Genomic DNA, 115,343 nt, shown 5'->3' with positions numbered 1-115,343 from the left:
TATATTCTTAAAATATAATTCATAATAACGGGGGTGATTCGCAATTACTTTATCCTTATTTATAGAAAAGAAGTTTTCCAGAATAAATTTCTTGTCATCAAAAGATAAATCTTTGGCATGTTTATAAGAAAGCTCTAAGAATTTGTCTTTAATCGTACGGTTTGTATAATCCTCTACCTGTTCGATCAAGGAAGGAACAACATTAATCGTTTGTTTTATCAAGGGATATTTAGAAAGCAACTGTATCATATCCAGATAGTCCTTCGTGCCATGAAGCCTTACCCAAGGCATATCTGTCTCTTGCGTTAAAAGGTTCTTGTAATACGGCTGGTGCATATGGAAGATAAAGGCGAGATTTAGCATAAATTTAAGAGATTTAAGTCACAAGACACAAGAACACAAGTAAAAATTGAAACTTGTGACTGATAGCTTGTGCCCTATAGTATTATTAAAGAGGTTTACTAGACTTTGGCCTAAAAAATCTTTTAAAAAAAACCCTCGGGAGATTGCTCTCCCGAGGGCAAGTTACTTCTACATAAGTACTATTAGAATGTAACCTTCATGGAACCGATTACTTCAGTAGCTGCGCTGTCGTTTCCTTTAGCAAAGGAAGCTCCAGGGAAGAACATGCCACCCATCAACGCTAACTGAACATCTTCAGTATAATCGTAGGTCGCGGTTAAATCAATTTCCTGGCCTGCGAAACGTCTCTGAGTCATTATAAGGTTGGCACCTGAATCTCTTGCTGTTGCGGTTATAGTTGCTCCATCGTGGTAAGGCTTTGCCCAAATAAATGCATAATATTCACCTTTTAAGGTGATATCATCCATTGGTTTGGCAGTTGCAACACCACCGATGATATGAGCATTTGTCTGATTGAACAGAGCATTAGCAATATCACCGTATTTCTGATTCTCGTACATTGGATCCCAACCTCTATATGCTCCTCTGGCGGTTGTATAAGTATTATTTTCATGATCCCCGCTGAAATAAGCATACAAAAGGCTTGTAGATGGGGTGTATTTTACTTTTTTCCAATCATAGGTCAAAGCAGTTTCAATTGCCCATGCTTTGCGTGCTACGGTATGATTAGGAGGCGTAGCAGCAGCTTGAGGAACATATCTACCAAACTGATATGCACCTTCTAACTGATAAGTCATGTTATCCATTGGTTGAGTAGAAACACGAGCACCAATTACGTGCACGGTATCTTCTACTTTTTTACCAAAAACACCAGTAGTAGCAGCAGTAACAGATCTACCATTCTCTCTTCCAGTTTGCTTTAAGAACCAATAACCTTCAATAATGTTGTTCTTTAACATTTTGAAGTTACCGGCTTTGTAATTTGCATTGACACCATAAAGCATTACATCATCAGCAGTATAAAGATCATTATTTCTAACCTGAGCTACGATACCATCAATAACCAAAGGATCATAATTCAATGTAGCGCGGATAGCATCAAATGCTTTACGTGCGCTTAAATCCTTATCTCTTCTGTTTTGCCCAAAGGGGCTTGCAGTTGAGGCATTATTGTTAGTATCAACATCGCCAACGATCATATCATTACCAAAATGCAATTCCTGACGACCTACTGTAAATGTTAAAGGAGAATAAAGGAATTCCTTTAAAGTTACATAGGCTAAGTCAAGTGCTACATCAGTATTTGCGTTGTTTGTACCAACGTTATCAATTTCATTACCCCAATATCTTTCATTGAGCAATCTTACTGTGGTAGTTACATTGTCAGTAAGGTCAGCATCAACTCTAACGCGGGTAATGGTTGCCATTGCGTTTTCATTTTGAAAATCTTTGTTACCTTTAGTCTGTAAGTTGCGGCTAATACCGTATGCGGTAATATCTCCGCTAACTTTAACATTCTGAACCTCTGCATATGCGCCAGCAGTAATGCCGACCACAAATACGAGAGCCAGAATTAATATTAAGCGTTTACTCATTTTGCTTAACCTCCTTTAAGAAAATATGAAAAAATATATTCAACTAGGCGTTAAAAAAATATTCCTAGATAATTACTATATATGTATATCACTGGATTTTCTATGGCTTTAGACTTGATTTTTTTCAACCTCCTTTCCGTCTATAATTAAAACCATCTCCAGTGGTATGGCCACAGTTATATTTTTTTTAACACATAACTCATTTATTGTCAAGAACTTTTTTCAAAAACCCCTCTACATCCTTATATATACTAGAGATTTGAGTATTAGATAACCCTAATCTACGGCCGACTTCCTTAGTCTCCTCAATTGAGATAATATCTTGCGGCTGATGGCTATCGTGATTAAGGATTAATTTTGCGCCTAACTCTAAAGCAAGCTTAGCTACGTGTTGATTAGTGTTGCTATGCCCCTTACGCGTAGTAATCTCAAGAAAAATATTCTTACTCCTAGCAAACATTACCTCATCTTTGGTAATTAAACCCGGATGCGCTAAGATATCAATACCAGCCTTTAAAGCAGCAATATTTGTCCCCTTTATCACGGGTTCGGCCGAAGTTTCACCATGAGCAACGATAATTTTAATTCCTTTTTTCCTTGCAAGCTGGACTAACGGCTTAAATTGGTCTAAAGGCAAATGAGTAAATTCAACACCGGGAAAAACTTTAATTGGAGATTTCTTAGGCCAGTGTTTAGTAAACTGCAGAATTGATTTAATGACAAATTCAAAATTACTGTAATCAACATGGTCGGTAATGGCAATAGCTTTATAGCCTAACGCAGCATACCGAACAGCTATTTCTGATGGAAGCAAATCTCCGTCACTTAATAATGAATGTGTATGTAAGTTATACATGTTAAATCCTATTGGGGCACAAGTCACCAGTCACAAGTTTCAGGCTTCAAGTTGCAGGTTTTACTTGTGCTCTTGTGTCTTGTGCTCTTTATAATACATGCCCCTGGCAGGAATTGAGCACATAAATATTTGTTTAGCGAAATGCCTGCCAGCTGTATAAAACGTGCCCCTGGCAGGAATCGAACCTGCCGCACGCAGTTTAGGAAACTGCTGCTCTATCCTTATGAGCTACAGGGGCAAATATAATTAATGTCCGGGAAATTTTATCAAAGAATGTACCGGATAATTCTTTAGCTTATTCTTTCCGCCTAAATCAAACAACTCAACCAAGAACACAATACCTGAAATTTTTGCTCTTTTCTGCTCTACTAATTCTGTTACTGCCTTTACAGTGCCTCCAGTAGCCAAGAGATCATCTACAATTAATACTTTATCTCCAGGATTTAAGGCATCTTGATGTATTTCCAAAGTATCAGTACCATACTCCAAATCGTAAGTAACAGAATCTGTTTTCCAGGGAAGCTTGCCTTTTTTCCGCACGGGAATAAATCCAACCCCAAGCTTATGCGCAATTGCACCTCCAAGTATAAAACCTCGCGCCTCAACCGCAACAACAGCATCAATTTTTTTACCTTTATATTTCTCAGCCATTTTATCTACGGCTTCCTTAAAAGCTTTTTTATTTTGAATCAAAGTAGAAATATCGCGAAATAAAATCCCCGGTTTGGGAAAGTCGGGGATATTTCTGATAAATGATTCCAATTTAAGTTTATTCTTCATTAAACACTTCCCTCCTGCTTTTTTATTTCTGAGCCTCCTGCGTTTTTACAAATTTCCTTAATTTTTTCAAAGCCAACTCTTCAATCTGCCGCACTCTTTCGCGGGAAACTCCGAGTTTTTTAGCCACTTCGGCTAAAGTATGAGGCTTACTATCAATTAAACCAAAACGCATATCTAAAACACTTCGCTCTCTTTCAGACATTATTTCTAAAATGCTGCTCAATCTTTCTTTATCAAACATTTTTTCAATTCCAGCATCAGGGGCAACAGCATCTGTATCTTCAATTAAATCAGAAACCTGGCTTTCATTATCTTCCCCAATAGGAGCATCCAGAGAAGAAGTTGTACTTGCAATCCAGAAATTTATTTGCTCTACTTTGTCTTTTGACAGCTTAAGACGCTTTGCAATTTCTTCATCGCTTGGAATTGCTTTATTTTTTTGCGCAAGGTGTTCTTTTTTCTTACGCCATTTAGCAATCAAATCATTCATATAAACCGGGACACGAATCATCTTGCCTTGCTCGGCAATTGAACGCGTAATCCCCTGCTTTATCCACCAAGCAGCATAAGTTGAAAAACGAAAACCTTTCTTAGCATCAAACCTATCTACCGCTTTCATTAACCCCAAATTACCTTCTTCAATTAAATCCAATAAAGGAATACCCAAATGCATATACCGTTTAGCGATATTAATCACAAGCCTAAGATTCGCACGAATCATCGCTTTGCGAGCGTGCTCATCGCCTTTTTTTATCTTTTTACTCAAATCAACTTCTTCGCTTGCAGATAATAAAGGTATATTCCTAATATCTTTTAAATAAGTTTTTAAGGCTTCCATAGTTTAACGGATTTCAGGTTACAAGTTTCAAGTTGCAAGTTTCAGGCAAGACTTGAAACCTGAAACCTGCAACATGAAACTTAAGGTTATTTTTTCTTCTTCGTTTTCGTTTTATTCTTTAACGCTGCCTGTGCTGCTGCTAACTTCGCAATTGGGACTCTAAACGGTGAACAACTAACATAATTCATCCCTACATTATGGCAAAATTCAACCGTACGAGGGTCTCCACCATGTTCGCCGCAGATACCAATTTCAAGGTCTTTACGTGTCTTGCGTCCTCTTTCAATTGCTATTTTGATTAACTCGCCAATACCTTTCTGATCAACAGTTTGGAATGGATCGTCGGCTAATATGCCTTTTTTCAAATAATCAGGTAAGAAACCGCCGATATCATCCCTTGAGAAACCAAATCCCATCTGAGTAAGATCATTAGTACCAAATGAGAAAAATTGAGCAACGACTGCTAACTCATTCGCAACTAAAGCAGCTCGAGGAATCTCTATCATTGTACCGAACATATGCTTTACCTGCTTAAGTCCGTATTTTTTTAAAACATCTTCATATATTTTTTTGGCAATAGCCATCTGGTCATCAAGCTCTTTTACATCGCAGACAACCGGAATCATGATTTCCGGATAAGGCTTTTTGCCTTCTTTAATAAGCTCTGCTGCGGACTCAAGGATCGCCTGAATCTGCATAGCGCTTACTTCAGGGTAAGTAACCCCTAAACGAACACCGCGATGGCCCATCATCGGGTTAGATTCATGTAAATTATCTGCTCGTTTAGAAAGCTCTTCCATAGAAATATTTAAATCCTTGGCTAGTTCCTGAAGCTTTGCTTCTTCGCGAGGAACAAACTCATGTAATGGAGGATCCAGTAAACGTATAACTACTGGAAACCCGTCCATTGCCTCTAAGGTACCCTTAATATCTTTTTTTACATAAGGGAATAACTCACTAACCGCCTTTTTCCTCTCTTCTTCAGTCTTTGAAACTATCATCTTACGTAAAACAAAAAGTGGTTCATCTGAACCTTTGCCATAGAACATATGTTCAGTCCTGAACAACCCGATACCTTCAGCGCCAAACTGACGAGCTTTTATTGCGTCTTCAGGTGTTTCTGCGTTAGTACGAATTCCTAATTTCTTAACTTGCCCACACATATTTAAGAAAGTGGTCAATAACACATTTTCTTCGGTAGCATCCATCATCGGAAGTTTTCCAGCATAAACATTCCCTTTTGTGCCATTTAAAGTCAACCATTCGCCTTCCTTTAGAACCTTACTATCAACACGAAGCTCTCTTTTTTCATAATCAATATGTAATCCTGCGCATCCAACAATACAGCATTTTCCCCAGCCACGGGCAACTAACGCTGCGTGGGAAGTCATGCCGCCTCTGGCAGTTAAAATTGCCTCAGCTGCGCGCATCCCGTCAACATCTTCAGGATTTGTTTCTTCGCGCAAAAGAATTACTTTTTTACCTTGCTTCTTCCACTCAACAGCTTCCGCAGCGCTAAAAACAATCTGTCCGCATGCGCCACCTGGGCCTGCAGGCAAACCTTTTGCTACTGGCTTGTTAACCGCCTCTGCTTTTGGATCAATTATTGGATGCAATAATTCATCTAACTGAGCAGGAGTAACTCTCGTTATCGCTTCTTCTTTTGTAATAAACTTTTCCTTTACCATATCAACTGCCATACGCACTGCTGCCGGGCCGTTACGCTTACCTACACGGCACTGCAACATAAATAACCTGCCTTTTTCAATGGTAAATTCAATATCCTGCATATCGCGATAATGCTTTTCAAGGCGGTTACGATACCCTACCAATTCCTTATAAAGGCTTGGCATGCCTTTTTCCAAAGTCAAAAGATTCTTATTATGTTCCGAAGTAGAATATGAATTAAGAGGCGCTGGCGTACGAATACCGGCAACCACATCCTCACCTTGTGCATTAATTAAATACTCTCCATAGAAGTTATTCTCTCCGTTGCCGGGATTTCGCGAAAAAGCAACACCCGTTGCCGAATCATCTCCCATATTTCCAAAAACCATGGTCTGAACATTAACCGCTGTTCCCCATTCATCGGGGATATTTTCAATGCGGCGGTAACTAATTGCACGCTTGCCATTCCAAGAAGAAAATACAGCGCCAATCCCACCCCAAAGCTGTTGCATAGGATCATCTGGAAAATCTTTACCTAAAACTTCTTTAACTTTCAACTTAAAGTTAGCAGTTAATTTTTTAAGGTCATCCACAGTTAAATCGGTATCGCTCTTATATCCTTTTTCTTTCTTTACAGCATCCATAATCCTTTCTAATTGCTTACGGATACCCTGCTCTTCCTTTGGCTCGATACCTGCAGCTTTTTCCATAACTACGTCGGAATACATCATAATCAAACGCCTGTAAGCGTCATAAACAAAACGCGCATTCCCACCTGCCTGCTTTATTAAGCCAGGGATAGTTTTTTCAGTTAACCCGACATTTAAAACCGTTTCCATCATACCGGGCATTGATTTTCTTGCGCCGGAACGAACAGAAACAAGCAAGGGGTTTGCTGGGTCGCCGAATTTTCTACCCATTAATTTTTCAACTTTCTCTAATGCTTTTTCAACTTCTTCTTTTAAGCCCTTAGGATAAGTCTTTTTATTTTTATAATAAAAAACACAAACTTCAGTAGTAATTGAGAATCCCGGAGGAACAGGTAATTTCAAGTCTTTATTTCCTGCCATCTCTGCAAGGTTGGCGCCTTTGCCACCCAAGAGATTTTTCATACTCTCATTACCATCAGCCTTGCCGCCTCCAAAAGAATAAACATTTTTTGTTGCCATTTCTTTTAAAACCCTCCTCGCTAGTTAGTTAACTTCTCTCCCAGATACTCTTTCAATTTATCAACCCCAATACGCTCTTGCAACATCGTATCACGATCACGAACCGTTACCTGCTTATCTTCTAAAGATTGTACATCAACTGTTACACAATAAAGCGTCCCTACTTCATCTTGCCTTCTGTAAAGCTTGCCGATTGCTCCAGTATCATCATACACCGTAACAAAGCTCTTTTTCAAATCCTTAGATATCTTCCTTGCTAATTCTACAATTTCAGGACGATTTCTTAACAAAGGCAAGACTGCAATCTTTGTAGGAGCAAGGTCCTTATGAAGTTTTAACACCACTCTAGTATCATCTTTAACCTTTTCTTCGCGGAAAGAATCCACTAAGAAGGCTAAAACACTCCTATCCACTCCACCAGAAGGCTCAATTATATAAGGATAGTATTTTTCTTTTGCCGCATCATCAAAAAACTTTAATTCTTTACCGCTTGTCTGCGAATGCTGCTTTAAATCAAAATCAGTCCGGTTAGCAATCCCTTCCAATTCCGACCAACCAAAAGGAAAGCTATATTCTATGTCTGTACAAGCCAAAGCATAATGCGCAAGTTCATCCTTTCCATGCTGACGGCGCCTAATCTTTTCCTTATCTAGCCCTAAAGCAAGATACCAGGCAAAACGATACTCAATCCATTCCTCGTACTTCTTCTGGGCATCCTCTGGCTTAACAAAATATTCTATCTCCATTTGTTCAAATTCTCGCGTGCGGAAAGTAAAGTTCCCGGGGGTAATTTCGTTACGGAAGGATTTACCTATCTGAGCCAAACCAAAAGGCAATTTTGGGTGCCTTGAATCAAGTATGTTTAAAAAATTAACAAACATACCTTGTGCTGTTTCCGGCCTTAGATAAATTAGATTTTCGTCAGCTTCTATAGGGCCCTGATGCGTTTTAAACATAAGATTAAAAGGCCTTGAATCAGTCAATTCTCCGCCGCACTCAGGGCATTTCTTCTTATCTTTTAAATCTTCGGTTTTAAAACGCTTTTTGCAGGTTTTGCAATCACTCTTTAAGTCAAAAAAGTTTTGCACATGCCCACTTGCTTCCCAGACCTTTGGATGCATAAGAATCGCAGCATCCATTCCCAAGATATCATCTCTTTCGTAAACACAGGAACGCCACCAGGCACGCTTAAGATTATTCTTTAACTCGACACCATAAGGGCCATAATCCCAAGTATTGGAAAGCCCACCGTAGATATCGGATGATTGAAATATAAAACCTCTGCGCTTACACAAAGATACAATTTTATCCATCAAATTAACTTCCATGAAACAAAAAACCTCCAACCCTTTCCACTACATAATGATTTGTACCGGAATAAATAGATTATTATTATTAGCGCAGATTGAATAAAAAGTCAAGCTAATTCAATCTGCTTCCCTTACGCTGGAGACTATTGTCAAAACCTTTTCCAGGTCAAGCTTTGCACCTATGTCTTTTATGTAAACTTTAAAATAAGCTCCGTTATCATCAAAGAAATTGCAATCAAAATAATTATTAACCGGGCCTATATTATAATTAATAAAACCTCTTTTATCTTCTATTACGAAACGCTTCATCAGCACCGTCTTCTGATTACCGACATCCGGGGTGAAAATCCCTTTCATAATTACAAAAAATGCATCTACAAGATTATTCACCTCAGGCAATTTAGCATTCATTAGCCTCTCAATATATACTTGATCGTTATTAATGCCTGCTTTTCTTAACTGGGGAAACAAATTTATAAAATAATCCTTATTTTCATGAAGAATATAAATTGAAGCTGACTTTTGCCAACGAGGATGCTTTTTATATGAAAGCCGTTTAATCTTTTCTTGTATAACATTGAAATTCTTTGGCGCAAAGATTTCCATCTTGGCGAATCTAAAAGGACGCAATTGATCATAGTATTCCTTATTAATGGAACCGCGGATTACATTGCCATCCGGAGCCCTGCATAAAATAGGGATTTGTTCACAATCCCCAATACCGCTTCGAATATAGGCCCGTAACACCTCCGGGCCAGCAAATCTTGCAACAAACAATACGCCAAGAACGATAAAGATAATAGCAACGATAACCTTAAATGTTGTTTTCTTTTTCATAACTCAAGCAAACACTACTGAATTTTTTTTAATTCTTCCTCTTTAATGGTAAAACTGTGCTCTGATTGGGGAAATTTTTCTTCCAACACTTCTCTCTTATAAGTTTCAAAAGCTTCTGTTATTAGGGGAGAAAGATTAACGTACTTCTTGACAAATTTAGGAGTAAAGCGGTCAAACAATCCTAAAAGATCATTTACTACCAAAACTTGACCATCGCAATATTTGCCTGCGCCAATCCCGATTGTGGGTATTTTTAACTTATTCGTAATAAGCTCTGCAATCTTATCCGGAACGCATTCAAGGACGATAGAAAAACAACCTACCTTTTCTAATCCCACTGCCTGCTCAATCAATCTCTTGGCAGCCTCGGCATCTTTACCTTGGACTTTAAAACCACCTATTTTATCTACAGTCTGAGGAGTTAAGCCAATATGGCCCATGACAGGAATACCTGACTTAACTATTCCCTGCGCAACCTCAATACATTTATCAAACCATTCTAATTTTATGGCGTCGCATTTTGCCTCATTTATAAACCTAGCGGCATTCTTCATAGATTCCTGAGGATTTACCTGATAAGAATCAAACGGCATATCACCTATAACAAGAGATTGCTTTACGGCACGCGTTACAGCTTTAGCATGATGCAACATTTCATTCATGCCAACTTTAGTAGTTGAATCCAAGCCCAAAACAACATTTGCCACTGAGTCCCCAACCAAAATAATATCAATCCCAGCCCTATCTTCCAATAAAGCTAAGGGATAATCATAAGCAGTAAGCATAGTAATTTTTCTCTTGCCTTTTAACGATAAAATATCATTTACCGAAATCTTTTTTTCCATAAGTTTTACCTCTTTAAATCCATTTTCTCTTTTTAAAATAAAATATCATTGACCCACCTATTAGCACCATAATCCCGATTACCATAGGATACCCATATTTACTAGAAAGCTCCGGCATATGCTTAAAATTCATCCCATAGATGCTTGCAACAAGGGTAAGAGGCATAGCAATTGTCGCAATAACTGTCAGAGTCTTCATAATTTCATTTAGCCTGTTGGACACTACTGAAACATACGCTTCCATAGCTCCTGTAACAACATCTCTTGAAGTTCCTACAATATCATTAAGACGCACAAGATTATCATAAATATTCCTATAATAAACAGCACTTGCCGGAGAAATAAATGGGAATTCACTACGGGTTATTAAATTAATTACATCAGCCTGTGGGCCGATAGTCCTGCGTAAATACATAATTTCATTTTTAAGCATGTAAATTTTCCTAAGCGTTTCATTGGTTGGGTCTTTAAATAATTCATCACTCATTTCGTCAACCATATTATCAAACTCGTTTACAATAGGGAAATAACTATCAACCATACAATCTAATATCGCATAGAGAAAAAAATCACCGTTATTTCTTATAATTGGAGAATTTTTTCTTAATCGGTCTTTAATCGTAGCCAATGGGACAATACCATTATTATGAACCGTAACAAGGAAATTCTTCCCTAAGCAACAATCCAATTCAGCAGTATTAATTCTTCCGCGCGCTCTATCATGCGATTCCATAGAAAACATGATAAGAAAGAAATAATCCTTAAAGTTTTCAATCTTAGGCCTTGCATTGGTCATAATAAAATCTTCTATGGTAAGAGGGTGGAGATTAAAAGTCTCAGTAAGTATGTCAATATCCTCATCGTCAATATCCTTCATATCAACCCAAATAAAACTATTTTCATCTTTAACAGCGTCCTTGATTTCTTCGCGGCTAACATCCATCTTTAGCCCATTCTGACGATGATACACAAATGTCTCATACATAATAATTCCTCACTCTCTTTTATTTATGTTTTTCTCTGTAATCCTCGCTGAAACTCCAGGAAACTTTTTTACTAACAGCTGGCCTTTATCTTTTCCTAAAACAAATACCGCTGTTGACAAGGCATCAGCAGTTAACCCAGAAGGAGCAATAATTGTTGCTGAAATAACCCCTAAATCAGCCGGATAACCTGACTTAGGATTAAATATATGCGAATATCGCTTCTTGCCAACTTCAAAGAATTGTTCATAATCACCCGAAGTAGCAACAGACTTATCTTCAATTTCTAGGATTTCAGAAGATTTACTATTCTTATCATCGCGAACAACAATACGCCAAGGCTTTCCAAATCTCTTTCCTAAACAATAAACTTGCCCGCCGATGTTAATTAAACAACTATTAATTCCTGCTTCTTTTAACTTATTAACAGCGCAATCCAAAGCATAGCCTTTGGCAATACCGCCTAAATCAATTTTCATCCCTGAAAGTTTAAATTTTACCACATTAACAGAATCATTCAATTCAATTTTATCTGATCCGACTAATTTTAAAGTATCTGTAATCCGGAACCTCTTCGGGAGGATGTATTTCTTATGAGTAAAACCCCATAAATCAGAAAGAGGAGCAGTTGTGATATCAAAAGCTCCATTACTTAAAATATAGAATTCTTTGGATTTCTTAAGTATATAAAATGTCTCTGGACTTACTTTCAGCTCAGAGGCTCTGTTTAAAATCGATACTTCGCTATTCGGTTTATATTTACTTAATAGATCTTCAACTCTTTTTATTTCCGCAAATACAACCCTAGAGGCATCTTTTTCAGGAGAAACTACCTCCACGAAGGTGCCCATCATTATCTGCGTATCTTTGTAAAGAGGCTTATTATGACAACCGTTTAAAACTAGTAAGAACAAAACGAGAAACACAAGTTTTACTTGTGCCTTGCGCTCTTGAATCTTATGCCCCATAGCTATTCTATTTCTTTACTAACTTTAACAGCTTTTCAAGCGGCAAAGTATTTACTACATCCTCTTTAGACAGCCAGGCTCTTCTTGCTACGGCAACGCCAAATTGCATCGCAGAAAGCTGATCGCAGGCATGAGAGTCGGTATCAATTGCGATTTTGACCCCTATTTCTTTTGCCATCCGGCAACCACTATCATTCAAATCCAGGCGCTGAGGAAAAGCATTTATCTCCAAAGCAGTATTTGTCTGTTTGGCTACTTTCAATATCTCCTCTAAATCTATTGGATATGCTTCACGCACTCCCCAAAGCCTTCCGGTAGGATGCGCAATTATGTGGACATATTTATTTTTGCAAGCACTCACTATCCTTTTGGTTAACTGGGCTTGTGTTTGCTTAAACCCCGTATGTATCGCTCCAATTACTATTTCAAATTCTTTTAATATACTATCGGGATAATCAAGCTTTCCCTGAGAATCAATATCAACTTCTGTGCCAAATAAAATTCTAAAACCATTTAAATTTTTATTTATTCTCTCAATTTCCTCTTTTTTCTTCTTTACATCAGCGATACTTAACCCCCGGGCAACCTTTAAACTTTGAGAGTGATCCGTTATTGCCATATAAGAATACCCGAGCTTTCTAGCAGCTTGCGCCATCTCTTCAATAGAATTTAATCCATCAGACCAGCTTGAATGCGAGTGCAAATCGCCTTTTATGTCTTTTTGCTCAATTAGTTTTGGTAACTTATTCTCGCGGGCAAACTCAATTTCCCCTGTATTCTCCCTTAATTCAGGCTCAATATATGATAAATCCAAAAGTTTAAAGATCTCTTCTTCTGTTTTCCCGCCTATAAACTTATCTTTCTTAAATACCCCATATTCATTTATCTTTAAACCCTTTTTTATAGCCAACTGGCGGAGCTTAATATTAAAGCTCTTTGACCCGGTAAAATATAAAAGGGCTGCGCCAAAAGATTTATTCTCAACAACCCGGCAATCTACCTGCACGTCGTCTTTAGTGCGAATTGATGCCTTTGTATCTCCAAAAGCCTGGATATCCCTGACTGATGGGATCTTTACAAAAGAATCCATAACTTTCTTTGGATTATCTGAGATTACAAGGATATCAATATCTCGGATTGTTTCTTTTTTACGGCGCAAAGACCCGGCTACTGATATGCTTTTAACCTGCGACAAGTTTTTCAGTTCCTTTACAAACTCATTGCCAACCACCATTGCCTCGGCAAGCGTTAACCTTTCTCTGCCTCTTTTTAATATTTCAATTCCTTTAACAATATTTTCAACAGTCTTATCTTTAATCCCAAAAATACCCTTTAATCTCCCTTTTCTTATCGCATTTTCCAAATCAGAAATACTTTTTATCTTTAACTTCTCATACAAGAGCTTTGCAGTCTTAGGGCCTACCGAAGGGATATTTAATAAATCAAGCAATCCTTCAGGAATGCTCTTTTTCAAATCCTCGAGCATCTTGATTTTACCCGTCTGAGCATACTCTTTAATCCGATCTGAAAGATCTTTCCCGATACCAGCAATATCAGTTAGCCTATCCTGTTTGATAAAATTTTCTATATTGGGAATGCTTTCTATAGTTTGCGCTGCTCTTTGATAGGCGCGAATACGGAAAACATTCTCTCCTTTAATCTCTAAAATATCGGCAATATCATGGAAAATCTGAGCAATCTCTAAATTAAGCATTAATCTACCCTATTCATTTAAAAACTCATTCTCAGGATCTAATTCCTTTGCCCGCTTTAGGTAATAATTGTACTTATCCAAATCACCCTTTTTCTTATATGCCTGGGCAAGCCGCACATTGACTGTTGCAAAATCAGGAGTCATTTTATAAGCGATATTAAGTTCTTCAATTGCTTTATCAAGGTCTCCTCCGGCGATAGCCGGCGCTTTTAAATAAAATGTCCCCATACAAAGATGCGTTTCAGATAAGTCAGGAGAAATTTCTTTAGCCTTTTCGAAATTCCGTTTTATCTGTGTCCCATATTTAATCTTACCGAACAGCCATCCATCAGAACATCGCTTGCTATTAATTGCGCCAAGCATCATATAAGCAAGCGCTATATCATCCTTATCATCACTGCCTCTTTTAATCACCTGATTAGTTAATTCCAAAGCTTCGTTTATTTTATTATCACTATATTTTATATAAGCAAGTGTAACTAAGGATGGAGCGTGAGTAGGATTCTCGTCAATCACCCTTTTTAGGATTTCCTCCGAAGCAGAATATTTATGCCTTCTTCTCATTATCTCTGCTTTTCCCCAAAGGGCATCCAGGTTAAAAGGATCCATTGCAAGGACTTCATTAAAAAGCGCTAATCCTTCATTGTCCTTACGCAGCTTCAAGCACGCAATAGCTTCACTTAGCAGCTCAACAGTTCTCTTGGAATTAATAGATGATATTGATACATCCGGGCTAGTCAACGATTTAGGCTTAACCGGTTTACGCGAACTTAAAAAAACAGCAGTTCCCGCCCAACCGATAATGAGGAATATTATGAGTAGTTTTCTTATTTTTGGGGAATACATTTAATTTACCTATTACTTTCGCGTCTGCCTTGTCTTGTTCTCGCAGCACCGCTCGTCCCGCCCCACCGTGGCGGGACTCGCTTGGAGTTTGCGCTCGCTCTCACTGGAGTTTATAGCGGGTGAACCATGGCCGCTCGCACAAACTACATGCTGCGAGAATCAAGCCAAGGCATCCGCTGAAACGCTTATTACTATGCAAACTGTTATAGCTTTATGGTTTTTGCTGGAGGCACATTAGAAAATTTTTGGCAAATGTCGGAAAGGATTTACGAGGAGCGTAGGACGGCTTTTTTTTAAGAACGCTAAGCCGAAGCGACGACGTTGAGCCCCTATACAATCCTACTGGCGAAATCCCCGAAGGGGATAAACCGCAGCCGACGGCAAAAATTTTTGAGTGCACGGAAGCGAAAACCATAAAGCAAAGTCTAATTTGAACGAGAAAAGACGGCAGATTCATTAAACTATTGATATACTATCTTTCTACCGCAAAATTATAACTTGCCTCAATAGTCTTAACTAAATCAACCAACATTGAATTTGCCGGGACAGAGATGCCTAATTCCTGGCCCAACCTTACAATGACTCCATTAATGAAATCTATCTCCGTGCGTTTTTTACGCAGAACATCTTGAAGCATACTTGATACGTTAGCTGCAGTTGCCTCACAAACCGCTTCAACCTTTGCCAAAGGGTCATCAAAAATCAACTTTATCCTTTTTCTCTTTGCGATGCGAACCGCTTCAGTAACAGCCTCTCTTAAAACTTTACGCGTTCCCTCAAATTCCATAAGCCCTCCGTTATTAAGGCGCGTAACAGCAGTAAGTGGATTAATCCCAACATTGATAATTAACTTAGACCACAAGAGCCCTTTAATATCACGGGAGATTTTAGTTTCAAAACCAATTTTATTAAAAATCTCACGAATTAAACGCATCTCAACCGGAGTTTTTCCATCAAGACGACCAATCGCCGTCTCACCTTTACCGGCAAACCTGACCTTTCCTTCGCTTATCAAGGTTGAGCCTAGATTTGTCGTACCGGCAATCACCATATCCGCATCCCCAACAACCTCACCAATAATCTCAAGATTTCCTATCCCATTTTGCAAAGTAACAACGGCGGTCTTATCGGTAAAAAGCGTCTTGGCTTCCGTGATTGCTTCTTTTGTATCATATGATTTGACACAAATCATTACTAAATCAGCCTTACCAATCTCTTTGGCGTCAGCAGTAGCCTTTACCTTAATTTGCCAATTCCCTGAAAGCCCTTCAACCATTACACCGCTTTGATTAATCCTCTGCGCCCGCTCTTTATTCTTATCAAGCAGCCAAATTTCCTCTTTAGTCTTCTGGGCTAAAAAAGCTGCGAACAAACAACCCATTGCTCCGGGGCCAACAATAACAATCTTCATATTTCCTCCCTATCCGGCTATTTAACAGCCAAAGAGAAGTTTTCCAGTTTATTTAAAACCTTCTGCGATTTTAATTCCCGCTCAAGATGAAAATTTAAAAATGCATTCAATATCATATCCAATTCTTTTTTTATCTGCGGGTTTAATCCTAGATTAAGATTACTCCGGAAATCATTTCTTTCAATATGTAAAATAGAAGCTATCGTTCCCCGGAAAATCATACGGCACGAGGAATCTTTATGGCTGCACTTGGGACACAAAAGCCCTCCTAACATAAGGCTAAACTTTGCCTGGCCGGATACTTTCTGCGAACATGAAACGCAGGAATCAAAATGCGGCTTAAAACCGGATAGCGATAACATTTTAATCTTAAAAATAGTCATTACTTTTTCCGGGTTGCTCGTTAAGCTTAATTCGCTAAGGCAATTTAACCCTAAATCAAACACTTCCTCATTCTTATCTTCTTCCTGCATTACGGCGCCGATTAGCTCCATCATAAAACCACTCATCCCGGTTTTTACAATATGCTGCCTGATCGGGGCGAAATGGTTCTTTTTATCGGCTTGGCTGACCAAATGCAATGACGAACTTCTGCTTTTATAAAAAATAATTTCATTGTGAGAAAACGGCTCAATGTCGCTAGCAAATTTACCCGGGGTATTTCTGATGCCTTTTAAGATACCGTTAATCTTTCCGTAATCTCTTGTAAAAAACTCAGCGATTATTGAAGTTTCCCGAAAATCTCGCTTTCTTAAAACTAAAGCTTCAGTCTTATGTATTGACATTCTTTAGACCCAATCTTAGTAGAATTGTTTCAGCTTTCTTCTGCATTAAATCCCGTTCCTTTACGGTCTTATCATCAAAACCCAAAAGATGCAACACCCCATGGACCACATAAAGATAAAGCTCATATTTTGGCGAAGTCTCATATGTTTTTGCATTACGGATTGCTGCATCAGAAGAAACTAGGATATCCGATAGTAAAACGTTTTTCTCTTCTGAGATATCAAAAGCAATCACATCCGTAGGATAATTACTGCCTATATATTTACGGTTAAATTTCTTGATCTTTTCATCATTTACAAAACAAATAGAAATTTCACCTTTTATTCCCGGTTGTAACAAGGTTATTGTAGAAAGAACGGCTTTTTTTATGCCAAGGGATGAAATTAAAACTTTGTTTTGTAGATTTCTTATTATTATAGTTAATACTTTAGGAGGCTTTTTGTTGTTGATGTGCCTTGGATTCTTAGCTAGATTCACTTTTGGATTCTTCCGGATAGGAAACACGGCTATGATATATGCCGCCCAATATTCTGATAAATACAGCTGAAATCTTTTCTAAATCTTTTAGTGTTAAATCGCACTCATCAAGCTGTCCATCGATAAACTTATTATTTATAATTTTATGCACCACTTCCTCAATCTTAGCCGGATTTGGATCCCTCATCGCGCGTGTTGCTGCCTCCACTGAATCAGCCAATAAAACAACTGCTGTTTCTTTGGTATTCGGTTTTGGGCCGGGATAACGAAAACCTTCTTCTTCCACTTCCTGGTCTTTTTCTTCCAAATTCTCAAGAGCGCGCCTGTAGAAATAATAAACCAGGCTATTGCCATGGTGTTGCTGAATAAAATCCAATAAAACCGGATTAAGATGGTATTTCTTAGCTAATTCTACCCCTTCTTTAACATGGTTCATAATCACCAGCTTGCTCATTGAAGGAGCTAATTCATCGTGCCTGCTATGATCTATGCTCTGATTCTCGCTGAAATAATCAGGCTTATGCAATTTACCGATATCGTGATAATAAGCGCCGATTCTTGCCAATAATGGATTTGCCCCGATTGCATGGCAAGCGCTCTCCGAAAGATTCCCAACAATAAGGCTATGATGATATGTTCCGGGAGCTTCCATAATAAGTCGCTGCAAAAGCGGATGGTTTGAATCCGCAAGTTCCAAAAGGCTTATGTTTGTTGCAGTTTTAAAAAGATACTCAAAAACAGGCAGCACTCCCAAAACTATAATACTAGAAATTAGGCCGTTAACCATAATACCCAGATAACTTCCTAAATAATATTTCTGAGGCAAAGACCAGTAAGAATCTACAAAAAATAATAATACACCCTGAGTGATACCGATAACAAAACCCGCTTTAATGACCCTGCTTCGTTTACGGGCGTTTAAAACTAAGATGCTGGACAATATACCACTAACAAAAAATAAAATTCCTAAATGCAAGTGATTTCCTGAAATTGAAGCAACAGTAAAAGAAACAGCAAGGGTAATTAATAAAGAAAGTTCAAGCTGGTTAAAAAGAAGGGTTGTAAGCATTGGTATAATACAAAAAGGTATATACGCTCTTGACCAGCTTTGATTTACTATAAAATATGTAGCTACTACAGGGATAACAAATAAAAGGGTCAAGCTAAGAATACTATAATTCTCCAAATACGAATCGCGGAATTTAATATAAACAACTAAGGAAAGAAGAAATGCGGGGATAACCAAATTAAGCTGCAGAACTAAACTAACTAGAAATAAAAGCACAACGCCGAATACAAATCTAATTTTCTTAAAAATAATATATTTCCCCATATTTAACTATTTCCTGCCAAAAGCGTCATATGCTTCAATAATTCTTTGTACAAGTGCATGCCTTACTACGTCTGTTCCGGAAAAATAAATAAATTTGATCCCTTCAATATCGCTTAAGATATCCTGTGCTTGAAGCAAGCCGATAGGCTTGCCTTCCGGAAGGTCGCTTTGAGTGATATCCCCGGTAATAACAGCTTTTGAATCAAAACCAAGGCGAGTCAAAAACATTTTCATTTGCTCTGCTGTGCAATTTTGCGCTTCATCAAGGATAATAAAGGCGTCGTTTAGTGTCCTACCTCTCATATAGGCTAAAGGAGCTACCTCAACAATCCCAGTCTCAAGGTATTTTTCAATGCGTTCAGCCTCTACCATATCATAAAGCGCGTCATAAAGAGGCCTTAAATAAGGAGCAATCTTCTCCTGTAAATCACCGGGCAAAAACCCCAGAGATTCACCTGCTTCAATTGCCGGGCGGGTAAGAATAATTCGGCGGACTTGTTGTTTCTTTAAAGCCTCAACCGCAGAAGCCATAGCCAAATAAGTCTTTCCTGTCCCAGCCGGGCCAATTCCAAAAACTATGTCGTATTTTTTTATCGCGTCAAAATACTCAATCTGGCCTTTTGTCTTTGGCCCGATATTGCTCCCGCTAAAAACCCGATTAGAGGTTAGCTCAATCTTTTCTTTGGCGTCAATCTTGCCTTTCTTAAAATTTAAGATTAACGAATGTAAATCCGCCCTGCCTAAATCTGTAGAACCTGATCTAAAAGCATGCAGGATGAATTCAATTAACCCTTGGATTTTCTTTATATTCGTAGCTGTGCCGCTTAACTTTAAGTATTCACCACGAATAGCAAGCTTTACCTTAAATTCTTTTTCAAGCAGCTTGAGATATTCATCATGCGGGCCAAAAATGAGCTGCGCCTCCTGATGAGACTGAATTTTTATTGATTTTTCCATTCTTTAAGACAGCTTTCTTGGCTTTAACAAATTATTTCAAATTCTCAGTAGGCTCTGTCATGCCTTGAGTTTGAGATTTTAATTCAGGCAAAACAGGGATATTTATAGTTTTACCGGGACGAATACTATTTGGGCTCTTTAATGTATCTTTATTGGCATCGTAAATCTTCATCCATTTCTTAGTTGTGCCATAATACTTCATGGAAATTTTCTGTAATGTATCATTCTTCTGAACAACGTATTTTTCAAATACTGGTTCGCAAGACGCGGGTGTTTCAATTATTTCCGGAACTACGCTTTGAGTTATATATCCACGATTGCCTTCAGTTTCTACTTTTTTAGCTGGCTTTTTCCACCATTTCTTAAACTCAAATTTAAGAGGAGAATGTAATTCAACTTCTACAACCTGCGTTGTGCGGTCTGTTTTCTTCCCCAGAGTTTCTTCTGCAGGAGCAGCACCTTTAATATATCCTCTATTACCCCCGGATAAATCCTGATCAATTCTATCTTTAGTTAAAGGATACGTTCTTACAACGCAACCCGATAACACAAAAACCAATGAAAAACCCAACAAATAAATTATCTTTGCCTTTTTCATTTTTCCTCCCCTTTATTTATTTTTCTTAAATTAATCCCTAACTCCTTTAACTGTTTTTCATCTACATCCGAAGGCGCACTGGTTAACGGACAAAATGCCTTTTGGGTCTTAGGGAAAGCAATGACCTCCCTAATGCTTGATTCCTTGGACAAAATCGCAAGTAGCCTATCCATCCCAAAAGCAAACCCTCCATGAGGTGGAGCGCCGAATTGAAAAGCTTCCAACAAGAAGCCAAAACGTGTCCTAGCTTGTTCCTTATCAATACCGATAATATTAAAAATCTTTTCCTGTAATTTCTGATCATGGATTCTTATTGAACCTGAGCCAATCTCCATACCATTAAGTACTAAATCATAAGAACGTGATTTTACTTTTTCAGGAGAAGCCTCCAAGAAATCTAAATCCGTTTGAGCAGGCGCAGTAAAAGGATGATGCTCGCTCTCCCAACGCTTCTCCTCTTCGTTATATTTAAAAAGAGGAAAATCAACAACCCAGACAAAAGCAAATTCAAGCCCCGAACTTTCCCTCAAATCAGGCTTATCATTTTTATACTTATCCTGCGCTTCCTGATAAGTCATCCGGGGAAATGGTATTTTTATATCAATGCCTTTTCCTTCTTTGAAGATTAGTTGCATCAATCTTTCCATTATAGAAAAAATATCTTCTTCATTTGGGAAAGACATCTCTAAGTCTAACTGAGTAAATTCTGGTTGTCTGTCAGCGCGCAAATCTTCATCGCGGAAACATTTTGCAATTTGATAATACCTATCAATCCCTGCAACCATTAAAATTTGTTTAAATAGCTGCGGCGACTGCGGGAGAGCAAAGAATTGCCCCGGATTAAGTCTAGATGGGACCAAATAATCACGTGCCCCTTCCGGAGTAGACTTTGTAAGAATAGGAGTTTCGCATTCAATAAAGCCTTCCTTATCCAGAAAATTCCTTGTAATTTTATAGACAATACTCCTTAGCATAAAATTAGTAAGAACCTTGTTTCTTCTTAAATCAAGGTAACGATATTTAAGCCGCATCTCTTCTGTAACCTCAAGGGTATCTTCTATCTCAAAAGGAGGCGTAAGGCTGGGATTCAAAATCTCTACATTCTTGGCTAGGACTTCAATTTCACCGGTAGCTAATTTAGGATTAACTGTGTTCCCCGGACGCTTATTTACAGATCCAACTACTTTAATAACAAACTCAGATCTTAATTCCTGCGCTATCTTATAAGATTCGCCTGCTTCTTTTGGAATAAAGGTAACCTGAGTAAGCCCGTATCTATCACGTATATCTATAAAAATAAGCTTTCCATGGTCACGCCTGTTTGCAACCCAACCGCATAAAGTTACAACTTCCCCCACATTACTAGCATTTAATTCACCACATGTATGATCGCGTAGCATAAAAAACTCCTAACTGTTACTCCTTAACTCGGAGATTAAATTTGATATACCAATTTCCTTTTGTTCGCCTGAAGCCATATCCTTAAGCATAACAACATTCTTCTTTATTTCATTATCCCCCAAGATTAAAACGTATTTCGCTTCTAAATCATTAGCCAAACGCATTGCTCCCTTAAGCGATTTCCCCTCATAATCCGTATCAGCGGGTATTCCTGCATTACGCAGATTATTTAATAACACTAATCCTTGCGCCTTAGCCTCATCTCCTAAGGTAATTACAAAAACCAGGTTCTTAGGAATCTTTTGATTTTGCAATTTTGAAACCAACATCAATCTTTCAACACCAAAAGCAAAGCCGATTGCCCCGGTTTGCTCGCCGCCTAATTCTTTAACTAGATTATCATACCTTCCGCCTGCACCAATTGCATCCTGCGAACCTAAATCTTTATGTTTCACCTCAAAAACAGTTTGAGTGTAATAATCAAGCCCCCGGACAAGCGTCGGCAAAACCTCATATTTAATTTTTAAAGCATCCAGCCCGGTTAAAACTCTTTTAAAATGGTTTTTACAATCCTCGCAAAGATGCCTATCGCCGATGCTCAACTCTTCTATTATTTTCTTGCAAGATTCATTCTTGCAATCAAGTATTCTTAAAATATTGTGGTCAAACCTTACTTTGCACTCCGGGCAAAGCGAATCTAGTTTACCACGTAAATCCTTTTGCAACAAATTAACCAATTCTTTCTTATCTTTTACGCAACCTAAAGTGTTTATCTTGATTTCGTAACCCGAAACCTGATAAGACTTAAGCAATTTGTCCGCAAGGCTGATTACCTCAACATCTACTTCGGCTTGAGATGAACCAATAACTTCTATTCCTATATGATGAAACTGGCGAAGACGCCCTTTTTGCGGCCGCTCAAGGCGGAACATTGGGCCCATATAATAAAACTTCTTTAAACCCGCTGTCTTATCGAGGTTATTCTCAACATAAGCACGTACAATAGACGCAGTTCCTTCCGGACGCAGGGCGTACAAATCTTCCTGATTACGTATAAGGAACATCTGCTTCTGAACGATCTCGGTGAATTCACCCAAAGAACGGTTAAAAAGGCTGGCATCCTCAATTACCGGCGGCCTGATTTCACAATAATTAAATATAGAAAAAACCGAACGGCTGATTTTTTCTATTTCCTGCCAAGAATAAACTTCTTGCACAAGAATGTCTTTTGTTCCCGGAACTCTTTTAAACATATTTTTTTAAGGCGAGAAGGGTTATTTTATTTCTTTTTTCATCTCTAAGCCTGGCTTAAAGACAACAACTTTCCTGGGAGGGACCGGTACTACCTGGCCAGTGCGAGGATTTCTGCCAGTGCGGCTTTTTCTTTGTTTAATTTTGAACACGCCGAAATTACGCAGCTCAATCTTTTCTCCTCTAACCAAGGCTTCTGTAATGCAGTCAAAAGTCCTTTGCACAACTTTTTTAACATCTATTTGTTTTAAGTTGGTTTCATCAGAAACTTTTAAAATTATATCTTTTTTTGTCATATACAGCCCCCTTTTTGAGCATAACAATGTTTGTAAGTATAATACAAACAAAAAGTTACGTTGTCAAGGGGTTTTTTTAATGAGGGCATAACTTACGGAACGAGCGAAGCGAGTAAACGTAAGTTATATGCCCGAATTAATCCCGATAGCTGCGAGAAAATTTGGAACAAATTTTCGAAGCGATTAGCTATCGGGATAACCTATATTACTATCGACAACTTATCTTCACCTAGTAGTTCAACTGCATCCTGGATAAGTTTCTCACTAGGGCTTACATAAAGATTTTCCCCGACTACAAACTGTACTTTTGACTTTGAAGGAGTATTTAAATGCAGATAAACAGGTGTTTGCCCGCGGTTTAAGCTTAATAATTCCTTTAGGGATAAAAAGAGGTTTTCCTGCATTCCGGATAAATTAATATTAATTGCTGAAATAAGGCTATAAACCTGCTCCATAGGAAACAAATCATTTATTAAAAGCTTAGGAGTATCTTCCTTAAGATTAAGGGTTCCTCTTGCCAACACAACCGTATTTGGTTGGATATATCGGGAAACCTTCTGATAAGACCGAGGGAAAACCAAAGCTTCAACTGAACCTTCCAAATCTTCAAGTTTCAAGATTGCCATTTTCTCTTGCTTAGCCCGAGTCAAAGTGTTTTTTATTTTCGCAATCAACCCTACAATCTTCACTTCTTCTTCATCTTTACAAAGTGACAGATTTGCAATTGAAGTAGAAGCAAAACGCCGCAATTGCCCTGCATACCTGGCCAAAGGATGCCCGCTCACATAAAAACCTAACATATCTTTTTCAAAAGACAAAATTTGCGGCTCAGGCCATTCTCTAACCTGGGGGAGATTTAATTTAGATTTCTTAAAAGCATCCTGGCTTAAATTCTGGTCAAAAAATGAAAGTTGCCCTGTTGAACGCTCTTTTTGCAGCTTTGAAGATTGCTCTAGTATCTGCTCTAAGCCAGCAAACATTTGAGCACGCGGCATAGAAAAAGAATCCAAGGCACCGCATTTTATCAAACTCTCTAATACTTTTTTATTTACAAGCCTTAAATCTATTCTCTGACACATGTCTTCAAGAGAAACAAATTTCCCGTTCTTTCTTGCTTCAATGATAGAATCAATCGCACCTGCTCCAACATTCTTGACTGCCAATAAGCCGAAACGGATGGTTTTATCGTCTATTACTTTAAATAACGCACTACTTTCATTTATGTCTGGAGGCAACATCTGAAGGCCCATACGGTTAGCCTCATTTACATATTCTACAATCTTATCTGTATTGTCACGTTCTGAAGTAAGTAACGCTGTCATAAATTCAACAGGAAAATTTGCCTTAAGATATGCTGTTCGGTAAGAAATTAAAGCATACGCAGCGCTATGCGATTTATTAAATCCATACCCGGAAAAATATTCTATCAAATCAAAAATCTTAGCAGCGATACTTTCTTTAACGCCGTTTTTAACACAACCTGTAATGAAATTTTTACGCTCTTTTTCCATAACCTCAGGGATCTTCTTACCCATCGCCTTACGCAAAAGATCGGCTTGTGCAAGGCTAAATCCAGCTAGGACAGAAGCGATTTGCATAATCTGCTCTTGATAAACCATAATCCCGTAAGTTTCTTTTAGGATTGTTTCTAACTTGGGGTGTTCATATTTGATTGAAATAAGATTATGTTTTCTTTTAATAAAATCATCTAGCATCCCGCTTCCGATGGGGCCCGGCCTATACAAAGCCAAAAGAGCAATTAAATCTTCAAAACGTTCCGGCTCGAGCTTTCTTAATAAATCGCGCATTCCGGAACTTTCTACTTGGAACACCCCTATAGTTTTAGCATTACTCAAAAGTTTATACGTATTCTTATCATCAAGAGCAATATTATCTAAATCAATATCTCTGCCTTTCGTTTCTTTAATAATCTTTGTTGTTTGGTCAATAACGGTAAGGGTTCTTAAACCAAGAAAATCCATCTTAAGCAAACCAATCTTCTCTAAAGCACCCATACTATAACCCGTAGTCACTTGGTCGTCGCTAGTCTTAAATAGCGGGCTGTAATTATCAAGCGGCTTATCTCCTATTACAACTCCTGCCGCGTGAATTGACGCATGGCGGTTTAAGCCTTCCAAAGAAAGCGCGATATTAGTAAGTTTTGTTATCTGAGGATCGCTTTTAGTAAGATTATTTAATTCCGGCTCATTATCTAAAGCGTCTTTTAAAGTCGTGTTTGGTTCAGGAGGGATTAATTTTGCGAGCCGGTCAACATCAGCATATGCAATACCCATTACCCTACCTACATCCCTGACTACACCGCGAGCTTGCATGGTACCAAAAGTAATAATCTGCGCTACATTCTGTCTGCCATATTTATTAGTAACATAATCAATTACTTCCTGGCGCCTTTCATAACAAAAGTCTATATCTATATCGGGCATCCCAATACGATCAGGATTCAAGAACCTCTCAAACAAAAGCCCGTATTCCAAAGGGTTAATATCGGTAATCCCTAATAAATAACTTACGATACTTCCCGCAGCAGAACCTCTTCCCGGACCAACAGGAATTCCTTGGCTCTTAGCATAATTAATAAAATCCCAAACTATCAAAAAATAACTTACATAACCCATGTTCTTAATAATTTTTAACTCGTGGTTAAGGCGTTCTTGAATAGCGGGATTTACCCCTTTATACCTTCTCTCTAGCCCTTTTTCACAAAGCTGCAACAAAAAATCTTCCTTAGTTAAACCTTCAGGCGGGTCATATTTCGGCAAATGCAATTTTGAAAAATCTAGTTCAAGATTACAGCGATGGGCAATTTCCAATGTGTTAGCGATAGCTTGAGGATAATCCTTAAAAATATTGATCATTTCCTGAGGGGATCTAAAGTAAAACTCTTCAGTTTGAAAACGCATACGATTAGGGTCGTCGAGAGTAGTTTGAGTTTGGATGCAAAGAAGCGCTTCGTGGCTGAGCGCTCTTTCTTTAGTCAAATAGTGCACGTCATTGGTTGCAACAAGCGGGATTTTTAATTCGTTAGAAATCTTTACTAACCCTTCATTAACTTTTTTTTGTTCCGGTATTGAATTAGCCTGCAGCTCAAGGAAAAAATTAGATTTACCCAATATGTTCAGATAAATATCAGCAGTTTTTAGTGCGTCGTTAAAACGCTTCTGCTGAATTAAAGAAGGTATTTCTCCTTTAAGGCAAGCAGTTAATCCTATAAGCCCTTTAGAATATTGCGAAAGGATTTCTTTATCTATACGCGGCCGATAATAAAAACCTTCTAAATAAGCCTTAGAAACCAGCTTCATTAAATTTTGATATCCTAATTCATCCTTAGCAAGAAGTATTAAATGGTAGGCGGCTTCATCTATCCCAACAGAAGTTTTATCAAGCCTGCTTCCGGGAGCAACATAAAATTCACACCCGATAATTGGCTTAATCCCTGCCTTTTGCGCTTCCTGATAGAATTCAATAGCGCCGAACATATTACCATGATCTGTGATAGCCAAAGAATCCATCTTGTATTCTTTGGCAAGATTTAATAACTCAGGTAAGCGGCAAGCGCCGTCAAGAAGGCTAAATTGCGTGTGGACGTGGAGATGGATAAAATCGGAATGCGGCATAATGATACGTGATAGCTATGGGTCACAAAGTAACTAGGCCAACATGTTATCTAAAACTTGTTACTTGTGGCCTTGTGTCATTTTGACGTTTTTTTATTACTATCTTATTCCCACTCAATAGTAGCAGGTGGTTTAGAACTAATATCATAAACAACGCGGTTAACGCCTTTTACTTCGTTGATTATGCGGTTGGAAATTCTTTCCATGATTTCATAGGGTAGTTTAACCCAGTCAGCAGTCATACCGTCAAAGCTAGAAACACATCTTATTGCTACAACATTTTCATAGGTGCGTTCATCACCCATTACTCCAACGCTTTTTATTGGAAGCAAAATCGCAAATGACTGCCAGATTTGTTCATACAATCCTGCTTTTCTTATCTCTTCAATAACCCTTAAATCTACTTCTCTTAACACATCAAGCCTCTCTTGAGTAATCTCGCCGATAATCCTTATCGCAAGGCCAGGTCCGGGGAAAGGCTGACGGAAAAGTATAGCTTCAGGCAAACCTAATTCTTTCCCGATCTGTCGGACTTCATCTTTAAATAAATCTCTTAATGGTTCAACCAATTTTAGCTTCATGTGAGCCGGCAAACCACCGACGTTATGATGGCTTTTAATCCTGCTGGAAGGCGCTCCGGTAACAGATATTGACTCTATTACATCCGGATACAAAGTACCTTGCCCTAAAAATTTAACTCCCTTTACTTTATCAGCTTCTTCTTCAAAAACCTTAACAAACTCATCACCAATAATTTTTCTTTTTTCTTCCGGATCCGTAACGCCTTTAAGACGCACAAGGAACCTTTTACTTCTATCTACATAATCTAAATTCAGATGATACATATTGCGGAAAATATTCTTTATCTGCTGCGGCTCATCTTTTCTTAAAAGCCCGTTATCTATAAAAATACAACGGAGATTCTTACCGATTGCCTTGTGTAGTAGCAATGCGGCAACTGAAGAATCAACCCCTCCTGACAAACCTAAAACAACCTTATCCTTACCAAGGAGCTTTTTAGTATTTTCAGTTGATTCTTTAATGAAAGATTGCATTGTCCAGCGGGAAAGGCATCCGCAAATTCTAAATAAGAAGTTGCTTAGGATCTGATTTCCTTTGTCGGTATGCGTTACCTCCGGATGAAACTGCACTCCGTAAATCTTTTTTTGTTTGCTAGAAATCGCAGCAATCGGAGAGTTAAGAGTATGCGCTATAGTACGGAATCCCGAAGGAAGCTTAGTTACATAATCTCCATGACTAGCCCAACAGGTAAAATTTCCGGGTAAATGGCTAAAAAGGTCACGGTTATCATCAATAAAAAGTTCCGCTTTACCGAATTCACGGCTCTTAGTATGTCTAACCTTCCCACCAAGCATCTCCGAAATAACCTGCATCCCATAACAAATCCCTAAAATAGGAACCCCTAACTTAAAGATTCCTTTATCAGGATAAGGGCTTTTCTTTTTATCTATTACGGAAGCAGGGCCTCCGGAAAGTATCAATCCTTTAGGGTTTAAACTTGCAATTTCTTTGGCGCTCATATTAAACGGAACAATCTTAGAGAATACTTTATTTTCTCTAACCCTACGTGCAATTAACTGGGTATACTGTGAACCAAAATCTAATATTACTACTGTTTGTCTTGTCATTTTCCCATTCCTACTTTTTGTGAAGCTTGGAATATTTTGCCTTCTGTCTGGATCGAAGGAGCAATGATTATTTCCACATCATGCATCTCTTTTACATTAGATGCCCCTAATGAGCCCATGGAAGTTTTTAAAGCTCCCATAAGATTCTGCGACCCATCGTCAACTCTTGCAGGGCCAAAAAGAATTTCTTTAAGCGTACCTGTAGTCCCGACATAAATACGGGTTCCGCGAGGCAGGTTCACATGAGATGTAGCCATACCCCAATGATAACCTCTTCCCGGAGCTTCTTTTGCCCTTGCAAAACTTGAGCCAATCATTACCGCATCTGCTCCGCAGGCAATTGCCCTACAGATATCCCCACCGCGATTCATCCCGCCATCAGTAATTATTGAAACATATTTACCGGTTCTCTTAAAATGAAAATCTCTTGCAGCTGCTGCATCTACTGTTGCTGTAACCTGAGGGACTCCAATCCCCAATACTCCTCTGGTTGTGCAAGCTGCGCCTGGGCCAACGCCAATTAATAAAGCTGCAGCTCCAGTCTCCATTAAACCAACAGTTGTCTCATAAGTAACACAATTACCTATAATAACTGGGATTTTGGTTTGTTTGCAGAATTTAAATAAATCAAGGCTTTTGTATTCCTTTGCGATGTGTTTAGTTGTAGTCACAGTAGACTGAACTACAAACATATCAGCACCCGCAGCTATTGCTAATTTAGAGAATTTCTCGGCATGAGCAGGGATACAACTTACAACTGCAGTCCCCTTCTTCTTTTTTATTTCAGCAACACGCTTAGTAACTAATTTCTCTTTTATCGGTGTCGTATAAACTGACTGAATCAATTCTGTGGCTTTTTGAGGAGTTGCTTTGGAAATCTGTTCCAAAACGCTATCGGGATTCTCATAACGAGTCTGAACGCCGTCAAGATTTAAAACAGCTATACCACCAAGCTCGGACATTTCAATCGCAAATTTAACATCAACTACGCCGTCCATCGCAGCGGCTAGAATAGGAACTTTAAACTTCTTACCATCAATTTCAAAAGAAATATTTACCTCATTAGGATTAACTGTTTGCGCGCCTGGGACAAGCGCAATTTCATCAAAACCATAACATCTACGAGCTCGCCTTCCTATTCCTATCCACTCTGCCATTTTTAATTTTCTCCTTTGAGCACAAGCTCACCCCAATCCATCCGCTAGGATTAGGGTCAATATTCATAACCTATTACAAATCAACAGATTATGTGCTTTTAATAAATATTGTATTAGAATTTAGATATTAATTTTATAATAATACCGACACTTTGTCAATAAGAAAATGGGGCCAGATTTATTTTAGCTTCAAAATAATTCCGACCCCATTTTTACTTTTATTTCAATTTCTTACTTCTTTTTAATACATTCCCCCCATACCTCCACCCATTCCTCCTGGTGGCATAGGCGGCATTTTATCTTCCTTTTCAGGTTTATCAGTAATCACTGTTTCAGTAGTAAGTAACAAGGCTGCGATACTTGCTGCATTTTGTAAAGCAGAACGAGTTACTTTTGTTGGATCAATGACACCCGCTTCAATCATATCAACATATTCATTCTGATTCACATCATATCCGATATTTGCTTTTTCCTGCTTTATGCGTTGAACAACCACAGAACCCTCAAGACCGGCGTTTTGCGCAATCTGTCTTAGCGGCTCTTCAATTGCTCTTTTTACAATATCAGCTCCGATCTTCTCATCACCTTCAAGTTTCATTTTCTCAAGGCCGGGAATCGAACGAACTAAAGCAACTCCACCTCCAGGAACAATACCTTCCTGAGAAGCAGCTCTTGTCGCATGCAAAGCATCTTCAACTCTTGCCTTTTTCTCTTTCATTTCGGTTTCGGTTGCAGCGCCTACATTGATAACAGCAACTCCGCCAGCTAATTTAGCTAAACGTTCCTGAAGCTTTTCTTTATCATAATCTGAATCAGTATCGTCTATCTGTTTTTTAAGCTGGGCGACTCTTGCTTTGATTGCCGCATCTTTACCTGCACCTTCAACTATCGTTGTATTCTCTTTATCAATTTTAACTTTTTTAGCGCGTCCTAACTCATCAACATCAACACTCTCTAATTTTATCCCCAAATCCTCAGTTATTGCTTTACCACCGGTAAGAATAGCAATATCTTCAAGCATTGCTTTACGCCTATCTCCATAACCCGGAGCTTTAACTGCGCAAGCAACAAATGTCCCACGGATCTTATTTACTACTAATGTAGCAAGAGCCTCACCGTCAACTTCTTCAGCAATAATCAAAAGCGGTTTTCCGGTACGTGCAATTTTCTCCAACATTGGAAGGATATCCTTAATAGAAGAAATCTTCTTCTCATATATAAGGATATACGGATCCTCTAAAAGTACTTCCATTCTCTCTGCGTCGGTAACAAAATACGGAGAAAGATATCCTTGATCAAATTGCATACCTTCAACAACTTCTAATGTAGTTGCTGTTGACTTAGCTTCTTCAACAGTAATAACTCCGTCTTTTCCTACTTTATCCATTGCTTCGGCAATTAACTCGCCAATTGCTGTATCAGAATTAGCTGCAATTGAAGCAACCTGAGCAATTTCTTTTTTATCTTTAATAGGAGTAGAAAGTTTGCTTAAATCCTCAACTACTCTCTCAACAGCTTTCTCAATACCCCTTTTTAACGACATCGGGTTTGACCCTGCTGTAACATTCTTCAAGCCTTCACGATAGATTGCTTCAGCTAAAACTGTAGCTGTAGTGGTTCCATCGCCAGCGATATCAGAAGTTTTCTCTGCAACTTCTTTTACCATCTGGGCACCCATATTCTCAAAGGAATCTTCCAATTCAACTTCTTTTGCCACTGTAACACCGTCTTTTGTAATTGTAGGAGAACCAAATTTCTTATCAATTACAACATTGCGGCCCTTTGGCCCTAAAGTAACCTTAACGGCTCTGGCCAGTTGCTCAACACCGCTAAGAATCTTGCGGCGGGCTTCATCACTGTATAATAACTGTTTTGCCATTCTACTCACTCTCCTTTTACTTATTTGATTATTGCTAAAATATCTTCTTCTTTCATAATCAATAATTCTTCGCCTTCTTTAGTCGTGATTTCATTACCGGAATATTTTCCGTATAATACCTTATCACCAACTTTTACCTCCAAAGCCTGCACAGCTCCGCTATCCAGAACCTTACCTTTTCCTACAGCAACTACTTTACCCTCTTGCGGTTTTTCTTTAGCAGTATCAGGAAGTAAAATGCCTCCTTTGGTTTTAGATTCAGCCTCTAAAGGCTTAATTACTACCCTATCGCCTAATGGTCTAATATCCATTTGTAACACCTCCCTTTATAATTTAGTTATGACTAAAGCTCAAATCTTAGCACTCTATGTTTCGGAGTGCTAATTATAAAACAAAAAAATATCTTGTCAAGAGTTTTTTGCAAGATTTTATTCTTAATCAAAAGCTTGTTTCAATATTTTCGAAGCTATATCCTGAGGTACGCGATTTTCAATGCCCGTAAGCTTCTCGTCGGAGTTTATCGCCACAAACCGATTGCCTCTATACTCTAAGTTTAAATTAATCAAACTCGTCACTGTATAAAAATAAGTATTTCTATAGCTGATACTTGCAGCGTGATTCTTTTCCAAATACAACTTTTCTTGCATAACAACATGAGCCTTATATGGCGCTGCCATAGAATCAGTTTCAATAATATCAGCCCTATCTACAATATAAGCAAAATCTCTCAAAATATAATCCTCATGTATTGGAGGGACAGGTAATACCTTTGAAGACTTATACCAATCTTGATTTACAAATCTGTTAATTTCTGAATTTTTCTTATGAATTTTTTCATTCATCCATTCCTGTATAGCAGAATCAAGCCTTGCCTTAAGCTCGCCTGTCAAAATTTCACGTTTTTCCGTCCTCTCTTTTTCAACTTTTTTCATAGCTCTCTCAAAAGCCTGTTCTACATTCTCAGGCTTAAGTCCCCCCTGCTCAATAAAAACCTTACTATCATCTAACACAGAATATTGGGAAAAACATATCCCAGGAGGAAAAACTATGGCTAAAATGAAAACTAAAAACAAGCTCTTCTTCATAAAATTATTTTACCATAATAGGAAATTTATGCAATACTCACTTTAATTCTACTTAAAGAATATACAAACAAGCTACTTATCTTTAACAACGCAATAGTTAAACATGTATTGAATAACCCCAAAACCGGCAACAGAACAACTCCCCCTATTAATCCTGCAAGACAGCCTCCTAAAAGATCCCAAAAATATAACACTCCAGCAGTTTCTCCAACCATGATATCATTCCCTCCCAGATACATTTTGGCTGCCAGAGGAAATTCCAGCCCAGTAAATAACCCGGACAAAAAGAATAGAATAGTAAAAATAAAGGAAGAATACCTTTCTAAATACATTCCCTTAGTAATTATAAAGCCGCAAATTAGGGTAAATACTATTATTGAAAATTCTAACTTCCAGAAAAAAGAAAATTCTTTTTTTATCTTTTTATAATTAGCAGTTATTAACAAGCCACCCAAAGCAGCTCCTGCCATATATATCGCAATCAAAAGCCCTATTCTATTATATAAATAGCCATAAAAAGTCTGGTAAGAAAAGATCAAAACTAAGCTCATCAACATCCCAAAAAAACCAGTTGTTGCTATAGAATAACAAATTGGCAACTTTAAAACTTTCTTTATTTTATATATGAGAATCATAATTAATGAAATTACTAACGCAATAAAAAACACTATCCTGAAATTCATTTTTCCAAGAAAATTTAACGCCTTAGCGAAAATTGGAGAAAATTTCCTATTCCAAAGCGTAACTGTTTTGTAGACTGCTACAGGTTTAAAATCACTATTAATTTCAAAGGAGGCCTTTTCTAATTGGCTATCAAACCATACAACGTGCTCTTTGCTTAGCCTATGCTCCAGATAAGCAAGGCTAATTATAGCGCTACTAATATTCATTGAGTTCATTCTTTGCCAGACTAAATTCGGAGAAACCTCTAATAAATCCACAGAATCAGAAGCTAAGAAAATATTATAATCTCCAGGGACAATTCGTACGTGTTCAAAAACCAATTTTGCGGCATTTAAAATTGAAGCATTTATATCGCGCAACTCAATGCCAAGATAACTTAAGGATCCGGGGAGCCAAAACGAAAAAATACCATCGGGCCTTAACCTAAGCTTCAATAAAGAAAAAAACTCTTCTGTAAAAACCCGATTAGTTGATAAATCTGGCTGCCCCGAGAAACCAATTAAAATAACATCATACTGCTTTAAAGTTTCTCTCAAATACAGCCTTGCATCTACATTTTTAACGCTCAGCCTTTTATCGGAAAATTCATTTTTAGTCAAACTGGTAGGATATTTCTTAAGCATTCCCAAGATTAAAGGGTCGAGTTCTGCATAGTCAATATTCTTTATTGGATATTTTATAATTTCATTAACCAGCCCGCCTGCCCCGCTTCCTAGAATTAAGACTTCCAGCGGCTTTTCATGAAACAATAAAGGAAGATTACCAAAATCCTCAATAAACTGTTTATCAGGAAAAGGCGTGGTTATAACCGGAAGGCCATTATAGAAAAAAGTGACCTGTTCCTTCTGGGCCGCGAGCACTATATTTCCATAAACAGAATTTCTGCTCTCTAGGACTTTTAAACCCTTCCATTGGTTAAACAAAGCAGACTTATTAATTGAATCCAATCTTAACCCAAATATTAAACAAAAGACAAAGGATGAGATAACAAAAAACTTTAATAATTTGAGCTTCGTAAATCTTAGGAAATAAAAACAAATCCCAATATTAATTATTAAAATTACAAAAACAATAAAAAATGAATTTAAATAAGGTATAAAAAGGTAAGTAAACACAACCCCACCAATTATTGTCCCTACTAACTCAAGAAAATAGAATCTACCTATAGGAGAAATATTCTTAAAAAATACTGACTGGATTTTACTCCCGCAGCTAAATAAACCACCATGACAGAAACTAACAGGAAAAATTACAATAAATGAAACAATGAATACAGCCTGAAGCCCCAACCCCTCCCCCAGAGGCAAACCTAAGAACGTTTTGAAATCTTTTGAAAAATAAAGGACAACCGGGAGCATAAAAGAAAAAACTACTTGCAAAATAATAAATACTTTAATCTTGTCCTTTATCCTATCAATAACCTTTCCAAACAAAAATGCTCCAATAGCCTCTGAAACTAACCAGTTAGACAAAATAATCCCCAAGGTTAATTCATTGCCATAAAAATTAACCATTAGTTCACGCAGTAATAACACCTGCGCAACAAGCCCACTAAAACCAATTATTAATACTGTCAGGTTAAACATAGTTAGTCCATAGTTCACAGTCCACAACAAACTTGACTGCAAAAAAAATACCGCTATTTTTCATGGAAAATAGCGGCTTAGTAAAACTTTGCTCTTTCAATTCTTTTTAGTTTATATTCTTAGTTTTTCCAATAGTTAATCTTGACGCAGCTATACCCAAGCCAAGAAGAAGCCAAAATAATATACCTAAATCCAAAGAATAAAAAATTGTATCAACTACCATTTGTACACAATAGCCCAGCACAGAAGCAGTTGTAGCTAATAAAATATACCAAGAGTAATTATTGCTACGTAAATTAAGCGTTTTAATATTTTTATAAAAAAATGCACCTAATATCAACAAAAATGCCAATAGCCCAATAATACCAATTTCAGACGCAATCTGAAGATAACAATTATGAGCATATGGGGTTGTAAAAGGATAGTCTTTAGAAACAAAATTCTTGAAATTGAACATGAACGTTCCAATGCCAACACCTAGCCAAGGTTTTGACAAAAACATTTTAAAAGCAGCTTCCCACATCATTCTTCTATCTCCAGAGCTTTGGTCAGAAAAAACAAAAAAGTTGCTCAAGCGTTCTCTTAGATAAGGGAAAAAAGACTGGTTTAGAACTAACAGGACTATACCAATTACTGCCATAATAATCCAAATGGCTTTAACCCAAATACTCATCAATAAAATTGACCCTAAGAAAGCAAACCAAGCACCTCGGGAAACCGTAAGCATTAAACAAATAAAAAGCAATATAAAAACAACTATAAAAAAGTATTTAGATTTTATTTTTCTTCGCAAGGCCTCAAAGAAAACAGCAACACTAAAAGGAAGCAGTGCTGCTAAATAACAACCGTAGTCATTAGCAGATGAAAATGTAGCATGAATCCTTGGAATACCGAAATACGGCCGGTTACGAATAAAATCCTTATGCGTGAAAAACTGGTAAATTCCATCAATTCCTAAAAGCAGCGAAGAAGAAATAAAAATATAAATAAAAATCTTTAAGCGTTCTTCTGTATTAAGGGTTTCTGCCACAATAAAAAGAAACATAACATCTTGCAAGATCTTCCCAAAGAAGGTCCTAGTGCTAATGCCTAAATTATTGCTTATAAAAATTGACAAGAAACAGATAGCTAAATACGCAAAAATTGGTAAATTAATAACGCTTCTTTCCAGACCTTCTCTCTGAAGTATCTTTCTAATGATAAAACAAACAATTGCCAAAGTACTAAAGATTTCAATTGCTGCTTTTGCAATAGGCAATTGGAATGCAACGATATAAATTGAAAATACGGTAATGCTATCTAATATATTAACAATCTTAGTTTTTTTCAAACTCATCACCCTCTTCTTTATCTAAAATACCTTTTATTTTTCTGTAAGATACACCACAAGAGTTACAAATTTTCACGATTTCCGAAAGATCGTTTAAACCCAAAGAAGGAACCGCAATTAAAACCTCTTTTATTTCATTTTCTTTAACCAAAGATTTAATCTTTTCCCTTGTGCCTAACACAGGCAAACCCTGGATTTTACTACCTTTTTTAATAGGATTATCATCAATGAATCCAATCGGCTTATAATGAAGATCTCTATTGCGCTTGATTTCTCTAATCACCATCTCTCCTGTATCTCCTGCCCCAAAGATCAGGACATTACAGCCAGCGCCTCTGTTACGGCTAAAGAACTCGCCTAATATTCTAAATAAAATTCTTGTTCCGCAAACTAAAAACAGAAGAAGAATCCAATCCAAAAAGAACACAGCTCTTGAATATTCATGAAACCTGAACACAAAAGTCATGAAAAGTATGGAAGCAATTGACCCTAAGCTAACTACCTTAAATATTGTTAACAAATCAGAAATACTTACATATCTCCATACTCCACGGTAAAGCCCAAAGATAAAGAATATCGACATCTTGATTAAAATAACACTTAAAAGGGAATCTTTTAATAAAGGCAAATTACTATTCAGCATCGATCCTTCAAATCTTAACATATATGCAGAAGAATAAGCCAGCCAAATAAGCCCAAAATCCAAAATAACTTCAACAATCCTGCGCTTATGATAAACAAAAGTATTCATAAATGTTTTATTTTCAAACCCATTTGGTTTCCTAACCCTATTTAATTCATTCTTGCGGGACACGTCCTCATTGATAAATAGACCGAAGAATAATAAAATTACTACAGCTAAAAACGCAATTACTGAAGCAAGGAATAAATTAATCTGGGAGAACAGAATAGCAATCACGCCAAAAGCAATACTTATCCCGTATAAAACCAATACTGTTTTCTTTTGGGATAGACCTAAAGTAACTAAATGATGCGAAGTATGATCCTTACCACCTTCAAATATTGGCCTATTCTGTATCTTTCTTAAAATCATAACAAAAAGCGTATCAAAGATAGGAACGCTTAAGATTAAAACCGGAACGATAAGGGTAATTAACAAATTGGAAATGTGCCTAGCTGTCCCCCCGATTGAAATAACTGCCAAAGAATACCCTAAAACCATACTCCCGCAATCACCCATAAATATCTTTGCCGGATTAAAATTATAAGGCAAGAATCCCAAAGCCGCTCCAGAAATGATTAATGCGTAAAAACCGAAAGGATTATTTGAAAAAATTACAGAAGATACAAAAATCATTCCGGCTGAAATTGCTGCAATCCCAGCGGCAAGTCCATCAATATTATCAAGAAGATTAAATGAGTTAGTTACACCAACAATCCAAAGCAAAGTTAAAGGAATAACCAGATAAGTTGGCAAAGGAAGCCCGATAACAACGCCTGAGAAAATAGCAATTGCTCCAGCAATAATCTGCATAAATAACTTAGTATAAGGAGGAATAGATATTCTATCGTCTATAAGGCCTACCGCGAATAAAAAAGTTAAACCCAGAAAAAAACCGAAAGAACTTCTGTTAAAAAGGCCAAAGAATAAAGAAGAGATAATTACAGAAAGATATATGGCTATACCACCAAGGATTGCTGTAGGATGTTTATGCCAACGGTCAGCACGAGGATAGGAAATTAAACCATTCTTCATGGCGAAGAAACGCACAATCGGAGTAAAAAATAAACTAAGGAAAAAAGGGATTAAAAAAAAGGTGGCGTTTCGCATAATAATTTATTATACCACACACCAAATACCAATTCTACTTACAAATTAATTGATTATATAGATTTTCAATATTATTTACCAGTCTTTCTTTAGTAAATTCATTTTCAGCAAAATGTCTGGCTCGCCTACCAAGATCTTTTCTTAGCTGCGCATTCTGCAATAATAAAATTAGTGCTTTTGCAAAACTAGCCACGTCTTGCGGCTTAACAATAATTCCACGCTCAAGAATCTCAAAATTCGCATCGGGAACGATCTCAATATTAATCCTGTTTCCTAATAAATCCCTGACTCCCCCGACATCAGTTGCTACTACTGCTCTTCCACTGGCCATTGCTTCAATCAATGAAACAGGAGTCCCTTCATTTATTGAAGTCAAAGCAACTATATCTAAATCTGAATACACGTTATTCAAATCTTTTCTCCAACCATGAAAATTAAGCTTTTCTGAAATTTTTAAATCCAAAGCCAGATTTTTAAGTTCTAATGATAATTCTCCATCCCCAACAACATCAAAAGCAAGATTATTTCCCGGATAACTCTTTAACAAAATTGCAGCGGCATAGATAAATAACTTATGGTTTTTTACCGGAACAAGCCTACCAACAATACCTACTTTTAAGAATTTATCTTCTTTTGGCTTGATTTCTAGAAATTTATCCAATTCAAAACCTAATTTGATAACTTCAATCTTATCCTCTTTGCAAATCATTAAAGAAATAAGCTCTTTTTTATTTGATTCACTTACCGTAATTATTTTATTAGTGAACAATGCGAATATTCTTTCAATCCCTAAGAATAAAGAAGTTTTTAACCTGCCAAAATATCCGCTTAATACGTTCCCATGAAAAGTATGTACAAGTTTAATTTTTTCTTTTGGATTTAAAACCAGGGAATTAAAAAGAATCCCTGCTAACCTGCCAAGAGTCCCGGCCTTGGCAGTATGAGTATGTATTATATCCGGCTTTTCTTTTCTTATGATTTTAAAGATTTTCCAAAGCGCAATAGCATCATTTAAAAGATTTAATTCTCGGCTTAATTCGGGGATAAATGACAAAGAGATGTTTTTGCCTTTAAGAAGATAAGACATATCGCCTTCATTCGGGCTTACAGATCCGCTCACCAACAAAGAAACAAACTGATCTTTATTTAAGCCTTCAGAAAGCAAAATAACGTGAATTGCAGGCCCGCCGATATTAAGCCTCGCAATTATCCTTAAAACTTTTATTTTATTCATTTAACGCTAAAACAAGGAAGGTAACTACTTAGACTTTTTATTATTCAGATCGTTAACTATATCTTCAATAATCTCAGATAATGAATGCGTTGGTTCAAAACCGATTAGTTTATTTATTTTAGATGTATCAGGAATTCTTTTTTGCATGTCTTCGAAACCTTCCTCGTATGCTTTTTCATAGGGGATATACTCTATCTTTGAATTACTTTTCGTAATTTTAATAATCTTTTTTGCTAAATCTTCTATAGTTATCTCCTCTTGACTGCCAATATTAAAAACATCTCCTACTGCTTTCGGCTCTTCAATTAATTTTGTTAATGCTTTTACAACATCTGCAACATGGAGAAAACACCTTGACTGTTTACCTGTTCCGTATACTGTAATAGGCTCCTTTTTTAAAGCTTGAGAAATAAACCTTGGCATAACCATACCATAATACCCGGTTTGGCGCGGGCCAACAGTATTAAAAAGCCGCACAATGATTGAAGGCACCTGCTTTTCCTTCCAATACACGTAAGCCAACATTTCATCAACAGCTTTAGCAGTAGAATAACTCCAGCGAGTTTTTAAAGGTGAACCAAGAATTCTATCATCGTCTTCCTTTAACGGGCCATTAACATTCTTCCCATAAATTTCAGAAGTCGAAGTTATAAGTATTTTTTTATTATAGCGGTGAGCCATCTCAAGGACAGTCTCGCTTCCTTTTATATTTGTCGTAAGTGACTCTAAAGGCTTTTTAACGATTAGCTCAACGCCTACGGCTGCTGCTAAATGGAAAATCACATCGCAACGCTCAACTAATTTATCAACCAAGACTTCATTAAGGACAGTTCCTATAACCAACTCTAAATTAGGATTAGTTTTAAAACTTGCAACATTTTCAATTCTGCCGGTTGAAAGATTATCCAAAATACAAACCTTGTTTCCGCTACTGAGCAAAGTTTCAGTCAGATGCGAACCAATAAAACCTGCACCACCGGTAATTAATACTTTCATTTATTATCCTTTTAGCTATAAAAATTTAACTTGATTATAATAATATAGTTACTACTTGTTTGCAAGTACCAATTTCTAAAATCCTATCACGAAAAATACTCCTACCTAACTTTTAAAACAATAATTATCAATAGCACAAATGTTAAAATTCCTAAAAGAAACAATCTAGAATGTAGATAAAAATCGCGTTTCATTAAATTAAACTGTTGGTAAAAAAAACTTTTTTTATAATATTCATTTTTTTCGTAAGAAAACAGGCTTGCTATACAGCTAATTAAAATTAAGATAAGCTTACTATTTCTAAAAGCATTAATGATTACTTGCTTATTTTTATCAATAGCGCTCATAAAGAAAGTGGATTTTAGAACTCGCCTCGATATCATTTTATAAATTCAATAAGCTCCCCGGTCATGTGTAGGTTTGTAGTCAAATTAATAATGCTTCCGATACGCAATGGAGCTGTATTATAAATAAACATTCCATTCTTTTCGGTGCAAAACAATTCAAAAAGAACATCTATATCATAACTAAGAGGAATACCCACCTTTTTATCCGCTCTAGTTCTAGGTGATATTTTTTTAGAAGCAATCTTAATCAAACGACCTGATACCTTGCCAAATTCATTATATTCATAGTAATTTTTAAAATTATTGGCTATTTCCGGGGAAACATTCTTAAAACGAATAAGAACAGGTAATCTAGTCTCCATAGATTCATCTTCATTAATAGGGACTGCAAGATAAACCTGTTTATCAAAATTAAAATAAAGCAAAGAGTCATATTTTATTAAAGTACCTTTATAATAGCTATGTTTATCAATAATAACAGCTCTTATTTTTACACGCGCTGGCCTTTCGAATAACAGAGCATCAGTTATCCGCTTCTTATTTTCCTGATCAAAGAAAACCGTATGCAGATACCTACTGGTGCCGCCAAGCCAAGTTATTTCAGAAATAGCCGTTCCCTTATTATCAAATTCTTTCTTTCCAACCTTTAACTTTTCTGCTGCATTAGCTGATAATCTAATAAATTTAACCGGGATAGTAATCTCTACTGCTTCCTTGGCTTCATAGGATTGCTTCCCCAGTTTTTGATTAAGTTGTATCCTTAAGATTATAACTAGCGAAGACGCAACTAAAAAAACTACAATCAGAAAATCTATAATATTTATTTTCCCAAATAATCTACCGTTTTTATCAATTAACCTCATAAGCATACCCTAAATCAATCCTCTCAATTTATAAACAATTATCGCCACATATTCATGTATAAAAGATTTAAATTGTATAACGCTAAGCTGTCTTTCGTTAGGATGCATAATTGAAAAATCGTTATGCCTATAAAAACCACTATTAGGCATAGGAACAAATATTACCTTAAGATCAGGAGCAATCTTATTCACAACAAGCGAAACTCGTTTCATATGGTATGGGGCACTTACGAGTAAAATCTTATGCCAACCTTTTTGATTCAATATTTTCTTACAGTATAGCACATTTTTATACGTATTATTTGCTTTTTCCTCAATAATAATATTTTCTGCAGGGACCCCAAGTGAAACAGCAAGTGCTTTCATGATATCTGGTTCTTTAAAATAGAATTGATAACCGGAAGAAAAAATAATATAAGGAGCAAAACCACTTTTATATAATTTTACAGCATGCTCAACTCTTTCTTCATACCCCTGCAAAGCCCTTCCCGACTCTCCCACTCCACCAGCAAAAACTACAATACAATCAGATTTCTCAGGAGATTGTGAAATCTTTAAAGGCTCAGCAAGAAACCATACAAGAGGAGTGTAAAATAGAAGATAAAAAAGAAAAACCCCTGCCAAGAAAAATTTGAATAACCTTTTCCGGGTGCGCTTCAGGGTTAATAACAGCTCTTCGCTCCAAACAGGATGCAAGAGTTCTTTCTTTATTACTAAGTCGTTGATAAGCACACTCATATTTTCAATCCTTTGCGCCCATCCATTTCTTTGCGAACAATCTATGCGTTTCCGGATACTCGCAGCTTTGGCTTTTTCTTCTTGGGGTTTCATATAATCCTGTATTGACTTAATAAATTCTTCCGCGCTTACTGCTACATCTACAACAGATCCATTTTCTTCATTATAAGCCAACACTTCGGGTAAAACAGTAGAAATAACCGGTTTCCCAAAAGCTAAATATTCATTCAGTTTGGTAGGATAAACGTTCTTTGTATAATCGGTTATCAAATAAGGAATAATACAAACATCAAATTCCTTAATAAAAAACGGTATTTCTGAGTGTTCCTTTTTCCCAAGTAAATAGATATTTTTAATCCCATTTAGATTTGATATATCGGCCTGAATCGGACCAACAAGAACAAAAGAGCAACCAGGCATTCTCTCAGCCACTTCTCTGATAAGTTTAAAATCAATCCATTTATGTATGCCTCCAATATAGCCAATCACAGGCCTTGGTATATTCTTCAATGCTTCAAAATTAATATTTCTTTTATCTCTAACACTTTCAAAATACTCATAATTAACTCCAAAAGGGAAAAAGTATACTTTCGGATTAAACTGTGAACAATAATTAAATAATTCCCGAGAAGTAACAAAAACAAGGTCAGCTTTTTTGATAAGTTTAATTTCTGAATTTTTAATTTTTGACGCGGCAGGAGAACTAACGCGAAAATTATCAATGCAATAATATACAACTAATTCAGAATTAATATTCTCTATAATATCCAAGGTTAAAGGAGTAGGAAGAAAAACCCAGATAATCGGTTTTTCAAAATTCATCAGTTTTATCCATCTTCTCAGCTTAGAAAGAAAAAGTTTGGAATTAATCCAACGCGCTAACCTTAAATACGGAAAAGGTAAAAGAATCGGAGAACAAATAAAAAGGTTTTCTTTTTCTTGCCGTATCCCACTAATACCTTTAAACCAACTTTTTATTCTGCTCCTAATACGGGAAAAATCACGGATTCCGGGAGAACGAACACCAGTATTCTCTACAAAAAGTATCCTGTTACCATTTCTCGCAAGCCGGGACATAATCTCCTGATGACCCTGCCAAACGAAATCCCAATCTATAGACGAAATACAAATTATGTTTTTATTCTTCAGCATTTATTTTTTATATCCCCAAACCAACCAAGCGACCTTTCCATTTAAATCTTCGACAGTTACCTTTTTTTACAAAACTTCATTTATCCCCCAATAACATACCTTAAGAAAATGGATGCCGTCCTTTAAAAGTTTCATCTTTGATTTTCCCGCTTTTCTAGTCTGGTAATGTATAGGCATTTCCATTATTTTCATTTTATTCTTTGCAGCTCCAAACAAAAGGTCATAATCTCCCCATTTACATCTGCCCATTTTAATATTCGGCAGGTAACTACGTAAAAATGATTTTGTACCACAAAGCGTATCTGTATTCCTTTGGCCGATTATAAGACTTACAATTATACCAAAAAATTTGTTTCCGAAAAATCGGATAAAATTCATTGCTTTATTTTCCATTTGATACACCATCCGAGTCCCATTAATAAACTCCGCTTTACCTTCTTGAATAGGAACAAAAAAATGTTTTAACTCTTCAGGCCCAACCGACATATCGGCATCGAGAATTATTATAACATCGCAACTACAATAATTAAAACCTTCCTTGAGAGCCCCGCCTTTGCCTCTATTATGCGGATATGAGACTAACTTCAAATTTTTTATGGTTGATTGCATTCTTTTCACAATTTCCGCTGTTTTATCAGTGGATCCATCATCAATAACAACTATTTCTGTCCGAACTCCAAGCTCAGGAATAGCCTCAATACAAGCTGCAATATTCTCTTCTTCATTAAAACAGGGAACTACAATAGAACAAGAAAGTTCTGGTAACGCAACTTTTGATTTAGCAACTACATATTGCATAAGACATAAATTATTGATAACGGGAACACGCGAGAATATTTTATTAATAAAATTACTTACTATAGGTATTGATAAAGGCAAAATAAGCCGATACCCTTTTTCAACTACATCATAATCAAGTAAAGTAAGAATATTAATAACATCAAGATTGGTTACAAAATGCCTGTGTGGATCACGAACTTTTAATCTGCATATTTCTAACAACTTTATAACTGGCTGCCAAATAGGATTTACAGAGGTAATAACAATCTTTGTATCATATCGAAGATGCTGCTTAAGATTAGTAAAAAATAATATTAAATCATCAACATAATCCAAAATGTTTGAAAGAACTATATATTCAAACCGTTCTTTACTGTTGAATTCTTTAAGATCGTTTTGATAAAATTCAAGGTGCGGATATTTTTGTTTTGCCTTTCGAACCATACAACCACTTATGTCAAGACCAACACCTCTTCTTGGTTTGATCGCATCGAGTAAAATACCTGTAGCACATCCTATTTCTAAAACCGTTTTTTGAGCAGGAATGATTGAACAATAAAAATCTCGTAAAAAGTTATGGTAATAAGAAAACCTTCCTGTAACCCTATCGTAATGATCGGCTAAAGAATCAAAATAACTACATATTTTTTGTTTTTTCATTGTTTTTTTTTAAAAACTCCCGTGTAATATAAACCCAGATCGCTTAGCCATACTGGATAATAATGCTGGGCTTTAAGAGTAAAGGAACTTAAAGCATGATTTAAAATATCCGAATGACTAGAGGGATGAATATCAGAATCATTATAACCGATAAGAGCAAACAATGATTTTGTTACAATATTTTTTAAAGGGAAACCTAAAATTATAATACCGTCATCTTTAATAACTCGTTCCATCTCTTCAAACGCCGCTTTTAAGTCTTCAATGTGTTCCAGTACGCTTTGACAAATTATCACATCAAAAGAATTATTCTTTACCGGCATGCACCTTAAATCTCCCCATAAAGGAATAAAATTGCTAACGCTTTTACGTAAAACAGTACTCACTTTTGATATATCCTGATGTACATCAACACCATAAAGCCTACGACATCTTTTAGCAAGCGTAGGAACAAAAATCCCCGGCCCAAAACCTATTTCAAGAATCGCATCATAGTTACTCCCTAAAAACTCCGTAATCATATCATATCTTTTACGGTAAAACAATCCAGTAAGCGGCGAATAAACTAATTTTGTCAAATTATACAAATCTTTATCTATAAATCTGATTTCCTTGATTTTGGGAGACAGAATTAACTTTTCGCGAATACTCATAACAACCCCCTCTTTTCCAAAACTACAACTGCCTAAAATGCTAATAACTTTCTCATCTTACTTTAATCCCCTCATTATAAAAATCCCTCTAAGCAAACGCTTTTATACTTAAAGACCCAGCGATTTCTCTCATAAATGATTTTTTTTCTAAGAATTCTCCCATTACTTTAACTGTTTTTATTAATGCTTTTGGAGTAGCAGGATGCAAGAAATCAAAAGGTTCAATATTTACAGAGCTAAAACCACAATCCTCCATCTGCTTCTTCAATATTTTGCGCACAAATGCCGTTTCACTCGGAGAAATACCAAACCGTTTCCCAATAAAAGGAAATTTTCTTTCCAAGTATACATGCGGGTTAAACATGTTAGGTTCACAAAACGCAATTTTCCCATTTTTCTTAAGTACTCTCTTAATTTCTCTTAAAGCGGGAATAACTTGCAGATGATGAAGCACAGAATTACCTACAACTGCATCAAAGGATTCATCAGGAAAAGCAAAACATTCTGCATCATTTACAAGAAATAAAATATTCTTTCCATTGTTATTTCTTTTTGCAGAAACAACTAAATCATAGCAAATATCCATTGAAACAAAATTTGCTTCTGTTTTACCCCAAAACCAGGAATCTATTCCATCACCACACCCTATTTCAAGTATTCGCATTCCTTTGACCGGCTGAATAAAATCATAAATAATTTCTAACCTTCTTTTCTTCCTCTCTTTTCCAGCAATAGTAGTATTCCCCCACCAGGTAGCTTTTTTAGAAGCATGTAAAGCTTCAAAATGAGCTATTTCATTCCGTTTCCTATTAATTTCGTTTTCTAACATTGTATATTAATTTCCTTATGTATACTGAAGTTTTAAAGAAGCCAAACGAAAAGAATATAAACAATAGGGGTTCCATACTCCAACGGTGCCTTCCCTCTAGATAATAAAAACTATGTAAAATTGAATTTGAAATAAAAAGTAACAATATTAAATTTATTAAAGGCCGTGCGATCTTAATATAAAACGCCACAATCAATCCAATAATCGAAAATAATAAAACTACAGAATAATAAATTTTATACCAGGCAAGATAAGCTGACGGATACAAAAACCCAGCTTGAGGAGAAAACCACCAAAAATAATAAAACTTTTTTGCTGTAAGAATACCAAACTTAACAGGATGTTTTCTGACAAAAGTAAGGGCTGTTGTCTTGAAAAGCTCCATCTGGCCTATTTCGTCAAGAGAAAATAGCTTTTTATGAAATTCTTCTGGACTTTCTTCAATAGCTGTTTTTCCCGAAGGCATATAGAGCGTTCCTGAACTTTTTGGGTTATTCCCAGCCCAAAATCCCCACCACTGGTTTGTTTGGATAAAAACAAAACGCTTAAAAATTATAGTATTACGGATAACCCATGGAGAAACTATAAGTATCACTGAAATTATACTAATGATGATCGTATTCTTAGCTTCTTTTTTATCAATAGAATAGTATAAAAGCCAAACCCAAGCCAAAACAAAAAATGGCAAAAAAGTTGCCCGCTCGAGCACGCAAATACCGGAAAGAATACCTAAAATAATTTTATGACTCAGCTTATTTCTCTTAAGAGAGATAACTAACAAAAGAATCGAACCACAAATAAGAAATGAGTAAAAAGAGAGTGAATGTAATTTAGTAGCAGAATAGATAATCATTCCTGGATGCAAAGCCACAAGTATTGCTGAAAAATAAGCACATTTTAAATCAAATATTCTTCTTGCGATAGAAAAAATTACAATACAGATACCAGCATTAAAAGCTATTTGAAGAAATATAACCAGTGAATGATGATGCCCCAAAAGCAAATAGATAATTGCGCATAAGGCCGGATACACTGGAGCAATAGCAGCCCTTTGAATTGCACCATGGACTCCTATTATAAAACCTTTTCCTTGAATTAAGTTCTCAGCAATTATTTCATATTCAAACGGCTCTATACCAGAATGTGCTTGATAATATAAAAAACAAACAATACGTACAATTATAGCAACAACAACTATCACAGCCAATCTTAGAATTTGACCATTCATTTTATGATTATTTATCATGATTGGACAGTTGAGAAAAAATTTGCGTTAATTGCAAGGCTGTTTTTATTCTCGAAAATCGATCAATCGAATCATTAATTTTTACTACAAGGTGCGGCTGTTTCTTTTCAAAATAATCTAAGCAAGAAAAAAGATAATCTGAAATAGAATCGATATCTTGATGTGAGAAAACAACCCCTGTCCCGGTTTCCTCAATAACCTTTTTAACTTCTCCTTTGCCAGCAAGAGCAATAATAGGTACCCGTAGAGCCATATATTCAAAGATCTTTGCGGGAAGTATTCGAGAAGATACTAAAGATTCATCTTCTATGTAAAGCAAGGCTTCGCTTTTGGCCATTTGCTGTAATGCTGCCTCATGACAAACAAAACCTGTCATTTCAATAATGCTATTCATGGAGGGTAAACGATTAATTATATCGAATATATCAGGCGGCATTTCACCGATAAATTTAATTTTAATTTTTCTCAAGAAATCCGGTTTTATCGCTATGCAACGATTAATTGCTTCTAAGAAACTCATTGGATTGCGAGCTCCATAAAGAGAACCCGCATAAACAATTGTAAATAAATTATTATATGTATTTTCTTTATTCTCAACTTTTACGTTAAAGTCCGAAGGGTCAAAACCGTTCGTAACACAACTAAATTTATCTTTATCTTCTTTCGGGTAACGTTCCCTAAATTGGGCGATGATTGAATCAGTCACTGATATCACTTTATCAGCATTCTTTATAAACCATGCTTCAAGAATTTTCTCAATCTTAAGAAGTAACATTGGTTTTTCCGGAAAATAATACTTGGAAAAACCAACCCATTCATCTCTAAAATCAAGCACCAACGGCTTACCGGTAAGCTTCTTCAACAAAACACCTGAAATAAACGCTGAAAATGGTTCTGCGCTTACGTAAATAACGTCGATTTTTTCTTTTTTTATAAGCTTATATCCGCTAAAAATACAAAACGGAATCCAACCCGTCCGCGAATCCGGAAAAGAAAACCACCATTTTAATCTTTTAACAATCTTTCCAATAAAGGATGGTTTTATTATTTTTTTAGAACAAAGGAGCGGATTATCTTTATAATGTTTTCTACCAAAAATAACTTTGTTCCAATCAAACTCTAGAGATAAAGTCCTAATCACCCTTACAGCAAAAGGTATTTCCTTTAAAAGAGTAGTATCGTAATATTGCACGATCGGCTTTTTTACCGTTAGAACAATACTCTCCCAGCCAAACGATGAAAAATATTTTACAAATTTTAAGGTCCGCATCACTCTGCCTCCTCCTACTGGAGGAAAACTATATGCTATAACTAACACCTTATTCATAATTTTAATTAAACAGTTTTGAATTTCCTTAAAATAAAACCGATGCAAGGAATCTTAAGCAACACATCTCGTATTGAGTCAATAGATTTGCCCGTAGAAATGATAAAACTTACTCCCAATATCAACAATGATAATTTTATTGCCATAGAAATATTCTTTTTAGCAAGGTAATAACCTAAAATAACTTTAAGCCTAAGATAGCGCAATTGGTCAGCCGTATACTCCGCCGTATAATAAGGGGAAGAAGAATGAGTCAACCAATAGTCTTGGGCAATCAAGCCTTGTTTTAATGCTAGGCGATGCAAATGTGAATTCGGGAAAATTTTAATCGGAGCAACATCAATAGTATCTGGTAGAGCATGCTTAAGGAGCTTAATTGTATTATTGATACTCGTTTTTGTTTCTCCTGGATTACCCACCATTAGCAGGGCTTTTGAACGAAGCCCGTATTTCCTCGTTAAAGCAAAAGCCTGCTCTATAGTTTGTATAGAAATCTTTTTATTAATGGTATTAAGTATTCCGGGATCTCCGGACTCAACGCCAAAATCAATCCCCACACATCCAGCTTTCTTCATATCGCATAATAATTCTTCTGTAATAAAATTCGCCCTCCCAACCGCGGTCCATGTAAAAGGCATATTTCCATTAATAATATATTGGCACAGTTTTCTTATGCGCGGGATCGAAACATTAAAACAATCATCAAGAAAAGTAAAATGAGTAATTTTTCTTTCATTGTAAAAATTCGTCATCTCTGCAAAAATATTCTCAGGGCTCCTCATACGGACATTTTTCCCCCAAAATTGGGAACAAAATTGACAATCATATGGACAGCCTCTCGAGCTGATAATCGGGGCGTAACGAAACGCTTGATCATTACCTGCCTTACTCTTAATAAAATGATGCCCATCAAAAGAATTATTCTTTACACTAAAATCATATTCGGAGTAATCAGGAAACGGCAAAATATCAAGGTTAGAAATTGGAGCGCGATCTTTAGTACGGAAAATACTCTTATCTTTCCTGCGCATTGTTATACCGTCTATATCCTCAAAAGAATTCCTATCCCTAAGAGCCTTAATAAGCTCAAGAACTGTGATTTCCCCTTCTCCTCTTACGATAAAATCAATATAGGGAATATTCTCCATAATTTGAACATCCAAACCTTCGGCACTGACGTGTGGCCCGCCAAACACAACGACAGGATTTGTTTTTATAAATTCCTTCGCTAACCGAGCAATGGTAAAAGCTTCCAAATGCTGGCCAGTCAACGAACTTATGCCTACAAAATCAGCTTGGGTATTTACAAAGAACTTCCTAGTATATTCTAGTGTTTCCGAAGACAGATCAACCACCTTAACAGAATCAAAGTTGTTCTGTTTAAGAAAAGATGCAATATAAGATAACCCAACCGGAGGTAAGAAAATCTCTCTTTTTGTTATCGCATTTCTATCCGCAAAAGCAATTGGCGGCCTTATTAATAAAATTTTCATTTTGTATTCACCATTTTGCGGGCAACTAATAATATTTTGCGTGGCCTATCGGACTTTTTGCTTAAATATCCAACATGGTACATTAAAAAATGGCATATTCTAAAATACCATCTTTTCAAAATAATTAAGAATTTGCTATACTCCTGATTTACGCTCTCTTTATAAACTATTTTCTTTAATTTAGAAGAAGTACCGCCTCGAGTTTTGTTTTTCTTAACAGAATCGATAATTGGATGTATCAATTTCTTAAAAAAGAGCATCGGGACAGAAGAATAAACATAACTTACTGTCTCAGAAAAGCCAGCTTTGTCCAATAAATTCCGGATACTCTTTTCACTAAAAGTAAACAAATGGTCGGGAAATTGATGGTTTAGAAAAAGAGGCATATATTTAGGAGATCCGTAAAATCCTGTTTCAAAAACCAGGATACCATCATCTTTAAGTAAGCTATGCATCTTCTTAAATGAAGCAATAGGATCGTAAAAATGACTTGTTACGTCCCTATGATAGATTATGTCAAAAGTATTTTCACAAAAAGAAGCATTACAGATATCGCTTATCTGACATGTAATATTTAATTTATTTTCTATATACTTGGCTTGCAAAGGATTCGGCTCTACGGCAAACACGTTAAAGCCTTTTTTCTTTGCTTCCTCAAGAAAAGTGCCTGCCCCAGGGCCAATTTCAAGCAGAGCACCGGAAGATTTAAACTTTTTGATTATTTTTAAATGATGTAATTCATGTAATCGAGGCATTTTAATATCGGAAAAATGGCCTCTCGCAGATACATGAGCCCGGTCGTGCTGGTATAATTCCTTCAAAGCTATTCTTTCGGGACGTGGTGATATATACACCAATCCGCATTTAGGGCATTCTTTTGCCTGATACCCATTTTCTTCAACACTAATTATATCACTAGGAATATTACAAAAAATACAGTTAATATTATCCATGAGATTTTACCATATTCTTAACGCCGCCCTAAAAACATCTGAACCCAAGCCTTGATTGTTTTGTTCAACTCAAGAAACCTAATTATTCTATAAAATGATGAACTTGCATACGAAGGATAATCATCAAACTTCTTTATAGGCAAGCTTAAAAGTCTCTCAAATTCTCCTTCGGTCAAGCCCAGCTTCTTTACTACATAATTAAAATCTTGCCGCTTAAGATCTCCTGAAGAATACGGGTCTTTAGCAATTTCTTCCAATGCGCGCTCTCTTGACATCTGGCCAGAACAAATAAGAGTTGATAAGTGCGCCCTTCGCTTGTCAAAACCAAATTTCTTGGGTAGAATATACCCTTGAACGAAACGCGTATAAATAGACTCATAATGCTTAGAAGTATAATTTTTCCAACCGATTTCTTTCTCTAATATGTCTATTGCCTCATTTTTATCATACGGGATGTAATTAAGGATATTGATAACATGGCATTTTAAATAAAAATAGTACAATCTTTTAAAAAAACTAAAGTATGGGTACCTTTTTAGCTTAAATTTCCCGAATTTCTTATGTACATTCTTTATATACTTCCAATCGCTTTGGCCGGATGACCACCGCTTAGGCATAATTGCTTCAGTAACGACATTTTCACCTAAAAGTATATATTTAATACGGTTTCTGCTTGCGACAAAAAACAACGAAGCGATAATTGCTTGATCAGTAGGTATTTCTAAATCAGGAGTCGACGCCTTTAAAAAAGATAGCTGAAGATCTTTAAATTCTTCCCAATTTAATACATAAGTAAACAAATCAATCCCTAACTTTTTCAAGGTAAGCTCGATATTCTTAACCGCTAACTCAGAATCCCATCCATTGTCAAGATGCACTGCAAGAGGACGTAATCCGAGTTTCTTAACGATATAAGCTACATAAGTGCTATCTACTCCACCGCTTACCCCAATTAGACAATCATATTTTCTTCCTCTACCCTTATTTTTTATTTTCTCAACGAGCGCGCCAAGGCGGATTTTAAGCTCGTCATCAGGCAATATTCTCTCTTGCGCAATATGAAAATACCGCTTGCAATGGCTACATCTCCCCTCTTCATCAAAAATAATTTCAGGATCGCTTGTATCCATAATACAGTATTTACAAACCCGATATTCTTCTAATGAATTATATAAAACCATATTACCCCATCAATTTTCTTACCTCATTTATATGAGGATAACTTATAAGTACAGCTTTATATTTACCGTGGAATACAAACATACTTCCTGCTGCAACAGCAGACGCTCCTTTTTGTACAGCTTGTTGAAAATGCCCCAATTGTCCAGCGCCTCCATTAGCTATAACAGGAATCGTTACAGCACCAGACACCTCCTTAATAAGCTCTAAATCATACCCGTTCAAAGTACCTTCCATATCTATCGAAGTAAGCAGTATTTCTCCAGCCCCGCTTTTCTCTATCTCTAAAGCAAAACCAACGGGATGAAGCTTAGTCTTTACTCGCCCACCATGAGTATATACACAACACCTTCCAAACATATCTCTTTTTGCGTCGATAGAAACTATTATGCTCTGACTTCCAAAAAGTTGCGCGGCCTCTTCAACAAATTTTATATTTGCAACTGCTATACTGTTAAGAATAATTTTCTCTACACCGAGATTAATTAAGCGCTTGATATCTTCAATGCTTTTTATTCCTCCCCCATAAGAAAAAGGCATAAAGCACTCACTTGCGATATCCTCAATTAAACCAAAATCAATACCTCTCTTTTCAATACTTGCAGATATATCCAAAAAAACTAATTCATCAACTTCTTTTTCATTAAATATTTTCACTGCGTTTATAGGATCTCCAATATAAACAGCATTCTTGAACTTCTCTGTTTTTACCAAAGACCTATTCTTGATTAATAAACAAGGTATTACTCTCGTATTCATTCTTAGGTTAAATTAAATATTTCCACTAACAATATTAACAAATTATCCACCTTTACGATGCTAAAATTTAGCAAGAGTAAATTATCTTAGAACTTCCCAATTGTGGTATTTATAAAATTACGATAATTCAAACAAGGGCTCGGGTCCCAATAATAATTAACATCATAAGAATTATCAACTCTATCAAAAATCTTAATACTTAATTCCTGGGCATCTTTAAAAGTATTAAATATCGGATCTTTTGTATTATAAAAGAATAGAGGTCCATCAAAAACAAATATTTTTTTCTTAAATAACATCGCTTCAAAAAGCACAGTTGAGAATTCTACCCCAACTATAATATCATAAGAAGATAAAGAATCATACAAATTGCCAAAATCTAGAGAAATATTATCTTGTTCTAAATTCCCATACCTCTCTTTAACTAAACCAATCTCTCCCGGGTATGGGCGTATCGCAATATCAAATTCGGACACAGGCAAAGTTTTTCTCAATCCTACTGCTAATTTCTTTATAAAGGAATAAACAGTTCCTCCGGAAATAAACAATATACGCCTCTTAGTATTAATCTTGCTTTTTTCTGTCAAGCTCTTAACATACTCAATAATATAAGGATTGCCTATTATGACATCTTTAGAAGAAGTATTTATAGCCGAACTCCAGTATTTACCAAAAGTTAAATAATACTGCGGCAAGTAATCTTTGTATGCAGACCCTAATATCTCCTGGCTATAGTTATATGCGGGATGATTTAACGAGGTTATCCCATGCTGAAACTCTCCCGTAACAATACCCTTTTCAACCGCCCATTTTAAAACATACGACATAGAACCATAACTCCCATCTTCTAAAAACATGATTTTAGGTTCTATTATCTCAAACAATCTAGAATAATACTCATAGAGAAAAGGAAGCTTAACAGATATTTTCTCCAAAACCAAAGTCAAACCTTTCCAAACATCATTTTTGAACTTATATAGAAACCTGCTTTTTATAAGATTTATAAACCTATCAATATTTTCTTTGTCAGTATTAACAGTTTTCTTAAGACGTGATTTTATTAAAGAGGCAATCGAGATATAGTCGAGACTTTTAACATTTGGGAAAAACCTAGGCCTAAAGTATTGCATACGAAAAGAATCTTCAATTATTAAGCTTTTTCTAGGATATTCCAAAGCAAAATGATCGTATAATCTATTTATATATTTATGACCGTGCTTTACATTTACCACACCTGAACTAAAGAACAATATATCATTTTTTCCGTTTAAATTCTTGGTAAAGGGGTTGCTATTTAAAGTAAAAAACAAGTACGAAGGGATTAAGCGATAAGCTTTATTACTAAACTCATTAGAGTTGGCAAGCCCAAACATTTCATATATTGCTTTTAGAAACAAGGCATTCCTTATAAATGGCCACATAAGCGTATCTCTATATTTAAACCGAAAGTCTAGGACTTCCAAATCTATTTCTATGGCCATTAATTCTTTCAAACTCAACACTCTATCCAATTTATGCTCCAATTGACTTTATTTTGCTCCAAGAAAACCAAGGCATTGGATAATACTTTGCACTTAATAACCACACTAGAAAAAAAGTAAAGAATGAAGAAATCGCATTTGCTTTTGCGGCACCCATAGCACCATACATTTTAATCAAAGAATAATTTAATCCTATATTAACAAGCGCTGAAATAAATGTAGCTAGCGCTAGGATATGCGTCTTCTTAACAAAAAATAAATAATTAACAACCATATAATACATCCCCATTGCAGCGGCCCCAAGCGCAATCCAAATTACAAATTCATTTGAAGCTTGAAAATTTTTATTCACTAGGATTTGAATTATGATTGGAGAAACCATGCTTAACAAAAACGCTAGCAACAAAATAACAATAAAATATAAATAAGTAACCTTTACTATTTTAATCTTTTTGCTGTAAGTTATAGTAGAAAGCGCCTGAAAAAGATATGGCCCCCATGCTCGATTAAAAGCGGCAGTTACAAGACCAAGAATCATTCCAATCTGATAACCTACAGAATATATACCTGTCATTTTTAAACCAACAAAATTATTCAGGAAAATCTTGTCTGTGCCTGACATTATCCAACCTGATATTTCGTGAGGCACAAGTGGAAGCGAAAAAATAAATATATCTTTGATAAACTCTTTTTTTATCTTAAAATTCATCCTAAAGTTACGAAATAATATATACATACTAATAAAGCCAAAAACAATAGCAGCTGAGGATATTCCAAATATCCGACCCTTTAATCCCATATGAAAAATAACAACAAGTAATATTGAAGAAAGTGCGTTGAATAAACTCATCGAAACTTGATACAAAGCATAGAACTTTGAATTATGGGTAACCTGCCACATCATTAATCCGACGTTTGTGATTGCAGTAAAAAAAGCCACAAATAAAGAAATAAATATTAAGTAAGGAGGAATATTTAAGGTTTGCGCGATATGTCTATGGAAGAATACCGCGATAAATAAAAACATAACAAAACAAGCAACAATAACTAAAAGGATATTACCAATATATGATCTTATTTCATTCCCGCTCTTTTGAAAATAAACAACCCCTACAGCAGCATGTGTATCTATACCTATTAGTATTACCAATAGAGATACAATAACCTGGAATATTGCAAGCGTACCATATTCCATAGGAGTCAGATATCTTGTCAGGACAGGGAGAAGAAGCATTGGAATGGCAGACCCAATTATAGTTGCAAAAAAATACGTAACTCCACCCCTAAAAAGCCTGTGTTTGAATATTTCAATTATTAAAGAAACCGGAGCACCCTTCACAGCCTTGCTCCACATCGAACTATTCATCAACCATCCCCCAAGTCAAAGGAGTTCCTTTTTTTATATTTAACCTTGATCTTTTTCCTAATATTTCTTTTAAATATTTCGGTGCCAATCCATAGGCCGGACGTATAGATCTTAAATTAATTTCTGAAAATATTTCTCCTTTTTTGATAGGCTCAACCGCGAATAAAGATCTACGGAAAACATGATTATCAAAATCTTCCTTTGTGACCCCGTAATGCACTTTTCCAATTGCCTTTTCAACTATCCGAATGTTTTTAACAATCTCCTTAAATTCAGAAGGTTCGGTTGAAAAAAAAGAATCTGGAGTCTTTATTGAACGAGATAGAGTGAAATGCTTCTCAATAAAAACCGCCCCCAAAGAAACTGCAGAAACCGGCACCGCCGCATCCAATGAATGATCAGAAAGGCCTACCGGCAAATTGAACATTTTCTTCATATCGGGGATAGTTTTCAAATTCATCTCTTCCGGATGAGCAGGGTAAGCACTAACACATTTTAATAATACTATATTCTTATTGCCTGCTTTCTGCGCGACAATAACCGCTTCTTTAATTTCTTTAATTGTTCCCATTCCGGTAGAAATTATAATTGGCTTCTTCTTCTGTGCAGCATATTCAATTAATGGCAAGTCTACCAATTCAAAAGAAGCAATTTTATGCATTGGAACCTGAAGCTCTTCCAGAAAATCTACTGACGTCTTATCAAAAGCTGTAGAAAAAAATACGATCCCCATATCATCAGCTATTTTTTTAAGCTTTTTAAACCAAGACCAAGGCGTGTAAGCCTTGCTATACAATTGATAAAGGCTCTGTTTTCCCAAACGAGGATACTGTATGCTAAAATATTTATTATCCACATCTATAGTAATAGTATCTGGTGTATACGTCTGGAATTTTACTGCATCGGCTCCACATTCTTTTGCTTTCTTTATTAAAGCAACAGCTCTTTTAAAATTCTGTCCATGATTAGCCGATATTTCTGCAACTATAAATACCGATTGTTTTTTCATAACGTTTTGCTCCTATCAAAAAGAAATAAACTACTTTATTTTTCAGAAGGTTTGTAGTAGTTAACGGCGTTCAACGCAACCATATCTTCCCAAGACAGCCATTTATCAGTCCCAGATTCAATATATTTCCGCATCTTCTTAGGACCAATGTTAAAAAGAGCATCCAGTACCGATAGAGAAGGGAAAAAACAATCCGTTGAACAAATTTGTTTATAAGAGGAAGGTTTAAAATTCTGGAATAATAATTTGATATCTTTAACAGGGAATACATTATCTTCTCTCATGTAAACAAATGATCCTTGAGCGCTAAAATAAGTAGTAGCCTTGAATTCTCTTAGTAGCTGCAAAACACGACTTGATCGTTCAAATTCTGATGGATAATCTGAACTAAAACGAAAATCGCGCTTAAATCCAATAATATCGCAAATAAACTTAATAAAAGCTATATTCATATCTCCAAGTGAAGTAAATTCTGAATGTAGCCATCTTTCTATTTGCGGGTAGAATTCACCATAATGTTCGGCAGCAGAATAGTTGTTCTGAAGACGTTTTAAGATTTTATCGCGCCAATACGGACTATCATCAATAACAGTTTTGTTTAAAGGCGACTTAAATGAAACTTTCTTTTTTACAGGAACCGTATACCAACCTATCTTATCTTTAGTCAAAAACAATCTATTCCTCTGATGATAACTCTGTACGGAGAATTGAAAATCATCGAGAAACACAAAGATATCGGATTTATAGATTAATTCAAAATAGCCTTGCCACGGGATAAAAGAAGGCTGCATCATTGCAATGTTCATTAAACAGATCCCTTAATTTTTTTCATACTCGAAGGCAATACCTGCCCCCTTCTTATACCCAAAGCAACATCCCACTTAAGAAGTCTTAAAGTTCCCTTACCAGTTGCTATTAAAGGACTTGGCACCACCTCAAGCACAGTACCAGGGCTAACCTTCTTTAATCCCAAAGGATTTTCTGCTTTCGCCTTAAAAATTACTAAATTTCCACCCTTAAGCTCTGTCCGAACACAACCTTTCCAACCTTCTGCAAGCACAAGGCGATTTATACTGACGGCATCCTGACTCCAATCAATAACACAATCATCAGAAGTACGAAGAGCCTGAAGCGGTTTACTAACTTGATACTTAACTCTAGGCCAAGATTCAATCGGTTTGCCTAAAAGACTACGCATTAATTTCTCTGCAGCTTTTATCGAACGGTCTAAGACCATTTGATAATCATCATTCTGCCTAATAATTACCTCTTTGGCCGTAACTATCGGGCCAGCATCAATTTCCTCCGCCAGCCAATGCAAAGTCACCCCTCCCTTACGTTCGCCAGCAATAATCTGCTGCTCAATAGGAGATCCTCCGCGATAAGCAGGCAATAACGAAGGGTGAATATTCAATACTCCGTACCTTGGAGATTCTAAAATATTGCGATCGAGAATTTGCCCGAATGCACCAACTACAATAAAATCAACCCCGCTCAACAAATACTGCCTGAATTGTGTATTCTCCCGGATATTCCTGGCATCAAACCATGGCAAACCATAACGATTACAATAACTAATCGCATCAGAGCTTGCCTTACGTTGAGGCTCTATACCAACAGCCAAAAGATCTACAAAATTAGAATTATGGATTACCCTAGCTAATTTCCAAAGATAACCAAGAAAAATACACCTATATCTCTTTTTCTTCATACCATTAACGTTGTTTTAATTACCAAACTAAGCATTTCTTTTACAACTTTTTTAGCACCATCGCCACCTACCAAACTTCTTCCTTTCATAAGCATCTTCTTTCTTCTTGAATAACTATTCATAAGAGCTTCAACAGAACTGCTAATATCGCCTATCGCCACCTTATATTCTTCACCAAGATTTATTGCGACATCCTCATAACCTAACTTCTCAGCATTCTTTTTCTGATTCCCAGCTGTAACAATAACTACCGCTGGTAATTTCATAAACGCTAGCTCCCAACAAGTACTCCCTGCGGCTGAAATAGCAATATCAGCCCAAGCCATAAGTTGTGGCATATTACGAGAATCTCTAATAATTTCTAATGGCATAATTTTGTTGACTGCTAATCTACTAAGCTTGTCATAGTTCGGATTTAAAGCACCAACAACCACTTTTACCTTAAGCATAGAGGTTTTTAGCCTCAAAAGTGCTTTAATAACTTTAGTTGTAGAATTCCTAGGATCACTTCCACCCATAGTTACCAGTAACCGGTTCGCAGTTGTACGGATGACGCGCTTATGGCTTTTCCAAGATAAGAAATCACTCCGCAAAAGTACGTAACGAGTGCCTAGAAGTAATTTTGAATATGGTTTGCGCTTACAATAAAATTTCTCTGAAGCTGTCAAATTCTGGTTAACTATGATATCCGCATAATAATTAGAAGCATGCCCATAATCATCTATACATAATAGATACAAACCTGCTTTTTTTAATGTTTTCTGATATTCTGCTCCAAAGCAATACCCGTCAAGCACTATCCATCCAGCACTTAATGCCTCGGCAAGACAAACTACCTTTCTTGCATCATTGACAGAACCTATGCCAGCATTAAGATATTTAATCCGCATGCCCTCATCCTCAAGAATCAGCTCTGCTTGCGTACACTTCTTAGACATAACAAATACCGGCTGATACCCAACTCTCTTACATTCCTGCGCAAGAGCTAAAGAACGCATAAAATGCCCCATCCCAATATATTCATCAGCATCAACCCTTATCAATATTCTTTTCATTCTAAAATAATTTCAGTATTAAATGTCGTAATCGGTACATCGGCTGCAAAATTCAAAGTTACTCATTTTCTTCTTCTCGTTTAAATTAAGAATAAATTTCCGCCTATCACCATTCCAGATTTGATATAGCGTTTCTTCATTAATATTCCCTAAGCTAAGTTCGCCATTATATGCAAAATCACATAATGTTACTTCCCCATTCGAAAAAACAAAACAATCATTACGCGAAACCCTCACGCACGAAGAAAGAGGAGCTCGATTCCTTTGCTGAGCCCCAAAAACATTATTAGGCATATTTGCATACTCCAACATGTTTACACTTACGATTTCTGCCCGTAAATAATGTTTTTTTATAAAATCATCTACTTCATGCTTAGTAGTCTCCTGTTCAATCATCTGAACATGCAAGAATGGCTTTTTAGGTTCTTTAGATAAACCTTTTAATCGATATAAATTCTCCAAATTATCTTGGACAAAACTAAAATTTCCTTCAGGCGCAACCGTATTATAGGTTCTTTCTGTAACCGCATGAGCTGAATAATTTATAAAATCTATATTTGAATCTAAAACTAGTTTTATATACTCTTCAGTAAAATTACGGCCGTTTGTACTCATCCATATGACGCCTAAATTATTTTTCTTATTTATATGTTTTATGTTTTCACAAAACTCCGGATGCAACAAAGCTTCACCAAGATGATAAAGCCACAAACCCTCAATACCATACACATCAATCTCATCAATAATTCTTCTATATTTCTCACCGGGCATGTCCATTCGTGGACGTTTTAAATTCTGTTGCGGACACATCCTGCATAAAAAATTACATCTACTGGTCATTTCCATTATAACCCTTCGCGGGAAATCTTCGCGCTTCAGAAAACCCGGAAATATAGGATTCTTTCTTATGGGAACAACCTCCATGCCTCTTTTTGCCAGTTGCTCAGCATAAGCAATATTTTCCTTATCATTAACAATTTTTAGATCCTGCCCAACCAATAAAGGCCGCAATTTACGCAGTTCTGAAAACGGAAGAATGTTTCCGTTCTTGATTTTGTAATAACGGTTAAGTGCTGTGAATTCCAAAATACTCTCCTTTTTATTTTTATATTATCGAGGTGTTGCATAAACAACAATCTGCCTACCCAAATCAAGCTTAGCTAAAGCTTCATAAAAAACCTGTAATTTCCTGCCTTTACCATGCTTTTTCATCAAGTATTCGAATCTGACGCGTTTTTCATGACAAATTTTACCCAAAGTAGGATTTCCAACATATATATCCCCCAATAAAAGGAATAATTCTATAGGAAAACTTGCCTCGGATACAACTACCTTATAACCACATAGTTCTAGAGTCTTACATAATGAACTATGACTAAAATAATTAATGTGATTTGGCGGGCAAAACCACCAGCTCTTTAGCTTATATTCCTTATCGGCTACAACCTGGAAATCATTATACTCATTCGCAACATCTATGACCAAAATACCTTTCTTTTTCAAAACATCTTTTCTCAACTGTATCAATATCTCTGCCGCGTTTCGTAAATGCTCCAAAACATTAATCATTAAGACTATATCGAAACGCTTCCCATAAATACAAGAAAAATCTTCTATACGCGATTGATAAACATCTAACCCTATCTTTTTTGCATATGTAGCACCTTCAGTAGAAGGCTCGAGCCCACTCACCGCTAACCCATTCTTTTTAAAATATAAAAGCGCCTGTGAGTAACCGCACCCTACATCAAATAAAGACCTGCCTTTTATCGAACCAAAATAATCTATGCATCTTCTCTTTATATCTTCCCACCTGCTATCAAAGAATTTCTTCTCTTCCTTCTGGACCTTAAGTTCTGAATCATTGAAAGATCCGTATTTCGCATAAAATTCTTTTTTATAATATTCCTCCACTTCTTTTTCCGAAGGAAGTGGGCTAATTCTAGCATAGCCATATTTTTTATCTTTGATTATTTTATACATATTTTTCATCCTCTATTTAATAACAAGTTTCTTAAGATAACTGCGGAACGCCCGCCCTTAATAGACATTGGAAGATAATTCAAATCAGGAGACGGCATCTCATCATTGATAAACATTTCAAGACGATCCTTAGTCTCTGCGCGCTCCGTGACAACGGGTATTTTCAAATGTTCAAAAATCCTCATAAAACGAGATAGTTTCCTATCAAGCCCAGGTTGAACAGAAATTACTTTTTTCCCAAGCAATGCACATTCAAACAAAGCGGTTGAGCACATACCTATGGTAAAATCTGCAATAAGCCCAAGCTCTATTGCTGTCAACTTATCTGCAATACAAATATCATACAACTTACTCTTCAATAAGCATGAAGCTGTAGAATTGACTTCTTTAGGATGCAGTTTCAACAACCATTTTACAGGAACACCTGCTTTATTTTTGCAGGGCAACGGGGTTACGGCACCCCAAAAGTCATTCTCATTATAACCTAAACCAAGGTTAAACTTACTTAAATAGCTGGAATAAACTATAGCTAGAATGCTACTATCTGCAACGTTTATCGTTTTACGCAAATCTTGCCGTAAACAACATAGAGTTTCTTTAGCCCGAAGAAGATAATCCCAGTATGGATTTCCGGTTATCTTTAATATACCTTCCGGAATACCGCAATCTACACAACCCAAAAGAGCATCTTCATCTACAACTGCAATCATATCTGGCAAATACATTAAATCGTTTGTTTGCGGAGTCGAAAATCTTAAACCGAAACTCGACCACCAATCAACAAAACCAAGACTGAAGATATTACGTTTTTTTGCTTCAACACAACACCATCTTTCAGTCATTGAATCAAAACTTGTCCCAATTAATACGCTTGCAGGCTTCACAGAATCCATAACCATAGACACATCTTCCTGCCGCATATCTTTCTCAAAAGCATATGTTATAGATAATCCATTTTTTTTAAAAACATTAGCCGCATAACCTATACAGATACTATATAATTCAATATCATAATCTTTCCACTCCTTTACCAAGCTGGAAAAAGCGTTCGCTGCACCGGTATCCTTACAAACTAATAAAACAGATTTTTTTGAGATTTTTTTCATTTCTTAATAAATTTTCCGGTTAGGCGATTTTCATGAACCTTGTTAACTTTTATCAATGAACCAACTAACTTCTTCTCTAAATTATGGTCTAAATCATATAACCTGCGTGAAAAATACCCGGCTAGATACTTTCCATACTGCCTAACCAACGAATCCGTTTGAGCCTGAATTGATTTCCATCCAATCAAAAATCCCATCTTTGTTACGGCATTTTTGTATTCTGGTTTAAACTTAAAAAAATAATCCTCTGCCACATAAGTATCATCATATAAATTACGCTGAAAATAAGTACTCATCTTATATGGATTAGGCACATTCTGATAAATTACCATCCCAGCATTTTGATATCTCGGGTTTAACCAAAACTCAGTAAAACCAAATTCCTTATGATAATTTTCATAAATAGGGGTATCGGGATAAGGTATCACTGCTCCATAAAGCTGAAAACAATAAACATACTTATCAACCTCTTTAATAAATCGGATATTGTTTTCAACACTAACAACAGTCTCCCATGGGAATCCAGTCATAAGGTTTATGTACATAGGAATCCCTAGCCTACCCGTAAGATTAACTATTTCATAAGCCTGCTCAACTGTATAACCTTTGTTTATTTTTAACAATGTTTCGGGATCAGCGCTTTCTATCCCATACGTAATCTGTCCTAAGCCGGACTCTTTCATTGTCAAAAGCAATTTTTCATCTACAGAATTTGCCCTTGTCCCAACCATCCATTTAAATGGCAAGTTTTCTTGACGGAATTTCTTACAAAAATCATATATATGACCTCTGTCAACAGTGAATGTTTCATCAGATAACCAAAAGGTTTTAATCCCATAAAGATTATTCCTTTTAACCATCTCATCGATTATGCTATCGGCGCTTCTTTTTGAATATTCATACCAATCTCTGTGAGAACAATAAGAACATTTAAACGGGCACCCTCTTCCGCAGCTGATTACATTCAATCCTTTTACAGAACCATCACTGACCCGGAACTTATCAAGCTCTATCGAAGAAAAATCTATTTCACCTAACTCATCTAGATTCTTAATGCGCAGCTCTTTCTTGTTATTAACCAACATTCCTGAATCATCAATATAGGACACTCCGGGAATCTGACTCCTCTTTGACATATCTTTACCGAAAACATACCAATCACAAAAACTATCAATACCCGTTTCCGATTCGCCACGAAAAACCAAATCTGCTCCATTTCTTAAGCATTCTTCTGGCATAATGGAAGGATGATTGCCTCCGGCAATTACGAAATAACCCTTTTCCTTACAATTACGCTGAAGCCCATATACTTCTAAAACATTATATGTTGCAAAAGAAAATCCAACTATATCTGGATCAAAAGGTTCAATAATTTCATTCAATAACTCATCCGCGGTCTTAAAATCTCGGAATGTATTTATATAAATCTTTACGTCAAAGTTATTTTTTTTAAAACGTTTACCCACATAAGTCAAACCACCAGGGATCGTTGCTATTGGGTTAGGAAATAATAAGATTATCTTCTTAGTCTTTTCCATATCTATTTACGTTAATCTATTAAAACCAGCATGACAAATACCTTTCTTTATATATTTGTCAATTTCATCTCTAGACACCACTTTAGATATAATTTTAAAAACAGCGTCAAATGCATCCAGATATTTTTCTATATGTTTAGCTGTGTGAGAAAAAGAAGGATAAAAAGAAGTCGTTGCTAAGAAACCTCTTTCTAGCATTAAACTCGTAAATAGCGTCTTAAGCGCCAGGCTCTTCTTATGTTTAAATTCAAAATGGCTTAATGGATATATACCCGAGACCTCTATAGAAATACCATTACGCTCAGCTATTGAAGTCCAATTCTCCTGAACTAACTTTCCCAAAGAAATAAGATGTTTCGACACATTAAAAAGTTTTAGTTTTTTTATTGTTGCTAACGCTGCCGCTGGCCCAATACGTTCTGTCCAATATGTACTGCTTATAAATGTATCCTGAGCAGCTTGCATAACAGAAGACTTGCCTATTACGGCAGCCATTGGGAAACCATTACTAATCCCTTTTGCAAACACTGCAATATCAGGTTTAATACCAAACAGTAGGTGTGCGCCACCTAAGTTTAAACGCCATCCCGAACTTACTTCATCTACTATAAATACAATCTTCATCTCTCGTGCAACGCGCATCAATGTCTGGATAAACTTTTTTTCCGGGGGGCGGTTCCTAATAGCCTCAATAATTATTACGCCTATATCATTTTTATGCTTATTGATTAATCTTAAAAAACCTTGGGTATCATTATAAAAAAAAGGCAACGCAGAATTCTTTAAGCATTTCGGAACTCCTATTGGATTTAAGCCGGACAATAAATGCCTATCCAAAGATTTTTTATCGCATATATTTGAAGATAAATACCAATCATGCCAACCATGATATCCGCAAAACAATACCATGTCCTTTTTAGACTTTGCGCGGGCAATCCTAACAGCTATTGCCAACGCCTCTCCACCCGTTCTGGCATATCTAACCATATTAGCCCAAGGGTGTAAATCACATAACAATTCTGCAAGCTCAACTTCTTCATAGGAATTTAATGTACTCATCGAACCATTATCAATAACCTTTTTAACTGCATTATCTACGTCCGAATCAGCATAACCCAGTATACATGCGCCTATGCCCATGAAACTCATATCAATGAATTTATTCCCATCTAAATCCCAAATCTCGCAACCCTTGGCTTTCTTGTAATAAGCAGGCCATCCTCCGGGCAAAAACATTTCTGGACGCTTAGACAAAAGCTGAGTACCTCCAGGGATAAGGCGTTTCGCTCGGTTATACAATGCTTGAGATTTATTAACTTTTTTTCTCATTCAAAATATCCTTTTGTAATGATTTTAGATAACCTTCATTTCTAATTATATTTTTATTTATATCCTCACACTCCGGATTATCACGCACGAATTTTAGAACATCGCTCATTCTAAAATTAGGATTCGTTGGGTACAAATTCTCAATAACTTTTTTGATAAAATCATAATCTTCTTTTCTATCAAGGGTCCATCTTTTATCTGAAAGGCCTACCTCACTCTTAACATTTTCCAATTTAAAACTACCTGGGTTATTAATAATATAAGGAGTAACGTGTTCGCGTTCCGAACCAAGTTTCGCTTCTTTCCATGCAGTAGACAGAGTTTTAAAACTAAAAACTTCCACATCTTCCCCGTCAGGAAAAGTATGCTCGAGTATATTCGAACAATAATCTGCACGAACTGAAAAATATCGCTTAATAACACAGTCTATAACAAAAGGATCTATTAACGGGCAATCTGCAGTGATTCTAACAATATTCTGTATATTAAAAAAAGATGCTGCCTTATAGTACCTATCCAAGACATCATTCTCGGACCCTCTAAAAACACTTACGCTAATACCTTTCATTAATTCGGCTATTTCCAAATCCTCATTATTATCAGTCGTTGCCACTATTACAGTATCAATATGTTTAGAATGCCTAACTCTTTCAACAACATACTCCAGTATGGATTTATCTAAAATCCTCAAAAGCACCTTTGAAGGAAGCCTAGTTGAACCTGTTCTTGCCTGTATTATGGCACCTGTTCTCATCGCCAATTATAAGGAAGCAATATCTTTTCGTCTTCCATTCTCAAGCCAACCAATTCTTTATATATTCTTTTTATTGAATCCATATACCTTAATAATGAAATATTCTGAACTAATTGCTCTTTTGACTCTACTCCAATTACAACCTTTGAAACAAACGGATTCAACATAGTAAAGCACAAACACAATGCTGCAATCGGTATTTGATATTCCAACGACAATCTCATCAATATCTTAATTGACCCGGCAGCTTTATTAAAATCTTTTTCTATCCTTGATAAAGGCAAAAAAAACAATCCCTGAAGAAAAACAGAACGAACATATACGATCACCTTTTTCTTGCTTAAAATCGGCAAGTATCGATCAAATCTCTGGTCAAGAATATTATAAGGTACCTGCAATAGATCAAAATCTAGATTATTTTCTAATAAATAATCTAATTCTTCAGGCTTATATAATGTTACGCCTATTTTTTTAACCCTGCCTTCATCCCTAAAATCCTTTAAAGCATCCCATATCTCTTTTTGCAGCCTTAAATTCTTAAAATCGTGTATCAGATATCCATATATATTTTTTTTACCCAGCCTCCTTAAAGAATCATTGAAGAATTTCCTGGATGAACCTATGTCTTTTATATCAACACTAGGCAATTTTGAGATTATTTTGAATTTATGGTCATTTTTGGACATAAATTCTCCTATAATGCTCTCGCTATCGCCATATGAATAGGCAGTATCCAATGTATCTACATTATTCGCAACAGCAGAATTCAATATAGAAAAAACTTCTTCTTTTGATACCTTACCATTCTTATTCGCAATACCGTAATCGAGCCCGAATTGAGCTGTACCTAACGCTATCTTTTCTATTTGCAGCACTTTTGCACCGTCAACTTTACCGTTTCAATAATGTATTTTATTTCTTTGTTTTTTAAAGATGCACTCAACGGTATAGTAATTGCTCTTCGGTAAAAATCTTCCGCAACAGGGCATAGGCCTTCTTTATAGCCTAAGCTCCTATAGTAAGGATGCATATATACCGGTATATAATGGACCTGTACTCCTAAACCATTCTTTCTCAAAGTAGCAAAGATTTCTTTCTTTTTATCTACATAAGGATTCTTAAGTCTTATTACATATAAATGGCAGGAAGATTGATTTACTTGAGTAGGAACGTCGAAAAAGGGATTATTGAAGAAAGCTCGGTTGTATATCTGGGCTATCTTTCTACGATAAGAAATAAACTTATTTAATTTTCTTAATTGAGAAAAACCGAGTGCTGATTGCATATCGGTAAGCCGATAGTTGCAGCCTAGTGATTGCATTTCATAGTACCAGTCACCATGGGGATTCCCCATAAAACTACTCTTATTAATACCGTGATTACGGAATAAAAATAGTTTTCTATAGAATAACGGATTATTTGTCAAAACTGCTCCACCCTCTCCTGTGGTTATTGTTTTTGCGGGATGGAAACTAAATACTGCCATATCAGAATACCTACAATTTCCAATCATGCTTTTCTCGTATTTCGAACCAAGGGCATGACAGGCATCTTCAATAACCATGAAATTATGTTTAATAGCTAATTCTTGAAGGTCTTTTAAATCAACCACATTACCAGCATAATGGACAGGAACCACCAATTTGGTCTTTTTATTTATCTTTGCCCCAACCTTAGACACATCTATATTGCCAGTATTAGATTCAATATCAACAAATACCGGTTTAGCCCCCAACAAGAGCCCGGCATTTGCTGTGGCCGCGAAAGTATTTGGAGTCGTAATAAAATTATCTCCCCAAGAAAGCCCTGCTGCCGAATATGCTGCATGCAATGCTGCTGTTCCAGAACTAAATACCACAGCATATTTTGCTCCACAATACGACAGTAACCTTTTCTCAAATCTCTCTACTACTGGTCCTTGCGTTATAAAGTCAGACTTTAAAACTTTAACCACATTGGCAATATCAGCTCTATCTATAACATGACGGGCATATGGTATTTTCATCATTTTCTTATTCTTTTAATAACTGTAAGCTGTTTAAGATTTTTGTAATCTCTTCCCTATTTAGCCAGTTTTTATTATTATCGCTTCTATAAACGAAGCCTTCCGCAACGTCTGGAAAATCCTTATATTTATTTCGCACTTCCTCTCTTTCGTAAAACTGGGGCAGCATAACATAACAATCATCAAAAATCTTTACCTGTCTAGCCTCATCTTGTGAAATCAGAGTTTCATGAATCTTCTCGCCTGGCCTTATACCAATTATCTTAAATCTACATTCTGGTTCTATAGCTTTTGCTAAATCAGTTACTTTCATAGATGGGGCCATAGGTATAAGCACCTCTCCACCTTCACATTCTTGCAGGGCTTTCATTACTAGACCAACTCCCTCTTCCAAAGTTATCCAGAACCTAGTCATTCTATCATCTGTAATCGGGAATTCTTTTTTGCCATTTCTTTTCAAATCAATAAAAAACGGCACAACACTACCCCTTGATCCTGCAACATTACCATATCTGACAATTGAAAATTTTACCTTTAGCCCTGTATAAGCATTCGCTGCAAGAAAAATCTTTTCAGCAACTAATTTTGTGGCTCCATATAGATTAATTGGGCTTACTGCTTTATCCGTAGAGAGAGCTATAACTTTTTTCACACCAGTTTGAATTGCTGCTGAAACTATATTTTCAGCACCATAAACATTGGTCTTAACAGCCTCGGTAGGGTTATATTCTAATGCCGGTACCTGTTTTAGGGCAGCCGCGTGTATAACATAATCAACACCCTCGAAAGCACGGACAAGACGTTCCTTATCCCTTACATCTCCTAAAAAATAGCGAATAGGATACTTATCTTCTGGAAAAATCTTTGCCATTTGCTGCTGCTTAAACTCATCTCTGCTAAAAACTATCAATTTCTTGGGTTTATAACTCTTTAATATCATCTCAATAAACTTATTGCCAAAAGACCCCGTACCACCGGTAATAAGAATCGACTTATCATTAATCATATTGACTCCTTGTTTTTATGATTACAGTTCAACAAAATTTTTTAATAACTTCATACCAAACTTATGACTCTTTTCAGGATGAAACTGCACACCCATAATATTGTTATGCATTATTACTGAAGGAAAATCATACCCATAAGTAGTTTTAGCAACTACATCTTCCCGCCTATTGCATAATACATGATAGGAATGTACAAAATAAAATCGGGGCTCTTTATGCATTTCATTGAACAAACCATTGTTTATATTAGGGCAAACCTGATTCCATCCCATATGAGGAATTTTTAGGTTTTGATTCTCCAAACTAAATCTGAATCTTACAGTACAAGCATCTATCCATCCCAACCCTTTAACTGTACCTTCCTCACTCATCTTGGTAAAAAGTTGCATACCCAAACAAATACCTAGAATAGGAACCTTATCTTCAAGTACTCGTTTAGATAGAAGTTTAATTACCCCGGAGCTTTGCAGTTTTTCCATTCCGTAGTCAAAAGAACCAACACCCGGTAAAATAAACTTTTCTGCATTAGCAAGTGAATCTTCATCACGAGCAATACAGGCCTGAGCTCCAATCTTTTTAAGTATATTTACTATTGAGCCTAAGTTTCCGACACCGTAATCAATTATCGCAACCATATAACTAATCTAGCCCCAGGATAATACAAAACCTAACTGATCTTCTCTGCCATAATTAGAGCATTCGCAACAAATTCTTTTAGTTCTTCTACATTTTTTAAACGCTCTCTGTATACTTCTGCAACAATCTTTTCTTCCTTGTTTAAATTCACAAAATCAGACAGAAATACTTTATTAATATCTTCCAACGTATTAGAAATCTCAAATATTTTCTTCTCAATAGAGGTTTTTAATTTTGACAAAAAAATCTTTTTTATATTTGCTTCGGCTTCATAAAAATCCTTTCTTGATCCCTTAACCCAAACTCTCCTTACTGCCCCCCACTTTTCCAATTCGCGAATATTAAGACTCACATTCCCCTTACTAGCCCCTAGAGCCTGCGCCATTTCATCTAAAGACAACGGTTTTGCGTTCAAATATAGAATTCCGTAAAGCTTTATAACAAAAGCATTTAACCCAAAAGAACTACTCATAATACCTAAAGTTTCAAGAAACTTATTCTGGACTTTCTCAAGATTTTCGTTCATTAAAGTTTACTCGCAATTCGTTTAAAACGATTTAAAAGTTAATGTATTATATTACCCTATTGAAATTGGACTGTCAACAAAGAATAATTCATGGAGATTCCTATTGGATTAGAACTTTTGCAATTTTCTGGCTCGCATATCCATCACCATAAAAAGAATGGTTAAATCTAATTTTTTTCTTGGACATTTTTGCATAAAAATAATAAATTCTTTCCGAATCAACCCCAGAAAGCTCAGCAACTCCCGAATTTATAAGCTCTGTCCATTCCGTTTCCTCTCTAAGAATAACACATGGCTTCTTGAAGAAAAAGGCCTCTTTCTGAAGGCCACCGCTATCCGTTAAAATAATTTTGCTGTGAGAAATTAAGAAAATACTCTCAAGATAACCTACTGGGTCAACTACCTGAAAATTACTTCTAATTTTATACTCATATAATACCTTTCTTGTTCTCGGATGAACAGGAAGAATCAAATTAATTTCCTTAGCAATTTTATTCAATGCAATCCAAATGGATTTTAATCTGGCTAACGAATCAGTATTTTCAGCTCTATGGATTGTAACTAAGGCATATTTATCCGGAACCTTAAAGGAAGGCTCCTTTTGAAAAACAGAATAATACCTACAGATATCATACATAACATCCCCTGAAAGAATTATTGAACAATCTCTTCTACGGTAACCTTCATTGTTTAGATTAACAACTGCTTTTTTCGTCGGACAAAAAAGTATATCACTTATACGGTCGGTTAAGACGCGATTGACTTCTTCAGGCATATTCATATTATAGCTGCGTAATCCGGCTTCAACATGGGCAAGTCGAATCCCGAGCTTCTTGGCCGCAAGGGCACCTGCTAAAGTAGAATTAGTATCACCATACACAACTACTGTATATGGCTTTATCCTAATCAAGGCTTTTTCAATTCTTTCCAGCATTGCTGCTATCATTGCCCCATGGGACAAAGAATTAATATTCAAGAAATAATCAGGCTTTGGCAAAGATAATGCATTAATAAATACTTCGCTCATATTAGCATCAAAATGCTGTCCGGTATGAATAATAACAGAAAGAGCGTTTGGCATATCTTTCATCGCACGATAAACTGCTGCGCACTTAATAAACTGAGGCCGAGCCCCAACAATATGTACTATCTTTTTCTTTTTCATAGTCAACTACAGTCTACTAATACACCTTTTGCTATACGGTATTTCTTATTGCATGACCTGCAAACTGCCTTTTTACTTTTAAGGCCAAGTTTCACCCCACACGAACACACCCATCCTTTCTGAATAGCAGGATTTCCATACACAAGGCTATAAGGTAAAACATCTTTTGTTACAACCGCCCCTGCTCCTATAAATGCATATTCACCGATTGTATTCCCACAAATAATTGTAGAATTTGCTCCTATAGTAGCTCCTCTCTTCACAAGGGTCCTAAGGTATTCATTCTTACGTTCAATAAAACTACGCGGATTAATTACATTAGTAAAAACTACAGAAGGCCCACAAAAAACACCATCTTCAAAAGTAATGCAATCGTAAACCGAAACATTATTTTGAATCTTTACACTATTGCCGATAGATACATTGGAGCCAATAAAAACATTTTGCCCTATCCTACAATTCTTTCCAATTTTAGCATTCTTCATTATATGAGAATAATGCCAAATCCGCGTTCCTTCGCCAATATGGCATCCCAGCTCAACATCAGCGCTAGGATGAAAATAATAAGGAACCTCCTCAATGGCTGGTTTAATAGCACAAAGCGAACCCTTATGTTCAAGCGACTCTTGACAAGCATCTAATACTTTAAGGACACGCAAAGCACTCTTACCATCTGTTTTTGGGCACTTTCTCGTACGAATACAATCTAAAAAATGAGAACACTCGAGAAATAGAGGTTCCCCCGGTTCAACTTTAATACGCTGCGCAGATTCTTTTTTAGGAATAGGAAGTCGGCCGATCCAATTAATTGTATGGTTATAAACAATTAACTTGTCCTCTTGGGCAACATCATCGAAGACAGCCATCTTTTTATCGCCAACTACAATAAGCTTCTGCTCCTTATAAGGATGAAGCCAACTAACAAAAATATGCCCCTTTACACCATTTGAAAAATTAAGTAAACTTATGGTTACATCCGCGACTTCATGATTTAAATAACTCCCTCCCGATGAAGAAACGGATTCTGGCAATTCATTCAAAAGTAATAAAATAATTGATATATCGTGAGGCGCGAAGCTCCAGAGAATATTCTCTTCTTTACGGATTTTACCCAAGTTCAAGCGGTTTGAATATATATATTGAATTTTCCCGAGGTCTCCATTATCCATCATTTCTTTTAGTTTACAAATCGCAGGATGATATTCAAGTATATGCCCAACCATAAGGACTCTCTTTGTCTTATGCGCTAAGGCAATAAGCTCAGATCCTTCTTCAGGAGTCAAAGAAAGTGGTTTTTCAACAAAAACATCTTTACAGGAAATTAAAACACACTTAGCAATTTCAAAATGAGTCTTTGCAGGAGTTGCAATTACAACCGCATTTATTCCCGGATCAGCAATTAAATCATGGTAAGATGTATAAGTTCTAATCCCCGGATAATCATGAGCTATCGATTTTAGTTTTTTAATATCCTCATCACAAATTGCACTAAGTACACCTAATTTCGAGAAAACTCGAACAAGGTTACTACCCCAATACCCAACTCCTACTATTCCTACTTTTATTTCTGATTTGTCCATTTTTTCACCTCATAGATAAATCTGTTTAAAGGCGACTGTATAAAAGACCTTTTATAATCAACCTTATCCGATTTTAAAAACTTTTTAATCATATCATTGTAGTTTTCAGGTATTTTTTTATCTATTGCGTTTATAACAAAATCACCATTCAATATATTTTCAATGGTAGCAAATTCTCCGATTTTATTTCTTAAATATATACCATTAACAGGATCAAAAACCCGATATTGGCCTCTAATCTTTACAAAAGCGAGAACAAAAAGCTCGCTATTATCATTTTTAAACTCACTGAAAAAAGATTTTAACCCCACATAAGTACAAAGCGTAGCAAAAACGTCGCAAATCTGATCCTTTGTCCCGTAACCCCGGACAATTATATTCCAAACATGATCATCAATAATTGGAAGTTCATGCGGCTGCATTTTAATTGTTTTATGCGTCCATTCAAAGATCCGAAGCAAACGTTCATTTTCACCACAAGAACCAGAAATTATTTCCTTTACTAGTTCCTGATAATTATAATGTCTATCAAAAAAATCCAATGCCTTAAGGTACAAAGGAATTTCTTTGGTAACAACTACAAAATTTACTCCTTGACGAGTAGTTAATCTGGTATTGAATAGAGCATATATTAATCCAAAAACTAAAATTACAATAATAATCTTTTTTATCATGCTATCTTGCCTTCATCAAAAAACTTTTGATGCCAAAGCTCAAGCATCAAAAGTGACCACAACTGATAAGAATGATCGCATTTGCCAGAAATATGCTGTTTTACCATTCCAATAACAATTTCCGAATTAAAATAACCTCTTTTTAAGGCTTTTGAAGCCAAGAGGGTTTCCTTTAAAAAACCTCTTAAATCAGTCCGCAGCCACTTCCCAATCGGCATAGCAAAACCCATTTTGGTTCTATATAGATTATTCTTGGGAACAAACTTCTCCAGATATTTCTTAAAAATATACTTTTTGATATTTCCTTTCAGTTTATAACTAACCGGAAGACATGCAGCAAATTCCATAAATTTATGATCTAATAACGGAGAACGCACCTCTAGTGAGTTAGCCATACTTGCAATATCAACCTTAGTTAATAAATCATAAGGAAGATAATTCGAGACATCTGTCTTAAGGAGCCGATCAACAAGGTGCCAATTTATATTAGTATTAATGAAACGCGCCATATTTGATTCAAGCCCTTGAGGATCAATCATTCCCTTAAAGCCATTAGTATACAAAATCTCTTTTAAACCTGAATTCCATATCCCTGTCCATCGTAAATATCTTTCGTCTGCCGGAAGTGCTGCAGCTGCCAAAAAACGCTTTATTCTACGAAATGTATTCTTTGAATTTGCGGAATCTGGGAAAAGATTTGAAATCTTTCCAACTAAACAACGGACAAAAGGATTCCATTTTGAATAATCTTCCGCAACCAGCATAGCGTAATAACGATCATAACCGGCAAATGATTCGTCTCCCCCATCGCCGCTGAGTGCAACCGTAACGAATTTCTTTGTCTCACGAGAGACATAATACGTCGGTATACATGACGAATCAGCATATGGTTCTCCATATCTCTCTACTAATAGAGGAAGTATCTGCAAAGCATCTGGCTTTACTACAAATTCATGATGATCAGTATTGAATATCCGCGCAATATTTTTTGCGTATTTTAACTCAGAATAGTCTTTTTCTTCAAAGCCTATGGAAAAAGTTTTTATTTTTTGATTGCTTAACCTGCTCATCATAGAAACAACTGCGCTTGAGTCGACTCCTCCGCTTAAAAAACTCCCTAAAGGGACATCGCTTCGTAAACGAATCTTCACCGACTCTTCAAATATCCTCTCAAGCTCAGATTCAACATCCTGTTCTGACATAACCAGCTTCGGATAATACTCCAGTTCCCAATATTTACTTACTTTTAGCTCTTTATTCTTAAGAACAATTGAATGTGCATGAGGAAGCTTAAAAACATTCTTAAATATGGTTAACGGTGCAGGTATATACCCTAAGGTCAAATAATAGTCTAACGCTATAGGATCAAGCTCTCTTTCAATTAAGCCGCTTCCTAAAAGCGAAGAAAGTTCAGAAGAAAAAATAAATAAACCATTTTTGTAATAATACACAAGTGGCTTCTTCCCTGCGCGATCCCGAGCAATGAACAAAATGCTATTTTTTACATCCCAAATTGCAAAAGCAAACATACCACGGAGATGTTTTACGCAATCTTGCCCGTATTGCTCATAAAGATGCACCACTACTTCTGTATCGCTTAAGGTTGCAAAAATGTGTCCTTGCTTTTCCAAATCAAAACGCAATTCAAGATAATTATAGATTTCTCCATTCAATACTATCCAAATGCTTTTATCTTCGTTATGGATCGGTTGGTGTCCAGAATTTAAATCAATGATTGAAAGCCTCCTATGCCCCAGTCCAATTGAAATTATACCGGAACTACCACTATTCTTTTTATAATCAAAAAAAGTCCCGCTGTCATCTGGCCCTCGATGAGCCATTTTATCCATCATAGATTTTATATAGCTGTTTAGGTCTTTCCCGCTGCTTAAATCAATTATTCCGCAAATTCCACACATGCAAGAACCTCCTGAACACAAAAACAAACCCATTTCCTAAGAAAATAAAGTAAATAGGCATAATTACAGCCCTGTGCCTAAACAATGTACCAACATTACCTTCAAATAAAGCAAGGAATGAAACATTAATAAACAAAAAACTAAACGCTAGCAAACATAATTTATTTTTATAAATCCCTATTATGATTCCGATAATAATAAATACTAAACAAAAATACCAAATTAATGCTTCTACAATAATCATACTGCCCATAAAGGTCTTTATATCGGATCCCCATGGAAAAGGAGCAAAAACAGCATAGAACAATCCATTCAGATAAGCATTTTTTACAATCCGCAATGGAACAAATTTATGCTTTGAAGGATGCTGAAATTCTAAAGGGAAAAGAAGAAAGTTTCCCTCTGATTCAGTAGCAGTGGCATTGCTGATTTGTTTGTCTGCCGCCCTTAATAAGAATCTATTACCAAACGAAATAACATTCTTAGAAGATAAAGTGAAGAATAAAATAAAAATCACTCCTACAAGCAGGCTTCTAAGAATTATTCTCCTTTTTTTTATAAACCTAACCAAGGAAACACCAACTAGAAAAATTGCAAAAATAAAAAAATAACCGCTGCGGAAGATATTAATTATAAACGCAACAATCAACGCTAAGGAAAAACCATAAAAGAAATTCCTATTATAAAACTTCAACAAAACATAAAAAAACAATACCACCAAGAAGATAATAACCTGATCCCTTAAATTTGTTACTGACCAGAATAAAAGAGAAGGATAAAACATGGTAAAAATCGCAGCGAACTTTGCAATGGCGTAATCAACAAAAATAATCCGAGTGCACCGGTAAACAAGCAGAGCAGAAAAAACTCCCCAAAGACAATTTAACAGCTTACCAAAAAGGGGATCGTAACCAAAATTAGAGAAAAACCAAGAAATTATCACTAAATGAGCATTTCTAAAATAATAATCTCCGTAGTTACTTAATCCAAAAGATATCTCTCTTGAAGCTTTTATAAAATTATGCTCATCGAAAAAAATAGACCCTTCAAAAGCATCAGCAAAAGAATCTATTGCTCCAGGACAAAATCCTTTGTTTACAAGATAAAATTGGACTATGAATACAAAAATCAGCCTAAGGGATAATCCAATCAAGAACAGGCTCATTAGAAAATTTTTATCTGTGGGATCTTGATCTCTTGCGAGAAGAATTAAAACCAAAAATGTAATCAGAATAAGCAATGCCCAAGCCGGAGAAATAAATAACCCCAATAAGAATAAACTTGATAAAATAATATATTTCAAAATAATTTTCTCCAAGGAAAAAGAATATGCTGAACACGAGAATTTATAGTGTACGTAGGACATGTTTTACATAAACATCCTGTAGGATATTTATCATCCTTATGCATATTCTTACCTAGCCTGCGGAAACTTTGATACTTAAATGAATACCAAATAGACTTAATATTATTCTCGTAAATATTACCAATTGAGTCGCTACAATTGCAACAAGGGAATACCGATCCCTGCGCTGTAATAATAGATCCACCAATAAATCCCGCAAAACAATCAACTGCCTTCTTCTTTTGATAGCCCAAAACATCAAGAAAGGAACGAAAATTATTAGCTACTGAAGATAATTTATTCCTATTAAGTTTTCTTAACTCATCAATCGCCTCTTTATTCAGGATAAGCGACTTGTCAGTCAAATATCCAATTCCCAGCTCCCTGAATATTATTTCATCAACTTTAAGTTTCTCAGCTAAATCGATAAAACCGATTATTTCTCGGTAATTAATGCTCATAACCACAAAAGACAAAACAACGGTTATACCCTTAGACTTTGCATAATTAATGGCTTCAAGGATTCTCGAGAAATCCTCCTGCTTGCTTCCTTCATGGATTAAAGCATAAGTTTGCTTTGAAGATGAATTAAGGCTAATATAAAATCCGTCTAATTTTGAATCACTGAAATCATCAATAAGCTCTTTTGAAAGGAAATATCCATTAGTAGTGATGTCAACTTTCATTTTTAATTCTTTTGCAATCGCTACAATTTCTTTAATCCTCGGATAAATCAATGTTTCACCATATCCACACAAATTAATATTCTTGGTTCCCATCTCCGCCAAAGAATATAAGACTTCTTTTGCTGTATTAAATTCCATTAATGAGCGGTTCCCGCCTTGATAGCTACCGGTAGATTTCCTTGCAAAAACATTACACATAACACACTGATAATTGCATACATCGCTTAAGCCTAGTTGAACGCTGTAAGGGCCTATAAATGGTTTGTTTAAATAAATCCCCAAAGCCAGCTTTAAATACCTGATAATTTTATTCATTTGTTTTTTATTAAATCCAAGTAAAGCGCTTCATAGCTTCTGATCATCTGCTCTGCTCCAAACCTTGCTTCAACAACTTCGCGCCCTTTGTTTGCGATATTAAGACTGAAATTCTGATTGCTCAAAATACCATAAATTTCTTGATACAAAGCATCGGCATCTTTAGGTTTTACTAATACACCACCCACATAATTTCCAATAACCTCTGGAATGCCTCCTACTAGAGACGCAACGATAGGTTTATTCATTGACATGGCCTCAATAAGAGATATTCCAAATCCTTCTTCAATAGAAGGCTGAACTACAATATCCATTGCAGAAATTAAATCAGGGATATCTTCTCGATAACCTGTAAATATAACATTACCAAGAATATTCAACCTATCTGCCTCTTCCTGTAGATGTTTCCTATATGGCCCTTCCCCAATACACAAAACTTTGATATTAGGAATTCTTAATTTAAGCAAGCTTACTGCAACAAAAAGGTATTCATGCCCTTTTCGGGGGTGCAGATTTGCTACAACTCCAATACATTTTTTCCCCTCAAGGCCAAATTCGTGTATAATCTTCTTCTTATTTTCAGCGCACGAACACATTCTATTTAAATCTACCGAATTGTAGATAACCTCAATTTTTTCCTTTGGAATTTTTTCTACTTCGACAAGGTGCCTTTTAATCTCTTCAGAACAAGCGACAATCTTGTGCGCAATTCTATGTGAAACCATATCAATCTTTTGCTTAAGTATATTCTTATAAATAAAGAAATAATCTTTATACTGCCTTGACAAAACTCTTATGCAAGGATTAGGCAATGCTGCAATTTGTCCGATTAAATTTGAATGAAAAAGCCAAGTATGAACAATATCAATTTTATTATTCTTAATATAAGCGGAAAGAGCCGGGATAAATAATAACGCCTTTCGGGAAGAATTCCCCTTTAGGGAAAACGGCTTAAATCCTCTTTGCTTTAAACCAGACAAATAAATCTCATCATCGCTTTTACTAAAGAGATTACAGAAATATAATTCAAAACTTGCTTTATCGTATTTTTCCGAAATCAACAAAAGTAGTTTTTCTATACCCCCGATTCCACTGGGAGTGCTAGTAACATGAAGCAGTTTAATTTTTCGACTATTTGCTTTCAAGCTAACTCCTGATACATTTTAATATACCTATCGGCAATATGCTTCATAGAATAGAAACCAACTTTCTTCTTCGCCTCTTTTCCTAAACCATAATATTCACTAGGATTATTAAGAACGCGATTCAAAGAATTAAAAAGCTCTTCTTTATCTCCCGGAGGGATAAGCAAACTGTTGTTCGGGTTTAAAAGGCTATCATGTGCTGGTATCTTTGTTGAAACGATAATATTCCCACAACTCATTGCCTCAAGCAACGCATTTGACATGCCTTCTGAAAGTGAAGGCAAAACAAAAACATCAGAAGCTAAAAGATAATCTGAAACATTGGAAACTTCTCCATAAAAATATACGGAGTCTTCTAATCCAAGGCTTTTGGTTAAATCTTTTAATTCATTTTCTATATTATTATACAGCCCGCCATTTCCTAATAAAATCAGATGTGCTCCAGGATGGATGGAGATTATTTTTTCCCAGCTCAAAATAAGATCCATTAGGCCCTTTCCTTTTGTAAGGCGCCCGACATAAGTAACTATGTATCTATACGGCAAACCTAAACTTTTCTTATAATATTCCCTTGTTTCATTATCAAATGCGCTACGCTCCTGCAAAAAAACTCCGTTGGGGATAAAATTAGTCTTCTTAGCACTTAATACTGAAACACTAGATAAATCATTTTTCATCTCATCGTTAAGTACAACAAATCTATCCACATGCTTTAGTAAATGTTTCCTTATATTGCCTAAAGTAAGATTTGCCATCTCACAAACATCGCCTTTCTCCCCTGTCGATGACAATCTGGCTACTACTGGCTTACCCGTAAATAACTTATTAAGAACGCCTATATTCAATGAAGATGTCAATTGGAAACATTGAACGATCTTATACTTATCATTGTTAAAGATAAGCCAAAAAAGACTTGCAACAAGGTAATAAAGAGAACTTAAGATTTTATGGCTCTTTAAATAACTGTACCGGCGTATAAATAGATTATTTTTTTTCTCTTGGCTCGACAAATTAAAATAGTTCCTAGTGAGAACAAATACCCGCAAACCATTCCTTTCTAATTCTTGAATTAATAATTTTGCTTGATTTTGTAAACCTCCAGAACCATCAAAATTTGGGATAGGCATTACAATCCCGTCACCCGGAGACAATAACAAAGATCTTTTGCGCATTAATAAATTAGCCAATGAATAAATAAATTTATAATCAAAAATACTTCCCTTTGCAAAGATAAAAGACTTTTTTAAATAATCCAACGCCTTAGTTCGGTTACCTGCAATTGAATAATTCAAAGCAATGGTACAATACGTATTCGCATACGAAGCCTTAATTATTCGTTCCGAAGCCTTTTCATTAAATTCAGAGAACATGAGCTTTGCCGCAGTTAGCATGGAGCGCTCAATTGAATCCGCAATAATGCTTGTAGATTCATGCTGCCTGTATTTTACGAGCACTTTATTGTTATGCACAAAATTAAATCTTTGAGAAAGCCTTACCCACATTTCCCAATCTTCAGAACCGGAAAGATTTACATCCTCATTAAAAAAACCGACTTCATTAAAACAACTTTTTTTAATTGAAACGCTCGAGGTAATTAAAAAATTATTGCACAGGATTTTATCTTTTAGCCTTTTATAACAACCTGAATGCCTAATTCCTGCATTCCTGCCCACTTCAGTAACAACTTGGGCATCAGAATACACGACAGAAGCCTCAGGACACTTTTTAAAAACATCTAAATCGTATTCAAGTTTTTGAGGAAACCAACTATCATCTGAATCTAAAAAAGCTATATATTCACCGGATGAATTACTGATTCCCAAGTTCCTAGCTGCAGCCCTCTCTTTATGATTTTGCTTAAAAAGTTTTACTTCTTTTGATTTAAAAGCGATTTGGGAAATAATTTCAAAGCTATTATCGGTAGACCCATCATCTATAACCAAAATCTCAAAATCATGCAAAGTTTGGCAAAGCACGCTCTCAATTGCTTTTGAAACATATTTAGCATTGTTAAAAACCGGAATTATAACTGAAAAAATAGGCATTTTCTTTTATTAAACAATTATTTAAATAAACTTAAAGAAATAGTTGTCTCCGAAATATCCACCTGAATACCTGTAATGAGGCAAGGGCAAAGCTAAATCAACCCTCTGGAAACAGTCTTTTTTTAGATTAAACCAACTCATTTCATATTTCCTGATTCCTTTCAAATACTCTAAGAATTCCTCTGGCGTGTAACCAAAAGGCTCCATGGTTGTTCTCGACAACTCTATAATAAACTGGGGAGGATTATCAGCAAGGATCACCTTCTTTGCCCCTTTTATAATCTCTAACTCTGATCCTTCGGCATCAACTTTGACAAAATTAGGCATGTTTATTTTTTTCCCAAAAATCATACCATCAAGAGAAACAACCTTACAAGTATTTTCAAGCTTCACGCCTGAGCTTCTATTAGGACTCAATGTATCCATTCCGGAATTACCATTAACAATACTATAAACATTTTTCTGCAAGTTATTTTCTCCAACCGCCGCATTAAAATAGGTCACGTTTTTATAGCCGTTCAAAACAATGTGATCATTAAGACGACTGAATGTAGCAAAAGAAGGTTCAAATGAATAAACATTGCCTTTTTCCCCAACAATCCCTGCGGCTAAAAGAGTATAGAATCCAACATGTGCCCCGACATCAACAAAACTCATACCAGACTTCAAATTATTACTTAAGAATAAATATGTACCCCTCTCATTGTTGTTTAAATAAATATTCCTCTCAAGGTCATCCTTAAGGTTCAAATTCATTTTAAAACCTTTATTAAAATCTACAGTAACGTGGCAATTAGGAAATGGAAAACAACTGTTAATAATACCAATAAGTAATTTTTCAATCTTAGATTTTCCTTTAAAGTATCTGCTTTTAAAAAACCATTGGACAAAAAGATAAGCTCTTTGTTTAAAAGAATTAAGGTCCTTAATTATATTCATCCGATCTCCCAGTATAATTTCTATCAATACAATTATTAATAACTTTTTGCATATTATTTGTTACCGAACTCCACCCATACAATTCCTCAACAAGTTTTCTTGCATTTTTAGCCAATAGACATCTTAATTCATCATTATTAACAAGCTCAAGCACATATTTCACAAATTCATGTGCAGTATCAGCAATAATTATGTTTTCTCCATTTGTTACGCGTAGCCCTTCGGCACCTTTAGAGGTAGAGATGACCGGTATGCCCGCAGCCATAGCTTCAAGTATTTTGAGGCGCGTCCCGCTACCAGCTCTGATTGGAACGACAAAAACCGAAGCTTCATACATAATCGGACGCATATCTTCAAGGAAACCGGTTAGACAAACCGTGTCACCAAAGATTTTCACTTGTTTTTTTAACTCCAAAGACGGATTCTTGCCTGCAATTACCAACCTGACAGAAGGATCTTTTTCTAGAATCTTAGGGAAAATATCTTCCAAGAAATAGCTCATAGCCTCAACATTCGGAAAATACGACATCCCACCCGAAAAAACAAGTTTTTTTGAATTATTCCGCTTATAGCCATATTTCCAATACTCGAGATCAACGCCATTAGGAACTAAGCTATATTCTCTTTTTGATAATCTATTTAAAATAAATGCGTCATTCTCAGAAGCGACTGTAACCGCTTCAAATTTATTTAACAATTTCTCCTCAAAAATTCGCGTCGCAAGAAAATCAAAATATCGTGAAACCTTACGCAATCCAGGTTTTTCAATAGAAAATAAGTTCTTCATAAGGATGTACTCGACATTTTGTTCATCTAAGATTAACGGAATCTTTGTTTTGGGCAAACATAAACGAGCCACCCAAGGGCTAGCACAAATAATACAAACAATAGGATGATTATCCACAATAAAATCTATCTTATTTTTAAGCTTTTTTTCCTCTGAAAACCTACAAAATTTAGGCTCAAAAGCAAGAAACGTGCCCAATCTATTGGCTATCTTTTCATAAAGGCTTACTGGCCCTTCGCTTAATTCCACCGTATTGATTGTTTTACAAACCCTAGACAGTAAACCCTCTAAATAAATTGGATCTTTCCTGTCCGAATAAGTAACTAAATGAATGTTATAAAACTCTGAGAGATTAACAATTAAATTATAATTCCGCAACTTATTACCGTCAGTTGGCGGCTCGGGGAAAACTGTATTAACCCAAAGGATGTCTTTTTTTTGCATATCAAAGCTTCTCCCCGACAATAAATAAAGCATTGCCTTTAGTTCTTCTCCCCCCTAAAGAAAGAGCAAAAATCACAAATGAAACAAATATAATCATCTCTTTCAATAACCTTCCTAACAAATTCCCGCTATGCCCAACAGAATAATTTAATATACCCGCCAGATTAAACCGGTTGATTTTAATCCTTGCAGCATAGAAAAATAAATACCAAATCAATAGTTCATAATTCGATAAATAAGGTTCACAATACTTCATCCTAAATCCAGATGCAAATAATTTATCCTCCCACCAATTTTTGTCATAACAATTAATATGCATCAAATCTCGGTTCACGGCATCCTTATGCTTTTGCGCAAGTTTTTTAAATCCAAATAATCTTGCCAAGCGCACAGGAAGAAGATTCTCCCCAAATAACTTATCAGGAACTGTGAAAATTAACTGGGATCCTTTTGAGGCGACCCGAGATAACTCTGACAGAGTTTGCTCAAGTGGCTGGATATGCTCAAGAACACAATTTGACAGAACTGAATTAAATGACCGATTCATAAATGGAAGCTTTGATATATCTCCGCAAATAACAGTTTTATACAATTTGATTCTTGATGAAACCTTTAAAACTTCCTGGCGTAAGTCAATACCTACTACTTCTCCATCCTTAATAGCTTTTCCTTGCGCAAGTGTACTTAAAAACAAACCGTCGGCACAGCCTAAATCAAGCATAGGGAACAAAAAGGAAGCCTGGCTTATAAGCGCAGCCTCTTTTGCTCGCCAGAAAGCTAAACCGGGATCATTCCAATATGTTTCTAAAAATAACCTCAAAAATTTAATTTGCTGCCTTCGTTTCATTCAACCGCCTTTTGTTTATCTAACAGGATTTCGTAACACTTCCTCTCGTCATTCAAAGAATCAACTGGATGATTAAAGCTTAATGCTTTTTCCTTAGCCTTCAGCCCCATTTGAAGGTAGATATCAGCATTAAAGAGAACTTTAAGAGCTTCCTCAGCCATAGACTGATAATCACCATCTTTAACCAATATGCCATTAACATTATTCTCGATAAATTCACTATGCCATTCATAATCAAAAGCGATAATCGGCTTGCCAGAAAGCGCCATCTCTAATAAAGAATACCCTGCGTGAGAAGCAATAAGAATATCGCTAATCGACATAATATTTACGAGATCCTGAGAGCTCTTATTTCCCAAGAAATATACATCTTGCTCTATTCTAAGCTTCTGGCATAATTCCTCAACTTCCAATCTATGAGGCCCTTCCCCTGCTAAAAGCATTATTACATCACTACGCTTCTGCTTAATAAGCGCAAGGCACCTAACCAAACAATCGATTTTCTTCTCTAAATGCAGCCTTCCAAAATAAAATAAAATTTTCTTGCCCTCCCAGGACTGTTCTCTTTTAAATCCTTTATCCGGAGAAGCTGTAAAATAAAAGGAATCGGTGGTAGTCCTGATGCTTTTGCATTTTAGGGGGAGAGCTCCCCTGCGGATAACATAATCCCTATAAAACTTTCTATCTGTAATCACCATAGCGGCTTTTTTAAAAACTATTCTTTCAATACAAAGCTCTACCTTCCTAGGCAAATAAGGCATATTTCTTCTCCCGCCAGTTTTATAGTAAAGCTCAAAGTCTGCTAAATTATAAATTACCGCTGGTTTCCCTGTAAGAAAAGACAAGATAATTGCGTTTAAACCCGTTAAGAAGGGCTCATCAGCGGTTATAACAGAAATATTATTTTCTTTAATAGTTTTAAAGGCCCTAGTTAATAAGTTAATTTCTGAAAAGAAAGAATCCAAGAATTTCAGCTTAAGTTTAGAAAATAACGACCCAAAACCGGATATATCAAAGATAGTACAGTCCGGGCCTACATTGATTAATTTGTTAGAATCCGCCTTAAAAAAAACGATATATACCTTCTCAAATAAATGGTTCAAATGCATAGAAAGTACGCGATTCAAGGCGTTTCTTTTAATTATACAGGCTTCATAAGCCCCATTTTTAAGGTGGATTATTTTATATTTCTGACTCATACACACACTCTATCAATTAGCAAGCCTTCTTCTAATAAAATCAATTGTCCAGCCAGGAAACTCTAATTTGCTTAAAACAGTAACTAAATCCTTATCCAAAAAGAATCTTTTAATAACAATTACTAAACCAATAAACATTATAAAACTTATAACGATGGTAGCGATAACGCCTTTGATGCAAAAAACAATCAAAAAACTAAAAAATACAGGAATAACATTAAACACTATTAAAGAAAATTTAAACTTTGTTACTTTATGGGTTTCTAGCATAATAGAAATACTGTAAGCAATCGAAGCAATGCATGTAGCAATAGCCGCTCCAAGAATACCAAAAAACTTAATCAAAATAATATTCCCCAATAAATTAGTGAAAATATAGATAAGAGATGCCTTTGTTGAAGCCCAAGTAAATTTATAGGCCGTAAGCACTCCCGCGAACAAAACATGTATACCGGCAAAACCAGTTCCTAACAATAATACTTGCAAAGGATTTAATGCAAAGACAAAGTTTTTGCCAAATAAATGTAAAAAAAGTAATTTAGAAACAACCATTGTTAATGCAACAATAATCGCCCACACAAAAACACCTAAAGGGACTAACTTCCTTACGTATAAATCAATTAAATCGATTTTTTTCCTTGAGTACAAAAGCACTAATATAGGAGTAAGTGCAATACTTAACTGCAAAATAGTTGAGCCAACAAGAAAATTTATTTGATGAGCTAAATAATAAGTACCTAGCTGATCTTTAGTCAAGAAATTATTGATTAGAATCGGGCTTATCCACATCCCAAAATGAGCAGTACCTACTGAAATAAATAATGGCCCAGAAAATATTAAAAGCTCCTTTAGGTCGTTTTTTCTAAACTTAACAGGGATTAAGATATCTTTTTTTGTAATAATAATATTTATTGAAACAAATATCCCTGAACTAATTAAGAATGAATATAAAAGCAGCTGAACAGAAAGTCTATGATAATAGACATAAAGAAAACTTAAGATTAGCAAGAGCACAAACTTCTCAAGTACTTGGAGAATTCCGTAGATTTTTAGTTTTCTTGTTGCTTGATATATACTCAAAAGTGAAGTGCTTATTAAAAGCAAGAAAACATACGTCAATAAAATCCAGATCTCTTGTTTGGTTATACCGATATACTTAGACACTCCCTCTCTTAACGCAACAACAACTAATGAGCTAAGTCCAAACATAACGCAGACAACTAATGCATAAGCCCAAAAAATTCTTGAAACCTTTGCAGTCTTGTCAAACTCCTCCCTGCCAAATCTAACAATTGAACTTATAATCCATGTTGAACTAAAAAGCAGTAAAGTCTGAGTTGCAAATATAAAAACACTATAAACGCCGTAACTGGCGGCATCCATCATCCGGGTAAGCATAGAAGTGATAACGATTGAAAATAAGCAAATTAAAAAATTAGTTGCTACTAGCAAACTGTAATCTGCCGGAACCGATTTTACATCAGACTTTATCGTATTCACGCCTACTGCTTCCTTATTTTTTCATTAGCTAAATCTCTATAATAAATTTCCACGCTAGAAACATTTTCTTCTAATTTAGGACTTGGGAAAATCCAAGTTCCATCAGGAACATGCTTAAATTTAATGGTTCTTTTTTCCATAATAGTCTCGATAGCTGTTTTCTTACGAGCCCTGTATTTAAATGAGCGCACGAGCCTCCTAATTGAATTATTCAAATCATGCCTTAAAATTAAATATACTTTTACAAAAAAGAAAAACCAATTTGGAAAACCCGGATTTTCATAAAAACCTGTCTTAATATTAATTATCTTTTTTGCCTTAAGCCTTTCTTCTTTGGGAAAATCTTTTGTCTCAAAAGCTACCGATTCTTTACTTTTATGAAGTATCTGAGATGTAGCAAAAGGATCATTAATAAAAGTACCATTATTCTTAACCCACTCATAAAGCCTTGTACCTGTAAACGGGACGGCGGATGCATAAAACAGCCTGTCGAGATTTAAGCTTAAAGCGACATTAAGAGATTTGATAGTTTTTTTGAAAGTATCTTTCGGCAAACCCATAATCATAAAACCGTAAATACCCAATTTTGATCTCTTGGCTATCTTTATCCCCTTTACTATTTGCTCGACATCTTCACCTTTCCCAATAGCTTCTAAAACTTCTTGATCAAAACTTTCTATGCCTACCCAAATAGTCCTGCAGTTAGCTTTTTTCAAAGCCCGGGCCATGCCTTCAGTTATTTTGTCAGCCCTAACCCCCATTGCAACCCAAGGCAGATCAATCTTATTTGTAACCAATAAATTGCAGAATTCCTCAATTCTCTTAGGATAAACATTAAAACATGAATCCCAGACTAAAAAACTCTTTAAACCATACCTATTCTTAGCATAGATAAGCTCATCTAAACACTTTCCCAAATCCCTAGGCCTCCAAGACTGACTGGTATATTTACTGCAAAATGAACAATTATGCGGACAACCTCTACTAGTTACTATAGGATATATATCCATTGACTCAACCCCAAAAGCTTCATAATTAGCCATTGGCAGGCAATCCAAATCCTTTATCAACTCTCTATGTGGATTAATTCTAACTTTCCCGTTTTTTTTGTCTTTCCATATCAAACCCCTGACAGTATCTAAATTTCCGCCTTTTGAGAGCACATCTAAAAACTCCGGTAACGTTTCTTCTCCTTCTCCCACAACTATCGCATTTAAATCTACAAAATTAAAAAAATTCTCTTTTTGTAAGGACGGCTCAGCCCCGCCTGCAATAATATATCCACGATAATATTTTTTTAAATCATTAACCAACAGGATTGTTTGTTTCAACGAGAGATTCAAAACAGAAAACCCCACCACATCAGGAGATATGGCCTGGACTGCTTTCCTTAACCTCTCCTCAACAGAATCCCTAAGCAGATTAAGATCTAAAATTGAGACACAATGCCCGGCTTCTTTTAAAATCGCGGTTAAATATGCTATCCCCATATTTAAACCAGGTGAAACTTCATCGCCTAAAGGATCAACAAATAATATCTTCATTTTATTCTTTCTTCTTGAGTTTATCTTTTAGATAATAAATAATTTTATATAATTTGGTAAATCTTAGGAATTCCTTAAGGCATAAGAAAGTTAAGCTATTCACTGCTAAAACAAATTTTTTCTTACGCAATAATTCAGAGATCATTATTTTATCAAAAAATATTGTTAGGGAAAAAGCATCATGCTCGTGTGTATACAAAGGGGAAAAACGCTTATTTAGCCAGTAAGATTCATTTATAAAGCCTTCACTTTTGGCTAAATCCTCGAGTTCCGTACCCGGAAAAACTTGCGTTATCCCGGCGACAATGCCATCAGGCTTAGACTTTCTCAGAATACTTATAGTCTCGGCAATAGTCGAATTATCTTCTCCAGGATTCCCGACCATAATAAAAGCATAAGCATCCATCTTTGCTTTCCGGCTCAAGTTAAATGCATTGCATATCTGATCCTGAGTAATATTCTTATTAATATTTTTTAGTATGCGAGGAGAACCTGACTCCACTCCAAAAAAGATTCTAAAACAACCGGCTTTCTTCATCAACTCTAAGACTTCACAAGAAACAGGTTCAACTCTTCCGGCAGAAGACCAGGTTATATTAATCCCATTATCAATAATTAGGTTACAAAATTTCTTTACTCTATCAAAATTAAGCAAAAAAGTATCATCGGAAAACATAAAGTGTTTAACTCCAAGTTCCTTCAATCGCTTAATTTCGTTAAGAACATTACCCGGAGATCTTAAACGTACTTTATTATTCCATAATACCGGACATGAACAAAAATTACATTTATTTGGACAACCCCGTGCAGTTAAAATCGGGAGAGTAATCTTTTTTCTGTTATCTTTACCAAGAAATGGTTCGTAATCTAAATAAGGGATATAGGCCTCAAGGTCGTAATCGGCATAGGTAGGAAAAGGCAAGCTATCCAAATCCGGTATAAGCTCTCTATCAGCAGTCTTGATTATCTTACCATCCGATTTAAAAGTTAATCCCTTTACAGTATAAGGGACTTTCTTAGTTTCAATTGCTTTAACCAACTCAAGAAAGGTATTTTCTCCCTCCCCCCTTACTACAAAATCAACCGGAAAATGAGAAATAATCTGTTCATGCAAACAAGTAGCGTGCGGACCGCCAAACACAATGATTGGCTTTTTCTTCTTTTTCTTAAATAATCCTGCTAGTAATCGAGAATTAAAATGCTGATTTGTAACGCAAGTGATGCCTACAATATCGGAATCATCCAATTCAATAAAGTTTTCGATCTTTGGCCAGTCCCAATCAAACATATCTTTAGCCCGGATATCATAACCATACTTTTTAAGATAAGCAGAAATAGAAGCTATGCCTAAAGGCGGCAAAAAGAATTTTCCTTTCAACATAACTTTTCTGTTATCCTCCGGCAAACAATACGGAGGGTTTAAAAGTAAGATCTTCATAATTCTATTCCTCTAGAAAGCATAACCATAAAATCATCTTTTCTCATAAATAAAACATAAATTATGCCCAATAATGTTTAAAAGCGGTAAACTTCCAATCTTTCTTTGGAGAAACGAAGACTTAGTATATAGCCAAAGCGGCAAACTCGTGTTAATAAGAGAAAACAAATGCCAAGGCATAATGATAGTGGTAAAAGACTTCACTTGTTTTAAATCTTTCCGGGTAAAAATCCTAGACCACTTATAAAATAACGAAGAAATTAACTCATTAGAAAAAGTTGCATAAACTCCATGGATATCAGGAAAAGGAAAATTGCGATTATTATTCCAGGGCGTTTTCAACTGATAGGTTTTAATAGAATCTTTTTCAATATTGCGATTATCAATAGAAGAACGGATAAAAATGCTTTTTGCCATTTTATAGCCATGGAATAAGGCTCTTCGCATAATATAATTGTAATAAACAGGAATATACGTGAGCCTCTCAACAAAATTGGGCACTGTAGCTATAAGAAGCCCTCCTTTCTTAAGGACCCTTGCCATTTCAGATATAGCCTGGCTTCTGCCCGCAATATGCTCCAGAGTATAACTCGAATACACAATATCAAAACTTTCATCCTTAAAAGATAGCGACTCTGCTGACGAAGAAATCACTGTACAATTTCTTAAACCAACTCTTCTTGTTAACTGCAAAGCCTTATCAATCCCCATAGACTCGGTTGATCTATCAGGAGAGCCCAAATCTGTGGCAATAACCTTATTAGAAATTGATGCTATGAGCGAAGAATTAAAAGCATTTCCGCAGCCTACTTCTAACACATTCCCCCATTTATCTACTCCGGCCTGATAAAGCAAATTCTTAAATTCCGCAGCACGCCAAATATAATGGTTTTCAAAAGGCTGCAAATCTTTAGCCTTAATCAAAGCCATATTTGTCTGATAATCTATCTGTTTAAAAAGTTTAGCGTATTCCATAAAAATAGATACTAACTAATACATTCGGCGTTTATGCCTCAATTTATATATAAAGTTAAATATGCGCCATTCAATTAAGAAATTAAAGTTGTTAGTCCGCAATCTCCAATTAGCCAGATGCAAAAGCAACTTATATGTTAATTCAAATACAAAATTAACAACTTTGTTTTTTCTTTTCATTGTTAAATAATAACCTATTCCTGTTGTGCCGAGGCAAATTGGCAGATAAAAACCAATAACAGCATTGGTGATATCCAAATCTTTCTTATTTACCCATGGGAATTTTAAAAACATTTCAAAATCATTAAAATCATGAAAAAACAAATCTTCCAATTTATCAGAAAAAATATAGTTCAATTTCTTAGCCCGGTTATAAAGCACAGTACCAGGAAAAGGTAAATAATGGAAGAAATTAACAAACAAGCCTGAAGGGTATTTTTTGTTTAAATCCAACACCATTCTTACGGTATCGAAGAATGATTCTTTCTTCATAAAAGGCAAGCTAGTAATAAATGACAAAAGAACGGAAATATTATTCTTAGATAGCCTTTCTATTGCAAAAGGCAAATCCCCTACCTTGCTATCCTTATCCAGGAAATCTAAAACTTCTTGAACCCCGGATTCAGCTCCAATCATAAGTTGTTTACAACCACTTTCTCTAAGAAGCTCAAGAAAATTATCATCGTAACCTCTTATGTATTGAGCCCTCACTTCCGCCATCCAATTAAATTTGAGCCCTTTACTTAATATTCCTTTACATATATCTTCAACCCTCTTCTTACTTACAAAAGTATTAGCATCAAACATATTTATTCCATCTAAATCGTATGTTTTAATTAATTTCTCCAAATCGGCCAAAACTTTTTCAGAGCTAAAGCCACTCCAATTTCTACCGAATACAGCAGGATCATTGCAAAAAGCGCATCTATGGGGGCATCCCAAAGTAGAAACATACACCAAAGATCGCTTTGCATTAATATTAATACTAGGAAGGATATAATTTTCTATATTTGGCACTAACTCAAAAGGATAAGAAGGAAATTCATTAATGTCAATAAAACCCCTATCTTCATTATGGACTATCTTTCCCCTTTGATTCAAGAAAGAAATCCCTTTTAAATTTTCAAAAGAGTCTTTGGCATTCAAACAATTAACTAACTCTAAAAATGTTTGTTGTCCTTGCCCCCTAACAACAACATCTGCAACTTCAGCCTTAAACAATGTTTCAGGCATAATCGATCCATGATATCCTCCAAAAACAATCATTTTATCTGGAAATTTTTCTTTTAAAATTCTTGCAGTAGATATAGCATCTTTTAATTGGAAGCCGGTTTTGCTAGAAATACCCAAGCAAAGTGCTTCTTCCATTTGCTCAGAAAGAGTTTTTATAGGATCGGGGTCAAACAATCCATCTACTATCTTGACTCGATAGCCTTCTTTAAGTAACGGTCCAGAAATAGATAAAAGCGATTGCAAGAAATAACAAGCCCCTTCTTTTGAAGGATACAGCTTGGGATAATAAAGCAGAATTAAACGATTCCCTGATCTTAAAGATTTACTATTCATATTATTTTCTCTCCCCAACGGCTCCCCAACTCTGATTTCTCAAGAATGTTAAATGCGAAATCTTTAAACCATTATCAGAAAACCAGCGTTTAATTTCATCACCAGAAATATAATAAATGATCTCGGTAGACATAAAATCAAAAAGCACGCTTCTCCTGTCTTCAGCGCTATGGTAAGGCCCAAAAAAATATTTAGAAAAGTAATCGTTATAGAAAAGAAATTTTTTAAGAAATCTAAACCAAGGCACAGTATTTATAGGGACATAAATTACTTTATAAAATAAACTTAATATTAACTCTCCTAAAACGGCTAAAGAATGTTTTATAGGGAAACTGAGTTTTCGGGTAATAAATTGTATGGGAGCGATTAAATATCTAAGCACCATATTGCCTTCTTTAGCATAGACCCAAATAGCTATAGTTCCTCCGGGCTTTAAATGAGAACTTATTGAAGAAAAACTACGAAACCGATCAGAGGTATGGTGGATCACCCCTAAAGAATAAATAAAATCAAAATTCTCCGAAAACGGAAGTTTATTAAGGTCTGCCCGGATAACATGCACATTGGGCAAATTCCCAACATATCTATATGCCGCTTCAACGCTCTCCGAAATATCGCAAGCAAAAACCTCTGCAGCACCATATTGCGCAGAAAGTTTAGTCAAACGGCCCATACCGCAACCTACATCCAACACCACCTTTCCTTTAAAAAAATCCTCTTGAATAGGGGGTATATCGATTAAAAACTTATCTTTGAGCGGGCCGAGCTTCTCGCTATAATAGTTCCACTCATGACCAAAGCTTTTCGCAGTTTTTTCTGTCTTTTTGTTTATGATTTCTTTTATGAATATTGGTATAAAGTTAGAAATCATAAATATTTCACTACAAGATTTGCATTTTAAACTGCCTTCCTTTACTCTCCCGTCAGCGCCAGCTTCATTAATAAACAAACTGAAAGCGCCAACTTTACACGAAGGGCATGTTAAATATTTAATTATTCTTGTTTGCATAGATAGCTCATGATAAGTTTATTTTCAAAAACGTTTTAATATCTTCAAAAATTAATCCCGTCAATATACTTTTTGGCAGTCTTCTCATAATATAGGAGAAATTAAAATAAAAATTCCTGTGTGACTTACTGTAAAAATCATCCAAGACTTTCCAAGGAACAGTAGGATGTTCATACAAACTGCTCGGCTTACTTGAAAAAGTATACTTAGACCAATCTTTAGTTTTAATAAGCTTCATCCGATCCCATTCTTCAAATAATTCAGTCCCTGGCAAAGGAACCGTTATAGCAAATTTTGCATAATCCAAATACAGGGATTGAGAAAATTTAAGAGTCTCTTTTAAAGTATCTTCGGTTTCTCCCGGTAACCCCAGCATAAAATAACCTTCGGTTTCAAGGCCGGCCTTTCGTGCCATAGAAACTGCATTCTTAATTTGAGCTAAGGTAATTTTTTTATTGCATTTATCCAAGATGGCTTGATTCCCTGATTCAATACCAAAGGCAACCCTCCAACAACCAGATCTCTTTAACAAATAGAATAGTTCCTGATCAACTGTATCCACTCGAATCCCGCCTCGCGGCATCCAACTTAAATCAAGCTCGCTTCTAATTAATGATTCGCAGATTGCTTTTGCTCTAGGAAGATTAGCTGTAAAGAGATCGTCTACCAGATGTATTTCTTTATAACCAAGAGACAAAATATATTTCATCTCTTCAAGAACGCGTTTCTCGCTTTTGAAACGTATTTTAGGGCCAAAAACGCTTTTATTGCAAAATATACACCTTCCAAAACATCCACGGCTAGACTCCATACTTGCTACTGGATTACGTCTGGAAACAAGCCTTGGGTGGACATAAGACTTAGAATCTAAAACCTCCATATAAGGCATAGGTAGATCATCTAGATTATCAATGTTAGAAGAAGGATTTGCATTAAAAACACCATTATTTAAATAAGCTATACCGGGAATGCTATTTAAATGTTCGCCATCTACTACCATCTTAAAAGAAAAATCACCTTCTCCTATTACTGCAATATCAACGCAGCTAGAACGTAATACTTCTTCCGCCGCAACAGAAACATGAGGCCCTCCTGCAACTATAGTACTTTTAGGCAAAATGTTTTTTGCAATCCTGCTATACTCCTCGACTTTTTTAAAAATTGGCGTCGTAACATTGAAACCAATAATATCCCAAGGAGATTCTTTAAGGATAGCCTCAAAATTAGCCCGTGGGGAAACAGTAGCATTTAAATCAGCAACCTTAACAAAATAACTCTCATTTCTCAACAATCCGGAAATAACCGGATAGCTTAATACCATGTAAGCCGGATTCACTCCTGCTCTGATAAAAGAGTTTCCGTAAATATCTTCATACGTTGGAGGAACGACTAAAAGAACATTAATTTTTTTTGGCATAATCTAATTTATTCTTTTGTGAAGTAACGAACAACCATGCCCATAAACCGAAAAATAAAACACTAATAGAAAAAAAGATATTCAAGAATCCCAGTAACACCAAAAAATGATTTTGATTAAAGAAATAGCTGACGATAAATAAAAAACCTATGCTGCCAAATAATACAGTAATAGGGAAAACAACTTTAAAAGGATCAAAATACACTGATACTTGCAACATAAGCTGAATCGCTCCGATAGAATCACGAATATGCCGGATCTTGGTTTTTCCTTTTCTCTTATAGTACTCAACAGGAATATACTTAATAGCCAAATTGCTATAATGAGATGCCAAAGTAAGAGAAGTAGTAAAAGAGAATTTATTACCAATAAGATTGATGAATTCCATAATCTTGCTCTTTCTGAACGCTCTTAAGCCAGAATTTCCGTCTGGAACCTTTACTCCGGTGATATAATGAATCATTGCCAAAAACAATTTTCTACTAGGGTTCTTGAAGATTGAACCCCAATAGTGTTCTCCCTGTCGCGCCCCTACAACCATATCATAATCTTTCATATTAAAGATTAACTCAGGGATGCTTTCAATAGGATAACTACCGTCAGCATCAATAATGCATATAATATCAGACTCGGCAATCAAGATGCCGCGCTTAAGCGAATAACCATAGCCCAAGTTAACAGTATTTCTTAAAATCTTAAAATTTGGCACAGTGGCAAACTCTTTAATAATTTCCGATGTTTTATCGGTAGAGCCATCATTGACTAAAATAATCTCACATTTTAAAGAATGTTTACTTCTTAAATCAATTAATGAATTAACTGTTGCAGAAACGCCTTCTTCTTCATTATACAAAGGAACAATAATTGAAAAATCCACATTAGAAATTACTTTATCGGGAGTCATCTTATTCTCCTAATTTTTTTGCCCTTTATTAACTGGCAAAATAAAACTTTTAATAAAAGCAATACTATTTATTATCCCAGCTTTAACGCCTGCTCTAAAAAAATTATAAAGCAATCTCCGCGGAGCAAAATAAAACTCTCGCCACGCCCTTCTCTGAAAATTAATAAGATATTTTGGATCTAAATCATTAACCTTCATAACAACATTTCCATGCCGCCTTAATTCAGCATATTCTTCAGTAAGAAGGGAAACACCCATTTCTCCGTTTAAAGCTTGCCTACGCATTTCAGTACCAGGATAAGGCATTGCGATATTAAAATATGCTTGATCCAGGCCTTTTATACTTTTAACAAAATCCAGAGTCTGCCTTACCGTCTTTCTTGTTTCACCCGGTAAACCAAAAATCACTGATCCTCTGGTTTCCAACCCTACGTCTTTTGCCCATTCGTAAACTTGCCGGATTTGTTTTAGGGTAGTTCCTTTTCTGAGTGACTTTAGAACCTCTTCATTACCGCTTTCTATGCCAAATGATAGCCTAACAAGCCCGGCGTCTTTCATCGCTTTCAAAATATCCTTATCAACCGTAGTTGCATGAGTCCACCCTTCCCATGTTATGCGTAACTTTCTATTCTTAATACTATCGCAAATACGATACACCCTATCCTTATCCATAGTAAGAGTATCATCAACAAAGATAAAATGATCAATTAAATTTTCACGGTAAAAACCCTCTATTTCATCAACTGAGTTCTCTGGTGAACGTAAACGAACTTTTCCACCAAACATTTTTTCCTGAGAACAAAATGTACACCTGAACGGGCAACCCCTAGAGGTTAAAATTGTTGTAAACCTACATATGCCTTTCTTTGGAACACTCCACAGATAATTATCTTTATTAAGAATACTGCGGTCGGGGAATAAAATTGTATCGATATTATCTAACCTGGCCCCGTTTTGATTTTCCCTAATACTGCCGTCTTTTTTCCAGATTAAACCAGGGATTGTAGGCCATGCCCTTGAGTCGTATAGCGAATTAACCAAATTAACTATAGAAAACTCGGATTCTCCGCAAATACCAAAATCAAAATCTATATCCTCAAAAGCCTGTATTCTTACATTGGTAATATGAGGGCCACCAAGAATAATTGGAAGCCTATTAAAATTCTTACGAATTTCCTCAGAAATTTTTTTGATAGTTTTCCACTCTGGAGATACACACCTAATACCGACAGCATCCGGCTTAAACTTCGATATCTCACTTATAATATCCTTTAAAATATAACTCTGCGCCTCGCAATCCATAAGGCTAACTTCATGGCCTGCGGATTTCAAATAAGAAGATAAGTAGCATAAACCTAGTGGCGGATACAACACACCGACCTTTGCAGCAGCCTCGTATCTTCCGTAAAGATTACCCCAAGGAGGATCAATTAGTAATATTTTCACGCATTATTCTCCAGATAAGAACCAGAATTTAAAATATGAGTATTATACCAAAGCTGCATCGTCAAAACAGCCCAAAGTTGCTTCCAATTATTCTTCTTTTGTTTTAAGTGTTCATGCAACAATGAGGCAACAAACCTGTAATTAAATAAACCGGATCTTTTTATATTTGTTTCACTTAAAATTTCAATAAAGAAATCCTTAACATTTTTTTGATGCAACCAATAACCCAAAGGAATAGAAAACCCCTGTTTTTTCCTATCAAAATATCCTTCAGGCATTCTATTACGGTAAAGATTTCTTAAGATCTTCTTGGGGCTTCCCTTGAAAACCTTATATCTTATAGGAAGCCTGCTAACATAGTCTATAAGTTCAGTATCAAGAAATGGGCCCCGCACCTCAAGAGAATTAGCCATGCTCATTAAATCTACTTTTACCAAGAGATAATCCTGAAGAAAATAACTTGCATCTTGAAATAACATCCGGCTTAGCGCGTTTCCATTATTACTATCAAGCCTACCAAGGAGCTGTTCGATTCTGTTTTTTTCTGAACTGCTATCAAGGTTTTCTGATAGCAGCGCATTTGCTTGTGTTGGAGAAAAAGCTCCCAACCAAATATAATTTCTAATTTGAGGCGGAAACTCCAGCCCTTTTAAAAAACCTTGCAATTTATATTTCCAACTCAAATATTCAAAATTCTCAGGTAGATAATTTAAGCCTTTGGATAAAAATTTAGAAAACGTAGAAACCGGAAGTTTTGAAAAAATTTCGATTAATTTCCAATTTTGATGAGTAATATACCCGCTAAAGAATTCATCCCCACCATCGCCACCCAAAGCCACAGTAACAAACTTCCTCGTCATTTTCGCCAAATAATAAGTCGGAATAATTGACACATCCGCAATTGGCTCATCCAAAAACCTAACAATCTCTCCCATTAAAGTCCCAAATTGATGTTGCTTTAACACAAAAGGATGATATTCGGCCTTGAAATGTTCGGCGATATATTTAGCATAAGGCAACTCGTTAAAAGATTCCTCCTCGTATCCTATCGAAAAAACCTTGGTCGGCTGAGGTAAATATTTTAGAGCTGTTGCTAATATCACACTTGAATCTACTCCTCCGCTTAAAAATATTCCCAAAGGAACATCGGAAATTAGCCTACGCTTAACTCCTTTGTCAATTAAATCTTGCACCTTCTCGTACACTTCAGACTCTCTAATTGAATCTCTCTCTACAGGTTCAACTTGTAGTTTCCAGTATTGTCGCAAACTAATATTCTGATTTTTAAATACCATGCTCCAGCCACCCGGTAATTTTGAAATCCCATTAACCATATCGTATGGATGAGGAGAATATCCAGTTACCAAATAATACGATAAAGCTGTTCTGTTTATTTCCGGTTTCGGATGTATACATAGTAACGAAGAAACCTGAGATGCAAAAGCGAATCTTTTACCATCAAAATAATAATGCAAAGGCTTCACACCAAGCCTATCCCTTGCTAAAAAAAGAGACCTTTTTCTTGAATCCCAAATAGCAAAAGCAAACATTCCCTGAAGTTTCTCTGGTATAGACTCACCCCACTCCTCGTAACCATGAATTATTACTTCGCTATCTGCATGAGAAACAAAATTATGCCCCCTACCCATTAACTCGTTTCTTAACTCAATAAAATTATAAATTTCCCCGTTAAAAACCAATAAAACAGAGCCATCTTCGTTTCGCATAGGTTGATCGCCATTTCTAGACAAATCAATGATTTTAAGCCGACGATGCCCTAAGCGTACGATGTTATCTTCAAAATACCCTTCTCCATCAGGCCCACGATGCGTTAACCTAGAATTCATCAGCCTAATTTCTTTAGAAGTTGACTCTCCAATTATTCCGCAAATTCCGCACATAATAAAAAAATTAAATCAGTTTATCCTTTTAAATAAGTATGCTTCGCTTCTTTCTGCAGGTATTGTTTTTGATAAAGCAAATATTTTATTCTGCTCTTCAGAATCAGGCAGCCAAAAATCAAACTCATCAAGATTCATAACGAAGAAATATTTCGCTTCCGGATAAAACACTTTTCCCATAAATTTAGACTCAACGCCATAACCACCCTTTCTTACAAAATCTACCACTTGATTCCTTTGGTGCTTATACAATGGCCTGATATAAATATTATTGAATTTACCGTTTTTTACCAATTCAAGGCTTAAAGGTAACGCTGTTTCAAAGCTAGAGAGCACCGTAAACTTTTCTTCTGAGTTATTATCCTTTACGATTGCATCCATAACCTTTCCAGGAGATGCATAGCGTGAATATAATGAACCAAACTGTCCAAATGTAAATAGCCAAAAACACTGTAAAATTCCTAATGAAATTGCAAAGAAAAGAACCGTTAATTTTAACTTCTGCCAAATAAATCTATCTACAAACCTAAATAAACCATAAGCGCAAAGAATTGCAATAAGCGGCAAAACAGTCATTGGATAAAACGGAACGGTTCCTAGGATAGAATAAAGCAAGAAATACAAAAAAATACTTAACATAAGAAGGGCAGTCTTATAATTTAAACGGCTAGCAGAAAAAATAAAGAAAAATAAAAAACAGGGAATTAAAATTAATTCATAAAAGAAACAGGTAATTATAAAAAAGGATTTTTGGTAAAAAGAAAGGCTAAACCTATTGTCAGCCAAAACAAGAGCTTCGTAATTATTAGGATTATTCTTCTTTTCTTCCAACCATCTTTTCTGGCTAAATCTATAATTATAATATTGATCCTCAAAATTAAAATACTTTGAAGCTGTAAAAATTCCAGGATAAGCACGTTTATCTTTTACCCAATTCTTATAACTTTCTGCTTTAGTAAATAAGGTTCCTACCTTCTTAGAGGTCAAAGGAATTTGAAGAGCAATATAAAAAAACAAAACTAAGCTCAAAGTGAGCATCACTAGCGCTAACTTCTTATTGCGCCTCCAAATATTAACAATAAAACCAGAACTCTCTTTTCCGCGAACACCCAAAAAAATTCCTATTGACAGGGGCAGTATCATCATAAAAAAAGATTCAATTCTAAATAGGCAACCTAAAACGAAATAAATAATGGCTAATAATACATATTTTCCTATTTTGCTTTCAATAAAAAGGAACAAATAATAAAGCATGGCGACAACAAAGAATGACTCACCAATAATTCTTTCTAGGGATATCGACATTTGCATGATAAAAGGATGCAACAATACAAAAGCCGAAGCTAATGTTGCAATTATATAGTTATTAAATAAAAGCAATGTTAATCGAAATAGATAGAAAATCAAAAGTGCTAAAAAAATAAGATTTATGTAACCCACAGAAATATAAGATGCGCTTTTTGTGAATATAAAATAAATAAAGAGGAAAAATGTTTGAAGTGGAGGCCAGATAAAAAATGCTTCCAAACCAACCTGATAATGACTATGATAAAAAGAAAGAATACTCTTGATATCTTCAACCGAAGATATCCTACCCTTCAAAAGATCCGTAAAAATGTCCCTGATCATCATGGCAAACAATGATCTCGATAAACCATCTCCATCAAACAACTGAGTTTTCTTTATAGCTAAATAAAAAATAAACCATAGGTATACAGCTATAAATATTGCAATTAAGAAAATATAGCTTTTATTAAGATTTTTTAATTTAAAATTCATTTTATTTAATAAAAAGTTAGATACTTCGTAATACTCAAAAATCAATATAAATAAACTTAGTCTGCCCAGCCGAAAATAAAACTATAAGCACAATAAGGGCTGCCCATAGCAAAGCGATTCCCACATCAACAACTAATTCTTTCCCTTTGACACTAAAAGACATTTCAAGCACCTTTAATTAAAAAAATAGCTTTGTAAACAGCGGCTGCTCTATCAAAATCACAAACAAATAAAACCCAGCCAAGGCTGACTAAAATAAAAGTAATAAGGATAGAAACTGCCTTCACGGGAAGAGAATTATACCAAGCTCTCTGCATTAAAGAATATTTTTCAACGATAAAATATCTGTAAAGTCTATAAAGTACTAGAAGTATGCCATTATAAAGTCCCCAGGCCACAAAATGCCACTGAGCGCCATGCCAAAGCCCGGAAATCATCATTACAAAACATGTATTTAACAAAATAAAAAGTAGTATAACCTTACTTCCACCCAAAGGTATAAAAATATAGTCAACCAACCACTTGTATAGAGATATATGCCAATTTTTCCAGAACAATCCTATATTAGTTTTCAGGTAAGGCGAGTTAAAGTTTTCTGGGACATTAATACCGAATAACTTTGCACTGCCTATTGCAATATCGGAATATCCGGAAAAATCATAATATATCTTAAATGAATACGCAATTATTCCTATCCACAGTTCCTTGGGGTAATGCACCCAATGAGAAGAAAAATCTGCCGCAGTTAATCTATCAGCAATAAGAGAGAAATTATCTGCCAATATTATCTTCTTAGCCAAACCCTTAGTTATTCTTGCCAAACCAATATACATATTCTCAAAAGAAAAACTGGAGGAAAATTGATGGTTAAATTGTTGGTATCTTTTAATCGGCCCAGATACCATCGTAGGGAAAAACATAATAAATGCTGCGTAGTCTTTCGGATTTAAGTTTTCAATCCGTCCTTTCTTTCTATCAACTATGCAATGCACAAACTCAAACGTAAAAAAAGATATACCTAATGGAATTATATAGTTAGCAGGATTATTTATTGCTTTTGACAGGCCAAATGCCGCGAAAAACATACTTTTGTACTTAAAGTAAAAAAGCAGGGAAAGCGGAATTAATAAAATAAGAAAGAAATAAAACTTGTTTCTTGTATCTTTTATAAAGATATACACAAGAAAAGACTCAATAATGAACAAGAAAACCGGATTACCTCCATATACATAATAGAAAATAAGGCCAAATAGAGTTAAAACTAACCATCTATAACCATTTGGCACTATATAATAAAAAAGTAGAGTAAGAAATAAGATAAAATAGTAGGTAAATTCGTTAAATATCATTGTTCTTTTTGATAGCTAAATACATCATGTTCGCAACAGCACAAGATCCCTTAGTGGTAAGATGGGTTTTATCAAAAGTAAAACTCTCCGTACTTTCAAGATTCATAAAAACCAAACTTGGACCAAATAATCTATTATATTCACTAAGTTCCTTCTTATTATATGGGGCATAATGATCTAGCCCAAAAAAGAATATTTTCTTCCTTTTCAGACTTGCCAACTTAAAAAACTTTTTATAAAGAGCTGCTTCTGTTTCATTTAAATTAATACTACCGGAGTCCGCTTTGGTTAGCTTGTAATCTTTTAGTTCTGGGATGTGCCTATTTACTATCAAATCTTCACAAGAGTCTGAATCAAAAGGCAAAAGTCCGCTTGATTTCTTAGCAGAAAGAAACGAGAATAAATCTGCTTTATGTAAATACAGATAATTCTTAGTTGAGGTTTGAAAAAGCCCGTTTTGTATACGATGCGAGTATTTAGAAAGTTTCCATATTTTGCCTACATAATAAGATAGCCTTTTATTAATAATGCTCTCTTTATTATTTATCTTAAAAAAAGCGGCGTCCTCATCGTCTATATCCAAATGCTGATACAAGCCTTGAATCGGTACTTTTCCAGAAGGAGAATGAAGCACAATTACCAAATCTACTGAATCAATCAAATTCTTGAGAATTATGTAGGCGTTTTCCTCACCTAAGCCATTAATTCCAAGATTAAAACATTTATAATTGGAACCTGCTATATTCTCAAATTTTGCGGCAATGGTATCATTAGCTCCTAGCTGATAACCAAACATAACAGAATTACCAAAAAAAACTATTCGACTCTTCTTACCAATCTTATTTTCTTTTAAATAATCAACTAACGGAGCTATGCCAAAAAAATCGTTATTTTCAAACCTAAACATTGTTCCTGAAGTCTCATAACGATTCTCTATTTTTTTAACAAAAGTCAGTACGTAGATATCAATAACAGCGAGGATTAAAATAGTAAAGATTATCCTTCTTAAGCATCTTCTTTCTTTAATCATGGAGTAACCAAAGAGTTAAAAAAATAATCTTACCGAAGTAATTAGGCCTTTCCCCGCAGCCAATTCTCATTTTCTGTATTCCATTTAACCGTATTTCTAAGGCCTAAAACAAAATTAGTTTTGGGTTGCCAGCCTAATCTTCGTATTCTTGAAGAGTCCAACGAATAGCGCCAGTCATGCCCAGGCCGATCTTTAACAAATTCCAACATGGTAACAGGCTTCCCCAAAATCCTTAAAATCTGTTTTACAGTATTAATATTCTTTTCTCGATGCCCACTGCCTAAATTATAAATTCCTTCTGCTTTAGAATTATTTAGTAAAAAAATAATCCCTTCAGCGCAATCAGAAACATACAACCATTCTCTCACGTTTAGACCATTTGCATAAACAGGGATCTTTTTATTATTAATAACCTTACTTATTGCTACCGGAATTAACTTCTCAGGATACTGCCAAGGCCCATAATTATTGCTTGGCCTTATGATAATTGCTGGGAAATCATATGTACGTACATAAGAACGTATCAACAAATCAGCTGCAGCTTTTGATGCAGCATATGGGCTATTCGGCTTAATCGGCGACTCTTCAGTAAAACTCCCCTTTAAAATATCCCCATAGACTTCATCAGTAGAAATATGGATAAATCTGGTAATCTTATATTTTCTTGACAAATCAAGCAGGTTTTGTGTTCCAATAATATTCGTTTTTAAAAAAACGGTTGGGTCGATTATGCTTCTATCTACATGCGTTTCAGCAGCAAAATGAACAACTGCGGAAGGCTTTTCAATCTTGAAGATCTTTTCTAAATTCTTTAGGTCGCAAATATCAGTTTTATAGAATTTATACTTTCCTTTTACTTCCCTAAGGCGCTCTAAATCTCCGGCATAAGTAAGTTTGTCGCAGATAACAGGCTTAATCCCCTTCTTTACCAAAAGCCGGACAAAAGCGCTCCCAATAAACCCTGCCCCGCCCGTTACTAATATTTTACATATTCTTTTACGCACTCTTCAATAACCTCCTTAATGGGCCTAACTTTAAATCCTGACTTCTCTAGCTTAGCTGTAGATAGAATCAAATTAGTTCTTGTCATTTTAAGCTTCTTGAAATCAACTACAGTGTACTCAAAACCAGGCACATATTTTTTATAAGCATCCAAAATGTCTGAATACTTTAAACCACCTTTATTTACCACATTAAATATACCCTTCGCGTCAATTTTAATCAGATGCTTCATGGCTTTCAAAAAATCAGGAACATATGTTACAGAATTAGGGATATTAATTATAGTTTTGTATTTTATTAATTTGGTAAGGGTATTTCTTGGCCCGGGACGCGCATCAAAAGGAACTCTAATCCTGACAATCAAAATATTATATTTCTTAAACAGGCTTTCCAATGCCAAATCCGAATAAATCTTTGACCTTGAGTAAAATAAATCTAGGAAATCCGGTACGTCTCTTTCGGTTATTGGTTTCTGCTTTGAATAATCATAATGATAGATACATCCACTGCTAATATGAATAAGCTTAATATTGTTCCTCAGCGCTACCTCTGCCAGGATAATCGGCACAAACGTATTCGCTTGAAGAGTTTTTTCTTTATCATCTTCACAACCATCAACATTAAATTTTCCGGTAAAACCAATGCAGTTAATAATAATCTTAGGGCTATATTTCTTAACCTCATCCTCTGCATCACCAAAAGAATTAATCCTTCTATCTGAAATATCGCAACCCAGCGTTTCTTGCAGCCTCTGGCCAATAAAACCTTTTCCTAAAATTAAAATCTTACTTTTCATCTTGGCATATCCTTTTTAAATATTCCCCGTATTCAGTATTCATCTCTGAAGCGAGCATCAACAAATCCTTCTTATTAATATAACCCATCCTAAAAGCAACCTCCTCAATACAGCCTATTTTAAGCCCCTGTCGCTCTTCAACAGTTTTAATAAAAGTAGACGCGTCAATCAAAGCACTATGAGTTCCCGTATCAAGCCAGGCATAACCACGGCTTAAGAGCTTTACTTTAAGTTTATTCTTCTTAAGGTACACATTATTGACATCCGTAATCTCCAATTCGCCTCTTTTTGAAGGCTTTAGATTCTTTGCGACTTTAACCACATCATTGTCGTAAAAATATAGCCCACAAATTGCGTAGTTTGATTTAGGATGTTTCGGCTTTTCTTCAATAGAAATAACCTTACATTTCTTATTGAATTCAACAACGCCATATCTTTGAGGGTCTTTTACGTAATACCCAAAGACTACGGCTCCGTTTTTTAAAGCTGCAGCTTCTTTTAAAATCCCTGTCATTTCATGGCCGTAGAATATATTATCCCCCAAAACCAAGCTCACCTTATCTTTACCGATAAAATCTTCCCCAACTATAAAAGCCTGAGCTATTCCTTTTGGTTCATCTTGTATAGCATAAGATAAGCTAATCCCAAGATTTGAGCCATCTCCAAGCAAATCTTTAAACCTTAAAGTATCTTTAGGAGTAGAAATTATAAGAATATCCCTAATTCCGGCCAGCATTAAGATTGAAAGAGGGTAATAAATCATTGGCTTGTCGTATACGGGGAGCATCTGTTTACAGACGCCTTTTGTGATAGGATACAAACGTGTAGCTTTTCCGCCAGCTAGGATAATTCCTTTCATAGCTTCAACCTTTCTTTTATGTTTTTGCCCTATTTTTATAGGTAAAATAAGTCAAAGACGTGAATTAATAATTTACCATAATCTATAAGGCAAATCAAGCTATTTTTGCTTAAAATCCAGGCTTATTCCTAAGCTAAAACTTTTTCAAAATAAAGAGGTTAGAGAAAAAAAGGGACGGTATAGAATACCGCCCCTTTTAAGCTACAACTTAAACTACTTTAGGCCTAATTATAGGCCTTTTTTCACCATATATTCAGCTAAATCAACTACCCTATTAGAATAGCCCCATTCATTATCATACCAAGATAGGACTTTAACAAAATTATCCTGGATAACCTTTGTGCTTAAACCATCCACTATTGACGAAAGCAAGCAATGGTTAAAATCCACAGAAACAACTGGATCCATCGTAATTGCCAAGATGCCCTTCATCCTTCCTTCAGCAGCTTCTTTAAAAGCCGCATTAAGCTCTTCAACGGTTACTTTCTTTGATAAAGAGCAGGTTAAATCAACTACCGAAACATTAGGAGTAGGAACACGGATTGCAAACCCGTCTAATTTACCCTTTAATTCCGGAACAACTAAACCTATCGCTTTTGCCGCACCCGTCGATGTTGGAATCATTGAAACAGCGGCTGCACGCGACCTTCTTAAATCAGAATGAGCCATATCCTGCACTCTTTGATCATTGGTATACGAATGAATTGTGGTCATTAACCCCTTTTCAATTCCCCATTTATCATTCATAACCTTTGCAATAGGGCCAAGACAATTCGTCGTACAGGAAGCATTTGAAACTACGCTATGATTCTTAGGATCATATTTATCTTCATTAACACCCATAACTATAGTTATATCTTCACCTTCAGCAGGAGCTGAAATAATTACTTTCTTAGCCCCGCCTTTGGTAATATGATTTTCCGCTCCTTTTACCTCTTTGCCCTTTTTATTAACTCCATCTTTCTTAACGGTAAAAAGACCTGTTGACTCAACAACAATATCAACTCCTAAATCTTTCCATGGAAGCTCTGAAGGATCCTTCTTTGAAAGAACCTTTACGATTTTACCATCAATTGAAATTGAATCCTCCCCTACTGCTTTTACTTCCCCGGGGAACCTCCCATGCACTGAATCATACTTAAACAAATAAGCGTTACTTTTGGCGTCAGTTAAATCATTCACAGCGACTAATTCAAGGCCAGAATTCTTTTTCTCAAAAATAGCCCTTGCGACCAGACGGCCAATCCTTCCAAAACCATTGATACCTACTTTTACTGCCATTTGTTACCTCCTTGCCCTTAAAGGGTACTGGCGCAATTTGCGCACAAGCGCATGCTGGCGCAATGCCTATTTGCGCCAGGCGCCGATAAGCGCCAGGTGTTTGTTAATTGTTATTATATTCTTAACTATACGGATTTCAAATATTGCGCGGCTAATTCCGGAGGAGTTGAGACAAGATAGAATCCTGTCCCCCATTCAAATCCTGCAACGCGGGTTAATTTAGGCATTAATTCCAGATGCCAATGATAACTATCCTGCCCTCCATCGCCATTAATCGGCGAACTATGAATTATGTAATTATACGACAAATTAACAAAAACTTTCTTTAATTTCGAAATAGTATCCTTTAATATGGCGGCAAATGCCGGTATTTCTTCATGAGGCATGCGAGAAAAAGAACCATTGTGTTTCTTTGGAATTATCCAGGTTTCAAAAGGGAATCTCGAAACATACGGGCAGAAAGCGATAAAATATTTATTTTCCAATACTATCCTTTCTTTTTCCTGATTCTCTTGCCTGATAATATCACAAAACAAACACCTGTCACGAAAATCAAAGTAATTCTCCGACCCCCTTAATTCCTCCATAACATTCTTTGGCACCATAGGAAGAGCAATCAACTGGGTATGAGGATGCTCCAAAGAAGCCCCTGCAGCAGCGCCATAGTTCCTAAAAAGCATTATATATTTAAAACGCTTGTCTCTTTCCAAATCATTTATGCGCCTGCAATACATTACAATAAAATTCTCAATTTCTTCATTTAATAGATCAGGAATATCCTTGTGATGATATGGCGTCTCAACTAAAACTTCGTGAGCACCAACTCCATTAGACATATCATAAATCCCAATTCCACGTCTATCTAATTCACCTTCAATTTGCAAAGCAGGAAATTTGTTAGGGACAACTCTAACCTGCCAACCCGAAGAATTAGCTTGGGTATCTAAATGCCTGATAGAATCTATTTCCGGAGGAGTCATCGACTCATTGCCATAACAAAACGGACAAACTCCTCCCTTAGGGACATATTGTTCATGAACGTAATCTTCGGGTTTATTAGGCTGATCCGTTTCTACGATAATCCATCTTCCGATAATCGGGTCTCTTCTTAATTCAGCCATATTAAGCCTCTACCCCTCTTAAGAATTCCGCAGCATTTTCTGGAGGTAGTGGACAGATGTAAAAACCTGTCCCCCACTCAAAACCTGCTACACGGGTAAGACGGGGCATAATTTCGATGTGCCAATGGTAATCCTGATCAATTGTTTTCCAATATCCACCTTTTTGACGCCTGAATGGTGCTGTATGAATAACATAATTATAAGGTGGATCATTTAAACCTTTTTTAAGTTTTGAAAAGACTTTTTTCATTATACGCGCCAAATTTAGGCGTGAATCCATATCTAGGCTCACAAAATCACAAGAATGTTTCTTCGGTAAAATCCAAACTTCAAAAGGGAATCTTGCCGCAAAAGGAGTAACTGCAATAAATCCGTCAAGATCAAGAATAAGCCTTTCTTTTGACGCTAACTCCTGCTTAACTAAATCGCAGAAAATACATCTTTCGTGAAACTCAAAATATTGCCGCGCACCAACAAGCTCTTCTTTTACTCTCTTAGGATTAACCGGAGTTGCAATTAATTGTGACCTTGAATGCTTTACTCCGCTTCCACCAGCAACCCAACCATGATTCTTAAAAACAAGCGCGTACTTAAACCGCTTATCCTTCTCTAAATCAACAATCCTATCAATATAGCAGGTAATTACCTTAGAAATCTGCTCCTCACCTAAATCCGCCATATTATCTATATGCTTATTTGTTTCAACAATAATCTCATGGGCGCCAACGCCATTCATTAAGTCATACAAACCCTTACCTCGACGATCAAGTTCTCCTTCAATCTTCAAAAAAGGAGCAATGCTAGGGATAACCCTTAAATCCCAACCGGGAGTATTTGGAGCGCTGCGGTTAGGCCTTACGGCGTATATTTCAGGAGGTGTCTGAGATTCAACGCCTTCGCAAAAAGGGCATTTGCCTTCAACAGGGCCTTCATGCGGCTGGGTTGAAAACTGATCAGGCCTTCTTGCCCTTTCAGTTGCAATGATAACCCACCTTCCTATAACCGGATCTTTTCTTAATTCTGGCATATTTTTTGATCTTTCTATTTAAAGAATAATTTTATCAGAAGAATAACTTAAAATCAAATAGTTTCTTATTTTAACATTTCTCCGACGCAAATCTTATGGCCGGCAATAAATTCTTCCACCTTCATCCTTCTCTTGCCCTCAATCTGTAATTCTTTGATAATTAAGCTATCTTTGGAAGTAGACACACGGAGGCCTTCTTTGGAGATTTCAATTATCTTACCGGGTAAATCTAAATTCTGAATCGAGCCAACTTCAGCCCGGAATATCTTTAACAATTTAGAATTGTAATGAGTAAAAGCTCCGGGCCAAGGCAGGCAGCCGCGGATTAAATCATTAATTTGATTAGCGCTCTTACTCCAATTGATTAAGCCGTCATCTTTTTTAAGCTTAGGAGCAAAACTAACTTTATTTTCGTCTTGCTCCAATAATTCATACTTGTTATTCTCTATCGCTATAATTGCCTTGATTAAAAGCTCAGCAGAAAGCTTTGATAACTTTTCTCCCAAAATAATAGAGTCGTCTTCGTTTTTAATTAAGATCTCTTCCTGAGCGATTATTGGGCCAGCATCCATATTCTTAGTTAATTTAATAATCGTTACCCCAGTTTTAACTTCGGAGTTAATTAATGCGCGGTTAATCGGAGAAGCTCCTCGGTATTTAGGTAATAATGACGCGTGGGCATTTATCGAAAAAACACTCGGGATTTTTAAAACTTCTTCGGATAAAATCTGGCCGTACGCAACAACAACAAATAAATTAGGCTTAAACTTATTTAAGAAGCTACCGGATTCATTCGTGTTTATATCATCCGGCTGATAAACTTCTAAACCGTGTTCTATTGCCAAAGCTTTAACAGAAGTAGGCTCCAAATGCATTCCTCTACCTTTCTTTCTATCAGGCTGAGTAACGACACAAGAAACTTTATAGCCTCTTTCAAGCAAAGCTGCTAATGAACTTTGAGCAAATTGTGAGCTACCAAAAAAGATTATATTCATTACAAAATTTCACCTTTCCAAAAGGATAATTTAAACTGGATCCACGTCTATTGTAACTATTATACCTGAATGCAAAAAATCTGCTAATTGATTTTTTAAGAATTTATTTGCCTCCTTGGCATCTCCCGCAAGAATCATTATCTGCCAATAAAATTTACCTCTTAATTTCGCAGGCATGCCGGCATTAACTGAAACAATTTTAATAGCCTTTTCTTTGTTGGATTTTCTTAATTTATCAAATAAAGTAAGGCAGGCAGTTTTGGATTTTTCCTCTATCTCAGAACGAAGTTTAACCAAAATCATATGCTTATAAGGAGGATAATCCAATTCTTTTCTTAAGCTTAATTCTTGCTCATAAAATGAAATTGGGTCTTTCTTCAAAAATGCCTGTAAACAATAGTGCCCAGGAAAACTGCTCTGAATGATAATCTTATTTTCTGTAAGGCTTACTAACCCGGAAATAATAGAAAATGCTTTTTCTCCTGAACGAAAGTCCATTCGGTTTAAAGTATCGTCGATAGCTAAAACCCCAACAAGATCAAAATTTATTTTTGTAAATTTAAATATAGTGCTTGTTGCTATAAATATGTCTGCATTTTGGATATCGACATGGCTTGCATCATCTAATAACTTAATGCGAGCCTGAGGAAATATCCTTGAAAGCTCGCTTTCAATTTTTTCCGTCCCAAACCCAGCGAATTTAATATATCCGGAATTACAATTTGGACAAATTTTAGGTGGTGTAATCTTGTAATTACAATGGTGGCAGCTTAATAAATTTTCTTTAAAATGATACACCAAACTAATATTGCAACGAGGGCATTTTAAGGCAACTGCGCAATTATGGCAAAATGCATAAGTTGCAAATCCTCTTCGGTTCAAAAATAAAAGCGTTTTACCTTTAGCAAGTAAACTTGAGTAAACTGCATCTTCCAAAAACTTAGTAAGAATATTCTTTCTCTTCTTATCTTCGAATGATATTCGCCTTGTATCAATTACATGTACTTGTGGAAAATTGAGTTTTCTTGGAATAATCTGCAATTTAAGCTTATCCTTTTTACTCAAGTAATAGCTCTCCAACGAAGGAGAACTGCTGCCAAGAATTAATTTTGTTTTATCAATTTCTGTCCTCATCAAAGCTACTGTTTTTGCGTTATAATGAGGGGACTGCTCTTGCTTATAAACATAATCGTGTTCATCGTCGATAATTATAAGTCCGAGATTTGACATTGGTGCAAAAATACCTGAACGAGTCCCTATTACAAAATTAGTTTTTCCGGACTTAATTTTACTCCACTCTTCCAATTCATTAGGTTGATTCCTGTATAAAATTGTAGGTTCAATGCCCAGCTTTTCTTTAACTAATTCTTTGACTCTTAAAACTGCTTTTATATCAGGTAAAATGATTACTACCGCTTCCTTATTCTTTAAAGCTTGCTTTGAATGCTCTAAATAGACTTCCCACCTATTGAATCCTGACAAATCATGAATTAGGATAACTTCTTTTTTAGGAAGCTGGGGATGGCCTTGTGGAATTATAATATTTTGAAGCGGTTTTCCTCTTCTAAGAGAATCTGGGTAAATTGTTTCAATCGCCTGCCCCAATGAACAACCATAGTAAGAAGAAATTTCTTTAGCGAGGAGAAATGAATTTTTATCAAGGATAGGATTAAAATCTACCAAACCTGATATTTGCTTAAGCTGCTTGATAGCACTTTTATGCGTTAATCCTACAACATAACCAACAACTTTTCTGTTAGCAAAATTTACCCAAACTCTCGAGCCTACTTTTATTGCCGTATTAAGGCTATCTGGCACAATATAGTCAAACGGCCCCTCAACAGGAAGCCCTACTACTATTTTGGCGAACAACATTACGGATCTCCTCAAGAGTGCCGGGCTTTTTTAATCTCTTTATATTATCTTTCAATTTAGTAATCTTCTCCGGATGGTCTTTATAATCAATGATTAGATTTTTAATTTCTAGAATTGTTTTTGGCTCAACGCCAACAGAATACTCATTTAGAACTTTTATATTAATAGTTTCTTGCCCTGGAATAGCTGAAATAAAAATTGGGACCAATTCCATACTAATAATCTCCGAGATGCTTAACCCGCCGGGCTTAGTAATAATCACATCTGAAACCGCCATTAGTTCATACGCATTATCTACAAATCCAAGTACTTTTACATTAGGAAGCTGCCTTTTGTTTAAACTGGATAATAATTTCTTATTTGCAGCACAAACAACTATTACCTGCACAAACTCACATAAAACTTCAGCAATTTCTTTCATAGGCCCGATCCCAAAAGATCCCGTCATAAGCAAAACTGTAAATTTATTAGAATCGACACCAATATTCCTACATAAATCGCTCTTATTATATTTAACCAGGAATCTTGAATCTACGGGAATACCAATCTCTTTGATTCTGTTTTCTGGAATACCCTCAGAAACCAAACAATTCTTAGTGAAACTAGACGCAACGCCATAATAATCAGTTTTATCAGCAATCCAAAATGAATGTACTCCAAAATCAGTAATGATAGTAAAAAGCTTAGTACTAATCAATCCTTTTTCTTTTAAATCCGAAGTAATCTCTGAAGGCAAGAAATGAGTTGAAATCACAAAATCGGGGTTTTCTTTTATTAAAAGGCTGGAGAACTCTTTAGTATTTGATTTATTTAACATGAAGCAGAATGATTTAGCAAATTTACGAAATGGTTTAAAATCAGTCAACCAATAAAGAAAACCCCAGGAAAAAATAAGATATTTTACCAGAAAAGAATAACCCCATTGATAACTAAATCTAAAAAATGAATTTGTCCGCGTTAAAACATCTACTAAGCAAACATCAAGCTCAGGGCAATCCTTTAGATATTCAAAAATTGCCTCTGCTGCTTTGCGGTGCCCTGCACCAGCAGAAGCATGAGCAATAATAATTTTAGCCTTTTTTTCCATTTCGTTTAAGAAAGAGATAAATTAACTTTGTTTGACCAGGAATTTTGCGGCTTCAAAAAGATCTTTAAATACAAAATCCGGCTTAGCTTCCCAATTTTCCTTGTTTGATAATTTCTCTTTTCCTGAAAGGACAAGAATTGATTTACACCCGGCTGCTCTTGCGGTATTAATATCGCGGATAGTATCTCCGATAAAAAAAGAATCCTTTAGATTTAATGCGTATTCTTTTTTTGCAGCCCTGATTAACCCGGGCTTGGGTTTCCGGCAAGAACAATTATCTTGCGGTCGGTGGGTACAATAATAGACTTTTTCAATTAAACCATCTTGCTTTTTAACTTCTTTAAGCATGTAAGCGGTAATTGCATTAAGGACTTCTTGAGTATAAACACCTTTACCGACACCTGCTTGGTTCGATGCAACGAATATCTTAAACTTATTCTTCGTTAACAAACTAATTGCTTTCTTTGTGTTGGGCAAGAAACGAAAACCTTTAAGCGAAGTAACATATTTTGTGTCCCCAGGATACTTATTTATTACTCCGTCGCGATCAAGAAAAATAACTTTCATTTGCCTTAACCCATTCCGTAAGTTTTCTTAAACCTTCCTTAACTGGAGTCTTAATTTTCCAATTTAGAGAACTTTGAAGTTTAGAAGTATCAGTAATATAAACTTTCTGGTCTGAAGGCCGCCAATTAGCAAATTTTACCTTTGGCTTCTTTCCAACCAAAATCTCCAATTCATCAAGAAACTCTAAAAGTGATATTGTATTTTCAGGGCCTCCGCCAATATTAAAAAGCCCTCTTTCTAAATCACTATTAATGAACCGATTAAATGCATCTACTAAATCATCTGCATAAAGCATGTCACGAACTTGTTTACCATTCCCATATATAGTAATCGGGCGTTTAAACAACGTTGCTATGATAAACCAAGCAACCCAACCCTGATCTTCAAAACCAAATTGGCGTGTTCCATATGTACAAGACATTCTAAATACACCTGTTTTCATCTTATAAATATGGCTGTATTCCTGAATATACAAATCACCGACGAGTTTTGAAACTCCATACGGAGTATGCCCGGTCAAATCAGTTGACATGCTTTCATTAACTCCCGCGACATCACGAAAAGTATACCTTTTTTCTTTTTCTGATAGCTCAAGCCTATCAACATTTTCTCCGTAAACTTTATTAGTTGAACAATAGACTACTATGGTATCCTTTGATTTCTTGCGTGCCGCTTCTAATACATTAAGCGTTCCAAAAGCATTGATACTAAAATCTTCTTTTGGCATACGCACACTTGAAGGGACTCCGGGTTGTCCAGCAGTATGTATTACGACATCAACACCCTTTCCAATAGCCTTTGCCAAATCCTTATCGTTGCGGACATCGCCCTTTATCCGCTCAATATTCTTGAATTGCCCGAGATACTTCCAATTAAACTCAACAGAACCCTTATCGTAACCGAATATCTGCGAACGCATTAAATTATCCAAAACTATAACTTTATTCTTTGGATTTTCTTTTGCAAAAAACTCAGCGCTATGGCTTCCTAC

98 protein-coding genes and 1 tRNA gene (2 of these 99 cut by a window edge) are annotated in these 115,343 nt (G+C 35.8%); all 99 read right to left on the bottom strand.

The features are described 5' to 3' along the window. Window positions 1–363, bottom strand: the start of a protein-coding gene (locus PHO70_00790; protein ID MDD5431515.1) for a glycoside hydrolase family 57 protein. 1,188 nt of this gene lie to the left of the window's left edge; 363 of the gene's 1,551 nt are visible here — the first part of the coding sequence; it begins with the start codon at window positions 361–363; its stop codon lies beyond the left edge, outside the window. A 182-nt stretch (window positions 364–545) separates the two neighbouring features. Then, the gene (locus PHO70_00785) at window positions 546–1,958 is read right to left on the bottom strand and encodes an alginate export family protein (GenBank protein MDD5431514.1); all 1,413 of its coding nucleotides are present in this window, start codon (window positions 1,956–1,958) and stop codon (window positions 546–548) included. Window positions 1,959–2,157: 199 nt separating this feature from the next. Beyond that, window positions 2,158–2,814 (bottom strand): histidinol phosphate phosphatase domain-containing protein, encoded by a 657-nt coding sequence (locus PHO70_00780; protein MDD5431513.1) that lies wholly within the window; start codon window positions 2,812–2,814, stop codon window positions 2,158–2,160. A gap of 164 nt (window positions 2,815–2,978) precedes the next feature. Then, a tRNA-Arg gene (locus tag PHO70_00775) sits at window positions 2,979–3,052 on the bottom strand. A gap of 8 nt (window positions 3,053–3,060) precedes the next feature. Then, entirely contained in the window at window positions 3,061–3,594 is a 534-nt protein-coding gene (locus tag PHO70_00770; GenBank protein ID MDD5431512.1) for an adenine phosphoribosyltransferase, read from the bottom strand. Window positions 3,595–3,616: 22 nt separating this feature from the next. Further along, window positions 3,617–4,432 (bottom strand): sigma-70 family RNA polymerase sigma factor, encoded by an 816-nt coding sequence (locus PHO70_00765; GenBank protein ID MDD5431511.1) that lies wholly within the window; start codon window positions 4,430–4,432, stop codon window positions 3,617–3,619. Between the two features lie 86 nt (window positions 4,433–4,518). Next, entirely contained in the window at window positions 4,519–7,269 is a 2,751-nt protein-coding gene (ppdK, locus tag PHO70_00760; GenBank protein ID MDD5431510.1) for a pyruvate, phosphate dikinase, read from the bottom strand. 20 nt (window positions 7,270–7,289) lie between these two features. Further along, complete coding sequence (locus tag PHO70_00755) at window positions 7,290–8,582, bottom strand: glycine--tRNA ligase (protein ID MDD5431509.1); 1,293 nt, start codon at window positions 8,580–8,582, stop codon at window positions 7,290–7,292. 114 nt (window positions 8,583–8,696) lie between these two features. After that, window positions 8,697–9,416 carry a hypothetical protein gene (locus PHO70_00750; GenBank protein ID MDD5431508.1) on the bottom strand — a complete coding sequence of 240 codons (720 nt, stop codon included), beginning with the start codon at window positions 9,414–9,416 and terminating at the stop codon, window positions 8,697–8,699. A gap of 14 nt (window positions 9,417–9,430) precedes the next feature. Further along, the gene (gene panB, locus PHO70_00745) at window positions 9,431–10,261 is read right to left on the bottom strand and encodes a 3-methyl-2-oxobutanoate hydroxymethyltransferase (GenBank protein ID MDD5431507.1); all 831 of its coding nucleotides are present in this window, start codon (window positions 10,259–10,261) and stop codon (window positions 9,431–9,433) included. Between the two features lie 13 nt (window positions 10,262–10,274). Then, the gene (gene corA, locus PHO70_00740) at window positions 10,275–11,246 is read right to left on the bottom strand and encodes a magnesium/cobalt transporter CorA (protein ID MDD5431506.1); all 972 of its coding nucleotides are present in this window, start codon (window positions 11,244–11,246) and stop codon (window positions 10,275–10,277) included. A gap of 9 nt (window positions 11,247–11,255) precedes the next feature. Further along, window positions 11,256–12,212: an FAD:protein FMN transferase gene (locus PHO70_00735; GenBank protein ID MDD5431505.1), complete on the bottom strand. Its 957-nt coding sequence runs from the start codon at window positions 12,210–12,212 to the stop codon at window positions 11,256–11,258. 7 nt (window positions 12,213–12,219) lie between these two features. Then, window positions 12,220–13,926, bottom strand: coding sequence for a DNA polymerase/3'-5' exonuclease PolX (polX, locus tag PHO70_00730; protein MDD5431504.1), 1,707 nt, complete (start codon window positions 13,924–13,926; stop codon window positions 12,220–12,222). 9 nt (window positions 13,927–13,935) lie between these two features. Next, window positions 13,936–14,772 carry a hypothetical protein gene (locus PHO70_00725; protein ID MDD5431503.1) on the bottom strand — a complete coding sequence of 279 codons (837 nt, stop codon included), beginning with the start codon at window positions 14,770–14,772 and terminating at the stop codon, window positions 13,936–13,938. Window positions 14,773–15,244: 472 nt separating this feature from the next. After that, the gene (locus tag PHO70_00720; protein MDD5431502.1) at window positions 15,245–16,183 is read right to left on the bottom strand and encodes a 2-dehydropantoate 2-reductase; all 939 of its coding nucleotides are present in this window, start codon (window positions 16,181–16,183) and stop codon (window positions 15,245–15,247) included. A 17-nt stretch (window positions 16,184–16,200) separates the two neighbouring features. After that, window positions 16,201–16,968, bottom strand: a complete 768-nt coding sequence (gene recO / locus PHO70_00715) for a DNA repair protein RecO (protein MDD5431501.1) — start codon at window positions 16,966–16,968, stop codon at window positions 16,201–16,203. Continuing rightward, window positions 16,955–17,446: an rRNA maturation RNase YbeY gene (gene ybeY / locus PHO70_00710; protein MDD5431500.1), complete on the bottom strand. Its 492-nt coding sequence runs from the start codon at window positions 17,444–17,446 to the stop codon at window positions 16,955–16,957. The genes recO and ybeY overlap by 14 nt, the downstream gene beginning before the upstream one ends. After that, window positions 17,433–18,779, bottom strand: coding sequence for an HDIG domain-containing protein (locus PHO70_00705; protein ID MDD5431499.1), 1,347 nt, complete (start codon window positions 18,777–18,779; stop codon window positions 17,433–17,435). Before PHO70_00705 ends, ybeY begins: the two co-directional genes overlap by 14 nt. A 6-nt stretch (window positions 18,780–18,785) precedes the next feature. Further along, window positions 18,786–19,736 carry a PhoH family protein gene (locus tag PHO70_00700; protein MDD5431498.1) on the bottom strand — a complete coding sequence of 317 codons (951 nt, stop codon included), beginning with the start codon at window positions 19,734–19,736 and terminating at the stop codon, window positions 18,786–18,788. Between the two features lie 31 nt (window positions 19,737–19,767). Next, complete coding sequence (locus PHO70_00695) at window positions 19,768–20,334, bottom strand: LysM peptidoglycan-binding domain-containing protein (GenBank protein ID MDD5431497.1); 567 nt, start codon at window positions 20,332–20,334, stop codon at window positions 19,768–19,770. Further along, window positions 20,331–21,734, bottom strand: coding sequence for an aspartate--tRNA ligase (gene aspS, locus PHO70_00690; GenBank protein ID MDD5431496.1), 1,404 nt, complete (start codon window positions 21,732–21,734; stop codon window positions 20,331–20,333). The genes PHO70_00695 and aspS overlap by 4 nt, the downstream gene beginning before the upstream one ends. Window positions 21,735–21,743: 9 nt before the next feature. Further along, the gene (gene hisS / locus PHO70_00685) at window positions 21,744–22,988 is read right to left on the bottom strand and encodes a histidine--tRNA ligase (GenBank protein MDD5431495.1); all 1,245 of its coding nucleotides are present in this window, start codon (window positions 22,986–22,988) and stop codon (window positions 21,744–21,746) included. A gap of 21 nt (window positions 22,989–23,009) precedes the next feature. Continuing rightward, window positions 23,010–23,282 carry an integration host factor subunit beta gene (locus PHO70_00680; GenBank protein ID MDD5431494.1) on the bottom strand — a complete coding sequence of 91 codons (273 nt, stop codon included), beginning with the start codon at window positions 23,280–23,282 and terminating at the stop codon, window positions 23,010–23,012. Between the two features lie 200 nt (window positions 23,283–23,482). Further along, window positions 23,483–26,917 carry a DNA polymerase III subunit alpha gene (locus PHO70_00675; protein MDD5431493.1) on the bottom strand — a complete coding sequence of 1,145 codons (3,435 nt, stop codon included), beginning with the start codon at window positions 26,915–26,917 and terminating at the stop codon, window positions 23,483–23,485. A gap of 104 nt (window positions 26,918–27,021) precedes the next feature. Continuing rightward, entirely contained in the window at window positions 27,022–28,566 is a 1,545-nt protein-coding gene (guaA, locus tag PHO70_00670) for a glutamine-hydrolyzing GMP synthase (GenBank protein ID MDD5431492.1), read from the bottom strand. Next, window positions 28,563–29,723 (bottom strand): GuaB3 family IMP dehydrogenase-related protein, encoded by a 1,161-nt coding sequence (locus PHO70_00665; GenBank protein ID MDD5431491.1) that lies wholly within the window; start codon window positions 29,721–29,723, stop codon window positions 28,563–28,565. Before PHO70_00665 ends, guaA begins: the two co-directional genes overlap by 4 nt. Window positions 29,724–29,964: 241 nt before the next feature. Continuing rightward, on the bottom strand, window positions 29,965–31,602 hold the full coding sequence (gene groL / locus PHO70_00660) for a chaperonin GroEL (GenBank protein ID MDD5431490.1): 1,638 nt from the start codon (window positions 31,600–31,602) through the stop codon (window positions 29,965–29,967). A 20-nt stretch (window positions 31,603–31,622) separates the two neighbouring features. Beyond that, the gene (groES, locus tag PHO70_00655) at window positions 31,623–31,913 is read right to left on the bottom strand and encodes a co-chaperone GroES (GenBank protein ID MDD5431489.1); all 291 of its coding nucleotides are present in this window, start codon (window positions 31,911–31,913) and stop codon (window positions 31,623–31,625) included. Between the two features lie 123 nt (window positions 31,914–32,036). Further along, a complete protein-coding gene (locus PHO70_00650; protein MDD5431488.1) occupies window positions 32,037–32,687 on the bottom strand; it encodes a hypothetical protein in 651 nt (216 codons plus the stop codon). A 26-nt stretch (window positions 32,688–32,713) separates the two neighbouring features. After that, entirely contained in the window at window positions 32,714–34,975 is a 2,262-nt protein-coding gene (locus PHO70_00645) for a hypothetical protein (protein ID MDD5431487.1), read from the bottom strand. 88 nt (window positions 34,976–35,063) lie between these two features. Further along, window positions 35,064–36,293, bottom strand: coding sequence for an O-antigen ligase family protein (locus PHO70_00640; GenBank protein ID MDD5431486.1), 1,230 nt, complete (start codon window positions 36,291–36,293; stop codon window positions 35,064–35,066). After that, complete coding sequence (locus tag PHO70_00635) at window positions 36,274–38,079, bottom strand: hypothetical protein (protein ID MDD5431485.1); 1,806 nt, start codon at window positions 38,077–38,079, stop codon at window positions 36,274–36,276. The genes PHO70_00640 and PHO70_00635 overlap by 20 nt, the downstream gene beginning before the upstream one ends. 34 nt (window positions 38,080–38,113) lie before the next feature. Next, window positions 38,114–39,313, bottom strand: a complete 1,200-nt coding sequence (locus PHO70_00630; GenBank protein MDD5431484.1) for a glycosyltransferase family 4 protein — start codon at window positions 39,311–39,313, stop codon at window positions 38,114–38,116. Between the two features lie 24 nt (window positions 39,314–39,337). Continuing rightward, window positions 39,338–40,309 carry a GDP-mannose 4,6-dehydratase gene (locus PHO70_00625; protein ID MDD5431483.1) on the bottom strand — a complete coding sequence of 324 codons (972 nt, stop codon included), beginning with the start codon at window positions 40,307–40,309 and terminating at the stop codon, window positions 39,338–39,340. Between the two features lie 379 nt (window positions 40,310–40,688). Further along, window positions 40,689–41,519, bottom strand: a complete 831-nt coding sequence (locus PHO70_00620) for a DUF4330 domain-containing protein (protein MDD5431482.1) — start codon at window positions 41,517–41,519, stop codon at window positions 40,689–40,691. Between the two features lie 9 nt (window positions 41,520–41,528). Beyond that, window positions 41,529–43,409 carry an ElyC/SanA/YdcF family protein gene (locus PHO70_00615; protein ID MDD5431481.1) on the bottom strand — a complete coding sequence of 627 codons (1,881 nt, stop codon included), beginning with the start codon at window positions 43,407–43,409 and terminating at the stop codon, window positions 41,529–41,531. A 66-nt stretch (window positions 43,410–43,475) separates the two neighbouring features. Further along, complete coding sequence (locus PHO70_00610) at window positions 43,476–44,849, bottom strand: glycosyltransferase (GenBank protein MDD5431480.1); 1,374 nt, start codon at window positions 44,847–44,849, stop codon at window positions 43,476–43,478. Next, entirely contained in the window at window positions 44,846–45,502 is a 657-nt protein-coding gene (locus tag PHO70_00605; GenBank protein ID MDD5431479.1) for a class I SAM-dependent methyltransferase, read from the bottom strand. Before PHO70_00605 ends, PHO70_00610 begins: the two co-directional genes overlap by 4 nt. An 88-nt stretch (window positions 45,503–45,590) precedes the next feature. Beyond that, window positions 45,591–46,331 (bottom strand): class I SAM-dependent methyltransferase, encoded by a 741-nt coding sequence (locus tag PHO70_00600; GenBank protein MDD5431478.1) that lies wholly within the window; start codon window positions 46,329–46,331, stop codon window positions 45,591–45,593. Then, window positions 46,312–47,559 carry a glycosyltransferase family 39 protein gene (locus PHO70_00595; protein ID MDD5431477.1) on the bottom strand — a complete coding sequence of 416 codons (1,248 nt, stop codon included), beginning with the start codon at window positions 47,557–47,559 and terminating at the stop codon, window positions 46,312–46,314. The genes PHO70_00600 and PHO70_00595 overlap by 20 nt, the downstream gene beginning before the upstream one ends. 7 nt (window positions 47,560–47,566) lie before the next feature. Beyond that, window positions 47,567–48,847, bottom strand: a complete 1,281-nt coding sequence (locus PHO70_00590) for a glycosyltransferase (protein ID MDD5431476.1) — start codon at window positions 48,845–48,847, stop codon at window positions 47,567–47,569. Window positions 48,848–48,912: 65 nt separating this feature from the next. Continuing rightward, window positions 48,913–50,397, bottom strand: a complete 1,485-nt coding sequence (locus PHO70_00585) for a radical SAM protein (GenBank protein ID MDD5431475.1) — start codon at window positions 50,395–50,397, stop codon at window positions 48,913–48,915. Beyond that, a complete protein-coding gene (locus tag PHO70_00580) occupies window positions 50,394–51,350 on the bottom strand; it encodes a class I SAM-dependent methyltransferase (GenBank protein ID MDD5431474.1) in 957 nt (318 codons plus the stop codon). The genes PHO70_00585 and PHO70_00580 overlap by 4 nt, the downstream gene beginning before the upstream one ends. Window positions 51,351–51,367: 17 nt before the next feature. Beyond that, entirely contained in the window at window positions 51,368–52,531 is a 1,164-nt protein-coding gene (locus PHO70_00575) for an N-acetyl sugar amidotransferase (protein MDD5431473.1), read from the bottom strand. Between the two features lies 1 nt (window position 52,532). After that, on the bottom strand, window positions 52,533–53,288 hold the full coding sequence (locus PHO70_00570) for an AglZ/HisF2 family acetamidino modification protein (protein ID MDD5431472.1): 756 nt from the start codon (window positions 53,286–53,288) through the stop codon (window positions 52,533–52,535). A gap of 86 nt (window positions 53,289–53,374) precedes the next feature. Continuing rightward, the gene (locus PHO70_00565) at window positions 53,375–54,769 is read right to left on the bottom strand and encodes a hypothetical protein (protein ID MDD5431471.1); all 1,395 of its coding nucleotides are present in this window, start codon (window positions 54,767–54,769) and stop codon (window positions 53,375–53,377) included. Between the two features lie 31 nt (window positions 54,770–54,800). Continuing rightward, complete coding sequence (locus tag PHO70_00560) at window positions 54,801–56,135, bottom strand: oligosaccharide flippase family protein (protein MDD5431470.1); 1,335 nt, start codon at window positions 56,133–56,135, stop codon at window positions 54,801–54,803. Then, window positions 56,128–57,144: a pseudaminic acid synthase gene (gene pseI / locus PHO70_00555; GenBank protein ID MDD5431469.1), complete on the bottom strand. Its 1,017-nt coding sequence runs from the start codon at window positions 57,142–57,144 to the stop codon at window positions 56,128–56,130. Before pseI ends, PHO70_00560 begins: the two co-directional genes overlap by 8 nt. A gap of 35 nt (window positions 57,145–57,179) precedes the next feature. Next, on the bottom strand, window positions 57,180–57,950 hold the full coding sequence (locus PHO70_00550; protein ID MDD5431468.1) for a WbqC family protein: 771 nt from the start codon (window positions 57,948–57,950) through the stop codon (window positions 57,180–57,182). Continuing rightward, window positions 57,950–58,855 (bottom strand): formyltransferase family protein, encoded by a 906-nt coding sequence (locus PHO70_00545; GenBank protein ID MDD5431467.1) that lies wholly within the window; start codon window positions 58,853–58,855, stop codon window positions 57,950–57,952. The genes PHO70_00550 and PHO70_00545 overlap by 1 nt, the downstream gene beginning before the upstream one ends. Next, the gene (gene pseG, locus PHO70_00540; protein ID MDD5431466.1) at window positions 58,852–59,910 is read right to left on the bottom strand and encodes a UDP-2,4-diacetamido-2,4,6-trideoxy-beta-L-altropyranose hydrolase; all 1,059 of its coding nucleotides are present in this window, start codon (window positions 59,908–59,910) and stop codon (window positions 58,852–58,854) included. Before pseG ends, PHO70_00545 begins: the two co-directional genes overlap by 4 nt. Window positions 59,911–59,928: 18 nt before the next feature. Continuing rightward, window positions 59,929–60,996, bottom strand: a complete 1,068-nt coding sequence (locus tag PHO70_00535; protein MDD5431465.1) for an SPASM domain-containing protein — start codon at window positions 60,994–60,996, stop codon at window positions 59,929–59,931. A gap of 24 nt (window positions 60,997–61,020) precedes the next feature. After that, window positions 61,021–61,893, bottom strand: coding sequence for a class I SAM-dependent methyltransferase (locus tag PHO70_00530; GenBank protein MDD5431464.1), 873 nt, complete (start codon window positions 61,891–61,893; stop codon window positions 61,021–61,023). A gap of 5 nt (window positions 61,894–61,898) precedes the next feature. Beyond that, window positions 61,899–62,999 (bottom strand): hypothetical protein, encoded by a 1,101-nt coding sequence (locus PHO70_00525; protein MDD5431463.1) that lies wholly within the window; start codon window positions 62,997–62,999, stop codon window positions 61,899–61,901. Next, the gene (locus PHO70_00520; GenBank protein MDD5431462.1) at window positions 62,996–64,537 is read right to left on the bottom strand and encodes a radical SAM protein; all 1,542 of its coding nucleotides are present in this window, start codon (window positions 64,535–64,537) and stop codon (window positions 62,996–62,998) included. Before PHO70_00520 ends, PHO70_00525 begins: the two co-directional genes overlap by 4 nt. A 6-nt stretch (window positions 64,538–64,543) precedes the next feature. Next, window positions 64,544–65,866, bottom strand: coding sequence for an aminotransferase class III-fold pyridoxal phosphate-dependent enzyme (locus PHO70_00515; protein MDD5431461.1), 1,323 nt, complete (start codon window positions 65,864–65,866; stop codon window positions 64,544–64,546). Beyond that, the gene (locus PHO70_00510; protein ID MDD5431460.1) at window positions 65,850–66,620 is read right to left on the bottom strand and encodes a glycosyltransferase family protein; all 771 of its coding nucleotides are present in this window, start codon (window positions 66,618–66,620) and stop codon (window positions 65,850–65,852) included. Before PHO70_00510 ends, PHO70_00515 begins: the two co-directional genes overlap by 17 nt. Then, window positions 66,617–67,495, bottom strand: coding sequence for an aldo/keto reductase (locus PHO70_00505; protein MDD5431459.1), 879 nt, complete (start codon window positions 67,493–67,495; stop codon window positions 66,617–66,619). The genes PHO70_00510 and PHO70_00505 overlap by 4 nt, the downstream gene beginning before the upstream one ends. Beyond that, window positions 67,483–68,628, bottom strand: coding sequence for a UDP-4-amino-4,6-dideoxy-N-acetyl-beta-L-altrosamine transaminase (pseC, locus tag PHO70_00500; GenBank protein ID MDD5431458.1), 1,146 nt, complete (start codon window positions 68,626–68,628; stop codon window positions 67,483–67,485). Before pseC ends, PHO70_00505 begins: the two co-directional genes overlap by 13 nt. 4 nt (window positions 68,629–68,632) lie before the next feature. Next, window positions 68,633–69,631, bottom strand: coding sequence for a UDP-N-acetylglucosamine 4,6-dehydratase (inverting) (gene pseB, locus PHO70_00495; protein MDD5431457.1), 999 nt, complete (start codon window positions 69,629–69,631; stop codon window positions 68,633–68,635). A gap of 21 nt (window positions 69,632–69,652) precedes the next feature. Beyond that, the gene (hisH, locus tag PHO70_00490; protein MDD5431456.1) at window positions 69,653–70,267 is read right to left on the bottom strand and encodes an imidazole glycerol phosphate synthase subunit HisH; all 615 of its coding nucleotides are present in this window, start codon (window positions 70,265–70,267) and stop codon (window positions 69,653–69,655) included. Window positions 70,268–70,299: 32 nt separating this feature from the next. After that, on the bottom strand, window positions 70,300–70,794 hold the full coding sequence (locus PHO70_00485; GenBank protein MDD5431455.1) for a hypothetical protein: 495 nt from the start codon (window positions 70,792–70,794) through the stop codon (window positions 70,300–70,302). 100 nt (window positions 70,795–70,894) lie between these two features. Then, window positions 70,895–71,959, bottom strand: a complete 1,065-nt coding sequence (gene wecB / locus PHO70_00480; GenBank protein MDD5431454.1) for a UDP-N-acetylglucosamine 2-epimerase (non-hydrolyzing) — start codon at window positions 71,957–71,959, stop codon at window positions 70,895–70,897. A gap of 2 nt (window positions 71,960–71,961) precedes the next feature. Next, window positions 71,962–73,539 carry a Gfo/Idh/MocA family oxidoreductase gene (locus PHO70_00475; protein ID MDD5431453.1) on the bottom strand — a complete coding sequence of 526 codons (1,578 nt, stop codon included), beginning with the start codon at window positions 73,537–73,539 and terminating at the stop codon, window positions 71,962–71,964. Next, the gene (locus PHO70_00470) at window positions 73,521–74,213 is read right to left on the bottom strand and encodes a hypothetical protein (protein MDD5431452.1); all 693 of its coding nucleotides are present in this window, start codon (window positions 74,211–74,213) and stop codon (window positions 73,521–73,523) included. Before PHO70_00470 ends, PHO70_00475 begins: the two co-directional genes overlap by 19 nt. Further along, window positions 74,210–76,132 (bottom strand): asparagine synthase (glutamine-hydrolyzing), encoded by a 1,923-nt coding sequence (asnB, locus tag PHO70_00465; protein MDD5431451.1) that lies wholly within the window; start codon window positions 76,130–76,132, stop codon window positions 74,210–74,212. Before asnB (PHO70_00465) ends, PHO70_00470 begins: the two co-directional genes overlap by 4 nt. After that, window positions 76,107–77,435, bottom strand: coding sequence for a hypothetical protein (locus PHO70_00460; protein MDD5431450.1), 1,329 nt, complete (start codon window positions 77,433–77,435; stop codon window positions 76,107–76,109). Before PHO70_00460 ends, asnB (PHO70_00465) begins: the two co-directional genes overlap by 26 nt. Further along, window positions 77,432–78,478 carry a radical SAM protein gene (locus tag PHO70_00455; GenBank protein MDD5431449.1) on the bottom strand — a complete coding sequence of 349 codons (1,047 nt, stop codon included), beginning with the start codon at window positions 78,476–78,478 and terminating at the stop codon, window positions 77,432–77,434. Before PHO70_00455 ends, PHO70_00460 begins: the two co-directional genes overlap by 4 nt. Continuing rightward, window positions 78,475–79,623 (bottom strand): glycosyltransferase, encoded by a 1,149-nt coding sequence (locus tag PHO70_00450; GenBank protein ID MDD5431448.1) that lies wholly within the window; start codon window positions 79,621–79,623, stop codon window positions 78,475–78,477. The genes PHO70_00455 and PHO70_00450 overlap by 4 nt, the downstream gene beginning before the upstream one ends. Next, on the bottom strand, window positions 79,620–81,668 hold the full coding sequence (locus tag PHO70_00445; protein ID MDD5431447.1) for a glycosyltransferase: 2,049 nt from the start codon (window positions 81,666–81,668) through the stop codon (window positions 79,620–79,622). The genes PHO70_00450 and PHO70_00445 overlap by 4 nt, the downstream gene beginning before the upstream one ends. A gap of 21 nt (window positions 81,669–81,689) precedes the next feature. Continuing rightward, entirely contained in the window at window positions 81,690–82,607 is a 918-nt protein-coding gene (locus PHO70_00440; GenBank protein MDD5431446.1) for an FkbM family methyltransferase, read from the bottom strand. Continuing rightward, a complete protein-coding gene (locus PHO70_00435; GenBank protein ID MDD5431445.1) occupies window positions 82,594–83,838 on the bottom strand; it encodes a glycosyltransferase family 4 protein in 1,245 nt (414 codons plus the stop codon). The genes PHO70_00440 and PHO70_00435 overlap by 14 nt, the downstream gene beginning before the upstream one ends. A gap of 1 nt (window position 83,839) precedes the next feature. Then, window positions 83,840–84,685 carry a class I SAM-dependent methyltransferase gene (locus tag PHO70_00430; GenBank protein MDD5431444.1) on the bottom strand — a complete coding sequence of 282 codons (846 nt, stop codon included), beginning with the start codon at window positions 84,683–84,685 and terminating at the stop codon, window positions 83,840–83,842. Continuing rightward, window positions 84,682–85,884: a glycosyltransferase family 4 protein gene (locus tag PHO70_00425; GenBank protein MDD5431443.1), complete on the bottom strand. Its 1,203-nt coding sequence runs from the start codon at window positions 85,882–85,884 to the stop codon at window positions 84,682–84,684. Before PHO70_00425 ends, PHO70_00430 begins: the two co-directional genes overlap by 4 nt. Window positions 85,885–85,896: 12 nt before the next feature. Continuing rightward, complete coding sequence (locus PHO70_00420; protein MDD5431442.1) at window positions 85,897–87,384, bottom strand: polysaccharide biosynthesis C-terminal domain-containing protein; 1,488 nt, start codon at window positions 87,382–87,384, stop codon at window positions 85,897–85,899. A gap of 2 nt (window positions 87,385–87,386) precedes the next feature. After that, the gene (locus PHO70_00415; protein ID MDD5431441.1) at window positions 87,387–88,928 is read right to left on the bottom strand and encodes a radical SAM protein; all 1,542 of its coding nucleotides are present in this window, start codon (window positions 88,926–88,928) and stop codon (window positions 87,387–87,389) included. A 1-nt stretch (window position 88,929) separates the two neighbouring features. Next, window positions 88,930–90,366 carry a radical SAM protein gene (locus tag PHO70_00410; GenBank protein ID MDD5431440.1) on the bottom strand — a complete coding sequence of 479 codons (1,437 nt, stop codon included), beginning with the start codon at window positions 90,364–90,366 and terminating at the stop codon, window positions 88,930–88,932. Window positions 90,367–90,399: 33 nt separating this feature from the next. After that, window positions 90,400–91,341 (bottom strand): class I SAM-dependent methyltransferase, encoded by a 942-nt coding sequence (locus PHO70_00405; GenBank protein ID MDD5431439.1) that lies wholly within the window; start codon window positions 91,339–91,341, stop codon window positions 90,400–90,402. Window positions 91,342–91,356: 15 nt separating this feature from the next. Continuing rightward, a complete protein-coding gene (locus PHO70_00400) occupies window positions 91,357–92,907 on the bottom strand; it encodes a radical SAM protein (GenBank protein ID MDD5431438.1) in 1,551 nt (516 codons plus the stop codon). A 1-nt stretch (window position 92,908) separates the two neighbouring features. Beyond that, complete coding sequence (locus tag PHO70_00395) at window positions 92,909–93,916, bottom strand: class I SAM-dependent methyltransferase (protein MDD5431437.1); 1,008 nt, start codon at window positions 93,914–93,916, stop codon at window positions 92,909–92,911. Between the two features lie 7 nt (window positions 93,917–93,923). Continuing rightward, on the bottom strand, window positions 93,924–95,333 hold the full coding sequence (locus tag PHO70_00390) for a radical SAM protein (GenBank protein ID MDD5431436.1): 1,410 nt from the start codon (window positions 95,331–95,333) through the stop codon (window positions 93,924–93,926). Further along, window positions 95,317–96,237 (bottom strand): glycosyltransferase family 2 protein, encoded by a 921-nt coding sequence (locus PHO70_00385; GenBank protein MDD5431435.1) that lies wholly within the window; start codon window positions 96,235–96,237, stop codon window positions 95,317–95,319. The genes PHO70_00390 and PHO70_00385 overlap by 17 nt, the downstream gene beginning before the upstream one ends. A 9-nt stretch (window positions 96,238–96,246) precedes the next feature. Then, a complete protein-coding gene (locus PHO70_00380; GenBank protein ID MDD5431434.1) occupies window positions 96,247–97,683 on the bottom strand; it encodes a radical SAM protein in 1,437 nt (478 codons plus the stop codon). Beyond that, window positions 97,680–99,584 carry an asparagine synthase (glutamine-hydrolyzing) gene (gene asnB / locus PHO70_00375; protein ID MDD5431433.1) on the bottom strand — a complete coding sequence of 635 codons (1,905 nt, stop codon included), beginning with the start codon at window positions 99,582–99,584 and terminating at the stop codon, window positions 97,680–97,682. The genes PHO70_00380 and asnB (PHO70_00375) overlap by 4 nt, the downstream gene beginning before the upstream one ends. 15 nt (window positions 99,585–99,599) lie before the next feature. Further along, a complete protein-coding gene (locus tag PHO70_00370; GenBank protein MDD5431432.1) occupies window positions 99,600–101,363 on the bottom strand; it encodes a hypothetical protein in 1,764 nt (587 codons plus the stop codon). 34 nt (window positions 101,364–101,397) lie between these two features. Continuing rightward, a complete protein-coding gene (locus PHO70_00365; protein MDD5431431.1) occupies window positions 101,398–101,526 on the bottom strand; it encodes a hypothetical protein in 129 nt (42 codons plus the stop codon). 1 nt (window position 101,527) lies between these two features. Continuing rightward, window positions 101,528–102,712 carry an MBOAT family protein gene (locus PHO70_00360; protein ID MDD5431430.1) on the bottom strand — a complete coding sequence of 395 codons (1,185 nt, stop codon included), beginning with the start codon at window positions 102,710–102,712 and terminating at the stop codon, window positions 101,528–101,530. Next, window positions 102,702–103,742 (bottom strand): hypothetical protein, encoded by a 1,041-nt coding sequence (locus tag PHO70_00355; protein MDD5431429.1) that lies wholly within the window; start codon window positions 103,740–103,742, stop codon window positions 102,702–102,704. The genes PHO70_00360 and PHO70_00355 overlap by 11 nt, the downstream gene beginning before the upstream one ends. Before the next feature lie 41 nt (window positions 103,743–103,783). Continuing rightward, a complete protein-coding gene (rfbB, locus tag PHO70_00350; GenBank protein MDD5431428.1) occupies window positions 103,784–104,746 on the bottom strand; it encodes a dTDP-glucose 4,6-dehydratase in 963 nt (320 codons plus the stop codon). Beyond that, on the bottom strand, window positions 104,719–105,540 hold the full coding sequence (locus PHO70_00345; GenBank protein ID MDD5431427.1) for a sugar nucleotide-binding protein: 822 nt from the start codon (window positions 105,538–105,540) through the stop codon (window positions 104,719–104,721). Before PHO70_00345 ends, rfbB begins: the two co-directional genes overlap by 28 nt. Further along, window positions 105,530–106,399, bottom strand: coding sequence for a glucose-1-phosphate thymidylyltransferase RfbA (gene rfbA / locus PHO70_00340; GenBank protein ID MDD5431426.1), 870 nt, complete (start codon window positions 106,397–106,399; stop codon window positions 105,530–105,532). Before rfbA ends, PHO70_00345 begins: the two co-directional genes overlap by 11 nt. A 228-nt stretch (window positions 106,400–106,627) precedes the next feature. Next, window positions 106,628–107,680 (bottom strand): type I glyceraldehyde-3-phosphate dehydrogenase, encoded by a 1,053-nt coding sequence (gap, locus tag PHO70_00335; protein ID MDD5431425.1) that lies wholly within the window; start codon window positions 107,678–107,680, stop codon window positions 106,628–106,630. A 125-nt stretch (window positions 107,681–107,805) separates the two neighbouring features. Further along, a complete protein-coding gene (gene galT / locus PHO70_00330; GenBank protein MDD5431424.1) occupies window positions 107,806–108,801 on the bottom strand; it encodes a galactose-1-phosphate uridylyltransferase in 996 nt (331 codons plus the stop codon). Between the two features lies 1 nt (window position 108,802). Next, window positions 108,803–109,828 (bottom strand): galactose-1-phosphate uridylyltransferase, encoded by a 1,026-nt coding sequence (galT, locus tag PHO70_00325; protein MDD5431423.1) that lies wholly within the window; start codon window positions 109,826–109,828, stop codon window positions 108,803–108,805. Between the two features lie 65 nt (window positions 109,829–109,893). Next, window positions 109,894–110,823 carry a methionyl-tRNA formyltransferase gene (gene fmt, locus PHO70_00320; protein ID MDD5431422.1) on the bottom strand — a complete coding sequence of 310 codons (930 nt, stop codon included), beginning with the start codon at window positions 110,821–110,823 and terminating at the stop codon, window positions 109,894–109,896. Between the two features lie 30 nt (window positions 110,824–110,853). Continuing rightward, window positions 110,854–112,698 carry a primosomal protein N' gene (priA, locus tag PHO70_00315; GenBank protein ID MDD5431421.1) on the bottom strand — a complete coding sequence of 615 codons (1,845 nt, stop codon included), beginning with the start codon at window positions 112,696–112,698 and terminating at the stop codon, window positions 110,854–110,856. Next, on the bottom strand, window positions 112,661–113,785 hold the full coding sequence (locus PHO70_00310) for a glycosyltransferase (GenBank protein ID MDD5431420.1): 1,125 nt from the start codon (window positions 113,783–113,785) through the stop codon (window positions 112,661–112,663). Before PHO70_00310 ends, priA begins: the two co-directional genes overlap by 38 nt. 21 nt (window positions 113,786–113,806) lie before the next feature. Next, window positions 113,807–114,352 carry an HAD family hydrolase gene (locus PHO70_00305; protein MDD5431419.1) on the bottom strand — a complete coding sequence of 182 codons (546 nt, stop codon included), beginning with the start codon at window positions 114,350–114,352 and terminating at the stop codon, window positions 113,807–113,809. Next, on the bottom strand, window positions 114,333–115,343 hold the 3' portion of the coding sequence (locus tag PHO70_00300; GenBank protein MDD5431418.1) for a GDP-mannose 4,6-dehydratase. It continues 33 nt past the right edge of the window; only the last 1,011 of its 1,044 coding nucleotides appear in the window; its start codon lies beyond the right edge, outside the window; its stop codon occupies window positions 114,333–114,335. The genes PHO70_00305 and PHO70_00300 overlap by 20 nt, the downstream gene beginning before the upstream one ends.

The sequence above is a fragment of the Candidatus Omnitrophota bacterium genome (genome assembly GCA_028715415.1).
In the GTDB taxonomy this organism is placed as follows: Bacteria; Omnitrophota; Gorgyraeia; order Gygaellales; family Profunditerraquicolaceae; genus JAQURX01.
Note: the sequence above shows the minus strand (reverse complement) of the source record. Positions and strands in the feature narration are given on the sequence as shown.

Excerpts from the sequence above, each read along its gene's own strand:
- PHO70_00750 (MDD5431508.1), bottom strand. The coding sequence starts at position 9,416 with ATGAAAAAGAAAACAACATTTAAGGTTATCGTTGCTATTATCTTTATC.
- PHO70_00485 (MDD5431455.1), bottom strand. The coding sequence starts at position 70,794 with ATGAACGAAAATCTTGAGAAAGTCCAGAATAAGTTTCTTGAAACTTTA.
- PHO70_00680 (MDD5431494.1), bottom strand. The coding sequence starts at position 23,282 with ATGACAAAAAAAGATATAATTTTAAAAGTTTCTGATGAAACCAACTTA.
- aspS (MDD5431496.1), bottom strand. The coding sequence starts at position 21,734 with ATGCTACGCGATCATACATGTGGTGAATTAAATGCTAGTAATGTGGGG.
- PHO70_00520 (MDD5431462.1), bottom strand. The coding sequence starts at position 64,537 with ATGGAAAAGACTAAGAAGATAATCTTATTATTTCCTAACCCAATAGCA.
- PHO70_00720 (MDD5431502.1), bottom strand. The coding sequence starts at position 16,183 with ATGAAGATTGTTATTGTTGGCCCCGGAGCAATGGGTTGTTTGTTCGCA.
- PHO70_00610 (MDD5431480.1), bottom strand. The coding sequence starts at position 44,849 with ATGAAAAAACAAAAAATATGTAGTTATTTTGATTCTTTAGCCGATCAT.
- groES (MDD5431489.1), bottom strand. The coding sequence starts at position 31,913 with ATGGATATTAGACCATTAGGCGATAGGGTAGTAATTAAGCCTTTAGAG.
- asnB (MDD5431433.1), bottom strand. The coding sequence starts at position 99,584 with ATGTGCGGAATTTGCGGAATAATTGGAGAGTCAACTTCTAAAGAAATT.
- PHO70_00585 (MDD5431475.1), bottom strand. The coding sequence starts at position 50,397 with ATGAAAATTTTATTAATAAGGCCGCCAATTGCTTTTGCGGATAGAAAT.
- PHO70_00700 (MDD5431498.1), bottom strand. The coding sequence starts at position 19,736 with ATGGAAAAATCAATAAAAATTCAGTCTCATCAGGAGGCGCAGCTCATT.
- PHO70_00545 (MDD5431467.1), bottom strand. The coding sequence starts at position 58,855 with ATGAAGAAAAAGAGATATAGGTGTATTTTTCTTGGTTATCTTTGGAAA.
- galT (MDD5431423.1), bottom strand. The coding sequence starts at position 109,828 with ATGCCAGAATTAAGAAAAGATCCGGTTATAGGAAGGTGGGTTATCATT.
- PHO70_00525 (MDD5431463.1), bottom strand. The coding sequence starts at position 62,999 with ATGAAAAAAATCTCAAAAAAATCTGTTTTATTAGTTTGTAAGGATACC.
- PHO70_00705 (MDD5431499.1), bottom strand. The coding sequence starts at position 18,779 with ATGGGGAAATATATTATTTTTAAGAAAATTAGATTTGTATTCGGCGTT.
- PHO70_00435 (MDD5431445.1), bottom strand. The coding sequence starts at position 83,838 with ATGCAAAAAAAAGACATCCTTTGGGTTAATACAGTTTTCCCCGAGCCG.
- PHO70_00675 (MDD5431493.1), bottom strand. The coding sequence starts at position 26,917 with ATGCCGCATTCCGATTTTATCCATCTCCACGTCCACACGCAATTTAGC.
- PHO70_00575 (MDD5431473.1), bottom strand. The coding sequence starts at position 52,531 with ATGGTTTTATATAATTCATTAGAAGAATATCGGGTTTGTAAATACTGT.
- PHO70_00455 (MDD5431449.1), bottom strand. The coding sequence starts at position 78,478 with ATGAATAAAATTATCAGGTATTTAAAGCTGGCTTTGGGGATTTATTTA.
- PHO70_00570 (MDD5431472.1), bottom strand. The coding sequence starts at position 53,288 with ATGAATACGAGAGTAATACCTTGTTTATTAATCAAGAATAGGTCTTTG.
- PHO70_00415 (MDD5431441.1), bottom strand. The coding sequence starts at position 88,928 with ATGAAGATATTATTTGTTGATCCTTTAGGCGATGAAGTTTCACCTGGT.
- PHO70_00370 (MDD5431432.1), bottom strand. The coding sequence starts at position 101,363 with ATGAATTTTAAATTAAAAAATCTTAATAAAAGCTATATTTTCTTAATT.
- PHO70_00640 (MDD5431486.1), bottom strand. The coding sequence starts at position 36,293 with ATGAGTTTGAAAAAAACTAAGATTGTTAATATATTAGATAGCATTACC.
- PHO70_00365 (MDD5431431.1), bottom strand. The coding sequence starts at position 101,526 with ATGTCTTTTAGTGTCAAAGGGAAAGAATTAGTTGTTGATGTGGGAATC.
- PHO70_00595 (MDD5431477.1), bottom strand. The coding sequence starts at position 47,559 with ATGAATGGTCAAATTCTAAGATTGGCTGTGATAGTTGTTGTTGCTATA.
- gap (MDD5431425.1), bottom strand. The coding sequence starts at position 107,680 with ATGGCAGTAAAAGTAGGTATCAATGGTTTTGGAAGGATTGGCCGTCTG.
- PHO70_00565 (MDD5431471.1), bottom strand. The coding sequence starts at position 54,769 with ATGGCCATAGAAATAGATTTGGAAGTCCTAGACTTTCGGTTTAAATAT.
- PHO70_00625 (MDD5431483.1), bottom strand. The coding sequence starts at position 40,309 with ATGAAAGTATTAATTACCGGTGGTGCAGGTTTTATTGGTTCGCATCTG.
- hisS (MDD5431495.1), bottom strand. The coding sequence starts at position 22,988 with ATGTTTAAAAGAGTTCCGGGAACAAAAGACATTCTTGTGCAAGAAGTT.
- PHO70_00560 (MDD5431470.1), bottom strand. The coding sequence starts at position 56,135 with ATGAATAGTTCGATGTGGAGCAAGGCTGTGAAGGGTGCTCCGGTTTCT.
- PHO70_00590 (MDD5431476.1), bottom strand. The coding sequence starts at position 48,847 with ATGCGGACCTTAAAATTTGTAAAATATTTTTCATCGTTTGGCTGGGAG.
- pseG (MDD5431466.1), bottom strand. The coding sequence starts at position 59,910 with ATGAAAAGAATATTGATAAGGGTTGATGCTGATGAATATATTGGGATG.
- PHO70_00580 (MDD5431474.1), bottom strand. The coding sequence starts at position 51,350 with ATGGATAATATTAACTGTATTTTTTGTAATATTCCTAGTGATATAATT.
- PHO70_00765 (MDD5431511.1), bottom strand. The coding sequence starts at position 4,432 with ATGGAAGCCTTAAAAACTTATTTAAAAGATATTAGGAATATACCTTTA.
- PHO70_00445 (MDD5431447.1), bottom strand. The coding sequence starts at position 81,668 with ATGCCTATTTTTTCAGTTATAATTCCGGTTTTTAACAATGCTAAATAT.
- PHO70_00305 (MDD5431419.1), bottom strand. The coding sequence starts at position 114,352 with ATGAAAGTTATTTTTCTTGATCGCGACGGAGTAATAAATAAGTATCCT.
- PHO70_00440 (MDD5431446.1), bottom strand. The coding sequence starts at position 82,607 with ATGAATATAATTAAGGACCTTAATTCTTTTAAACAAAGAGCTTATCTT.
- PHO70_00475 (MDD5431453.1), bottom strand. The coding sequence starts at position 73,539 with ATGGACAAATCAGAAATAAAAGTAGGAATAGTAGGAGTTGGGTATTGG.
- PHO70_00360 (MDD5431430.1), bottom strand. The coding sequence starts at position 102,712 with ATGATATTTAACGAATTTACCTACTATTTTATCTTATTTCTTACTCTA.
- PHO70_00620 (MDD5431482.1), bottom strand. The coding sequence starts at position 41,519 with ATGAGGTTAATTGATAAAAACGGTAGATTATTTGGGAAAATAAATATT.
- PHO70_00355 (MDD5431429.1), bottom strand. The coding sequence starts at position 103,742 with ATGATTAAAGAAAGAAGATGCTTAAGAAGGATAATCTTTACTATTTTA.
- pseB (MDD5431457.1), bottom strand. The coding sequence starts at position 69,631 with ATGATTAATGATAAGTCGATTCTTATTACCGGTGGTACGGGGTCTTTT.
- PHO70_00425 (MDD5431443.1), bottom strand. The coding sequence starts at position 85,884 with ATGAGTCAGAAATATAAAATAATCCACCTTAAAAATGGGGCTTATGAA.
- PHO70_00400 (MDD5431438.1), bottom strand. The coding sequence starts at position 92,907 with ATGAATAGTAAATCTTTAAGATCAGGGAATCGTTTAATTCTGCTTTAT.
- PHO70_00390 (MDD5431436.1), bottom strand. The coding sequence starts at position 95,333 with ATGCCAAAAAAAATTAATGTTCTTTTAGTCGTTCCTCCAACGTATGAA.
- PHO70_00605 (MDD5431479.1), bottom strand. The coding sequence starts at position 45,502 with ATGAGTATTCGCGAAAAGTTAATTCTGTCTCCCAAAATCAAGGAAATC.
- PHO70_00635 (MDD5431485.1), bottom strand. The coding sequence starts at position 38,079 with ATGCGAAACGCCACCTTTTTTTTAATCCCTTTTTTCCTTAGTTTATTT.
- PHO70_00630 (MDD5431484.1), bottom strand. The coding sequence starts at position 39,313 with ATGAATAAAATAAAAGTTTTAAGGATAATTGCGAGGCTTAATATCGGC.
- PHO70_00550 (MDD5431468.1), bottom strand. The coding sequence starts at position 57,950 with ATGAACATTGCAATGATGCAGCCTTCTTTTATCCCGTGGCAAGGCTAT.
- fmt (MDD5431422.1), bottom strand. The coding sequence starts at position 110,823 with ATGAATATAATCTTTTTTGGTAGCTCACAATTTGCTCAAAGTTCATTA.
- PHO70_00510 (MDD5431460.1), bottom strand. The coding sequence starts at position 66,620 with ATGAGAACAGGTGCCATAATACAGGCAAGAACAGGTTCAACTAGGCTT.
- priA (MDD5431421.1), bottom strand. The coding sequence starts at position 112,698 with ATGTTGTTCGCCAAAATAGTAGTAGGGCTTCCTGTTGAGGGGCCGTTT.
- PHO70_00755 (MDD5431509.1), bottom strand. The coding sequence starts at position 8,582 with ATGGATAAAATTGTATCTTTGTGTAAGCGCAGAGGTTTTATATTTCAA.
- PHO70_00600 (MDD5431478.1), bottom strand. The coding sequence starts at position 46,331 with ATGTTAGAAAACGAAATTAATAGGAAACGGAATGAAATAGCTCATTTT.
- pseI (MDD5431469.1), bottom strand. The coding sequence starts at position 57,144 with ATGAAAAAACAATCGGTATTTATAGTTGCAGAAATATCGGCTAATCAT.
- PHO70_00770 (MDD5431512.1), bottom strand. The coding sequence starts at position 3,594 with ATGAAGAATAAACTTAAATTGGAATCATTTATCAGAAATATCCCCGAC.
- polX (MDD5431504.1), bottom strand. The coding sequence starts at position 13,926 with ATGCTTAATTTAGAGATTGCTCAGATTTTCCATGATATTGCCGATATT.
- PHO70_00310 (MDD5431420.1), bottom strand. The coding sequence starts at position 113,785 with ATGGAAAAAAAGGCTAAAATTATTATTGCTCATGCTTCTGCTGGTGCA.
- PHO70_00395 (MDD5431437.1), bottom strand. The coding sequence starts at position 93,916 with ATGCAAACAAGAATAATTAAATATTTAACATGCCCTTCGTGTAAAGTT.
- panB (MDD5431507.1), bottom strand. The coding sequence starts at position 10,261 with ATGGAAAAAAAGATTTCGGTAAATGATATTTTATCGTTAAAAGGCAAG.
- PHO70_00615 (MDD5431481.1), bottom strand. The coding sequence starts at position 43,409 with ATGCTGAAGAATAAAAACATAATTTGTATTTCGTCTATAGATTGGGAT.
- corA (MDD5431506.1), bottom strand. The coding sequence starts at position 11,246 with ATGTATGAGACATTTGTGTATCATCGTCAGAATGGGCTAAAGATGGAT.
- groL (MDD5431490.1), bottom strand. The coding sequence starts at position 31,602 with ATGGCAAAACAGTTATTATACAGTGATGAAGCCCGCCGCAAGATTCTT.
- asnB (MDD5431451.1), bottom strand. The coding sequence starts at position 76,132 with ATGTGTGGAATTTGCGGAATAATTGATTTAAGCAGCGGGAAAGACCTA.
- PHO70_00430 (MDD5431444.1), bottom strand. The coding sequence starts at position 84,685 with ATGAAACGAAGGCAGCAAATTAAATTTTTGAGGTTATTTTTAGAAACA.
- ppdK (MDD5431510.1), bottom strand. The coding sequence starts at position 7,269 with ATGGCAACAAAAAATGTTTATTCTTTTGGAGGCGGCAAGGCTGATGGT.
- PHO70_00515 (MDD5431461.1), bottom strand. The coding sequence starts at position 65,866 with ATGAGAAAAAAAGTTAATAAATCTCAAGCATTGTATAACCGAGCGAAA.
- galT (MDD5431424.1), bottom strand. The coding sequence starts at position 108,801 with ATGGCTGAATTAAGAAGAGACCCGATTATCGGAAGATGGATTATCGTA.
- wecB (MDD5431454.1), bottom strand. The coding sequence starts at position 71,959 with ATGAAAAAGAAAAAGATAGTACATATTGTTGGGGCTCGGCCTCAGTTT.
- PHO70_00470 (MDD5431452.1), bottom strand. The coding sequence starts at position 74,213 with ATGATAAAAAAGATTATTATTGTAATTTTAGTTTTTGGATTAATATAT.
- PHO70_00650 (MDD5431488.1), bottom strand. The coding sequence starts at position 32,687 with ATGAAGAAGAGCTTGTTTTTAGTTTTCATTTTAGCCATAGTTTTTCCT.
- pseC (MDD5431458.1), bottom strand. The coding sequence starts at position 68,628 with ATGATGAAAATACCATATGCCCGTCATGTTATAGATAGAGCTGATATT.
- PHO70_00695 (MDD5431497.1), bottom strand. The coding sequence starts at position 20,334 with ATGAAAAAGGCAAAGATAATTTATTTGTTGGGTTTTTCATTGGTTTTT.
- PHO70_00385 (MDD5431435.1), bottom strand. The coding sequence starts at position 96,237 with ATGACTCCCGATAAAGTAATTTCTAATGTGGATTTTTCAATTATTGTT.
- PHO70_00665 (MDD5431491.1), bottom strand. The coding sequence starts at position 29,723 with ATGGCAGAGTGGATAGGAATAGGAAGGCGAGCTCGTAGATGTTATGGT.
- PHO70_00405 (MDD5431439.1), bottom strand. The coding sequence starts at position 91,341 with ATGGAATACGCTAAACTTTTTAAACAGATAGATTATCAGACAAATATG.
- PHO70_00785 (MDD5431514.1), bottom strand. The coding sequence starts at position 1,958 with ATGAGTAAACGCTTAATATTAATTCTGGCTCTCGTATTTGTGGTCGGC.
- guaA (MDD5431492.1), bottom strand. The coding sequence starts at position 28,566 with ATGACAAGACAAACAGTAGTAATATTAGATTTTGGTTCACAGTATACC.
- rfbA (MDD5431426.1), bottom strand. The coding sequence starts at position 106,399 with ATGAAAGGAATTATCCTAGCTGGCGGAAAAGCTACACGTTTGTATCCT.
- PHO70_00725 (MDD5431503.1), bottom strand. The coding sequence starts at position 14,772 with ATGTATTCCCCAAAAATAAGAAAACTACTCATAATATTCCTCATTATC.
- PHO70_00735 (MDD5431505.1), bottom strand. The coding sequence starts at position 12,212 with ATGGGGCATAAGATTCAAGAGCGCAAGGCACAAGTAAAACTTGTGTTT.
- PHO70_00530 (MDD5431464.1), bottom strand. The coding sequence starts at position 61,893 with ATGTATAAAATAATCAAAGATAAAAAATATGGCTATGCTAGAATTAGC.
- PHO70_00410 (MDD5431440.1), bottom strand. The coding sequence starts at position 90,366 with ATGAAGATCTTACTTTTAAACCCTCCGTATTGTTTGCCGGAGGATAAC.
- PHO70_00345 (MDD5431427.1), bottom strand. The coding sequence starts at position 105,540 with ATGAAAAGTAAGATTTTAATTTTAGGAAAAGGTTTTATTGGCCAGAGG.
- hisH (MDD5431456.1), bottom strand. The coding sequence starts at position 70,267 with ATGGTTGCGATAATTGATTACGGTGTCGGAAACTTAGGCTCAATAGTA.
- PHO70_00780 (MDD5431513.1), bottom strand. The coding sequence starts at position 2,814 with ATGTATAACTTACATACACATTCATTATTAAGTGACGGAGATTTGCTT.
- recO (MDD5431501.1), bottom strand. The coding sequence starts at position 16,968 with ATGTCAATACATAAGACTGAAGCTTTAGTTTTAAGAAAGCGAGATTTT.